Raw genomic sequence first — 115,343 nt, 5'->3', positions numbered from 1 at the left:
ACCAATGGCCACCGTTGAGTACCTAAAGTAAGGCGTTCATTTTCATTATAAATAAAAATTTCATCTTTGCCCCATCGAGTCTCAAAAAATAGCTCAGTAGTCTGATAATCGCTCTGGACGGGAGAGCGCTCTCCTAAGGTAGGTGTGGTGCGATACGCAAAAGCATACATAGGGTCAAAAGACCGATGTCGTAGGCCTACCGTTTGGGTAAATCCCCTAAAAAGCTCGCGTTTAAGATACGCGCTACTTACTTCTTCAAAATACCCTCTTCGATAGGCGCCCCAGCGGGTCATGGCTCCAAACAGAACATTGTTGCCAATGGCTTCCGACGCAAGTCCAATTCGCTCCAAATCATAGCTGTGGCTTACCCCGCCGATAGTCCAAGGTTTACGACTAAAAATATAGTCTACACTCAGGTTGTATTTCCATTTTTGGTCGAGTGTTCCGTAGGCAGCATAGCCACTGAGCACCCATTTTCTACTGAAATCAGGATTGGTTTTGGCGCCGATTCTAATCCGACTGCCTTCGATAGCATTGTTGGAATATAAATAAAGAAACGGGCCAATGTCAATGTTTACTTTAGGAATGCGTTTGTAGCCATTGACCACCATGTTGATGACCTCCATATAAGTACGTACCACGGGGACTTGCTTCACAGAGTCTATGAGCTGATAGGCCGTTTTTTCGCCTGCACTCAGGGGTTCATGGCGTACTTTGTCCCAATAATCCTTGTCATATTCTCGGTAGTTTTCCGATAGCTCAATGGGATAATCATAAAACTTAGGAGGATGCGGCTTGTTGGTTACAATATTGCGATTTGAAGTATAAAACTTAATCAGCATTCCTGCCGTGGAGTCGGTAAGTTCGGCTACGTCAATCAGTACCCTCGACTTGACCGGCATCCAAGTGCTATCTCCTATTTCTTCATATTCTTGTTGAATCTTGATACGCTCCACAAAATTAATGTTAGCATTTTTGCCCACCGAAGCATCTACCTGAACCAGTGCATGAGAAAGGGTATCAATCCAAATCGACCCACTAAAAGCCAAATCTTGAGCTCGTTTGGGTTCATAATCTACCTGATAGCACCAATAGCCTCCCACAAAAACGGTATCGATAAGATAGTACTCATAGGTAGACTTCCATCCATCAGCAATAGGCGAATGAAAATCTTTCTCTACAATACTTAACCAGTTTTGGTAAAAATTATATTGTTGAAAAGACGACCCAATCAACTGAGATATCAAACTTCCATCGGTCACGGCAATACCCGTCACTTTGGTTTTAAGGATTTGTTCCTTCTTTTTGCGGGGATTTTCGCGGTAATAATAGTTGGAAATAGATTCTGACAAATAAATCGGGATGATGGGCCTACCGTCTTCACCTGCTATCTTCTCAAATTTCTCTACTGCACCAGTGATTTGACGCATAGATTTGCGTTTTCGAAGTCGGGCAGAAATATTGTCTACATCTACTTCAATTTTATTATAACTCTCGTATTCGTAGGCTCCCAATCTGGAGGGGTTGTGTTGGGGTTTGGTTTTGACCACACGCCTCAAGATATTATAAGCTGGATTTTCGCCGGCATAGATTTTGACTTCTTGAAGCTTGATTTCGGACGATTCGAGTTGAAAATTAATAACTTGAGAGAGCGAATCTTTTTGAATAGCTTTGGCTCGTATTCGATAAGACATAGAAGAGGCAACGAGCGAATCTCCGATTTGGGTAGTTTTGAGCGTATAAAACCCTTCAAAATTGGTAGTAACACCAGCGGTTTTTCCCTTAATAGCAACCGCTGCAAATGGCACAGGATCGCCAGTTTGAGCATCCGTAACACGCCCTGAAATAGTATAGGATGTTTGGGCAAAACCCTCAAAGGCACCAAACAAAACAACTAAAAACAATAGCCAGGCTTGTCGAAAGAGAGGTAAATGTCTAATCACGGGTGGGGGCTTTGATTCATGGCAAGTAACAAACGACCGATGAAGATAAATAAGTTTGTTTGAAAATAACAATTTTTTCAAGGGGTTTTGTTGATAATACGCACTTTAGAGATAGGAGTGTTGCAATATTCTTAGTTTTCCCAAAAAAAATCCTCTCGTGACAACACAGAGAGGAGGTCGATTTCTTTGAAAAATGGGGACATCTATCAATCACCACCACGCACGAAGCGCTTCAGGAGCGTAGAACAAAAAAGAGCTTAAGTATTCGATTCATTATATTCTACATGCCAAGTGTGGTCAGCTAACATCGTAACTTTGGCAATGTAGCGACTAAACTTGTACGAACGTCCCCATTCGTGAGGAGCTACCATCGACAACACATCTTTGCCATCTTCTTTTTCGTAGACATAATAAGTTTCGTTAAGCACTGGTTCGAAGTTCATTTGAGCCGCATAAATACGCTCCGATACATCCACTCGCTGACGCAAATCTTTGGCTTGCTGTGCCAAAATAGCCATTTGCTGGTAAATTTGGTTGAGTTGCCTTTCGGTTTGTTGACGCATCGCCAACACCGCTTTTCCTTTTACCTTACCCATATCTTCGGGCTTAATGACCGCTCCACCTACAGAGTGGGCATAAGCCATTAGACCTGGATTTTCGGCTACATGATCGGGATTGATAGGATTTTCTATCATGGAATTTGTTGGTTGGTAGTTCGTTTAATTCAACAATACAAAATTAAAGATTGTTTTAACATACATAGACAAAGAGATAACAATCAAGTTATAAATAACAAAAAATAATCCTTTATCAAAACTTAAAACAGATTTTTTATTTTATAAAAACCATATAAATAGATAAATAATTTATACATCTGCATATATAGCCAGACGTCTATCACTTTTAAAACATGATAAATACTCAGCAATACGCTTTAAGCGGTAAACTCCATAGTTTTGCACCCTCAATGAGTGTACGCTAGAAGTGCCTAATGCCTACAGCTTAAAGCCTAATGCCTAATGCTAAGTAGCGAGAATGAGGATTCTTTTGAGAATCTGTCGTTTTTATCCAAAATTTCCCAACAAATCTATGTTTGGCATTATGCTTGTATAATTTTAGTTCAGCAAAAACGTTATTTTTACGACATATTTAAGCCTATTTTTGGGCAAATGCCTGAAAGCGAGTCGATTAATGCAAATCAATAAACACCTAAGCTCTTTATCTCTACTCTCAATCCTTTTTTTGTTAGGGATGTCGAGTTTATTTATTGGCTGTTCGCAATACAGCACGGGACGAGTGAGCGTAGGGTATCATAATCTTACGGCCAAATTCAACGCTTACGTTATCGCAAGAGATAAGATGCGCGAAGCAGAACTTGCGATGAGACGCAATCACAAAGACAATTACAATCTCATCCTTCCTATTTTCCCTCCCCTTGATTCCGTCGAAGCCCAGCCCGTCAATGATTTGTTGGTAGATGTTATCAAGAAAGCATCGCTAATACCTGACCGTCACCAAAATAGCCGTTGGGTAGACAATGCACTCATTCAGATTGGCAAAGCTAGATTGTATAAAGGACAGTTTACAGACGGTATTGAGACGCTTCGATATGTAAATGCCAAAGGAAGAGACGAAGAAGACAAACACGAAGGGTTGATTTGGCTCATGCGGGCTTATACAGAAACCAAAGATTACAACAGCGCTCTTAGTGTATCAGAATACCTACGAACTCAGCCACTCAACGACAAAAACACGAGCCATTTCTATCTAGTAAAAGCTTATTTGCATCAACAAAGAGAAGAGTATCCGCTTGCTTTGGCTATCTTGGAAGAGACGTTTCCGCTGCTTCCTAAAAGTGAAGAGACGGCTCGTATTCATTTTGCTGCTGGACAAATGTACGATTTGCTCAACAAACCTCAAGCCGCAAATGTACACTACAAAGCGGTTGGGAAAAATCGTCCTTCCTACGATTTGAGCTTTTTTGCAAACATGAATGCACTCCAAAATCAAGCGGTACTGGACCCAAATGTATCGACCGAAGGAGGTTTTAGAAGACTACTACACGACCGTAAAACAAGCGACCTAAGAGATAGGTTGTATTATTCGATGGGGGTCATTGAAACCAGAAAAAAAAACTACCCTAGAGCGATTGGCTATTTTCAGGAGTCGATACGGCAGACTACCGTCAATACCACACAGGTGCCTTACACCTACTTAGAAATGGCGAAGTTGTATTATGAGCATTTACAAGATTATGAATTGGCTAAGGCCTATTTTGATAGTTCATTGACGTTGCTACCGCCGAGTTCTCCACAATTCTTGAAAATCAAAGAGCGTAAGGAAGTCTTAGATGAGTTTGTAAAACAAATCACTACGATTCGTACCGAAGATAGCCTCCAACGGCTGTCTCAACTCAATCCTGCAGCACTAGATAAGTTTTTGGATGGAGTGATAGAAGATGAAATTGAAGCCCAAGAGCAAAAAATCAAAGAGGCCGAAAAATTAGTAGCACAAGCCCAAGCACGAGGTGCTAATATGCAACCTTTTGCGGGAGACCCTGCCGAACGGTTTGTGCTGTATGATGTGGTGGTGGCCAATCAAAGTAAAATAGAGTTTCGACAAAAATGGGGAACTCGAAAACTAGAAGATGACTGGCGAAGAAGCTCAAAAGTGTCTAATCTAGTGACTCAAGCCGACAATATAACGCCTGTAGCACCGCAAACTCAAAGCGTGAATACCACTGCGATGGGCGATAATATGGCAAAATTGACGAAAGATTCGCCTGAGTGGAAAGCAAAAAAAGATGCGATGTATCGCAACATTCCCCTTCGCAAACAAGAATTGGATGCTTCAAACCAGCGCATAGAAGATGCTTATTATAAATTAGGGAAAATTTATAAGTTTAATTTGGAAGAACCCCAAAACGCCGTCAAGACATTTGAACAAACATTGACTCGCTTTCCTAATTCTAATTACAAACCTGAGCTTTATTATTTGCTTTATCTTACTAGCAAAACCAACCCCGAAAGTTGGAAAGAAAGACTTTTGAAAGAATTCCCTAATTCTTCTTATACTCGTTTGTTGACAAAAGCCAATGGCGCAACTACTGCCTCAGGCAACATAGAGTTAGAAGCCTTAAAGGATTACGAGAAGATATTGACCTTATATCAAAACGCCAACTATTCGGAGGCTTATGCTCAGCTCGAAATGGCAATCGTAACCTACGCTGGCAGCAAAATTGAAGATAAATACGCCTTGCTACGAATTTACTTGCTTGGAAAACTCCAAGGACGTGAAGCATACCTGAAAGCACTCAATAGTTTTATCAAAGATTATCCCACTAGCCCATTGTTGCCACGTGTGAGAGAAATCCTCGAATCACAGCAATCTACCTCTGTCAAGAAAAATGACTAGGGAAAGTGTGAACTTAGCCATTATTCTAGCGTAAAATTTTTATTATTGCATTTGTATCGATTTTAGGTAGATTTTATGAAAAACTAACTCATAAAGTTTATTGAATCAAGTTAAACATAACTATGACTTTTTTGAGAGGAAAATACCGCAAATTTATTATCCGTTTTTGGATACTTGCGAGCCTTTTTATCGGCGGTATTGTATTTTACATAACGGCAGTTTATTTCAACTTCTTCTGGTTGTTTGGAGGAATGCCCGATTTGAAAGCAATCGAAAACCCACAGAGTCAGGTGGCGTCGGAGATTATTTCAGCTGATGGCCAAACGTTATCAAAATATTTTATAGAAAATCGTACTCCGATTGAGTTTGACCAACTTTCGCCCAATGTCATCAAAGCGCTCATTGCCACGGAGGATGCTCGCTTTGTAAGACACTCTGGTATTGACCCCCGTTCCATGTTTCGAGTACTAAAAGGCGTCGCCTCTAGTGAGCAGGGTACCACCGGTGGGGGAAGTACCATCACGCAACAATTGGCCAAAAACTTGTTTCAGACGCGTAGTGAAAAGTACAAAGGTACCTTGGGAGACTTGCCCATCATCAAGACGGTGATTGCAAAAACCAAAGAATGGATATTGTCGGTACGGTTGGAGCGTAACTATACGAAGCAGGAAATCATGATGATGTACCTCAACACAGTTTCGTTTGGAAACAACGCCGACGGTATTAAGACTGCCTCTAAAACTTATTTCAAAAAAGAACCTTGGAATTTGGATTTGCCTGAGGCAGCTTTGCTTGTGGGAATGCTTCAAAATCCTTCACGCTATAATCCACGCATTTTTAAAGAACGGGCTCTCGAACGCCGTAATGTGGTGCTAGGCCAAATGATGAAGTACGGTTTTTTGACTCAAGAAGAATTTTTGAGAACAAAAGTGAAACCCTTAGCCCTCAATTTCAATATTGAAAACCATAATACAGGGCCTGCTCCCTATTTTAGAGAAACGCTGCGGGATTGGATGAAAGAATGGTTGGCGGCTTACAACAAAGAAAATGGTACCGATTATGACCTTTATACCGATGGGCTGAGGATTTATACCACTATCGATTCGCGCATGCAAAGCTACGCTGAGCAAGCTGCCGAAGAGCATATGAAAGACCAACAAACCAAGTTTTTCAACCATTTCAAAGCTCTTAAAATGGATCCTTGGGTAGTAAAAGGCAAAGGTGGAGGATATGCTCCCGACCCGGGTTTTGAAAAAAGAGCCGTCAGACGCAGTTGGCGATACCGCGAATTGAAAAGGATGTATGGTGATGATGAAACCAAGATTTGGGCCGAACTCCGCAGACCTATTAAAATGAAGGTATTTTCGTGGAGAGGAGACCGTGACACTATCATGAGTCCGTTGGATTCGATTAAATATTACAACAAATTTTTGAGAATAGGGATGGTATCAATGGATCCTCGCAATGGAGATGTAAAAGCGTGGGTGGGAGGAATTAATTTTAAACACTTTAAGTACGACCAAGTAAAACAAGGCAAGCGTCAGCCGGGTTCTACCTTTAAGCCTTTTGTATATTGTTCTGCTATTGACCTCAACTTTGTCACCCCTTGTGATCCTATCGTTGACCGACAAGTTTGTATTGGAGATTGGTGTCCCAAAAACTCAACGGGTAGCTACTCGGGGCAGCCGCTTACGCTGCGCCAAGCGCTGGCTAAGTCTGTAAACTCCATCAGTGTTCATTTAATGAAATTGGTAAGACCCAAAGCCGTAGTAGCCTATGCTCACAAATTAGGAATCACAAGTACTATCCCCGAAGAAGTGACGATTTGCTTAGGTACCCCTAACGTATCGGTTTTTGAGATGGTAAACTCTTATTGTACGTTTGTTAATAGTGGCAAACATGTTGATCCACGTTTTGTGACTCGAATTACGTTGAAAGATGGGCGAGTATTGGCAGATTTCCCACCTAATGAAAAAGAAGTGATTAGCCCGAGTATTGCCTACCAAATGTTGTTTATCATGCGAGGTGCTGTTGAAGACCCTTGGGGGACAGCTCAACGCCTACGTACCCAATATAAATTAGCGGACAACAACGACATTGCGGCCAAAACGGGTACAACTTCTGACTATACCGACGGATGGTTTATGGGAATGACCCCCAACCTTGTAACAGGCGTATGGGTAGGTGGTGAAGATAATCACGTTCACTTTACCAACATGGCCTATGGGCAGGGGGCGCGTATAGCCATGCCTGCTTGGGGACTTTATATGCAAAAAGTATATGCTGACCCAGACTTAGCCGGCAATGAACGCTCTCCTTACCGCCGAGATCGTTTTATTAAACCTGATGGTATGGAAGCCAATATTGGCTGTGGTGGCGTGAAGATTGATACTGTCAATACTTATTTACGACCTAAAGTCACCGACGACGAAAGTATATTATTCTAAAAAAATCATTCACTTTGAGGGCAAGCAATCCACTGCTTGCCCTTCTTTTTTGTTTTTAGGTATGAAATTTTTACTTGCTCCTGATAAATTTCGCGGTTCGCTTACTGCCGAAGAAGTTTGCAGCGCAATGGCAGAAGGAATCCGAGCGGTACTTCCAGCGGCAGATATTATCATGCTCCCAATGGCCGATGGAGGAGAAGGCACCGCCGAAATCTTGACTTTTGATGCCAGAGGTACCATGCTTACGACTACGGTAGCCGACCCTCTTGGGAGAAGTATTGAAGCTGCATACGGTATCTCAGCCGATGGTGCTACCGCCTTCATAGAAATGGCATCGGCTTCGGGATTGCGCCTGCTTGAATCCGACGAACGCAATCCCTGTTTGACCTCCACTTTTGGCACAGGTCAGCTCATCTTAGAGGCTGTACGTCAGGGAGCCAATCATATCGTTTTGGGAATCGGGGGAAGTGCCACTACCGATGCCGGAATTGGGATGGCAGCGGCCTTGGGATGGCAGTTTTGGGATGCAGAAGGACAGCCGCTAGAGCCAAATGGCGAAAATCTTATTAAAATTCACAAAATTGTTAGACCTGCTAGCTCTCCCAAAATCCATGTAGAAGTGGCTTGTGATGTAACGGCCCCTTTGTATGGGTTTGGCGGAGCAGCCCAGCTTTATGCACCCCAAAAAGGAGCTACTCCTGAGATGGTAACGCAACTAGACAAAGGACTTAAGCACCTAGCCGACTTGATAAAAAAAGATTTTGGGCTTGATTTGGCTCATGTACCAGGGGCGGGTGCTGCAGGAGGATTGGGATTTGGGGCTTTGTTTTTCTTGGGAGCCACCCTCAAAGAAGGCGTAAAAATAGTAATGGAACAAACTCACTTTGCCGAAAAGCTAGAAGGAGTAAATTGGATATTTACGGGCGAAGGGAAAATAGATGAACAGACATTACAGGGAAAATTGATTGCTGGAATCGCCAATGCAGCTCACTTAAAAGGCATTCCTGTGGTTGCATTGTGCGGAGCGCTGCTTGTATCGCCCGATGATATTAGGAGGATTGGTCTTACCTATGCTACTTCTATAATCAATCGTCCTATGACATTAGACGAAGCCATTGCTAGTGCTTATACTGGGGTCAAAGATGCCTCTCAACAACTGACTCAGCTTTTTTGCAAAATTTCGAACGTTGACAAGGTTTAGAACTTGCCAACGTTCGATTGTATCAAAATAAAATATTTATTTTTCGAGTAGTGTTCTGATTTTGTTAGATAACTCAGTATTTTGATAAATTCCTCCGAAAAGCTGAGACTGAGGACCATAAGCATAGACTGGCACCATGATAGCCGAGTGCCCTTTAGAACCAAAATTAGCTTTTACTTTTCCTTCTTTTTCATTACCTCCTGTGATACTCATAGCACCCGTTTCGTGGTCGGCTGTGACGATGACGAGGGTTTGTCCATCTTGATCCGCAAAACGGAGCGCTTCCCCAACCGCTTTGTCAAAATCTAGTACTTCATTCACTACATACGATACATTGTTGGCATGACCTGCATAATCAATTTGAGCGCCTTCGGCCATGACAAAAAAGCCCTTTTTTGCCGTTTTCTGAAGATGTTTGATACTTTCTGCTACCGTAAGAGGAAGAAAATTGCCACGACCTTTTTCCATTGAGAGAGCTGCTTGGTCGTCCAAAACCACAAACTTTTCTGCTTTATTATCGTTAGAGATGTCGCTATATTTTCTAAATACATCATATTGACGTACCTTGAGAGAGTCGCCAATATTGCCTTTGTCTTTACGGTCGAAGAAATATTTAGTCCCTCCTCCGACCAAAATATCCATAGGTTCTTTCAGGAAATCACCCGCAATCTCTTCTTGCATACTACGCTTAGGTTGGTGAGCATAAAACACCGCCGGAGTAGCATCCGTAATCGGCCCCGACGAAATGATAGCACATTTTTTGCCGCGTTGTTTGGCAGTCGTTGTCAGAGAAGGGCGCGCTACCAAGGTCGCATCCATTCCAATAGTGCCATTTTTTGTCTTATGGCCTGTGGCTAGAGCAGTACCCGCTGCCGCTGAGTCTGTAATAAAAGACTCGGCAGGTTGGGTTTGCATTAAGCCTAGGTGTTTGAATAAAGCCATATGAAGCTGCCCACGATTGGCGATAAGCCCCGTATGCATTTGGGCAAGGCCCATACCATCACCTATAAGAAAAATGATATTTCGGGGTGTTTTGTTGGTGCCGTCACTTTTATAGGAAGGAATATAAGGAACATAAGCTTCAGTAGGTTGAGTATGCTCTCCGTCGGCGGGTTTAACGCTTTTGAAATAATTAATCAAAGAGGCAGGAGTGTCTGTGCCAATCCAATCGGTATTGACGGCCATTAGTTCTTTCCAAACGGTTTCGGTATCAGTAGTACCCCAAAAACGAACTTTTTTACCTTTTTGGTGAGCGGTGTTTACCAATTCCACCAATTTTTCTCGGTCTTCTTTCGGAAAAAGCCCTTGGCCTTTCCATTGAGAAACTACGCTAAAAGGCGCACTAAAAAGAGCCACTCGACTTAGTGCTTGGGAAGAATAAATTTGGTCAAAACGGCCATCAAACCCTATCCAAGCGGGATATTTTTCAAAATCAGAAGCAGACGGCATACTACCACTTACTACAATTTTCAGGGGTCTCCCCTCTCCTACCAGTTCAGGAAAGCGCTTAAGTTGATTGACTAAGGTGTCAAGGGTAGGATTAAAAGGCGTTTTGAGGTCAATCAGTAACTGTAATGAATACATTTTCCCTGCTTTCAATTGGCTTTGGAGAGGATCCAGGTAGAGCGATTGTAGGGTTTTTCCAGCGGTGACTTCTCGCGGCGTATGAGCTACCATTAGTTCACCGCCTTGTAAAAATACATCTGCTTCTATTGACCCACATTGTAGCCCAAAGGCTCCTAGTAGCGGGTTGGCTTGGGCGTAGTCATTATGGGAGTGAGCTTGCGCAGCAGCGTAGTTGAGTTGGGCCGATGCAGGCAGTACTGCAACCACTCCAAGCAACATTAGAATCAAAGAGCGTTTCATAAGGAAATGGATTCAAACAAAAGGAAAGTGATAATAAGAGGCAAATGTAGGTAAAAAAGCCTCAAAAAGTGACGGAATAAAGAGAGCGTTTGGCTTCTTGAATATCTTGGGTGTCGTCTTTTCTCGGTTTAGTACGGAGGGTAATGTATTGTTGGCGCCATCTCCATTTGAGTTTCCAATGTGGATAAGGAGGTGATATTTTGGTGATTTTCATGCCGTTTTTATTTACAAAACAACGGCTTAAATGTGTCTTAAAAATGACTCAAATATGAAGGTTATGTGAAGATAATGACAAGAAGGACGCATAAGAGGCGTCAACTTTTTATGAATAAATACTAGAGACAGTTTTGAATAAACCACAAAATACCTCTAAAGAATATTTTGTTCGTCATTGTTTCAATGATTGGTAACTACTTAGCGATACGATTTAGGCTATAAGCCCTACACTTTTTGTTAAAAATTGTTTTGCATACGCAACGAATCTCCGCTGCGATTGCTTAAAAACATCGCAAAAAATGCCTACTGCTTAAAGCTTATCGCCTAAGGCTCAGTTATTACAATAATTGCACAAATATCTAACAATGTAAAACTCAGATCCTTAAATTGCTGATTTTTAACACTTAACGCTTTTTTAGTTTTGAGAAGACCCACAATGATGCTGCTAAGCCAGCGAAGAAAAACAAACTCAGACCTTGATTATAATAAACAATAGCTCCTAAGCAAACGACCGAAAGGCAAAGGGCAATCATTGGGAACCAAGGATAAAAGGGTGTTACAAACGGACGCAAAAGAAGAGGCTGAGTATGGCGCAATACAAAAAGACTCACCATACTTGTAATGTACATGAGCATTGCTCCCAATACCGACAAAATGATGATATCGTCGGTACGACCTAGCAATAGTGCGATTAGTCCCAAAGCCCCACCACTTATCAACGCCCAGTGGGGAGTTTGAAAGCGGGAATTAACAGAGGCTAAAAACGAAGGCAAATACCCTTCTCTTGCTAATGCATAAATCTGCCTCGAATACCCAATCGTATTGCAATGAAAAGAAGCAATAAGTCCAAAAAGCCCCAAACTTGTGAAGGCTTTGGCCCAACCACTATCTCGCCCCAAAGTCAAAGATAAAGTCTCAGGAAGAGGATAATCAATATTTACCAAAAGACGCCAATCAGTGGCACCGCCGCTAATAAGCATAGTACCTAAAGCCAAAATCACCAAAGTGGCAATACTTAATAGATAGCCGCGCGGAATGGTTCGGTGAGGATTTTTGACTTCTTCCGCCACCATTGCTACCCCTTCAATAGCCAAGTAAAACCAAATAGCAAAAGGCAAAGCCTCGAAAACACCGCTCCAAGTAACGGGCGGATTGTGGGCAGTAAAATTTCGGGTTTCATAGTAAGGCACCACTAACCCCATGAAAATCAGCAACTCTACTACTGAAAGTAGCGTAACAATCATTGAAAAGTTGGCAGATTCTTTGATGCCCAACAAATTGATACCAATAAAAACCACATAAGCACCTACTGCAATACCCAGCGTAGGAATGGCAGGATATAAAAAGTGCGCATAACTCCCTAACGCAAACGCCACTGCAGGTGGGCCAAGTACAAAATCTACGAGTGTTCCGAAGCCTGCTATAAATCCAAAAACAGGTCCGAGGGCTTGGTAGGCAAAAGTAAAAGGCCCTCCTGCATCAGGCATAGAGGTAGTGAGCTCGGTATAACTAAAAATAAAAGTAACGTACAAAACTGTCACAATGAGAGTGGCCACTAAGAAGCCTAACGTACCAGCAATAGCCCACCCATAATTCCACCCAAAATAAACCCCCGAAATCACCATTCCGACGGCAATGCCCCACAGTTGGGTAGTATTTAAAACTCGTTTGAGAGTTTGTAAAGTAGGGGCTGACAATGAAGAACGGGGCATAAAATAGGAAGCCAAAAAGAAAACAAAATGTTTAAAACTTGATTAACGCCCACCAGCCACATCTATGAACGTACCTGTTGAATATGATGCCGCATCCGATAAAAGCCATAAAATAGCCTTAGCTACCTCTTCAGGTTGCCCGCCTCTTTTCATCGGAACGTTGCCCTTGATTCTGTCTACTCGGCCAGGTTCACCGCCACTTGCATGGATATCGGTATAAATAAATCCTGGTCGTACCGCATTGACTCTTATCCCTTCAGTAGCCACCTCTTTAGCCAAACCTACCGTGAAGGTATCTATAGCTCCTTTAGCAACTGCATAATCAACGTATTCGTTGGGAGAGCCTGTGCGGGCTGCCACCGACGATACATTGACGATAGCTCCCCCTTCACCTCCATAGCGAGTTGACATTTTTCTAATCGCTTCTTGGCTGCACAAAAAACAGCTCAAAATATTAATGTTGATCACTCGTACCAGACGCTCTACTTCCATGTCAACGACATTTTTTTGGGTTTCGAGAATACCCGCATTGTTGACAAGGGCATGAATAGGGCCTAATCGCTTGTCAAATTCATCAAAAAGATGAGCTACTTGCTCGCGTACAGATACATCAGCTTTAATAGCAATGGCTGTCCCGCCCAAATTCTGAATGGTAGTGACTACCTTTTGGGCCGCCTCATGGTTATTTAGATAATTGACACCTACCTGATAGCCTTCTTTAGCAGCTAACAAGGCAGTAGCAGCTCCTATTCCTCTACTCGCGCCTGTAATCAAAATGTTTTTTTTCATAGTGGATTTATAACCCCAATGGTCGGAAAAGTATAAAAAGTCGAAAGCTTTGTTTTAATAAAGATTCCTAAACAAACCTCCCAACTTCATCATGAGTTAATAATAGATGCGTTACTTGCAGTTGTTTTGTCGGGTTACTGTCAGCTCAAAAATAAGACTTACTTACTTCTTTCAAAAATGCTAAAAATGAAACAACTCTCATTTGTATTATTATGCAGCCTGTGCGTATCGTCGCTTTGGGCACAATCTACCGCCAAAGGATATGTATACGAAGATACCAATGGCAACAATAAGAAAGACAAAAAGGAAAAAGGAATTGCCAATGTAGCGGTTTCAAACGGCGTACAAGTAGTATTGACCAATGAAAAAGGCGAATACCAACTACCTGTAGGAGACGACAATATTCTGTTTGTGGTCAAGCCTTCGGGCTATAAAATTGCTCTTGACGCAAACAACCTTCCCAAATATTACTACATTCATAAACCCAATGGCTCGCCAACTCTAAAATACGCAGGCGTGGCTCCCACAGGGCCATTGCCAGCTTCGGTAGATTTCGCCTTGACCCCTTACCAAGAAGATGAAAACTTTACGGCTTTGGTTTTTGGTGATCCTCAGCCTTATACTCCGGAAGATGTGGAGAATTTTACGAAGGGAATCATCGGCGAAGTTGAAGGAATCAAAAACGTATCTTTTGGTTTAACTTTGGGTGATTTAGTAGGCGACAACCTCGATTTACACGCTGCCTACCGCGATGCGGTCAAAAAAGTAGGTATTCCTTGGTACAATCTTATGGGCAATCATGACATGAACTATGATGCCACTACCGACGCCCACGCTGACGAAGCTTTTGAGGCTCATTTTGGTCCCGCCAACTATTCTTTCAATTATGGTAAAGCCCACTTTATTATTCTAGATGATATTTTACATCCTGACCCACGCGACGGCAAGGGGTATTGGGGAGGTTTCCGTAAAGAACAGCTCGATTTTGTGGAAAATGACTTAAAACTCGTTCCTAAAGAGCATCTGATTGTATTGGCCTTTCATATTCCACTTTATACCGACGGGGAGTCTTTCAGACTAGAAGACCGCCAAAGGTTGTTTGATATATTGAAAGATTTTCCCCATACTTTATCATTGTCGGCGCATACGCATTATCAACAACAAAATTTTTATACCAAATCAGACGGATGGTTGCAAGAAAAACCGCATCATGAATACAATGCCGGAACAACCTCGGGCGACTGGTATTCAGGAGAATACAACGAACAAGGTGTCCCCGCCTCAACCATGCGTGATGGCACTCCCAAAGGCTATATTTTTCTTTCACTCCAAGGAAACCAATACACGATTGATTATAAAGTAGCAGGCAAACCTAAAGAATACCAAATCGATATTTTTGCACCCAATGTAGTACCTATTGAGCGAAATACAACGGCCAAGGTATACGCTAACTTCTTTATGGGAAGCAAAAATGACCTAGTAGAGTACCGTATCGATCAGTTGCCTTGGAAGGCTATGAATTATGTAGAGGAGTTTGACCCTCACTTCTTGAGCTTGCTCAATCGCTGGGACACAACCGAAACACTCATGCGAGGACGACGCCCAAGCAATGCCGTCAAATCAAAACATTTGTGGACAACCGGCTTCCCCTCAGGACTTACCGAAGGCACCCATACTATTGAGATACGTGCTAAGGATATGTTTGGTCGAACATTTACCCAAACCAAAACCTACCGTATCGAAAAAACGCCTAGATAACCCAAAAAATACTCATTATGAACGAGTTGCATTGGATGCAACTCGTTTTTTGTGTGGGGTAAATCGGTAAAGTTTGTAACCATGAATTTCTGTTTCAAGCCGATAGTAAGTAGAGTCAAAGTGATGATTAAAAGCGGGATAGTAATATGATTGCCCAACTGGCGCAATCACATACTTCACTCCGCCCCTTTTATCGAGGTCAAAAAAAGCATCAAAGTTGATTCGTTTCGACAAATAAAGCTCTCGTATGACGTCGTCTTGGTAAGCTAGATTATGCTTAAAAAGCATTTGTTGTAAAAGCATTCCACGAAAGTTGTCACCGTACAACACCGCGATGTACTCCCCCTGCTTTAGCCGAGGTTCTAGGTATTTTTTTACATCATTTTGTTGATTGTATTCGCTGTTGTATTGATTAAAATCCGCCAAATGTAGCCTTTCTAGTTGGGTAGTTGTGAAATACAATAATGTGAGTAAGATAATCGATACAAAAAAGTAATGCGTATCTGAATGTAAATAGGATTTGGCGACCTTTTCAGAAAAATAACAAAAAACAGAGAGTAAAGATACGTAGGCAAATTCATGAAAATACCCTACCCCTGCGCCATATTTGAAGGCATTAGCGGTTGAGAAAATAAAAAACAAGAGTGTAGCGATTCCCAAAAAAACTTTGGATTTATCTTGATTAAAAATTCCTTTCAAGGCCAGCACACTGCTCATGCCGATGAGTACCGCAAAATGAGGAATCAACTGTTTGTAAGTAAATCCATAATATCCCCAAGGTTCTAACCGAACGATAAGGCTTCCTATCAGATTGATATAAAATAATTTTGTGTCGTGACCACCTAAAAGGAAAGTAAATAAAATAAGTAAAACCAAACACAAAATAGAAGCTCGTAGCAAGTTTTTCCATTCACGCATCCATACAAAATAACCAACCCATCCTGCTACATACATATACGCAATTTGCTTGGTAAAGAATGCTATCATACTCATAATCACTGCCGCTATGACGTAGATATTCCAGCTTTCCTTCTCTTGAAACGAGCGAAGCATAAAATAAATAAAAAGAGTGAGACACAAAAAAAGCAGGCTATCGATACGGGAATTGGTGAAATACCAATGTTGTAATAATCCAAATAGAAGAGCTAATGCAAAAGGACGATAATATTTGGGAATATGGAGAAGTTTTAAGGAAATAAAAGTAACCCATAAGGCGGCTAGAATAAAAATAAAAGAGACTACTCTACTCACAAATTGTACACGAAAAATATTATTAACGTCCCAACCTGTAAAAGCATAGATTTTGCCGACGATTTGATAATAAAGCGGTGAATAATGAGTAATCCAAAAGGGAGGAAGACTAGGATTTTGGTACAGGGGCAAATCAGCCGCTACTACCTGAATACCATAAGTAGTGGTACGCTCACTTCCCGAAATATCGGGATGATGACTGACCATAAAAATAATCTTTACACTGAGAATAATCGTAATACATAAAGCGGTAAAAAATAGCGAAAGGCTAAGAAAATGAGTACGGGCAAAGGAATAAACCGGCAAAAGGTGAGTTTTCATTTCGCGGATAGTTATAGGCTAGAAAAAAGATAGCCTAATATCCGAAAATAAAAAAAAGGAGCCAAGGCGGTTTAAGCATGATATGCCTAATAGTAGCAAAAAACTTATCAAACGGTTGCCTTTTTTATCCTAGAATCAATATCTATTGATATTGCATAGGTATTTTTCAAAACGATAGGTATGTATTTTTGTGCATACTGCAAATGGATACACAAACTTCTACTTCTCCCCCATCAATTCCTTCAAAATCTTCTGCGCCGCAATCGAAATCACCGTACCCGGCCCAAACACCCCTTTTACCCCTGCTTGGTACAAAAAGTCATAATCTTGGGACGGAATCACCCCTCCCGCAATCACCATAATATCTTCGCGGCCTAGTTTTTTGAGTTCTTCGATGAGCTGAGGTACCAAGGTCTTATGCCCTGCGGCAAGGCTCGATGCCCCTACAATATGTACGTCATTTTCGGCCGCTTGCCGGGCTGTTTCTTCGGGAGTTTGAAACAGCGGCCCCATATCCACATCAAAACCCAAATCTGCAAAACTTGTGGCAATCACCTTAGCGCCACGATCGTGGCCATCTTGCCCCATTTTGGCCACCATAATACGAGGACGACGTCCTTCTAATGCGGCAAAACGATCGGCCATTTGGCGGGCGATTCGGAAGTTTTCGTCGTCCGAAACTTCCGCACTATAAACTCCTGAAATTGAACGTATCACGGCTTTATATCTTCCAAAAACTTTTTCCATTGCATCCGAAATTTCCCCTAATGTAGCTCTTACGCGAGCGGCCTCTACCGCGCATGCAAGCAGATTGGTATTGTAATCCATTCCACCCGACTGAGTACACGCCTCCGTCAGTGCCTCAAGGGCTTGCTTCACTTTTTGGGGATTCCTGTCGGTCTTTATCTGCTGAAGTCTTGCGATTTGTGCTTCCCTCACCGCTTTATTATCCACTTCTAGCAGTTCTAAAGACTTTTCGGAATCGGGGCGAAATTTGTTAACACCTACTATCGTATCTTTACCGCTATCAATCCTTGCTTGCTTACGAGCAGCAGCCTCCTCGATACGCATTTTGGGCAAACCTGCTTCGATTGCTTTGGTCATGCCGCCCATTACTTCCACTTCTTCAATCAAGGTCCATGCTTTTTCCGCCAATTCTTTGGTAAGATATTCTACATAATAGCTCCCTCCCCACGGGTCGACGATCCGACAAACGTCCGTCTCATGTTGAAGATATAATTGGGTGTTTCGAGCAATCCGCGCCGAAAAATCGGTAGGTAGCGCAATCGCTTCATCTAATGAGTTGGTGTGCAAACTTTGGGTGTGCCCCAATACAGCCGCCATTGCTTCTATGGTAGTACGAGCTACGTTGTTGAAAGGGTCTTGCTCCGTCAATGACCAGCCCGAGGTTTGGCAATGCGTACGGAGAGCGAGCGATTTGGCGTTTTGGGGTTTAAACTGATTCACAATTTTGGCCCAAAGCAAACGCCCTGCGCGCATTTTGGCAATTTCCATAAAATGATTCATCCCAATTCCCCAAAAAAAGGAAAGACGAGGCGCAAAACCATCAATGTCCATTCCAGCGGCGATGCCCGTTCGCAGGTATTCCAAGCCATCGGCCAAGGTATAGGCAAGCTCTAAGTGTGCCGGCGCCCCCGCTTCATGCATATGATACCCACTAATGCTGATACTATTGAACTTTGGCATAAAACGACTCGTGTACGCAAAAATATCCCCGATAATACGCATACTAGGCGTAGGAGGATAGATGTAGGTATTGCGTACCATAAATTCTTTCAAAATATCGTTTTGGATGGTCCCTGCCAATTGTTCGGGCTTCACTCCTTGTTCTTCTGCCGCCACGATATAGAATGCCATAATTGGAATCACGGCTCCATTCATGGTCATTGATACCGACATCTGGTCAAGAGGAATTTGGTCAAACAGCACATTCATATCTTCCACGCTGTCGATTGCAACTCCTGCTTTGCCCACATCGCCTACCACCCGTGGATGATCAGAATCATAACCTCGGTGAGTAGCTAAGTCAAATGCCACCGAAAGTCCCTTTTGACCCGCAGCCAAGTTGCGGCGATAAAAGGCATTGGATTCTTCGGCAGTCGAAAAACCCGCATACTGTCGAATCGTCCAAGGCTGCTGCACATACATCGTACTATAAGGGCCTCTTAAAAACGGTGGTATGCCCGCCGCAAAACCAAGATGCTCTGCATTTTGAATATCTATTTTTGTAAAACGAGGCTTCAGTTTGATACCTTCTGCCGTTATGAAAGGTTTAATAGTGGACACTATTGGGCCTTCTTGATGCTCTGTAGCCTGTGGTAGGTTGGTGAAATTGGGTTTCATAATTATATACTTGATTGTTGCCAATCTACTATTTCCGCAAAAACTAACGCTTATTTCTCAGGCCCTAAAAAGGTCGCCAGAGGCTGCCATTCTTCCACGTTATCAGCAATGACTTTGATAATAGCCACAAAAGGTAAAAACAATACCATTCCCGAAACGCCCCAAATCACCCCTCCTAAAAACAACGCTATTACTGATGCTAAGGTATTGACTTTGAGTTGCACGCCTACTACCCACGGAAAAATCACATTGGCTTCCAAATATTGTACCACACCAAACACTGCCACTACACTCAAAGGATACCAAATAGAATCGTGCATCATCCAAGCAATCGAAATCGGCAAAAGGGCACCAATCGCAATGCCGATGTAAGGAATAATAGTCAGAATAGACGCAATAAAACCAAATAAAATCGCTTGTTTAATACCTACTATGGCCAACCCTAGGGTATTCAAAATCCCCACAATCAAATATACCAACAGCAGCCCTTTGATATAATTGTAATAAGTATCAACCGTCTGAGTAGCTACAGTTTTGACTCTTTCTTGGTATTTTGTACCAAAAAATTCATACACACCCCGCATTAGCAAACCTCTATAATGTAAAAATAAAGCGGCAAACAGGGGAATAATCACCAGATTGAACAACAAACTTGCCGTAGCATTTACGGTTCCGACCAATACCGTTCCAAGTTTACTGCTCAGGTTATTGGCCGTTTGACGTAACCAACTGATTTGCATATCAAGGGTGATACCAAACTTCACAGTTAGCCAGTCTTGCAACTGAACCAATACCAAATCGCTCTTAGTAGTCAGGCGAGGCAGTTCTTTTCGTAGCTCTGCCACTTGCCATATCATAATTCCTAACAACCCCAAGCTTATAACCAACACCACCGACAAACAAGCTGCAATCGCCCAACTGCGTGGCCAACGACGATTTTCGAGCCATTTACATAAAGGATACAACACAATCGCCACCAACAATCCAAAGGTCATAGGAATGGTGATTACTTTTGTAAAATACATTAGCAAAGCTACAATTACTACTATTTGTAAATATCGATTAACGCGTTCGGATGTGGGCATAATAATAAATTAGTCAATTTAAAATATATAAATATTTAATTATCAATCACCTGCATTATTTCTTTTCAGTTTAGCTCAAATGATATCACCAAAATAGTCTATTTTATTTTTCAAAAATCTTGGAAATACGTTTACGTTCTAACAACTTAAAATAAGTAGTAGGTTGTACATTTGGGGAATGATTTTCAAATGCCAAAGGCGTTTCGTCAAATCTAAATTTGTTGACTCCTACCATTGTACGCTTACCTTCTTCCAAATCTTTTAATTTCTTTTGAAAAGCAGCATCGATTTGATTTTGAATAAAATTTTGTTCAAATGCAGCCATCAGCCCCCCTTTATTTTCAATTTCTAACAACAACTCCCAAGCGGCCTCCGACACTGACAAAGTAAGATTCTCTAGAAAATAACTTCCTGCGGCGGGGTCAATAACTTTGTCTAAATAGCTCTCTTCACTCAACAATACAGAAATATTACGGGCAATCCTATCCGAAAACTCATCTGGTTTTCTAAACACCTCATCATAAGGCCTTACGGTGAGCGCGTTGCACCCACCAATCACCGCACTCATGGCCTCAGTGGTGGCCCTTAGCATATTGGTGTTAGAGGTAATGGTAGCATCATAAAAATAGGATGTTTGGGCGTGAATATAACACGGCTCAATAGTAAACGTCCCCAATGTACCCCACGCCTCCTGAATGCGCCTCCACAAATACCTCAATGCACGGAGTTTGGCAATTTCCATAAAATAATTAGTTCCTATCGATACTGAAAAAATCAACTTCTCCATCACCAAATCCAAAGGAAGTCCCTCGTCAGTCAATTTATCAACGTATGTAATAGCCGAAGCCAAAGTAAACGCCAACTCCTGTACGATGTGCGCCCCAGCATCATGAAAAGCATGACTACTTACACAGATGGTTCTGAAATGAAGTGCTTCTTGTTGTTTTTTTGTTATCTCAGCCAAATCTCTAAAATGCGAACTGGGCAAATGACCCGTTGTCATCCATAGTGCCAGCCCATCCTCCAACAGTCCTCCCTTCATTTGATAAGGTATCACTGCATCCAAGCCATTGAGAAGGTCTAAAGCTTGGTGATGAGTGATGAAATAAACGGGTCTTTCACTCAGTTTGATTCCATGAAGCAGCCTACTCAGCGGCACGTCTCCTATCGATTTATTCCCAAAATCCAAGGTTATTGCCTGCGCACCTTTCTCAAAATGATTGATGATAGTCGCATTGGTCTCTTTTTCGTTCTCAAACATCACCAAAGGTTGATTGGCCCATTCAGGGGATTTGGTTTGAGCTTGACGTATTTGCCCAAAAATCTCATTTTCAGTATCTTCCTCTGTATAATAAGGCTCCACTACAATGCCATCATCCACCTTCCAGAGAAGTGTAGCATCAAAATCTTTTCCTTTGAGGTCTTTGAGAGCTTGCTGTTTCCAAGTATTTTTATTGCTAGCTGGAAATTCAGAAAATAGTGGCAAATCCATGGATAGGTATCTTATACTTTTTAAAGAAATGACTTTAAATTGGAAAAAAGAAAGGTAAAATTAGAATATATATTTTCTGATTTCAACTCATTATCCCATATTTACAGTGCAATCTATCTCAATTTTGCAACATTCATTTTATTACCCTATTTTGTTATTATGAGTACCATTTAGTCATTGTTTATGACTATCTTTTTCCTATTTTTGCAGCCCTTTATTCTTTGAGCTAGTTTCAAAGGTGTGGTTTTATTTATAAAAATTTATTTCATACTTTTATAAATACCACATTTTCAAGCTATTCAATGTATTTCTCAAGGCATATCGTAGCAATAACAAGTAAAAAAAAGTTACCCCGTGAATAATCAGTTTCAACATGATGTAGCTTCCGTTTGGGAAAATTGCCTTCAAGTCATCAAGGCAAATGTCTCGGAGCAAAGCTTTAAAACATGGTTTGAGCCGATTGTTCCGTTTAGACTGGCCGGCAAAACCTTGACGATTCAGGTTCCTAGCCAATTTTTCTATGAGTGGTTAGAAGAAAATTACATTCACGTGTTACGTCGTGCGTTGGATTATGCCATAGGGCGTGATGGACAGCTCGAATACTCTATCATTATAGATACAGGTGGAGATCGCCAACCTCCTATCAAGGTGCACGTTCCTACCACCAATTCCCCCGAAGCCGCCGAAGCCCGCCAAAAAGCGGCTGCTGATCCCAAAAAGCAAACCCCTCACCCCCCCAAAGGCCCCGATACCTCAGAGTTGGATTTATTTCTCAACTCCAACTATAGTTTTGATAATTACATTGAAGGAGACTGCAATCGATTGGCGCGGTCGGCAGGGATGGCGGTAGCCCAGCGTCCCGGTGTCACATCTTTCAACCCCCTTCTGATTTATGGCGGAGTAGGCCTTGGCAAGACTCACCTCGTACAAGCTATCGGCAATCATATCAAGGGGCATTACCATGATAAATTTGTGGTATATGTTTCCTCTGAAAAATTTACTAATCAATTTATCAATGCCATCAAAAGCAATACACTACAAGATTTCACGGATTTTTATGTAAAAGTAGATGCTTTGATTTTGGATGACGTGCAGTTTTTGTCGGGTAAAGAAAAAACACAAGATACTTTTTTTCACATATTCAATCACCTTCACCAGTCTGGAAAGCAAATCATCATGACCTCCGACCGCCGTCCGAGCGAGTTGCAAGGGCTTCAAGACCGTTTGCTGTCGAGATTTAAGTGGGGACTTACGGCCGACCTCCAACAGCCCGACCTCGAAACTAGGATTGCGATCATTCAGCGCAAACTCCAAGCCGAAGGGATTTATATTGACGCAGGCGTCATCGAATACGTAGCACACAGTGTCAATACCAACGTTAGAGAACTAGAAGGTGTCATTATATCTTTGATGGCACAAGCATCTTTGGTACGCCGTGATATTGATTTGGAATTGGCAAAAAATGTACTCAAAAACATCGTATCAGCCGAAGAAAAAGAAGTAACAATCGATACCATTCAAGAAGTAGTGGCTGATTATTATGATATTACGATTGCAGATTTGAAGAGTAAAAGTCGCAAAAAAGAATTGGTATATCCTCGTCAGGTAGCCATGTTTTTTGCGAAAGAACTAACGGATTTGTCCTTAAAATCAATCGGTTATCATTTTGGAGGACGAGACCATAGCACGGTCATTCACGCCATACAAACGATCAGCGATTTGATGGAGCAACAAGACGCCGTCAAAGAGGCTATTCAAAAGATACGAAGCAACTTTGCTTAATCGCTTCAGTGTTATATTATTAAGTAATTGAGTGGCGTGGCACTCTGCGGTAACTTTAGCTTTGTCCAAAATGGCTATTTCATTCCTTCAAAGACATGAAATCTCTGCGGCCCAATGGAACCATTTCATTGATACCTCCCCTCAGCGTATTGTATATGCCTATACTTGGTACTTAGACGTAGTATCCCCCCAATGGGGTGCCTTGGTCATTTCTCACCATGACAGTTGGCAGGCGGTTATGCCGCTTCCTATTCGTCACAAATGGATGACACGCGTCATCCAACAACCTTTCTTTTGTCAACTATTGGGCATTTTTACACATCCCAACCATTCTACAGAAGAGTTTACCTCGCTATTTCTCCAGCAACTTCCCGCTTATTTTGGGTATATTTCTATTTATACAGGGCGTCTAGGACCCAATTTTATAAGCCCAAGTAGCTACGATATCCGTGCTCATTCCAACTATCTTTTGTCTCTCCATGCCCCTTACGAGCTGATTCGTAAAGGATATTCCCGCGACCGACGTATCAATCTTGCACGTGCCCAAAAAAACGAATGGCAATTGCAAGAAAGCCTAGACATTGTCCCTCTTCTTTCACTTTTTAAAGAAAATCATGCTTCCAACATTGAAGGAGGTGTAGCCGAATCTGCTTATGAATTATTGAAGAACGTATTTTCAGTTTTATTAGAAAAAAATGCGGCGCGGCTGCTATATGCTACCAAAAATAATCAAATAGAAGCAGGCGCCTTGTTTACCATTTCTGAAAATCGCATTATTTATTTGTTTAATGCGGCCTCTCCCCTAGGTCGAAAAGGGAATGCTCGTACCTGGCTTATTGATTATGTTATTCAGCAATACGCCAATCGCCCTATTGTATTTGATTTTGAAAGTCCAGAAATCCCTTCAATCGAGGCCTTTTACAAAAGTTTTGGAACCTACCCAGAAATATACCATTCACTTAGGCTCAATCAACTGCCCTTTCCACTACGCCAAATTCAGCAATATCGCTTAAAAACAAAAAAGTGAAATACAAAAAGTTATGCTTTTCATATTTCACTCTTATATCAATTCTTGGCAAGAATACCAAGTTTAGTTCTGCCTATGACAACGGAGGGATACGCAATACTTGACCGGGATAAATTTTGTCAGGATGGCTCAACATCGGGCGGTTAGCTTCAAAAATAATGTTGTATTTCTGAGGATCGCCATAATACTTTGCCGCAATTTTAGAAAGCCAATCGCCTTCTACAACTGTGTGGTATTGCGCTTCTGGCGCAGGAGTAGCTACCACCAAATTGTTATCAACCGCTTCTACACCTTCTACATTTCCTACTGCCAAAGCAATTTTTTCCGCATCTTCTTGGGTAGCTACTTCACCCTCTAAAATGACTGTTTGCCCTGACACCTTGACAATAAGCTTATTATAAGCCAATCCAAGTGTTTTTACGTGCTGAAGCAACGCACTCGCTTTTAATTCAGCTACCTTTTCGGGTGCTGCTGCTGGTTCCTCTTTTCCAAAGAGTTTTTCACCTACGCCTTTAAAAAATGACATTAATCCCATGATTGAAAAAGATTTTGTTTAATTTTTGAAAAAAAGTTAACTTGACAAGACCCAAATCTAAGTTTTTTTTGAGTGCTTGCAAACCCTTAGACTACTATTTCACCATTAAGTCACAGATACTCTATCATGAAAGTTTCATTTTTTAGTACAAAATCTTACGACCGAGATTTTTTTGAACGATTTAACACCTCTCACGAGATTATTTTTTTTGATACGCATCTTAGTCTCGAAAGTGCTCTTTTGGCCAAAGGAAGTGACGCAGTATGCGTATTTGTCAATGACCAGCTCACCTCCGAAATCATCTACAAACTTCACGAACTAGGCATTAAAATCATTGCTCTTCGCTGCGCAGGTTTCAACAATGTAGTACTTGATACCGCCCAAAAACTAGGTATCGCTGTGGTAAGAGTACCGGCTTATTCCCCTCAGGCCGTAGCTGAGCATGCGGTAGCACTCATAATGACCCTCAACCGTAAAACTCACAAAGCCTATAACCGAGTAAGAGAAGGGAACTTCTCCCTCGAACGCCTCACGGGATTTGATATCTATGGAAAAACAATCGGGGTGATAGGTACTGGAAAAATCGGTAATGCTTTTGCCCGAATCATGTTAGGTTTTGGCTGTAAAGTTTTGGCCCATGATTTGTACCCTTCTGCTGACTTAGAAGCATTGGGGGTGTCTTATGTATCCCAAAACGAACTTCTCAGTTCTTGCCATATCATATCACTTCACTGCCCACTTACTCCTGAAACTCAACACCTTATCAGCACCGATACCTTGAGACTTATGAAGCACAATGCCATGCTCATCAACACGAGTCGAGGAGGGCTCGTCAATACCAAAGCCGTAATCAATGCCCTAAAAACAGGACAACTAGGCTATTTGGGAATTGATGTCTACGAGCAAGAAGCCGATCTTTTCTTTAAGGATTTGTCTGAGTATGTCATCCAAGATGATATGCTCTTACGGCTAATGTCTTTTCCCAATGTATTGATTACGGCTCATCAAGGCTTTTTTACGGAAGAAGCACTAAGTGAAATCGCCAAAGTCACATTACAAAACCTCAGTGATTTTGAATCCGGAAATCTCAATCCGGCTACCACTTTGGTGGGTGGCTGATTGTAGACAACAAATAAATTTTAGGAGAGCACAAAGCTAGTATCAAGAAGCAGTGGAGTAAAAGTAGTAAAGTTGCATCTTTACGGGATAAAGTATTAATTACGCTAAACTTTCTAACCTTATTCCTAAAAAATGCATTCTTCTCCTTTTATGGGCGAGCTTCTTGGCACCCTTGTGTTGATTTTATTGGGCAATGGTGTCGTCGCCAATGTAGTACTCAAAGATACGAAAGGCCACAACGGTGGCTGGATTGTCATTACGGCAGGTTGGGCTTTTGCCGTTACTATTGCCATCTTTGTCTCCAAAGCATTTGGTGGCTATGATGCTCATCTCAATCCTGCTGTTACGATTGGGCTAGCCATTGCCAAAAACGAATACAGCAAAGTCATCAATTATGTAAGTGCCCAAATGATTGGCGCTTTTTTAGGGGCTACTTTGGTATGGTTGTATCATTTGCCTCATTATGCCAAAACCGAAGACAAAGGAGCCAAATTAGCAACCTTTGCGACCGATCCAGCCATTGCCTCAGGAGGTTCCAATTTCTTTAGTGAAGTGATAGGCACTATCGTACTTTTGGTGGGTATCAAAGGCATCGGGGCCGTCACTACAGGATTGGGGCCTTTTGCGGTGGGTATCTTGGTATGGGCGATTGGCTTATCATTGGGTGGTACTACAGGCTATGCTATCAATCCTGCTCGTGATTTAGGGCCTCGTATTGCCCATGCTATTTTGCCAATAGCTAGTAAAGGAAGCTCACATTGGGAATACGCTTGGGTACCTGTTGCAGGGCCTATTACAGGGGCTATTTTGGCAGGATTTCTTCTTTTATAATCCTCTTAAGCTAGTACTAAAACAACGCTTTTGGTCGTATCTTTGGGGCTTTTAACCAAAAATACGATTCATGAAATCTTTTATATTGCTTATTATCAGTAGCTTATTATTTATTATACAAGCTTGTAGTTTTTCGTCAGAGGCACAGCTCGAAAAAGGAAAATTGTTGATGAAAGAAGGAAAATTTAAGGAAGCCCTTGATTTTCTGAACAAAGCCGTAGAAAGTGACCCCAAAAATGTAGAAGCTCTCAATGCGCGAGGCGTGGTTTATTTTGAGCTTAAAGAATACACCAATGCACTTTTGGATTACGAACAAGCCCTTAAAATCAATCCTAATTACTATCGACCTTATTACAATCGAGCATTGCTCAAAATGGCTCAAAACGACGGCAACGGCGCTTTGAAAGACTATGCCGAAGCGATTCGTCTCGATCCCAACAATGCCGAAATATACGTAAATCGAGGACAACTTTTAGCGGCATTGGCTCAGCCCGACGCTGCTTTGCGTGATTTTGAACAAGCCGTAAACTTAGACTCGACCAATGCCTTGGGGTGGTACAATCGCGGTAATGTATTGTTTCAAAGAGAAGAATACAAAACCGCGATTGTGAGTTTTGAAAAAGCAGTAAAAGCCGATGCAAAATTTGGTAAAGCATTTCATGCCTTAGGCGTGGCACAAATCATGGAAAATCAAAAAGAAGTAGGTTGCTTGAGTCTCAAGCAAGCCGAGCGCCTCGGCTATCCAGCGGCCAAAGCTTCTTTAGAGCAATATTGTAAATAAGGCCTTGATTTCCCTCTCATCAAGAAGCCCTGCCGACTAGTCGGCAGGGCTTCTTCTTATATGATTTCTAAAGCTTAGGCAGTAGTAGTTTTGCGGCTACGCATCCAGAAATAAAGGATACCAAAAGCCACAATCAAAACACCAGGGAATAGCGCCATAGTACTCAAAGTAGCCTGTCCAGCGGCAAGCTCCATAGCATCGCCCGTAAGGCCTTTGGCTGTTTGCTCTGCACGGGCATCATCAATCCACTTACCAATGATAGGCTGGAAAATAGAAGTTGAAAACATCCCTACACCTCCAAGAATTGACATCCCTAAAGCGCCGCTAAGAGGCACTTTCTCGGCGATAAAACCAATCATGTTTGGCCAGAACAAAGCTACACCCATCGCAAAAAATATAGCTGCTACATAAGCCATAGTGCCAGTTTGGGTACTAAATAGATAGATACCAATAGTGGCTAATACTGCCGAGCCCAACAAAACCCCTGTTTGGTCAAACTTGGCCACAATGGGTCCTGCAAAATACCGAATTACGGCCATAAGTCCAGTTACCAAAGCGAGAATCAACATAGGGCTTGCACCTGACTTACTCATGATAAGACCTGTCCATTGTTGAGGGCCAAACTCCGAAATCGCCGTAAGGGCCATGCACAAAAACATAAAGATGTACAAAGGCGTAAGCATGGCTTTGAAGTTTTCGCTCAACGAAGCTGCCCCTTCCACTTTGGGTCTAGGGAAAGCTTGTCCCCAAAACAAATAAGCGTAAATCAACGTAGGAACAAGAATAACCCAGATTTGAGGCTGCCAGCCCGTATTGAGCTGTTTGGTCATAAATTCAGATATTAAACTACCTACTACAATCCCACCAGGAAACCACATGTGGAAGCGGTTCAGCATTTTACTCATATCGGCTCCCGAATAGGTATCAGCAATCATCGGGTTACAGGCCGCTTCAGTACAGCCATTTCCTAATCCAATCAAAAAGGTTGAAATCAATAATCCGGTGTACCCACCTGAGTAGATTGTAAGAAGAATTCCTAACGCGTGTGCTACAAATGCAATCTGCATGATGGTTTTAGGCCCTACAGTGTGATACACAAGACCACCCACAATCATGGCCAAAGGAAAACCTAAAAACCACATTGAGTTGATAAAACCAAGCTGCTCAGCGTTTAAATTAAATTCTGTTCCGAGTTGAGCCAAGATACCTGCCCTAATACTAAAAGAAAAAGCAGTAGTAATCAAAGCGAAACAACTACCATAAAACAATCTGTCTTTATTAATCATGATTTTTTAAAGGTTTGGTTTAAGATTAAAGAGTATAATGCTTGTTACAGTCTGCAAAGTAACACCTATGTTTTTTTTACCCACAATTTCGTGAGAAAAAAGCCTTTTTTTACTTTTACCTCCGAAGCGTCTTTTGAAGAAAATAAAAAAATAACCAAGATAGGATATGAAAGCAAGTAAACAAAAGTGGCTAAGTTAATATCTCAAAAGTTCAAGTCCTTTCAATTAGCTTACTTTTACTATAAGTTTATTACTTAAACATACCGCTAACGTATTAAAAACCAACATCTAAAAATCCATTAAATATGTCACGTAAAATCAGAATGGGGATGGTCGGAGGAGGTCGTGGAGCCTTTATTGGGGGCGTTCATCGTATTGCTGCGGCTATCGACGGCGAAATCGATTTAGTATGTGGTGCTTTTAGCTCCACGCCCGAAAAGTCAAAAGCATCGGGCGAAGATCTCATGCTCGACCCCGCACGTTGCTACGGCGATTTCAAAGAAATGATTCAAAAAGAAAAACGCCGCAAAGATCGCATGGATGTAGTCTCGATTGTCACACCCAACCACATGCACTTTGCGCCAGCTAAAATGGCCCTCGAAAATGGCTTTCACGTGATTTGTGATAAGCCCGTCACGTTTTCGTTGTCAGAGGCAAAAAAATTGAAAGAAATTATTGCTAAAACGGGCCTTACCTTTGCCCTTACTCATAATTATACGGGCTATGCCATGGTCAAAGAAGCGCGTGCCCTTATCCAAAGTGGAGCGATTGGCACGATTCGTAAGGTGATTGTAGAGTATCCGCAGGGTTGGCTATCGTTTCCGATTGAGCGCGAAGGTGCCAAACAAGCCGAATGGCGCACCGACCCCAAACGTTCGGGTATCGCAGGTGCAGTGGGCGACATAGGCACGCACGCCGAAAACTTGGCCGAATACATCACAGGTTTGAAAATCACCGAACTTTGTGCTGACGTAAGTAGGGTCGTAGAAGGCCGGGTTCTGGACGACGATGCCAACGTACTTCTTCATTTTGACAACGGTGCCAAAGGCATTCTTCATTGCAGCCAAATTGCCAACGGGGACTGGAATGGCCTCAATATCAGAATATATGGAGAACTAGGAAGCCTACATTGGCAGCAAGAGACTCCCCAATACCTCCACCACAAAAGCACCGAAGGATATCAAATTTACCAACCTTCTGTAGGTAAACTTTCAGATTCGACCAATGCGCATACGCGTATTCCATTTGGTCACCCTGAGGGATATTTGGAGGCTTTTGCTAATATCTATCGCAATTTTGCGCGTACTGTTCGCAAGCGAATGAATGGTGAAGAACCCAATGAATTTGATTTGGATTTCCCTACTATTGACGACGGTATTCGAGGAATGCAGTTTGTCGAAACAGTCATTGCTTCTGGCAAAGCCAATCAAAAATGGGTGAAGTTTAAGAGCTAAGAAAATCAGAGGTAGGGTAGAAAACTTCTACTCTATCTCCCCTAACTGAGGGAAAGGAGAAGTGTATCAATAACCCATTTTTTTCTTCTAAAAATGAAAATCACTAAAGTTTATCAGGAAGAACACAACCTTTGGGAAAGACTCAAAGAGGGTGATACTGATGCCTTTGGTAAAATTTCAACTCAATATTATCGCTTACTTTTTGATTATGGACGCAAATTCACTAGAGACCGTGAGCTTATCAAGGATGTTATTCAGGATGTATTTTTGCTGATTTGGCAAAAAAGAACTCATATTGATACTGACGAAAATGTGAAAGTATATCTTCTTAAGATTGTCCGAAATCGGCTTTTTAAAGAACTCCAAAAACAGCAACTCAGAGCCTCGGAAGACTATTTTGATTATCTCGAAATCACGGATTCGGAAGAGACATTGATTATTTCTCAAGAATCAACTCAAAACATCATTAGTAAACTTAACCTTCACGTCAAAAACCTACCCAAAAGACAACAAGAAGTACTTTTCTTGAAATTTTATGATAATCTAAGCAATGAAGAGATTGCCGAGATTATGAATATCAACCGCCAATCCGTCGCCAATCTCCTTTGTAATGGCCTAAGGCTTCTTAAAACACGTCTATTTTTCTCAATTACAGGTTTGTTGTTGATGCTTCTCCTTTTCTAACAAACCGTTGTGCTTTTTCTCCCCTAATGTTCTTCTAAAAGCGCTGTTCGTCTTCTTCAAGCACCATTTTATATTCGATAGGTTCTAAAGTGTCAAAGGTTAATAATTTCATAACCCACTTGAAGAATTAGGGTGCTAAAATTTTTTCGTGCTTTGATGAGTATTACTACATCACTTCTGGATATACCTTATATGTCCACAGATAAATACTATTTTTTCTATGATTGATTATAGCAAATTTAAAGTTGAAGATTTTGTGAGGGATGCTTCTTTCCAGCGGTGGGTAGAGGGCACTTCGCCCCAACACACGGCTTTTTGGGAGTTTTGGGAGGAAGCTCATCCTGAAAAGTCTGAAACGCTTGCTCAAGCAAGAGTTTTGCTATTAGGTCTCAAAAATCAACCCACTGCTATTAGTGATGATGAGATTTCGCTGGAGGTAGAACATATGGTGGACTTGATCAAAAAAAAGCCTTTTTGGGGGCGTTCGGTTTTGTATCAATGGCAACGCATCGCGGCAGTACTTGTCGTGATAGGAGGAATTGGAGGTTTTTGGGTTAAATATCGCCCTTCAGAGATTTCGACCACGAAAACTCAAATAAAGACTTCAAAAGCCCTGCCTAAAAATCAAGAAGTGGAAGTCTCCAACAATACGCCCGCTGACTATACTGCTACCCTGCCCGATGGAAGTACAGTTAAACTCAAAAAAGGCAGTAAAATAAGCTTTCCTGAGCGGTTTTTAGGCGACAAAAGGGAAGTTTCTCTTACGGGAGAAGGCTTTTTTGAGGTTGTCAAAAAAGACAATCAGCCTTTTTATGTATATACCAATACGGTCGTAACACGGGTGCTAGGGACAAGTTTCAATATCAAAGCATATTCAAAAGATGAACAAGTAGTGGTGGCAGTCAAAACGGGAAAGGTTATGGTTTTTCCGATTTCTGAGCTGAAAAAATCCCAAAAAAATGCGAAATACCAAGTGCAGAGTTTATACCTAACTCCCAATCAAAAGGCAACTTTTGAACGTCAAAATGAAAGATTCAACAAGGCATTAGTGGAGCAGCCTATCATCATTACTCAACCGACCGAGACTCCAAGTTTTGACTTTGAAAATACACCTATCAAGGAGGTTTTTGCAAACCTAAAAAAAGCTTACAACGTAGAGATCATTTATGATAGTGATGTTATGAAAAATTGTTCGGTTACGGCTCCTTTAGGCAACGAGCCTCTTTTTGTGAAGTTGGATATTATTTGCAAAACCATTGGCGCTCGCTACGAAATTGTGGAAACGAAGGTTTTTATCAATAGCCGTGGCTGCCACTAATCTTAATACTTATTTATCTATCTCTTTTAACACCTAACTAACAACCTTTAACTGTTTTCTATGTCCCCATAACTACCTCATCTCTAAAAAGAAGTCGGTAATGTTGCGAGCATTACCGACCTTTTAGCTCCCTTGCTTTATTTGTTTGCGGCAAATACCCGAAAAATCGGGTGCTGGTGGGAGTTTTTGTCCAAAAAATTGAACTTAAACCAATCCAAATTTATGGAAAGTTTCACAAAAAAGCGCAAACTGTTGCTTCTAGTTATGCGAATCACTTGTTTACAATTCCTCGTAAGTGTCATGCTCAGTAGCTTGGCCATAGCCCATGAGAGTTTAGCCCAAGAAGCTCTTCTACGTAATATCAGTCTACAAATTGATAATAAACCACTCAAAGTGGCTTTGGGTATGGTCGAAAAATCGGCTAAAGTCAAATTTACCTACCTACCACAGCTCGTGGCCAAAAACGAAAAAGTAACGGTTTCGGCTATCAATCAGCCCTTAGCTATGGTACTCGATAAACTACTCAAACCGCTCAATTTAAGTTATGAGGCTTCGGGAGAGTATATCATCATCACCAAGGCAGAGGTACAGTCTCTTGAAAAACGAAGTCTGGTTCCGACCAAAGTCTTTGACCAAAACATAAGAGGGCGAGTTGTGGACGAAAAAGGAGAAGGCCTTCCTGGTGTAAGCGTAGTAGTAAAAGGCACGCAACGTGGCGTGACTACCAATCCCAACGGAGAGTTTACATTGTCGGTGCCCGACGAAAAAGCAGTGCTTATCTTTAGCTACGTAGGCTATAGTGCCCAAGAGATTGTGGTGGGAAGTCAGACCATTTTTAATGTATCTCTCAAATCTGACCTCAAAACCCTCAACGAAGTAGTTGTGGTAGGGTACGGTGTTCAGAAAAAAGCCAATCTGACAGGAGCGGTAGATATGATCACAAGCGATGTATTTGACAATCGCCCTCTGACCAACGTCAACCAAGGGCTTCAGGGGGTATTGCCTAACCTTAATATCAAAATGGGGGACGGTAAGCCCAATCAAGCACCTAGCTTCAACATTCGGGGGACTACGTCCATTGGGCAAGGTGGAAACGCGCTTGTTCTTATCGACAACGTGGAAGGAGATCCTAGTTTGCTCAATCCCAACGATATTGCGAGCGTGACGCTTCTAAAAGACGCGGCATCGGCTTCTATCTACGGAGCAAGGGGGGTATTTGGGGTGGTATTGATTACGACCAAAAACCCGACCGCTGGCAAAACGAGCGTTACTTACTCTACCAACTACTCCCTCAAAAACCCCATTGCACGCCCCGATTTAGTCACTGACGGCTACACATGGGCGTCGATGTTTGCCGAATCTTTTGTCAATTTTGGAGGCACTTTTCCTCAAAACGCCAACAAAACACTCAAATTTTCGCAAGCCTATCTCAACGAACTCAAAAGACGGTCAGAAATTGGCGGCTTGCCCGAAGTCGAAATCGACCCCGTCACTGGCGAGTATGTTTATTATGGTAGCACAGACTATTATGGTATTTTGTACAAAGACCGCAACAGCTCCAACGAACACAATCTGAGCATTTCGGGTAGTACTGATAAAGCAAGCTACCTAATCACGGGGCGGTATTTTGGACAAGAAGGGCTATTTCGCTACAACTCTGACGACTATCAGATGTTTAACTTTACGGGCAAAGGTTCTATTCAGCTTTATCCTTGGTTGAAAATCAACAATATGTCGCAGTATTCTGACATGAAATATCACAATCCCCTCAATGTAGGAGAAGGTGGGGGTATATGGCGCAATATCGCCGACGAAGGGCACCCCCTATCACCTCTACTCAATCCAGATGGTACGATCACTTTCTCGGCCGCCTACAGCATCGGTGATTTTTATTATGGTAAAAACGGTATTGATAACCACAAAAAAGTCTTCAGAAATACAACTGGATTTGCGGCACAGTTTTTTAATGACAAACTACGAGTGAAAGGAGACTTTACCATTCAAAATACTGACAACAACGACCGAACCAAATCCGTACCAGTTCCCTATAGCGTAAAGCCTGGCACTATCGCATATGTAGGAACTACTACAAACTCCCTCACTGATGTATATCGTGAAACTACCTATATGACTACCAACTTCTACACAGAGTATGAAAATACTTTCAAAGAAAACCATTATTTAAAGGCATTGGTAGGATATAACTATGAGCAATCTAACTATAAGAGGCTATCAGCGCAGCGAAATGGGCTTATTTTTGAAGATGCCAACGATATTAACCTTGCACTCGGCCAAGCCATTACTACATCGGGGGGCTGGGAGCGTTGGAAAATCCAAGGAGGTTTTGCGCGGCTCAACTATTCTTTTAAAGACCGCTATTTGCTAGAGCTCAACGGTCGTTACGACGGCTCGTCTAAATTCCCTGCCAATCAGCGCTTTGCTTTCTTTCCTTCCTACTCAGTGGGGTGGCGTCTATCCAAAGAATCGTTTTGGAGAGTGCCTGAGCAAGTCATTTCAGATCTGAAGTTGAGAGCGTCTTATGGTTCTTTAGGAAACGGAAATATTGGCTCTTATGCCTATTTAGAGCAGTTTTCGATTTCGCAATCGTCCATGGTACTCAATGGCCAACGTCCCCAACAAACCCGAAACCCAACGGTATTGCCTGAAGGACTTACTTGGGAAACTGCCACCACCAAAAACATCGGTATTGACTTATCAATGCTCTCCAATCGTTTGACTTTTGTGGCTGATGCCTATATCCGTACTACAACCGATATGTTTACGGTCGGGCTTACCTTACCAGCGGTTTTTGGAGCTACTGCTCCTAAGGGAAATTATGCCGACCTAGAAACCAAAGGCTGGGAAACCATGCTTTCGTATAGAGATAAGTTCAACGTTTCTTCTAAACCCTTCAATTTTGACATCCGACTTACTTTGGCCGACTATAATGCCGTCATTACGAAATACAACAATCCTCAAAAACTGTTGAGTGACTATTATGAAGGTCAGCGATTGGGTGAGATTTGGGGCTACACTACCGAAGGCTTTTTCAAATCTGCCGATGATGTCAAAAATAGCGCCAGCCAAAACTTATTCCGTACGGCATCCAATGGACTATGGTTTCCGGGAGATATTAAATTTAGAGATGTCAATGGAGATGGCCAAATTACCCCAGGTACCGACCGCCTTGAAAACCCAGGTGACCGTTCTATTATCGGAAACTCTACTCCACGCTATACCTACGGAATCATGCTTGGGGCGGATTGGAACAATTTCTTCTTTTCGGCCTTCCTTCAAGGGGTAGGCAAACAAAATTGGTATCCGAGTAGAGAAGCAAGCTTATTTTGGGGACAATACAACCGCCCTTATGGAGATGTGCCCAAAAGCCAATTGGGAAATATTTGGACCGAAGACAATCCCGATGCTTATTTCCCAAGATATGTGTCACGGATAGCAAGTAATGCCAATGGTACTTTGAGTGCTCCTCAGACTCGTTATCTTCAAAATGTGGCTTATATGAGGCTAAAAAACATCCAACTTGGGTACAATATTCCACGTAAGGTAGCTTCTAAAATTGGAGCTTCGGCTGCGCGGGTTTTCATCTCTGCCGAAAACATCTGGACACTATCGCCACTTCACAAACGTACCCGTGATTTTGACGTAGAAAGCGCCGTGGCCTCTGACCAAGTATTCAATCCTGGTGGCAACTCTGGCGATGCTTACAACTACCCCATGATGAAAAGTGTGACGGGGGGCTTGTCTGTTACATTCTAACTACTAAACAATGAAGCAAATGAAACTAAAATATATCCTTGTTTTACTAGCTGCGGTCTTCTTGGTAAGCTGCAATTTAGAAGAGCTACCCGAAGCTACCACCTCTAAAGGGCCTATTTTTGGCAGTGAAAGCGGACTTGTATTGTACACCAACTCGTTTTATACGATGTTTAATGGCAAAAATCTCCACCGTGCCGATGCCATGTCTGACTATCTTGCACGCCGCGAATCGCCCCCTTTTATTACAGAAGGCAACTATAGCCCCCAAGTAAGTACAGGCTGGAGTTGGTCGGATTTGCGGAATATCAACTATTTTATCCAAAACTGCAACGACCCTAAAGTCCCCCTCGCGGTTCGTAAAAATTACCTCGGTATTGCTCGTTTTTTTAGAGCATGGTTTTATTTTGATAAAGTAAAACGCTTCGGTGATGTGCCTTGGTACGGCAAAGCACTCGATGTATCAGATGCAGAATTGCTTTACAAAGGACGCGACCCACGTACCTTGGTGATGGATTCGGTAGTAGCAGACTTGGATTATGCCTGCCAAAATATCACCGCGGCCAACGAGCCTACTCGAAGCTTGGTTACAAAATACGTAGCCTATGCCTTCAAATCACGGGTATGCTTATATGAAGGAACTTTCCGAAAATACCATACCAATTTAGGACTGCAAGCCACTTCTTCTAATTTCTTAAATCAAGCTGCTGAAGCTGCCAAAAAAGTAATAGACGAAAGCGGATATAAACTTTTTGACGGTTCGGGTACCGACAAGTCTTACCGACAAGTATTTATTAATCCCGCCCCCGTCACCACCGAAGTGATGCTTTCGGCGGTGTGCGATTTGGCTCTAAATAACCTAAACGACGCCAATTGGTACTGGACCAGTGGTACTTATGGCGACAAAGCGAGTTTTATTCGGACTTTTATCAATACCTATTTGAACATCGACGGTACGCCCTTTACCGACAATCCTGCCTATAAGACCATGCTTTTCAAAGATGAGGTAAAAGGTCGTGATCGACGCCTACAGCAGACCATTCGAGTAGGTGATTATAAGCGCACGAGCGGTGGGCAGTTGGTTCCTTCGCCACCTTTGTTTTCATACACTTATACAGGCTATATGCCCATCAAGTGGACTTTGGATGATATGTATTATGACACCCGCGATTTGAATATCAATTCTATTTCTATTTTTCGCTATGGTGAAGTACTTCTCAACTATGCCGAAGCCAAGGCCGAACTTGGTACACTTACCGATGCTGATTGGGCGCTTTCTATCGGTGCTTTGCGGAAAAGAGCGGGTATCACAGGCGGCTTGACCACCAAACCTACCAAGGTCGATACGTATTTACAGTCAAAGTACTTCCCTGCCATCTCTGACCCTGTGCTACTCGAAGTACGCCGCGAAAGGGGTATTGAGTTGTGTTTGGAAGGTTTTCGTTTCGATGATATCGTAAGATGGAAAAGAGGAGAGCTCATGCAAATGGAATGGAACGGTATGTATGTTCCGGCCCTCAATACACCAATGGACTTAAATGAAGACGGAATTTTGGATGTGGCTTTTTATAAAACAACCGCTCCTACCAAAGTATCAGGAGTGACTTATGTAGAAGTGTCACCCATGATAGCTGGTAAGCCCAACTCTCAGCTTATCTCAGGTGAAACTTCGGGCGAACTAACATGGCTAAACAACATTCCTCGTAAATGGACCGACAAAAACTACTATTACCCCATTCCAACAGGCGATATTATTACCAATCCTAAACTTACCCAAAACCCTGGTTGGTAGAAAAAACAAACAGTAACCCCTATGAATTTCAAGTCATTAGCTCGACCTTTGGTTGAGCTAATGATGTTTATAGCGCAGGAAGCAGAAACAAATTTAAAAAACACTTATTTTCATGCTCAAATCAAGGGAAACTACGAGTTGTGGTTCTATTGCAGGCGACTATCTTTATCTAAGTAATTCTTTAAAATTAGTTTCTATCATTTTTTATTCTGGAAATAGATTTAATCAATTGCGAATCTGTATTTTACGATTAACAATTAACGGATAAGTACTTATGAAAAATACATTCTTATATGTATACCTATTGATTTCTATTTTTTCTTGTAAAAAAAGGGATATGATTGATTCCGATGCCTATGATGCTTTCGCTTATGCCTATTGGAAAAAAGTAGCAGAAGTTGATGAAAAAGGAAATGAAATAAGGGTCAGTGATGCCAATCAATTATTCATACGTACTTGGTCGGGGTGGACAATGACACAGCCTCCCCGAGGCTTAGATAGTTTGTATTTCCAAAAAGACAATAAGATTATTTTCAAAGATCGCGTTGCCAAAACGGATAAAGTTGGAGGTTCAAATCATCTTTATTTGCTCACCGACCGAGGACTACAGATAGAAATGAAATTTGAATTTCCTGATACAACCAATGACTCTGCTTATGTATACGTAAGCAAAATTCAAAATGACAAGGTAGTAAAAGGGTATTTGGATAAATACATATTTGTTAAGCCCGCTGTACTATGATGATCTTTGCCTTTATCTTCGTATGTGATAAAATACGGTGGCCTCACCCTTAAGTTAAGCAAAACCTCAACAAATTGATATAAACTTTCCTATTTCTCATCTTCCCCTTATCAATTACCTGACAAAACAAATACTCCCTTATTCTATTAGCAAGAAAATCTGCAACCCGTAACAAGTATTAAAGCCCACCTTCGACACGGGCAACCGTTCAACAGTAGCGGTTTTTGAAGGCTTTTTTGACTTCTTATCGGCCTTGGTATGGTTTGGACTGGAAAAGCCGCGTATTTCAACGGTGGTACTTAATTCAACCGCTAATCGAAAGAAGGCTCTTGAGTTCCTTTGTCAGTTTGAAAAAGTAAACTGCTTCCTCGACCGTGATAGAGCAGGAATTGAGTGTTTTAGACTTTTACAGGAACGTGACGGGCTTAACGCCAAAGACTGTTCAGGTATTTATGAAAGGCAAAATGATTTTAGTGGATTCTTAATGAAACAAAATTAAGTCATCAAAAAACACCATTGTCTGAATACAACATAAATTTTACTAATTTTAAACTATCCAATCAATGGGGCTATTATATTAGCTAAGTTGGCTACTAGAATTACTTTGTAAAAAATCGCTCTCCCCCGCAATTATGTACCTAATAAACTCCCAATCATTTCCAAAATCTTTTTCAATTTCACGTAAATTCTTTTTCATTCTTTGTATATTTGAATCTGAAATCCGAACACCATCGAATATATCATTACAACACACAAACTCCCAGTTTGTTTTAGCAAAGTAAAGTGCTATATCCCTTTCTTTTCTAAACATTTCCCATACTTCTTCTGCGCTATCATAATAAACCAGTAATTGACTCTCTGTTTCTAAAAGATTTTTACCATGCCTTGCTAAATCTAAATTCATCAAATAATTATCATATACTATTTGATAATTAGATATAAATTTCTCCTTTATACTAGCAGATTCCTCTCTAAATTGATTCGCCCGATCATACCTCCCACCCTTTGCATAACCTACGGCAATGGCACATACAATTCCATTTAATTGGGCATGAAAATTGTGATTTTCGGGATATAATTCACAAAGTCCCCTTGCTTTATCAAGAGCATAATTGCATAATTCGAAATGAGATGCTATAAAATTTAAACTCTTTGATAGCTGTCGAATTATATCGCATAAAACTAATGAGTAAATATAATTTATATACTCATTTTGAGAAAATGCAGCTATTATTACCTCTAAACCATTAAAGTATTTATTTATTTGATCATTTTTAAAATTCACTAAACCGTCCAATATCCCATTTCTTAACGCATTAACGTATTGAGCCATTATTAGTTGACTGTGAGGATACTTCAGAGTATAACTATGTGTAATTTCTAAATAACGAATTAGTTTATTTGTTTCTTTTTGTTGTCCAAAATAGCTAGTAAAGTTCATCGTAATAGTGCTCAACCAAATACATACGCCTTCCATATCTAAATCGCCTACGCTAGTTTGAATTTCTAAAAAAAATTTCTCTTTCTCAGAAATAGATATTTTAGGCAAAAACAAAGGGTTGCATATAAAATTTCTATATATACTCCACGCAATCCAAGATTGTAAATTTAAACTATTAATTGGTTTTGTATTCAAAAGTATTTTATATACTAATAAATTAGTCTCAGTACAATCATCAAAATCTTGTAGTAACATCGAAAGCATAAACACAAAATTATCTGGTTTATGGCTCCATAATTCACTTAGCAAAGCTAAAATGTTATCCTTACCGTTACTTGACCCTTCAATCATTTTTGAAAAATGCCTTATGACAAAATACTCTCCAAGTATGTCGGGTTCTAACCCTAAATAATGTATTTTGTCACCAATAAGTAAAGATGAAGATATTCTATTATAAATATCATTATCTATTTGGATTGAAGGATTAAACCACACATAGTTATTCGAATCCAAATGAGCTATGAATTCATTTGACACTCCTCTAAGCAAAGTTGCTATTACAAGTAAAGTTTTATGCTTCTCGTAAATCGGTTTCTCAACCTTATTTAAATTCCATACCTTATTTTCTTCGCGTACAATTAATTTTCCAAGCAATTCACTTTTATTCCAACCTCTTATATCATCCCCTTCTACTAAAGCAACACCTGCTAAAAAAGCGAACAACGGTCTCTTTAAATTATCAATATTATATAAATACATCAACAATTCTTTTTTTTCATAGGCAATATTTTTCTCTTTTTTTAGATGCACCTCTTGTATTATTCCCCAAAGTATGTCATCACTAGCATCAGATAAAACAATTGGGCTTAAATCATTAGTATATGAGGAATTTTCAACTTCAATTTCAATAGAGAATTTCTCTATTATCTCTTTAGTTAGTTCACGGTCTATTAATAAAACCCTAACACTATACTTAAACAGGCTTTGGCGACTTTCTAATATTTTTAATAATTCAACAATTAAATCACTTTTTTCATTTGCATAATCAATAACAATAAAAGTATTTCTAACTGGCATCCATTTATGCCAAAGTTGAGTATTTTCGAGCAAACTTTTTTCTATAAATCCTGCATAAAAATCCCACAATTTAAGTTGAATACATAATTCATACGCTATTCTACTTTTGCCTGAGCCACCCTTTCCAGTTAAATACCACCAATAAAAATTTTTATCAGCTTTATTAGTTAAAGCAAATTTTCTGAGAGAATCTATTTCCAGCTCCCTTCCTAAAAAGGTAGTGTATTGAGCTTTATAACGAAAATCATAGGCATCTCTCTTATATGTATCTATCGAAGGCACTAATAAATCCGGTTGATTCTGTTTATTTATTTCACTTAGAATCTCCGTCCTTATATCACTTATTTGTCTACTGACAGAAGGAATAAGTTGTAATAACAATTCATTTAAGTTCAAGATATCTTTAGTATATCCAGTTAGTACGTCTGTATTTGATTTAAGTGTGGATAATATTTCGTGAGCTTGAAAAAGCAATTCTTGGTTCTTTCTATTCAGCTCTATACTTAATTCAAGTAAGGATAGTGTATATTCAACAAAAGCTTTTTTATGATCTTCATTTGTAAGTTGGTCGTGCAACTTATCAACAAAAACTACAATAAATCTTTCGACAAAAACTTTTTCAAAATTTTCTGGCAAAGAACTTTCTTTAATATACTTATCTTTCCAATCTTCGAATGGAGTAGCTAGTAGATATTCAAATGAATTGGCGAAATTTTTGACAAGTTCATAATTAGTTTGTTGGGTTATATCAAAATTTATAAAATCAATATTGATATAGTGGGCAATTAAACTAGAAATTGCACTTTGAGACTCATCGTTAGATTCATTATAATGTTCAAGAAGATTTCTTTCCAAGGCTGGAAATGTATTTTTAAGTGCCTTCTTTATAATTTTATCTAATTCTTGGTTTTTACCTTGAAACACTTTTGTCAACTTAGCAACCAATTCCCCAAATTTGTTTCCCGTAAGTGCGCCTACAGTTGTACCCAGTACCTCTTTACTAAGAAATACAGGCAGTGCAAAAGGCAATATCGCAGGGTTTACCAATGCATATGCTACCCCTACCCATATTGTAATTTGGGCTAAATTCGCACCAAATTCAACTACCTTTTCCTTCGTAACAGTTTTCATATTGTTATAAGTTATTGGAACCTGATCAATTTCCAAACTCGTTGTTGATGACCTGCATTCTCTAAGGAGAAATAACAATTAAGCTGTCAAAGTATTTTGAGTGCAGACTTGGGCATTTATTAAAGAAACAAAGAGTAAGGCAAGCAGATATACAAAGTGTTTCATATGATAGATAGGTCATTAACTGAAACTATTCTAACAAGGAAATCAAAGGTTTAGAACAAAAAAAGGCTGTAAATCGTTGATTTACAGCCAGTTGCAGAGAGAGAGGGATTCGAACCCCCGGACCTGTTACAGTCAACGGTTTTCAAGACCGCCGCATTCGACCACTCTGCCATCTCTCTAATTTTTGCCCCAGAGCTCGTTGCTTTGGGACTGCAAAGGTAGATGTTTTAAATCGTTTGTCAAGCGTTTTCAGTAAAATTTTTCAAAAAAAATTGAGATAAAATTCCTAAAAAATACCGCTCTGAGAGCAATATTTTGATAATCAAAGACTTGCCCTTATGAAAGTGCTTGTGCTAAATCTGCTATCAAATCATCAACATGCTCTAGTCCTACCGAAATACGCAACAAATTCTTAGGACTGACCGAATGCGCTCCTTCTGCCGTAGCACGATGCTCTATCAAACTTTCTACCCCTCCTAAGCTAGTAGCTCGTACAAATACCTTCACCCTGCTTTTAACTCTCAATGCTTCTTCCGCCCCTCCTTTGACTTGTATCGATAGCATACCACCGCCTGATAGCATTTGTTTTTGGGCAACTTCATAACCCAAATGACTCTCTAATGTGGGGTAATGTACTGCTTCCAAACCAGAATGAGTACTTAAAAAATGCGCCAACTGAGTGGCATTGGCCGATTGCTGACGCACGCGTAGAGGTAAGGTTTTAATACCGCGCAAAATCAACCAACAATCAAAAGGCGACGGCACAGCCCCTCCTAGTGTCTGAATTTGCCGGGCTTTTTCGGCCAATGGGCTATTTTCTTTAAAAATCAAAGCTCCACTGAGCAAATCACTGTGTCCTCCAAAATACTTGGTAGCAGAGTGCATTGATACATCACAACCCCACTCAAGCGGACGCTGTAAAATGGGAGTGGCCCAAGTATTGTCACATAGGGAGTAAGCACCCTTTTGACGTGCTAAGTCGGCGATAGCCTTAATATCCGCAATTTTAAGTTGTGGATTTGAAGGGGTTTCTATCCATACAAGTTTGGTATTTGACTTAAAGCTGCGGGCTACTGCTTCTACATTTCCCATATCGACTTTGGAATATTCTAACCCCCATATACGCATCACATCTTCTAGCAATGCGGGAGTACCATAGTAGGCGTCGTCGGGGATAATCACGTGGTCACCAGGTTTTAAACATTGAAAAATAGTGCTCGCAGCCGCCTGTCCCGATGCAAATGCCATCCCAATAGCCCCTCCCTCCAAAGCTGCGTAGGCTTTTTCCAAGGCATTGCGATTAGGGTTGCTGGCTCTAGTATAAATATGTCCGTGCGGCATACTGCCGTCTGCTTCTCTCTCAAAAGTAGTAGAGAGATAAATTGGCGGTACTACTGCACTGGCATTGGCGTCGTGAAATTGGGTACTTTGAATGGCAAGTGTTTCTATATTCATGCTTAAAATGAGTGTTTGAATCGATGGTCAACTAACTACACAATTTTACAGCAAATCTTTTTGAATCAAAAATTAGTTGTGTAGGTTTGTAATATAGTATGCAAGCAGAACATTAGCTTGTAAGATTATGGATTCAAAATCAGATTTTTAGTACTTACCTTTTCTTTCTGCATGTCATGAATTTGGAAACTTTTCAGCTTAACATAGAATCTCATCTTGCGCATGTTACTTTCAACCGCCCCGAACGCGCCAATGCCCTTAATCAAAAAGCATGGGACGAAATGAAAAGTATATTTGAAGATTTAGATGAAAATGAAGACGTAAGAGTAATCATCCTTAGCGGAGCAGGCAAACACTTTTGCGCTGGTATTGATTTAGAATTATTGATGAATGTCGCTCAGTTTTCGCAAAAATGCGAAGGCCGAAAACGCGAGCAACTTCGCAAAAAAATCCTTGACTTACAAGCTCCTATCAACGCTATCGAGCAATGTAGCAAGCCCGTTATTGCGGCGATTCATGGAGGATGTATTGGCGCAGGGGTGGATATTGCAAGTGCTTGCGATATGCGCTATGCCGTCTCCGATGCTTTTTTTACGGTCAAAGAAATAGACATGGGCATGGTCGCCGACTTAGGTACGCTCCAACGTTTACCCAAAATCATTGCCCCTGGCATAGCCCGCGAAATGGCTTTTACGGGGCGAAACGTGAGCGGACAAGAAGCCGAACGCATTGGGCTGGTCAATCGAAGTTTTGAAAACTCTGATGTAATGAATTCCGAAATTCTCAAAATAGCCCAACTCATTGCCAGCAAATCTCCTTTGGCTATCAGAGGCATCAAAACTGTCATGAACTATTCGAGAGATCATTCTGTGAGCGATGGACTTGAATACATTGCTAACTGGAATGCAGCCATGCTGCTGTCTGATGATTTAACCGAAGCATTTCAGGCCAAAATACAAAAGCGCGAAGCTACTTTTAAGTAGGATTAAGGCACAACCTTATTTAACCCATTGATTTACAACAAACAAGCATCTCATTAACGCATTTCCAAATTAGTACATTCACTTATATTTTTAGCGCTTAAACTCTTTCCATGAACTATTCTCAACCTATGCTACGCGAAGGCTCTTTGGCGGGCAAAACCATCATCGTCACGGGCGGCGGCACTGGCCTTGGCAAATCGATGGCTAAATATTTTCTTGAATTGGGTGCCAATGTGGTCATCTGTAGCCGTCGTTTAGCGGTGTTAGAAGCCACTGCCCAAGAACTCACCGAAGCCACTGGTGGGCAAGTCTTGGCCGCAGAATGTGACGTCCGAAAAACCGACCAGATTGAAGCTGTCATTGAAGCGGGTATCAGTCGATTTGGTGCAGTTCATGGTTTGGTCAACAACTCCGCTGGCAATTTTATCAGTCCTACCGAACGGCTTTCTTACAAAGCTATCGATACCGTGGTGGATATTGTTTTAAGAGGAACGTACTACTTTACCCTTGCGATTGGGAAATATTGGATTGAAAACCAAATCAAAGGCACTATCCTCAACATATCCACTACTTATGCTTGGACAGGTTCTGGCTGGGTAGTACCTTCAGCTATGGCCAAAGCGGGTGCCTTGGCAATGACCAAGTCCTTGGCTTATGAATGGGGGCAATACGGCATCAGGCTCAACGCAATCGCACCGGGGCCTTTTCCTACCAAGGGAGCTTGGGACCGTCTTTTTCCGAAAGATTTGGCCGAAAAATTTGCTTTCGAAAACCGTATTCCTCTTCACCGCACGGGCGAGCATCAAGAATTAGCCAATCTCGCGGCCTATCTCATGTCCGATTTTTCGGCTTATATGACGGGCGAAGTCATTACGCTCGATGGAGGGGAAGTATTAAACGGGGGGCAGTTTAATTTCTTACGAGAAGTCACTCCCCAAATGTGGGATATTTTGGAAGCCCAAATCAAAAACGCCAACCGCGCTAGTAAGCAAGAAGGCAAGTCTGAGGGGTAAGTTTTTTGTAAGCTGATTCGATAATCTTGAATCAGCTTACCCTACTTTCGCCCGTTTAGTTCGCTTTTCTGTCCGCTTCATTTCTTTTCTTACTCGCTCTTTTCTCGTTCTTGCCTCATTTTGTAGCAAACAATGTCACAAAACAGTTATGCTACAAATCTTAAAACACTTCCTTTTTGCTTTATTAGTAGTACATTCTGCCCTAGGCCAAAACAAGTACACTATCAGTGGTACTATCAAAGACGCCAAAACAGGCGAAACTATGATTGGGGTCACCGTTCGTGTCAAAGAACTCCCCAACACCGGCACCATTTGCAATGAATACGGTTTTTATTCCCTCACTTTACCTCAAGGTAATTATACCCTAGCGGCTAGCTTGATTGGCTATGATACCAAAGAAACACAGGTTGTTCTTACGTCTAACCAAAAGCTAGATTTTCAGATTTTGGAAACCACGGCGCTGTTAGCTGAAGTAGTTGTTAAAGCCACTTCCGACAACGACAAGATAACAAACCCTACCATGGGGGTTGAGAAGCTAAGTATCAAAGAAATCAATAATATCCCGGCTTTAATGGGCGAACGAGACCCTCTCAAAATAATGCAGCTTTTGCCCGGAATCAAGTCGGCAGGAGAAGGCAATAGTGGTTTTAATGTACGGGGTGGCAATGCTGACCAAAATCTCATTCTTCTTGACGAAGCTCCTGTTTACAATGCGTCTCACCTGTTGGGGTTTTTCTCTACTTTCAATGCCGACGCTATCAAAGATTTATCCATTTACAAGGGCGGTATGCCCGCGCAATATGGGGGTAGATTATCTTCGGTACTAGATGTCAAAATGAACGACGGCAACAATCAAGACTATCACGTAGGAGGAGGCATCGGTCTGATTTCGAGTCGATTGTCGATAGAAGGACCTTTACAAAAAGACAAGAGTTCATTTCTTATTACCGGGCGCCGTACCTATGCCGATGCTTTTCTTAAGCTTTCTTCCGACCCTGATATCAACCAAAACACACTTTACTTTTATGACCTCAATGCCAAAATGAACTATACTTTTTCGGACAAAAACCGACTTTACTTATCGGGTTATTTTGGTCGAGACAAGTTTGGCTTGGGGGATTTGTTTGGTATCAACTGGGGCAATGCCACTGGCACGCTTCGTTGGAATCACCTTTTCAACGAAAAACTATTTAGCAATACTTCACTCATTTATAGCAATTACGATTATAGCGTCAGTATCGCCAATGGTAGCAATGAATTTAACCTATCTTCTTCTATCAAAGATTTCAACCTCAAACAAGAATTTAGCTATTTTCCTAATCCCAAAAATGCAATGCGGTTTGGGGTAAATTTCATACACCATACCCTTAGCCCCCGCAACCGTATCGCCAATGCCCCAAATTCAAGTGTCAACAACACTAGCGAACCCAATCGAACCGCCCTTGAAAATGCCGCTTTTTTTAGCAACAAATGGCAGCCTTCCTCTCAGTTTAGTATGGAATATGGACTACGCATGACCTCTTTCTTGACCTTAGATAGTACCCAGAGCCAGACACATTATTTCAATGTAGAGCCTAGGCTTTCGGTAGCATACATCGCAAGTCCCTCGCTTTCGGTCAAAGGTTCTTATACCAGAAATGTACAAAACCTCCATTTGCTCACCAATTCCAATGCCTCTTCACCTACCGACCGCTGGCTCATGAGCACAGCTCACATCAAACCCGAAATAGCCGACCAAGTGTCTTTTGGAATTTTTAAAAACCTCCACAATAATGCTTACGAACTAAGTACAGAGGTGTATTACAAAACCATGAAAAACCAAATAGATTATAAAGACGGAGCCGACTTAACCTACAACGACCAAATTGAATCACAACTCCTTTTTGGGCAAGGAAGGGCTTATGGGATAGAGTTTTTGGTACGTAAAAACAACGGCAAACTTACAGGTTGGGTGGGCTATACCCTTTCTCGTACCGAAAAACAAATCGACGGTATCAATCAAGGTCAATGGTACGCAGCCAAGCAAGACCGTACCCACGACTTATCGGTGGTGGGTGTCTACAAGCTTTCTAGTAAATGGACTTTTTCAGGAACGTGGGTTTACAATACCGGCAATGCCGTCACTTTTCCGACGGGCAAATACCGGATTGATGATGCGGTAGTTTTTCAATATTCGGAGCGGAATGGGTATCGGATGCCTGATTATCACCGACTTGACTTGGGGGCTACGCTCAAATTCAACAAACGGAAGCATTTCGATTCGGATCTTTCGTTTGGGATTTACAATGCCTATGGTAGAGCTAATCCTTGGGCCATCAATTTTGAAGAGAATGGCGATACGACCGAAGTTCAACGCGTGTCGCTTTTTAAGTATGTTCCTTACATTACTTACAATTTCAAATTTTAAATGTTTACGCAGCTGCTTTTCCAGTTGTCAATCGCTGTAATTATTACCAAAAAATGAGTCAATGGAGACACATAACTTCCGCACTCCACTAAAATTTCCCATTACATCCATGAAATCTCCCAATACACTTATTCTCAACTCTTTATTGCTAGTGTTTAGTTTAGTCAGTCTTACTTCTTGCGTTGATACGATTCAATTGGACTTAAGAGAAGTAGAACCGCAATTGGTCATTGAGGGGAAAATTACCAATACCCCTTCCGAAAATGAAGTAATCATCACTACAAGCGTCGATTTTCAATTGAAAAACGAATTCCCCCCCATCACAACGGCCGACGTAAGCCTTACCGACCAAACAACTGGCGAGTCAGAAAAGCTCATTCAAACTTCAGCAGGTGTATATGCTATCACTGCCCTCAAAGGTATAGAAGGACACACCTATGCTTTAAAAGTAGCCTACAATGGTCAAATATATTCGGCGACCTCCACCATGCCCCAACAAGTGAATTTTGAAGAATTGACCTACGAAGAAGGGCCTCGCAGACCACAAAATAACTCTCAAACCCGCATGGTAGCTATTTTTAAAGACCCTGCATCGACCGAAAACTTCTATCGGTGGATTACTTATGGCAACGGCATACAGTCTAGGACGGTGTTTGTACGTTCTGATGCTTTTACAAATGGTAATTCAATCCGCCAATCCATCAATAGCGACATAGATATTGCCGCAAATGATGCCATTACTGTCGAAATGCAATGTATATCCAAAGAGGCTTATGAGTATTTCAATACGCTTATGAGACTCCAAGGTGATGGGGTTAATCAAGGCACTACTCCTACCAATCCGCCAAGCAATATTGTTGGAGGTGCTTTAGGTTATTTCAGTGCACACACCTCTCAAAAGCAAACAGTAGTGATAAAGCCATAAAGACTACTTATGAAGATTTTTTCAAAAATTGGGTTGGCAATGTAGAGAATGGTAATTTTGGAAACATTGAGATTTTAAGATTTGCATATGAAAAAATACCAAATAAAAACCGGAGCCGTCATCTCTTTTTTTATCTCAATTCTGGCGCTACTGCCAAGGATTATTCGCTTTGACATGGATAATGTGAGCAATATCACCGAAAACCTCTTCTTTACATTTACATTTTCATTTCTCTGTTGGACCCTTTTACAAATACTTTTTCAAAGCCCTCGTTTTACAAATATTTATTTCAGGTTTTGGGTGGGGATATGTGGTTGCATGGTTCTCTCGCTGTTTCATTATTCTTTTTTTATTCAGCTTCTCCCCCAACCTACTATTTCATTTTTTTTTAATGGTTTATCTTGGAAACAGCGCCTAGGAATTGTGCTTTTTAGAGGCATGATGGTAGGCGGGGTTTTGTCGTTTATTATTTACTACTTCAACTTACTGCTTCGTACCCAAAAAATTCAGTTAGAGATAGAGCACTTAAAGCAAGATAATTTATCGGCACGTCTTGGTTCGCTCAAACAACAAATCAGTCCTCATTTCTTATTTAATTCATTGAATACCCTCAAAACATTGACTGAGGAAGAAAATGTAAAAAATTATGTGATTCAACTTTCAAACGTATATCGCTATTTGCTTCATCATTCAGAACGTCATTTAGCTCTTGTCGAAGAAGAACTTAACTTTGTAAAATCTTACTTTTACATTTTACAAGAGCGTTTTGAAGATGCACTTTTGATTGACATTAAGGTATCTCCTGAGACTTTGAAATGTAGTATTCCTCCATTATCATTACAAATACTTGTCGAAAATAGTATAAAGCACAATGTCATTTCTCTCAACAAACCACTCACAATCAGTATTTTTGATGAAAATGACTACTTAGTTGTTCAAAACAATCTACAGCCAAAAAAATCAGTAGAGGAAAGTACGGGAATAGGACTTAAAAACATCATTAGTCGATATGCCTTACTGGCCGACAAACCAGTCGAAATCTCTCAAACTTCTCCTACTTTTACGGTCAAACTTCCTTTGCTCTTATGTCACAAATACTCATCATAGAAGACGAGATCAAAGCCGCAAAAGAACTTAAGCGGATGCTCGAAGATATATACCCTGAAGCTACGATTATGGGTATATTACCCTCTGTTGAAGAATCTATTGAGTGGTTAAACCAACATCCCAGCCCTGATCTTATCTTTTCGGATATTCAGCTAGCTGACGGCCTCAGTTTTGACATTTTCAAGGAAGTCAAGATACAAGCCCCTGTTATTTTTTGTACTGCTTTTGATGAGTACGCCATTCGAGCATTTGAGACCAATGGCATCGATTATCTTCTCAAACCTATTGATAAAGATCGATTACAACAAGGGCTATCTAAACTAACTACCCTAAAAAACGCCTTTAAAGCCCCCAATACCCAACTGGATAACCTTCTGGCGGTTCTTAAGCCTTCGCATAAATCGACGTTATTGGTTTATTTCAAAGACAAAATCCTCCCCGTCAAAGCCCATGAAATTGCCTTTTTTTATTACGAAAATGGAACATTGGCGGCCTATACTCACAAAAACCTCCGCTATCAGCTACATTATTCGCTTGACGACCTTGAAAATCAGCTCGATTCGCAAATGTTTTACCGCGCCAATCGGCAGTTTATCGTCCACAAAGATGCTATCATTTCAGTAGAGCAGTATTTTGCGCGGAAGTTAGTTCTAAAACTTAGTTTAACTACTCCCGAAACAATCTTGGTGAGCAAAGCCAAAGCCTCTCATTTTCTTCGTTGGATGGAACAATAGGAATAAAAGTAAATCAAAACACCATATCCATAACCCCCTAAAAACCTGCATTTTAAGCACATTCTATCCATAATATTTTGTCACAAAAAAGGCGACAAAAGCACTTTCTTGCTTAAACTAGCAAGAATCGTACTTTTGTCGCCTCAGGGAAGCTAGCCTAAAAGTTTATACCCGACGCAATTTTGCTTCAATCGTCTGCTGCGTGTGTGGTACAGCACGTAGACGCTCTTTTGGAATCAACTTGCCAGTATCTATACAAATACCATAAGTACCGTTTTTGATACGCACAAGGGCATTTTCAAGCTGTGTAATAAATTTCTGCAAGCGAGCAGCCGATTGGCTCATTTGCTCCCGCTCACTTGTATCTACATCTTCCATCAGCTTGGTAGCAGCGCCAGTATTGTCAGTTCCGCTATCATTTTTCCGACTCAATGTATCCTTGATGTAAGCCAATTCGTTGCGGGCTGCTTCTAGTTTTTGGTTGATGATACCTTCAAACTCCTTCAACTCTTCTTCGGAGTAACGTTTTTTTTCTTCCTGTACTGTCATACTCAGTTTACTTTTTGGGGTAAAAACTTAAATGGCGGCCTTCGATATTCAGCCGCAAAATTACGCTTTATTCTATTTATACCAATGATTTTAGTGACCGTTTACTAAAAAGTTATTATTTTTTGATTTGCATAAATGTCGTAAATACCAAGTTTTATTTGGAAAATAAACACTAAACTTCTATACGATTCTACACTTTATGATTTAGTTAATACAACCTTCTTATAAAATTAAATTGTACTTAAACAAGAAAAAACTATCTTTTTGTTTTTTTCGTTATAAAGATATTAAGTTTGCGTTCAGGAAATAGACTACTAAAATAAGTAAGTAAATAGTTCGTTTCTTTTTTCAACAAACAGCAATTCCAAAACAATCAGAATCGTTAAAATTATGACTTATATTGAACCAGCTCCTATCAAAGATAAGGAGAATCCACTGGAGTCTATGATGTCGCGCTTTGACAAAGCAGCCGAGCTTCTCGGTATCAGCGACGAAATGTACCATATCCTCAAAGTTCCTCGCAAGCAAGTAGTTGTAGGACTTCCTGTGACAATGGACAACGGGCAAATCAAGGTTTTTGAAGGCTACCGCGTCATTCACTCTACTATCTTAGGCCCCGCCAAAGGTGGAATTCGATTTGATATGGGCGTCAACATCGATGAAGTACGCGCTTTAGCTGCTTGGATGACTTGGAAATGCGCCGTAGTAGATATTCCTTACGGAGGAGCTAAGGGGGGAATTGCGTGCAACCCTCGCCAAATGTCAGCCGGTGAAATTGAACGTTTGATGCGTGCTTATACTACTGCTATGCTCGATGAATTCGGACCTGACAAAGACATTCCGGCTCCTGACATGGGCACGGGACCTCGCGAAATGGCGTGGCTCATGGATGAATATTCCAAAGCCATGGGGATGACTGTACCAGCCGTAGTGACTGGCAAGCCATTGGTATTGGGAGGCTCGTTAGGCCGTACTGAGGCTACAGGCCGAGGAGTGACAGTATCGGCATTGGCAGCAATGGAAAAAATGCGCTTGAATCCTTACCGAACCACGGCTGCCGTGCAAGGATTTGGGAATGTAGGGATGTATGCAGCGGCACTTTTGCACGAGCGTGGTGTCACAGTTCAGGCGATTAGTGATATTTCAGGAGGATATTACAATGAACGTGGTATTGATATAGAAGATGCAATCGCCTATCGCGCTGCCAACGGCGGCATACTAGAAGGCTACCAACAAGCGGAGCCTATCACCAATGAAGAATTGCTCGCACTGCCTGTAGATGTACTCGTACCTGCGGCCAAAGAAGACGTAATTACCCAAGAAAATGCGGCTCATATCCAAGCCAAAATGATAGTAGAAGGTGCCAATGGTCCTACTTCGGCAAATGCCGATACCATCATCAATGACAAAGGCATCATGGTAGTGCCTGATATTTTGGCCAATGCTGGAGGAGTGACCGTTTCGTATTTTGAATGGGTACAAAACCGGATTGGTTATAAATGGAATTTAGAGAGAATCAACCGTCGCTCTGACCGGATTTTGAAAGACGCTTTTGAAAACGTGTATGCTACCTCCCAAAAATACAAGGTCAATATGCGTCTAGCTGCTTACATTGTGGCTATCGACAAAGTAGCGAGTACTTATAAATTCCGTGGGGGGTATTAATAAAAGTAAGCACTAAGCAGTAGAGAGTAGTAATAAGATTACTATTTTTGCGGGGCAAAGGACTCATCTCCTTTCCCCGCATTTATTTTTTATACGTATAAGAATGATGACTATTCATAAAGAAGGCTTTGTTAGTATTGGATTAGCGGCACTGTTTGTATTAGGAACCAATGCCCTCCTACGTAATTTTTTAGGTGATATAGAATGGCTTACTACCACTTGGCTGATAGTCTCTATTATATTCTTTTTTATCATTGTGCAGTTTTTTCGTAAACCTACTCGCCTCTCTCCTATCAACCCCAAGCACGTCATTGCGCCTTGTGATGGCAAAGTAGTTGTAATAGAAGAAGTCGTTGAAACAGAATATTTTAAAGGGCCACGACGTCAAGTATCTATTTTTATGTCGCCTATCAACGTGCATATCAATTGGAACCCTATCAGCGGAGTCATTAAGTATTTCAAATATCATCCAGGAAAATATCTGGTAGCGTGGCACCCCAAATCAAGTACAGAAAATGAACGCACTACTACCGTTATTCAATCACCAAATGGCGTAGAAGTTTTGTTTAGACAGATTGCTGGTGCTTTGGCCAAGCGTATCGTTTGGTATGTAAAAGAAGGACAGCAAGTAAGTCAAGGCTCCGAGATGGGTTTTATCAAATTTGGCTCTAGGGTAGATATTTATTTACCCCTTGATGCTACTATCAATGTCAATTTGGAAGACAAAACCACCGGCGGTATTACGGTCATAGCCACTCTTAATTAATCTTTCAGGTAAAGTTCTTAATCAAGACAAAAGGAATTTTACTTTCAAAAATTTGCTTTATTTTTTACGCACATGCTATCTACAACCGAATCGACCTCTCTCTATAATAACCTCGAACTCATGAGCGTGAGAGAGCTGTTAACTAATATCAACAATGAAGACAAAACTGTGCCCTATGCCGTAGAAAAAGCTATTCCACAAATAGAGGCACTTGTAGAGAAAATTGTGGTTAGAATGAAGCAAGGGGGTCGACTTTTCTACATAGGCGCAGGTACCAGCGGTCGGCTGGGTGTAGTAGACGCCTCAGAATGTCCCCCTACCTATGGTGTACCTTTTGATTTGGTGATTGGTATCATGGCAGGTGGTGACCAAGCCATCCGAAAAGCTGTCGAAAATGCCGAAGATGATCCTAACCAAGCATGGATTGACCTTCTCGAATACGAAATCGATGAGCTAGATTCTTTAATTGGGATTGCCGCCTCGGGTCGTACTCCTTATGTCATTGGTGGCCTTGAAAAAGCGCGCCAAGCGGGTGTCTTAACAGGCTGTATTGTGTGTAACACTGGCTCTGCAGTAGCCGCAGCAGCAGAGTTTCCGGTAGAAGTAGTGGTAGGACCGGAGTTTGTGACTGGTAGCACTCGCATGAAAGCAGGTACCGCCCAAAAACTCGCTCTCAATATGATTTCTACATCCGTAATGATACAGCTCGGACGGGTAAAAGGCAATAAGATGGTCGATATGCAAATGACCAATTATAAGCTTGTACAGCGTGCTATAAGAATGGTAAGAGAAGAACTTCCCTATTTAAGCATTGAAGAAGCTCAGGGCCTTTTAGATACCCACGGTAGCGTGCGGAATGCCGTTGAAGCAGGCCGAAAACCTTAATATGAAAGCGATTTGGCAAGCTATCAGGACACATTTCCAAGCCGATTTTCGCTGGGATGTTTATATGGGCATTGCCTTATTTCTTTTTCTTATTATTTTCTTCAATTATAGCGTCAATCTCGAAAAAGGCATTATTGATAGTTACCGTGGCAGGCCATTACGTATGTTTTGGTATTTTCTGTTATATGCATTTTCTTACTATGGTAGCTTATTGATTTGGGTCGCCTTTCGCAAAGAATGGTGGCGTTTACAAAATCCACGTTTTTGGGTCTACAGTCTTTTCATCTTAGCAATCCTTGGGATAGATGGTGGTTTTTATGCTTATCACCATTGGAGTCAATCGATATTTAAGGGAGCTATTTACAACTATGCTTTTCATTGTTTTACCAATATCTCCTCTCTCCTCACAGTATTTGTTCCTTTATTTATATTTTACAGCACATTTGATTCCCAATGGCATTTTTTCTACGGTTTTCTTCCTAAATGGCATGCTTTAAAGCCTTATTTATTATTGGTGGTATTGATGATACCTCTCATAATCTGGGCTTCTTTTCAAGCAGATTTTTTAAGCTCCTACCCTTCCTACGAAGACTCCAACGCCGATGAGTTTTTTGGAGTTTCACCCCTACTCACCACTTTGATTTATGAATTGTTTTATGGGTTTGATTTCGTATCTACTGAGCTTATGTTCAGAGGTTTTATGGTGATTGGGATGTCCCACTTATTGGGAAGAGGTAGTATCATATCCATGGTTGTTTGCTATGCAGCTTTGCACTTTGGCAAACCTCTCGGAGAAACTATCGGGTCTGTTTTTGGTGGATATATATTGGGAGTACTTGCCTTTCAAACGCGCAGTATATGGGGAGGTATCATCGTCCACATAGGCGTAGCTTGGCTTATGGACCTTGCCGCTTGGCTCCAAAAGATTTAAGAATGATATGATTGCTGTCTCTAAGACGCTTTGCGTCTTAGAGACAGCAAAATTGGAACTTAATGATAAATAATAGGCTCACAAGACTAACTAAGACCCCTATTTATTATTTTGATTTAAACGAGAATAGTCATAAAAAGACATCCCACCATAACGCTTTGTAAGTAAATCATTGATAAGTTGAAGTCGATAACGTTCTAATTGGCTGCTGTCAGCAAATAATTTTTGTAAGGTCTCCCATTGAGATTTATTTTCTTGAGAAGTTTCCTGAGTGGCTTTAATGATCAACTCATTTGTCTGTGGTGCACACGGAGCTTGAGGATCTATTTGACCTATTATTGATAATGCTTCCTCAAATTGTCGATTAGCTAATTTTGCTTTAGCATCTTGTAGCATTTTCTGGCAGGTTTGAGCCTGATATGACTTAAATATTTCTATCGTCATAGGCTTAATCTTCTGAAAGCAACTCGTTTCGTCAGGAATACTAAATAACAAATTTAGAGCTTCAATAAATTGATTTGTTTTAGAAAAATTTTCGGCCTGTTCAATAATCCGTTCACAATTGCTATTATAATAATTAATAGCTTTTTGCTTACCTTTTTCAATAAAAACAGCATAGTTCTCATTATCTTTATTAATTCTATCTAGCATATTATTAAGCGCTAAAACACGAGTTCTTCCACTACCTCTAAGCTTTTTTGTAATTGTAGCAAAGAGAGTATTGTTGTCAGGTTGTTTAATAAAAAGACTTATTTCAGCTTCAATCAATGTCATGTTTTGCACCCCCGCATTCACATTACGCTCATCTAAGAGCCGAATAGTGGGGTAAAGAACTAAATGATTTTGAGATTGAAAAGATGCTAGCCCATTAGAAGTTAGGATTTCAATAATCGAACTTTTTAATTTTTCTAGATGACTATCGTCCAATCCTTCCACATACGAAGGCATCACAACAGCTAAAGTCATTTTGCCAAATATATTTTTTTCATTGACAGAAGAATTTTGAGCTTGTGAAGCTAGGAATAGGTTAGATAAAATTAATAGGGATGCTAGAAAATATTTCATTGTATGATTACTTTTAGAGGCACTTTTTGTTGCATTTTTTCGGCAATTTCTTCTCCCCCTGACCATACATCACATACAGAAAAATTATCGTCTTCCACTTTCTTAACCCACAACGAACCTATTTCTTTCTGTCTAATAAGCTCTTTCCCGTCCACATTAATTTTCATCAACTCCACTACTTTTAGCTTTTTACCTGAAGTGACACCCAATGATTTGCCCGCAGTGATCAAAACTGTTTGTGCCCCTTTTCTTTTGTGTAAATCTTGGATTTCGGCAATGGAGGCCATGTATGGGAATATTTTTCGTAACCATTGACTTACTCCACATCCTATATTACTTATACCTTGTTTGATAGCTGCTGCTGTCGATAATCCCGAGCCAGGCATATCGCATGTAGTAGGTGCGGAGAAATAAGATCCCGAAGCCCCACTTGAATTACCTTTTCCAAAAGTTTCGGCATAGACAACCTCTCCAGTTTCAACATCAATCATTTTGAGTGAAAAAATCACTCTCGCTACTGTAACATATTGTTGGTATTCGGCTGAAAAAGATTTATTTGTACCAATAGATACCATATGCCCTGCAACAATGTATTGAGCGCCTAAAGTTTTGCCTTGAGCCACTACTTTACTATCTATAAAGTCTTCAGTTTTTTGCAGTTCTCTTTCATTAGCTACAACATCTAATTTTGTTCTATCTACAATTGTAAAGCGTTTAGATTTAACAAATTCATTAGAAACAATTTCGGTAAGTTCCGTAACGTATTTTTCCTCAATGTACTCTGCATGTCCAAAAGAGGGAATACCTATCACAATCTTTTCATTTTGGGCATAAATACTTAACGACATTACCCATAAAATAAAGAAGGCACTTAATTTTTTCATAATTTATCGTAAACAAATGTTTTTACTTGAGAGTCATTAAAATAGTATTTCCTTTAATGAGGCGTTCTGCTTTTAATTTTCTATCTTTTTTATTGGCCAATGATAGCTGATTACAGAACCTCATAATATCAAGAGCATACCGAGTAGTGGTTAGTGGTCTACCCTGAATATCGTGACGCGATACTCTTATTACATCAAATATAGTTTTTAAACTTGTAACACCTTGAATATGATAACTCTTAGTATTGGTAGCAACCCACTCCTCTAATACATCTGATAAAGGTAAGGCTTCTACCCCGATTTCTGTAGTCATATCAAAATCTGCGCTTTCTGCCAAACTAAACTCTAGGCTTAGATAGCGACCATTTTCAACAATATCGTTGAATTTTTGCTGCATTACATTCAAAAAATCTTCAGAAATAGGATCTATTGCTCTATTAATTAGCCGGCCCATATCTTGCGTATAAAATTTGCCACTATTTCCGACTTTGCTTGACAGAGTCATGGAAGTAGATGATTCGTAAGCATTTAACGTAACAGAAAGCTCGTTTCCGTTGGCCGTTTCACTAAACACATACTCCACCTCAACACAAATGTCTGCCCCTGACCCACTTATAATTTGAGTTTTGATATCTGATTGATTTTCAGAGGTAAGCACCTCATTAAGGGCTAAATTTCGAGCTTTTGATAAAAAATCTACGGTAGAATATCCTCTTTTGTCAAATAGTTCTTTGACTTTAGTCATCACAATACGGCTATTGGCATCATTTTCTACCACTTCACGCAAATTTTGTCCTTCCTTAAACATCGGGAAAACCATGATAGTAGGCTGAGTTACTAGCTTCTTTTTAAGAGAATCTTCCCTTAAGGTATTATCGAAATTTTGAACTTCATTACTTTTTTTTTGAGTGTATTGCCCCAGTGAATTAAGGTTATGAAGGATTCCCCATATTAGAATAACAATATATCTCATACGATTAATAACCGAATTTGCGGATTATGTTTTGATTTTCTAAATAGCGTCGTAGAGCATCATAGTTGATAGTCATTCTAAATCGAAGAGATAGTTTATTTTCTGAATTTAGCCGACGCGGTTTTGATACTTGTGTTATTTGGCTTACAAAAGGTTCATATTTTTTATTTGTGAAAAAATCATTTGTAAAGTTACCAATACTATTCTGATTAGAAACCAATGGTAGCCGATATGCTGAAACAGACGCAGAGGAGAGTCCTTGAAATAGCAGTATATCAAAGGCATTTTGTTTGGCATTTTGTTCAATTGATGGCATTCCGATCCCGCTTCCTAAAGCTTCTATTACAATTACCCCAGGTGCATTTTCTGATAATAACACCACACCAGTACTTAAAGGAGTTCGTTTACAGCCGCTCAATATAGTGGCTAAAATCATCAACCAAGTTAGGGAGTTATGAATTGTCTTTTTAAAATTAAGCCGACCGAAGTTCATTATTTTTTTATTTTTAAGAGGTTGGCTTGACCTTGAAGTGCAGGAGCGTAATTCTTTTTCATAGCAAGTGCTTGTTCAAACATTTCTTTAGCCTTATCATATTCTCCCATTTCCATGTATGCTTCTCCTAGTACCGTCCAAGGTTTATATCTTTCGGGAAATCTATAGTCTAGGCATTTTTTCACATCCGCATATACGGCTTCATAATTTTTTTCCTTTAAGTTCAACCAAGCACGGATGTAATAGGCGTTACCGTAGGTAGGTCCTAACTTAATGGCCTCAGCAATTTGTTTTTTTGCTTCGTCCATTTTATTTAAATTACCTAGTGAAAAAGCTTTGTTGGCGTAGGGTCTTGCTTGTTTAGGCTCAATTTGTGCCGATTTGTCAAAATAAGGAATTGCCTCTTCAAATTTGCCTTGGGCATTTTTGACGTAGCCTTTGGCCGCATGAGCATAGCCTGATTTTAAATTGAGTGGAATAGCTGCCTCAAAATCACGAAGTGCGTCCTCATATTTATCCATATAATAATAGGTGAAGCCTCGTAACATCATTGCGTCAAAATTTTTAGAATCCAGTTCTAAGGCGCGATTAGAGGCTTCTATAGACTGTGGATAGCGTCCTAAATACTGCAAAAGATTGGCTTTATTCTGAAACGCTTTGACGTGCTTAGGCTTCAACGCAATCAGTCTATCATACTCCTTAATAGCCTCTTCATGCCTTCCTACATTTCCTAAAATTAAGGCATAATCAAACAAATAATCTTCATCTTTGGGTTTAAGAGTTGACGCTTTTTGGAAATCTTTTACCACTCCCTCCCAATGTCCTTTCTCATAAGGTGCAAGGCTTCGGCGTTTTACTCCACGCGTATAATACAGCTTTGCATTGGTAGAATCTTTGGCAATCTCTTCATCCAACGCTTTTATCTGAACCTTCAAATCAGCATTACGTTTCTTTATATTTTCTACAAGATCGTCTATTTGATCCATTATATTTTGTATTTCATAAGCAGTCTGTGCTTTCTTATCTTCAGCTGCTTTTTGAGAAGGTGCTCCACCCAATTGGGCATTATTTTCGCCATACCTCAAATCGTCTTCATCCAACGCCGCCGACGGAACCGCCGCCGCTTGAGTACCTCCCCACTCTGCCGAAGCAGGGGGTGTAGCATTGGCAATATCTCTAACCATATGACGATTGGGAGCATTGTTTGCTGCCAAAGAAGCTTTTACCCTTTCAATTGAGCTCAGCAAACTAGTTCCATCACTTTTATCATAATCATTTTTAACAAGTAAATCCGCATTTTTAGCAGCATTTTCAAAGTCTTCTAGCCAGTAATAAATAACCCCTAAATTAAAATAGGCAGCATAACGAATTTTTCGATCCGATTTTTCATCTGCGCTGTATTTACTAGGAAGAGACTCAAAATAAGTGATAGCAGAATTCAAGCTACTTTTATCAAGAGGAGTGGAGGGGGTCATTCCTCCAAAAGCCGTTTTTATAGTTTCATAGTGCTGTTGAAAAGCTTCAAACTCTGGATGTTTCTTAGAATCAAGAATCCACAATTTTGCTTTTTCTTTCGATACATTATGATAGCCATAATCAGAATTTAATATATATCCTGCCTGTACGATATTATCATTAAGTAATTTCTTCCAAAGAGGTACTATCAAAGTCATAGCATTTTTAGACCAATACTCTTTCATTTGAGCAGACGTACTAAATTCTTGCGTTTTTCCTTCATTACTTACCCTAGAAATATTGGTGAACTTCCCAATAATAGCTTGTTTGTAGTCCATAATTACGATATTTGCCTGAAAAGCATAATTAAATGAAATATAGTAACTAGTTTTTTGGACTTCTTTTCCTGACTGATCCTTCACTTTGTAAGTTGAAGTTAGCTCTTTCACATTTCCATAAGTAGGGGTTTCTAGGCCAATTCGCACCATAAAGTGGCCGCCTCTATTAACGTCTTTATAACCAGACATCTTGCAGCAACTTGATTTAAGTTGAGGGGCAGAGATTCCTAATTGAGTAGCTACATTTGCAGGAATGTCGTATTCTACCGAATAGGTAGTGTACTCTGGAGGAAAAGGCCGTTTGGGATACGACACATAAGACACTTCGATAGGCAAAGCATCTAAATCAACTTTTTGAGTATAGGAATTAAAACAAATAAAAAATAAAAAAATGACGTAAAGTTTAGACATATATTTAATTTTAAAATACACTTGACATTCTTAGACACCTACAGTAGTAGGATTTTACTCTTATTCAAACCATTGGAAAACTCAGGCTCCTTTCAACCTTAGTAAGATTAGTCACGACGTAAAATTATAACCGATTTTTCAAAATCCAGTATTTTTTTTCTAATAAATATACAAACCTTTGACTTGTAAATGTGAGCTAGCAAAAACTCCAAGATTGCTTTATCCTTATTTCCTCCAAATATCAAAAAATCCCATTTTATACTTTTGCCAGTAATTTTTGTAAAATCAATAAAACCTTAACTATTTATTTGGTCTTTTATAATTACCCCATACTATACTTATTTATCTATATCATTGAAAATAAACACCTTTAAACTCTCATTTGGATCAAAAATAGTATTATTAAAAAAACATAACCTACTAGTCTAAGGATAACTCAAAATAATTGATAAAAATACGAAAATAAAAGGCGTTGGTTAATCTGCTATTACAATACAGGCCTCACCACAAACCCTTGTTTTTTCAATAAACTCAATACCCCCTTTTCTCCACCCAAATGCCCTGCTCCGACCGCAAAAAAGGTAGGTTTTGTTTCCATTGCTTTTTCCATGATAGGTATCCATGCCGCATTACGATTGGCCAGTAAAATATCTTCATAGCCATTAAAATCCCATTCACTATTGTCCATTACTTTCAGTAGCCCTTCTACATCCTGAGCTTTATAAAGTGCTACCATCTGCCCAAATTCTTTTGCAGACTCTTCTTTTTTTCGGACCATATCGGCTAGTAATGCAGCCTGCTTTTCGTAAGGTATTTGGTCAAAAATACTCATTTGAAATTCAACGGTTTCGAGGCCTAGCATTTCTTTTTTTGCATTGGAAGCCATCTGCGTAAACACTAATTCATAGGACTGTGGTTGACAAGACAATAGGGTCATGTACAACATCGACATCACCGTAAATGGCTTCATGCCATTCATCTGGTCAAGTCCCATTCCCATTTTTTGTTTAAAAAAATCATTCAATAACGTATAATCATCCGCCGAAAGATAATCTTTGAGCTTTTTGCCATCCGTAAACATCGCCGTCTTCATCATTTTCGACATCATGCTAGGGTCATCCATGTCAAGTTCAAGATATACTTGATCGGTTTTTGCAAAAGCAGCCTTAGTCGAATCAGTCAAGAAATAATCATTCGGACAAATCAAATGAATGGTACCATAAAGATAGGAAGGCTTCGAAAGGCCATTACCCGATATTTCCCATAACAATGATTTGTTTTGCGCTTGAATGAAGTGAGTCAATAAACAAAAAATAAGAACTTGAAATGTTTTCATTGCTTAAAAAAGTAAACTATCCGTTTGAAGGCAATTTAATTGATTTTTATCTTTGTATATTCATTTTTCTTTATTCTTAAACATAATATTATCATGGGAAAAGGAGACAGAAAGACCAAAAGAGGCAAGATTTGGCGAGGTTCAAACGGTGTAAAACGCCCTTCTAAGAAGAAAATAATACCCCCAAAACCTTCCTCGCCAACTACTTAAGGTAGGCTAGAACGCAATTGAGTTACTAAGCCTCAGGGAAAATCATGCCTTCGCTTAGTAACTCAGTATCTTTCAAAATTTCTATTCTCAGCTTTTTCTCTTTGAAGCTCCTGCTATGTCGTCAAGTGCATTGACCAATCGATCAAGATCTTTGGGGGTATGATATACATGGGGGGTTACGCGTACTCCTTTGATGTTTTCCCACTCAATACCCGTTGTATGAATTTTGTGCTTGTTGTAAAGATGCCCGTCCAATTCTGACGTTTTCATACCGTCTACTGATACAAGAGCAATCGCACAGGCATATTTAGGATCGGGAGAAGTATGGATTTTAACACCCGGAATCTGACGAGCTTTGTCAGTCCAGTAGCGCTGTAGGTAATGTGCACGTGCCTGCTTGCGAGCCGCCCCAATCGACAGTTGAAAATCTACGGCAGTACCAATAGCCATTTCGGAAGCGAAAGAGCGCGTACCTAAGCTCTCAAATTTGCGAATATCGGGTCCGTCAGGTTCATTGTTTGACAAGAGTGCCCATACTTTTGAGATTTTGTCTTTTTTGACATACATCATGCCACTACCAAAAGGCGCACAAAGCCATTTGTGTAAGCTTGTAGCATAATAATCACAGCCTAAATCGGGAATTTTAAAATCCAACAACGCAAACGTATGGGCGCCATCGGCAATTACCTCGATACCGCGTTTATGAGCTTCATCGGCTATTTTGCGTACAGGTTGAATCTGTCCCACCCAATTGATCATGTGAGTGATATGAACTACTTTGGTGCGTGAAGTAAAGGCACTCACAAACTTGTCTACAAAATAATTGTCATTTTCTTGAGGCAAGTCAAGATTTATCCAAACTAGTTTGATACCGTCGCGTTTTTCGCGTTGTTTCCAAGCATTAATCATATTAGGATAGTCTTGCTTGGTCAAAACTACCTCATCTCCCGGTTTTAAATCCAATCCAAAAATAACAGTATTGAGTCCTTCAGTTGCATTCCGATTGATAGCGATTTCTTCGGCTGAACAGCCGGCCAAATCTGCCAATTTGCTACGCAACGACTCCCTACCTTGATCCAATATACGCCACATGTAGTAGCTAGGGGCTTCGTTGCAATATTGGTAAAAACGAATATGTGCATCTTGTACTGAGCGTGGCTGTGGACATACTCCTCCATTGTTGAGGTTGAGCAAATTGGGAGAGACAGTGTACTCAGTTTTGACCCAAGCCCAAAAATCTTCATTTTGAGCAGCCTCTAAAGGCGAAAAATGAGCCATTTGCTGATTAAACATTTCGAAGGTTTTGGCTTCGGCAGGGGCTAAGAATGGCGGCAGGGTGATGGCGCTAGCAGCAGCACCAAGTGACCCTAAAAATTGACGACGGTTAAACATTGTTTAGGTAAATATTTGAAATATGAAGCGGCTTTACAATACTACAAAGAGCCCTCCAAAAAACCAACTACTATTTTCCGTTTAATAAAATCCTGCCTTAGTTTTTACCCTTTCCTGTACTTTTTTTAGAACTGTTGTTTACTTTTGCTACGAAATAAATCTCTAACATTATTGTCCACTTACAAACACCACAACAATGAAACGCTCTCAGTTGTCCTCCTTCCTCCTCCTCTTATTTGCTTCTCTTATCATCGTATCGTGTAGCAAAAAAGAAGACCCTGAGCCATCACTTGCCGACCAAGTAGCTGGTAATTATACAGCTACAAGTTTAGGATTTTCTGGAATTTCGGTTCCCCTCCCTTTCACAGACCCGACTGATGGAGTAACTATATCTGGCAAAATCGAAATCAAAAAAGTAACCGATGATACTGTAGATGGTAAATTGATTCTTATTTATAAAGAACCCACAGGGCAGCCTGAAGAAGATCCAGCTGATTTGAAAGGTATATCTCTTAAAAAAGCAACGAATGGTGAGATTGAAGCTTATGCAGGTACAACTAAAGTAGGTACCTACGCCAACAACGAACTAAAATTATCTATCAATGATGCTGATTTAGGAGTAGTTACAATTACTGGAAAAAAATAAATTTCTTGGTATTTTTTTCTAAATTAGGCCAGTGAATTTCCAATTCACTGGCCTAATTATTTTATTATTAGTTATTTACCATGTCTTTATTTTTATAATGATGAAAAGTATAGTTTTTTCCCTTTTATTCACCTTTTCAATTGCTTCTTGTAGTAAAAAAGAAGAACTCCCCCCTTCACTTGCGAATCAAGTAGTAGGAAGCTATACTTTTGTGAGGGAAGAATACAACGGATTCAATATCGTATACCCCTATACCCATCCTACTACAGGGCAAATCACTTCTGGCACAATAGAAGTAACAAAACTGAGCGACGAAAACGTATCTGCTAAGATGGTTTATAATTTTACGGATAAAACCGGAAAACTCACTTCAGATTCGCAAAATTTGGGGGAAGCAACCCTTAGACAACTACCATCCGGCGAAATCGAAGCTTACCAAGGCAAACTTCGAGTCGCTGTCTGTTATAACAATGAAATGAGGCTATCGGGCAGTGACCCAGATTTAGGAAAATATACCCTAGTCACCAAGAAATAAGCTCTCTAGGCACTCGTCATCTCCTCGCTTTCACCTACTTGCTGACGCCACATAGCATAGTATAGTCCTTTCTGAGTCAGCAGATCTTCGTGCTTTCCAGATTCGATGATTTTTCCTTTTTCTAATACGATGATTCTGTCGGCGTGCATAATCGTACTCAAGCGGTGGGCAATCAAGACCGTAATATGCTGCTGATTGCGCGATAAATCGCGAATCGTTTGCGTGATTTCTTCTTCGGTAAGAGAGTCTAGTGCAGAAGTTGCTTCATCAAAAATCAACAAATTGGGATGACGCAAAAGCGCCCGCGCTATGGAGAGTCGCTGTTTTTCACCTCCAGACACTTTCATGCCTCCTTCTCCAATGACTGTATCGAGGCCATTATCGGCGCGATTGAGCAATGAATACGCTGCCGCTTTCTGTAATACCGCCAAACTCTCTTCGTCGGTCGCGGTGGGTTTTACAAAGAGTAGATTTTCGCGAATAGTTCCTGAAAATAATTGTGCGTCTTGAGCCACAAAACCAATTTGTTCGCGTAGCTCGTCTTTATCAATCTCTCGACTATCGATTCCATTATAAGTAAGATGCCCTTCTTCGGGGTCGTATAAGCCCACAAGGAGTTTAATCAGCGTTGTTTTTCCACTACCTGAAGGCCCCGCAAACGCAACAGTTTCTCCTTTTTTCACTTCAAAATTTACGTCCTTAAGTGCATGACGACCCGCAGTGAGATGTTTGAAAGATACATCATGAAAACCGATTTTTTCGATTCGCGTCAATTCAACGGGTTTGGTAGGCTTGGCCTCAATAGGTTTACTCAAAATATCCCTAAAATTGTTGAGCGATACTTCGGCCTCTCGATAGAGTTGTATTACATTTCCAAGTTCTTGAAGAGGTCCGAAGATAAAAAACGAATACAGCAACAATGAAAAATATTGCCCAATGGTAAGTACTTCTTTGAAAATAAGCCAAAGCATCAAGGCTACAATACAGCTTCGGAGAAAATTGATAGTGGTACCCTGTACAAACCCTAAAGTCCTGACAAACTTAACCTTACGAAGCTCAAGGCCGAGTATTTTTTCTGTATTCCCATTCAAACGTTTGATTTCTTGGTCAGTAAGCCCCAGACTCTTTACCAATTCAATATTGCGGAGAGATTCGGTAGTACTTCCTGCGAGAGCGGTAGTTTCGGAGACAATTTTAGTTTGTATTTTTTTGATGCGTTTGCTTAGTACCGAGCTCAACCACGCAATCACGGGAATGGTAAGAAAATATACCGGAGCTATAGGCCAATAAATACTCCATGCGTAGATAATCACGAATGTAATCCCAATTACGGACTGAAATACCACATTGACCACCGACGTAATCATACGCTCAGTGTCGGTTTTTACTTTTTGCAACACCCCCAAGGTTTGTCCGCTACGTTGGTCTTCAAATACCTGATAGGGTAAAGCAAGCGAGTGCTTAATTCCGTCGGTATAAATCTGTGTACCAACCTTTTGCGTAATGACACTTATGAAATAATCTTGGAAGTTTTTGGCAATACGCGACACCATAGCAGCTCCAATAGCCAGGCCAACGTATTTTAAGACCCCCCAAATGTAATCGCTTTCAGAAAAGTCTTTGATATGCGACGCATAACGGTCAATCACTAAACGATAAATGTAGGGGTCAAGCAAAGAAAAAATTTGATTGACAGCAGCCAGCGTAAGGGCCACCGTAATGAGTTTCCAATAAGGACGAAGGTAGCGGTAAAGTATATCCATGAGTGAAAAACACCGCTTTTCCCCTTTCTGTTCCGCATACTCTATCTAAAAATAGTGTTTTAATTTTTTTTGAAACGATATAAATAAGGTGCCTTATTGGCCGCTCCGGTATAGCGTTTTTCGATACGTTCTAAAATATCCAAACTCAGCATTTTGCGTTGAAAATTGTTTCGGCGCAACGATTCTCCCAAAACTCCTTCGTAAAGTTTTTGTAGTTCATTCATCGTAAATACATCAGGTAAAAGGCTCGTTCCTACGACCTTAGAATCGAGATTAAAGCGAAGAGTCTCTAAGGCTTTTTCGATCATTTCTTGGTGGTCAAAAGCCAGAACAGGCAACTTATCAACCTCAAACCATTCGCAAGCCAGCGTTACTTCATTGACTTTGGCGTGCACTTTCGAAAAGTCCACCAAGGCATAATAACCTATAGAAACAAACCTTTTCAACAACCAATCCGCTTCAATACCTACCGAATGATTGGCGGTCAAAAAATCCTCTATGGATTGTTTGGTAGGTCGCTTAGCTTTCCCAAAAACCCGAAATTGCTCTAAATAAATATCAGATACACCAGTTCTATTGTATAGAATATTTCTTGCCGCATCATCAATATCTTCCTCCTGCTCGACAAACCCTACTGGTAGCAGCCAATTTTGCACTCCTTTGGTTTTCAAAAGCAGAATATGAAGCTGATTTTCATGAAAACCAAATACGACACAAGCAATAGAAAGTTGGGGTATAAAAAAATCTTTTTTGGACAAAAATGTTGATATTTCTTCTGAATCAGACATCATAAATTGACTATAATAGATAGATACAATATTGTTATAATTTGTTTTCTCGAATACTTAAACTCCCTACTACCCATACAGGAGACTTTATTAACTTCTATCGAAATTGTAATAATTTAACTTTGCCTTAGGTAGCGATATACGTTAGATAAACGTAACCAAGTAGGATCTGCTTGTGGAATACCAATAAAAAATGAAAAAAAAATTATTGTATCTTTAAAATATGAAACCAACAACCTTTTCATCTCGACGAAAATTCATCAAAGCATCGACAAGTATGGCCGCAAGCTGGGCTTTGCTGCCAGATATTGACATTGCTTTTTCTAAACCTCCTTTCAATCAATCACCCAACATGACAGTCACTAAAAGTCTTATTGGCATCTATGGCCAATGGGCCGCTTCCTTAGTCCCCAACCTCCCCGCGTTATCGTTTCGGCAAAGTAAATGGAATGATACAAAAAAATGGCAAAAAGAAGCACTAGCCAAAACCAATGAGCTACTATCAAAGCCTAATTTAGGAAAAACCCCCACCGTGACGGTTGAAAAGAAATATACTTACGACGGTCTGGATATTGAAGAACTTTCATGGCAGCTTCCTTATGGACGTGCGACCAAAGCGTATTTGCTCAAACCACAAGGAACACAAAAGCCACTGCCTGCGATTTTGGCCCTTCACGACCACGGAGGCAATAAATATTTTGGAAAACGTAAAATCGTAAAACTTTCAGACGAACAGCATCCGCTGCTTAAAGACCACCAAGAGCATTATTACGGTGGCAAAGCTTGGGCCAACGAAATCGCCAAAAGAGGTTATGTAGTACTGGTGCATGATACTTTTGCTTTTGAGAGTCGGAGGGTTTTGTACGAAGAAGTGGGCGGTTTCTTCTGGGGACCTCTCAAAACCGACGGAAAATCGGATGCCGAGCCCGAAAAGCCTGAAAACATCCAAGCTTATAATACCTGGGCAAGCGAACACGAGCATGTAATGTCAAAGTCGTTGTTTTGTGGTGGCACCACTTGGCCAGGTGTAGTACTGGCCGAAGATCAAGTTGCCCTCGACATCCTGAGTAATCGTCCTGAAGTAGATAAAAACCGTATCGGCTGTGCAGGGCTATCAGGAGGAGGGCTTCGCACGACCTATTTAGGCGGACTTGATCCCCGTATCAAATGCGCCGTGTGTGTGGGTTTTATGTCTACTTGGGATGACTTCACCCTCCACAAATCCTACACTCATACATGGATGCTGTATGTTCCATTGCTTCCTAATTACTTGGATTTTCCTGAAATATTGGGTATCAGAGCTCCACTCCCTACTATGGTACAAAACAACAATGACGATGATTTGTTTACCTTACCCGAAATGAAAAAAGCAGATGTCATTTTGCAAGAAATATTCAAAAAAGCAGGCGCAGCCGACCACTATCAAGGCAAGTTTTATGAGGGCGAACACAAGTTTGACCAATCCATGCAAAAAGATGCCTTTGAGTGGTTTGATAAATGGTTGAAAAGTTAAACTTAGTACTTTTTCTTCTGCTGTTACTTTAAACTCACTACACTCCGATTCGCCTTAATTCAGCACTCTGAGGTAGTGAGTATCCTTGTTTTTCGTTATTCCTTCCACCAAGATTCTATCTGCCTTTAACAGCTCTTTTTCAGTCGATATTTATCTGCTTTTAAGCATAAAAACACAGAAAATAAATAGTATGTACGGTTTTCATTCGTACCTTGCACCCCCATATTCAACTCACAATTATCGTTATGCCTCCAAAAATTCGTAAAGAGGACGCACTCTATTACCACTCAAAGGGCCGTCCTGGCAAGATTCAGGTTGTTCCAACAAAAGAGACCAACAACCAACTCGACCTTTCTCTGGCTTACTCTCCAGGAGTAGCCGAGCCGTGTATGGAAATCCACCACAATGTCGACGACGTCTATAAATATACGGCCAAAGGCAACCTAGTGGCGGTCATTAGCAATGGTACAGCCGTACTAGGCCTGGGCGACATTGGGCCAGAAGCGGGTAAACCTGTTATGGAAGGAAAAGGGATTTTGTTCAAAATTTATGCCGATATAGACGTATTTGACCTTGAACTCAATACCAAAAACGTAGACGAATTTGTCAGAACCGTCAAAATTTTAGAACCTACTTTTGGGGGAGTAAACTTAGAAGACATCAAAGCACCCGAATGCTTTGAAATCGAACGTCGCCTCAAAGAAGAGCTTAATATTCCTGTCATGCACGATGACCAGCATGGCACGGCCATCATCAGCGCAGCAGCGCTCTTGAATGGGCTTGATTTGGTCAACAAAAAAATTGAAGACATTCGAGTAGTGGTATCAGGCGCGGGCGCATCGGCTATTTCGTGTACCAAGCTTTACATCTCACTAGGTGTAAAACGTTCAAACGTAGATATGTTTGACAGTAAAGGACATATCAACACAGCTCGTACCGACCTTGATGCCATGAAAGCAGAATTTGCGTCTGAGCGTCGTTTTGATTCTCTAGCCGATGCAATGGTAGGTGCTGATTTGTTTTTAGGATTATCAAAAGCCAACGTTGTTTCACAAGACATGGTACGCTCTATGGCCAAAGACCCGATGGTATTTGCTATGGCCAACCCCAACCCCGAAATCCCCTACCCTGATGCTGTAGCTGCCCGCGAGGATGTAATCATGGCTACGGGGCGTTCAGATTATCCAAATCAAGTTAATAATGTACTGGGTTTCCCTTATATCTTTAGAGGGGCTTTGGATGTACGCGCTCGCGAAATCAACGAAGAAATGAAGCTAGCTGCCGTACGCGCCTTGGCAGATTTGGCAAAAAAACCCGTTCCTGATATTGTTAATTTAGCCTATAACACCGACAACCTCACTTTTGGCCGCGAATATATCATCCCCAAACCCGTTGACCCGCGTTTGCTTACGACCCTTGCTCCTGCCGTAGCCAAAGCAGCTATGGACAGCGGCATGGCCCAATATCCTATCACAGACTGGGATGCTTATATTCAGCAGCTTGAAAAACGCTTAGGACAAGACAATCAAATCTCTCGCGTCATTATCAACAAAGCGCGCCGTGCGCCCAAGAGAGTGGTTTTTGCCGATGCCGAAAACGTACAAGTACTCAAAGCAGCTCAGCAAGTACGCGATGAAGGGATTGCCACTCCTATTTTATTGGGAAAAGAAGACAAGATTCGGGGTATTATCCAAGCCAATAAATTGGATATGGCCGATGTCCCCGTCATCGATCCTTACAATCCTGACCAATCGGCCAATATCGACCGTTATGCCGAGGTATACTTCAAAAAACGCCAACGCAAAGGTGTAAACATCATTGAAGCTCGCAAGATGATGTACTACCGTAGTTCTTTTGGTGCCATGATGGTAGAAATGGGAGAAGCCGACGCCCTGATTTCAGGGTTGACGCGCAACTATCCTGATACCATCCGTCCTGCCCTCCAAATCATTGGAAAAGAAGCGGGTGTGAAAAAAGTAGCGGGGATGTACATTTTGCTTACGCGCCGTGGACCTTTATTTTTGGCCGATACCACTGTCAACTTTAATCCTTCCGTTGATGATATTGTAGAAATTACAGAACTGACAGCACAGGCCGTAGAACGCTTTAATATCAAACCTCGCATTGCGTTAGTTACTTATTCCAACTTTGGAAGTGCCAAAGGAGAAGATGCGGAGAAAATGAGCGCTGCTGCGGCTATTCTCCAACAAAAACATCCCGAAATGATTGTAGACGGTGAAATGCAGGCTCACTTACCCTTTGATACTGAGCTTCTCCGTACCAACCACCCCTTTAGCAAGCTTACCGAAGATGGCGCTAATACGCTTATCTTCCCCAACTTATCGGCCAGCAATATCGCTTACAACTTATTAAAAGAAGTAGGTGAATATGAGGCTATTGGCCCTATTTTGTTAGGAATGCGTAAACCTGTGTATGTATTACAGCTAGGTAGTTCGGTCCGCGAAATCGTCAATATGGTAGCTATCGCAGTGGTAGAGGCCCAAATGAAGGAGTAACTCCCAAATTTCAAATCATTAAGTAGCATCAACAAAATGGGCAAGCTGAAGAAATTAGCTTGCCCATTTTTCTAACATTAATATTTTTATTTATTGGCTACTTTTCCCCAAGTATCTTTCAGGCCGACAGTACGATTAAATATCAATTTTTCGTCGGTACTATCGATATCTAAGCAAAAATACCCTTTTCGCATAAACTGAAACTTAGCGCCGATAGCGGCATCTTTTAAGGCAGGTTCCGCATAGCCTGTCACGATTTGTAAAGAATCTGGATTGATATAATCTTTAAAATCTCCTTCGGCATTAGAGAGGTCTTCTACTTTAAAAAGTCGGTCGTATTGACGAATCTCTACCGAAAGTGCTTGATTAACAGCCACCCAATGGAGCGTCCCTTTGACATTGATACCAGAAGTATCATTACCACTCTTACTGTTTTCGATGTAGCTACAGTGAAGCTCTGTCACTTCTCCATTTTCGTCTTTGATGACCTCATCACAACGAATGATGTACGCGCTTTTGAGACGCACCATTTGTCCGGGAGCTAAGCGGAAATACTTTTTGGGAGGATTTTCCATAAAATCTTCCCGCTCAATGTATATCTCACGACTAAACGGCACTTCTCTCATGCCTCCGTTGGGATCTTCGGGATTGTTTTCGCTGTAGCACATTTCTACTTCTCCTTCCGGAAAATTAGTAATCACTACTTTGATAGGGTCTAAAACAACCATACGACGTTCGGCCACTTTATTGAGATGGTCACGCACACAAAACTCCAAAAGACTTATGTCAATCAACTGAATATTTTTGGTCACCCCAGCTCTGTCACAAAACTCCCGAATCGACTCAGGCGTATAACCCCGTCGCCGCATCCCCGAAAGTGTAGGCATTCGAGGATCGTCCCAGCCTGTCACGTGCTTTTCGTTGACTAATTGTAACAACTTACGCTTGCTCATCACGGTATAAGTGAGATTCAAACGCGAAAACTCGTATTGTTTAGAAGGAAAAATCTCTAGATTGTTGATACACCAATCGTACAGCTCGCGGTGAGGTACAAACTCCAACGTACAAATCGAATGCGTAATTTTTTCAATCGAATCTGACTGTCCATGCGCAAAATCATACATCGGGTAGATGCACCACTTATCACCCGTACGGTGATGATGGGCAAATTTGATACGATATAGCACAGGGTCTCTCATAATCATATTGGGAGAAGCCATATCGATTTTTGCACGCAGTGTGCGAGTTCCTTCCGCAAATTCTCCATTTTTCATCTTGACAAACAAGTCAAGATTTTCTTCGACTGTCCTATTGCGATAAGGGCTATTGGTACCAGGCTCAGTAGGAGTGCCTTTCATAGCGGCCATTTGCTCGGAAGTAGAATCATCGACGTATGCCAATCCCTTCTGAATGAGAACAATCGCAAATTGATATAACTCATCAAAGTAATCAGAAGCATAAAATTCGTTAACCCACTGAAAGCCTAACCATTGCACATCATTTTTGATTGATTCGACATACTCAGTATCTTCAGTGACGGGATTGGTATCATCAAAACGAAGATTGGTAGCTCCTCCATATTTTTGAGCTGCTCCAAAGTTCAAACAAATAGACTTGGCATGCCCAATGTGCAAATACCCGTTGGGCTCAGGTGGAAATCGCGTCAATACTCGGCCGCCGTGTTTCCCCAAACGGAGGTCTTCTTCGATGATTTGCTCGATGAAGTTCAATGATTTTTCTTCGGTGGATTCTTTGCTAATGTCACTCATTCTTTTTGTATTTAACAATAAATAGGCTAGGTATGCTGCTTGTCGGTTTCTAATTAGAACTTTTCTAATAACTGACAATTATTTTTTAAGCCTTAGAAAACGCAAAAGTAGTACAATTCGATTTGATTGGTATTGCAATACAACGCGAAAAATAAGATAAAATCACCAATGTATCGTACTTTATTTTATGGTCTTTTTTTCTTTTTGGTAGATTTTATCCATTTATGTACTTCTTTTATCTGTTTCAAATCAGCCATTAAACCCGTTTTTTAGCTTCATTGGGGATTGAATGGGGCTAGAATTAATTATAGTATTTTTTCTACAGCTCAAAAAAAATAAAACTATTTGGAGACTAAAGCCGTTTAATAAATGAATTGAAAACGAGACTTACCCAAGGGCTTTGGTACCACGCCCAACGGTCGAGAGGGTGTTGCAGACAGACTTTCTGACGACTCCTCGGCACGTTCGTCACAATCACATTTGAAATTGAATACATTATTGGCATGAACAACCCTAGAGTGGCAGTTTTTCGCAAGGCCCACTTCAATGCAGCACATCGTTTGCACAATCCGTCGTGGTCGCAGGAGCAAAATGAACGTGTATTTGGAAAATGTAATTTACCTAATTATCACGGTCATAATTATGAGCTTATTGTGCAAGTCACAGGGGAAGTAGACCCCCAAACGGGCTATGTAGTGGATCTAAAGTGGCTGAACGATTTGATTGAAGAAAATGTTTTACAAAAGTTCGACCACAAAAATCTTAACCTTGATACTGAGGAATTTAAACATCTCAACCCTAGTGCTGAGAACATTGCAATTGTGATTCATAACATCTTACGTGGGCATCTGGAGACCACATTTGACTTGAAAATACGACTATATGAAACCGAACGAAACTTCGTGGAGTATCCCGCATGACAACCAAGACCTTTTGGATTTAACCATTGATGAATGGGGAGACGACCACGGATTGAGTGCTTACAACACTCCCCTGCGCTCCGATGCTTTTGAGTTGAGTGACGTAGAAAAAGTGGCCAAAATTGAACACCATTTTCGAGAAATTATGGAAACTTTGGGCCTGGACCTTACCGACGACAGCCTCAAAGGAACTCCACTCCGGGTGGCCAAAATGTATGTTAAAGAAATTTTTGGAGGTCTCAACCCCGCCAACAAACCTAAGGCTACACTTTTTGAAAATAAGTACAAGTACAATGAAATGTTGGTAGAAAAAGACATTAGTTTTTACTCCAACTGTGAGCATCACTTTGTACCTATTTTTGGAAAAGCGCACGTCGCTTACATTTCGAGCGGGAAGGTAATTGGCCTTTCCAAACTCAACCGAATCGTACAATATTTTGCCAAACGGCCACAAGTCCAAGAACGCCTTACCGTACAAATAGCCAAAGAGCTGGAAAGCATCTTAGATACGCCCAATGTAGCCGTAGTAATGGATGCCAAACATCTATGCGTAGCTTCGCGGGGTGTACAAGACGATACTAGTACAACTGTGACGGCTTATTATGGTGGGAAATTTCAAGAAGCTGACACAAAAAACGAGTTTTTGAAATACTTGGAACTTAGCAAATAAACGTCCAACTAAGAGAGACAATTGATTGATTTTCAATATATTCAGTCAACCTCCAATAAAGTCAAAGCAGCGCGGGCCTTGTTGTCCACGCTGTTTTTGTATTCATGCTTTGGGTAGTTGAGAGCCAGCTTGAAGTATTCAATTGCCTTGCTTTTTAGGTTTTTGTTTTGGTAAATATAGCCTAACTGTAAGGCCGAAGTTGCCCCAAAATACAAACTTTGAGATTTGCTCAATACGATAGCTCGTTCGTAATGAGGTATCGCTGCTTCGGCTTGATTCTGACGTTGCAGAATCCGCCCCCAACGATACTGAAATTCAGCTTTGTCGCTTGTCCGTACAAATACCTCTTCTTGGTAAGGCTTCAAGACTTGTGCTGCTTCCGCCAAATACCCTCCATCAAAAGCAAAACGAGCTTTCATCAAAGTCTTTTGCTGCTCCGAAATCTCGCCTTTCTTGAAATTTTGAGCAAATTTTTCGGCAAATTTATCAGCTTCCACATACGCACTCCCTACCTTTGGGATACGATCCAAATACGGTATGGCAGCCTGCGCTTGTCCTGCAAGCCAATAGCTCAAAAACAATTTTAGTTGGGTATCTTTCAAGAAATTTTGGCCTCGATAATTTTTCAGAAAACCCTCAAAAAGAGACCTACACTCCTCATAATCACCTTTTTGTAACAAAATCTCACCTTTCAAATAATCTAAGAAAGGAAAAGGTAAATACTCTTTTCCCGTAGGGCGAGCCGAAAGGAATTGTAGTGCTTGGGTTCCTCGTCCGTCTTTCATTGAAATGGTAGTACCGAAAAAATGAAGTAAGAGATTTTGGGCGTCACTTTCAACCAAGGCTATTAGCTCCTTGTTTTGTACTTCAGTGTATTTCAAGACATAAGCATGCAGCAAAGCAGACACCAGTTGCGCTTCAATCCTGAGTAATGAATCTTGCTCAATCACTTTTTGTAATTCGCTCAATCCCAACGGAATATTACCACGCAATCCGAGCAGTTTGGTTACCCATTGATAGTTTTGCGGCGCTGACCCAATCAATACATGAAGCATTCCGAGAGATTTGTAGGTGCTAATAAAGTGGGGATACTTTTTTGCGTTTTCTTCCAACAACCGATACGCCTTAATGATGTCCCAGCAAGCACTTACTTCTTTTCCAAATTTTAGTTTTACAAAAGCCCAGTGAAGACGTATCTCGGCTTGCCACAAACGCTGATAAGGGGAAGTCGAAGGCAATTCACTCAAAATCTCCAAACGCTGGTCTTGACGAGGGGCAAGCTGATCAAAAAGCTTTTTCTCATCACTCACCAGCAAGGTCACCATGTCTGCATAGTCTTCCACATATACTTTAAAAGCATTGGTTTGGGCTTCTTTTCCTAACAATGTACGAGCCACACCGACCTTCATCCTAAATACCTCCCGATAAGCTTGCTGTTGTAGAGGAGTAATGGTATAGGGCGCGTTTTGAGCTATCAAAGACCCAGAAAACAGTATCCATACCAAACATCTCACTATACTATTCAAGCTTGCTTTTCGAATCATTTTAGGTAATGTTTTGGATGACGGCTTTCTTTTGTTGGAACAAAAATGCATCTCCCACTTGCTTTCCCATCAAAGAAGCACCTAATGGCGATTGTGGAGATACTACGATTATTTTTTGTCCCGACACCATCACTACTCCTACGCTTACAGCAATCAAAAAATCACCCAAAGACGAATGTACCAATGCTCCTAGACCTACCCTTTCAAAATTAAAAGAAGGATCAATTCGCTCTAAGACCGCCCGTTCTTGACGCAATTGCTCATAAAGCTGCGCATGGCGGTCACGTTCGATTTGGGCCATGGCGCGAGCAGTTTCGTATTTGTCACCCGCACTGCTTTTGGTTTCTTCATTGGCCGAATCTTGCGCCGATTGCATGGCATCATAGGCCGCTTGCATGCGCGTATCTAGTTGATTTTTGAGGATTTGTAGTAATTCTAATTTCATTTATGGAAGAAAAAAGAGCATTAGAATTTTCTAACGCTCTTTTCTTAAGTTTAAAGGCGGTGATTAATAATTTGGTCGTAGGTGCCGGCAAAAGCCGATTGTTTTACACCTTCTGACGACAGAAAATCGTGCGGAAATCCTAGCTCAATTTTACTGATTTCGTTCAAACGCTCCATCATTTCGTCAGGAATGACCGAGTTTAGACTTTCTAAAGAATCTTTGATTTGCTCCACACGACGCGAACCAATAATGGGCATTACATTAGACACCCGCTGACGCACCCAGTTGATAGCCACTTGGGTAGGTGTACATCCCAACTCTTGAGCGATACTTACTACTTCTTGGGCGATTTCCATACTGCGGTCATTGCGACGGAGGCTATTTTCAGGCACTCTTCCCCCTTCACCACGGAGGTATTTGCCAGTGAGGGCGCCGCCCCCAATCACCCCCCAAGGCGTAACGGCCATATCAAGGGCTTTGGCCATGGGCAGCAAATCCCTTTCAGCTCCCCTTTGAAGCAACGAATATTCGATTTGTAAAGCGGCAAATTGATTCCAGCCCCTAAGTTCGGCCAGCATATTGGCCCTAGAAATCACCCAAGCGGGCGTATCCGAAATCCCAATATAATGCACTTTACCACTGCGAATCAAATCATCCAATCCCCGCATCACCTCATCGACGGGCGTGGTAAAATCCCACATATGTACCCAAAACAAGTCTATATAATCGGTATTGAGTCGCTTCAAGCTTTCGTTTATCGAGCGAATCATGTTTTTGCGATGATTTCCCGCAAAGTTGGGATCCCCATCACGGTCCATCAAGGTATATTTGGTCGAAACCACAAAATGATCCCGATCAGAGGCGATAAAATCTCCCAAGTATTTTTCGGAGGTACCTTCTGTGTACCTATTGGCAGTATCCAAAAAATTACCGCCAGCTTTGGTATAAGCATCAAAAATTTTTTTACTTTCATGCTTATCGGCCCCCCACCCCCATTCGTTACCAAAAGTCATCGTACCTAAGCAAATTTCCGAAACGCGCAGGCCAGATTTTCCCAATAATTTGAATTTCATAGTTAAAATGTTTGTTTGATGAAAGTAGGACGGGAATAGTATTTTCGCCCAAAATTAAGGATAAAATTGGTTCATTATGTGTTTTCGCAATTCCTTAACCGCCACCGTTGCGGAAATAGAGCAACGTTTAGAAGCTGAAATGGAAGTTGATGCCGCTGACTTCCAGCCTATTTATCACGCCAATGGATTCGACTACCCCAAATGGCCCGTCGTAACTGCGCAAGCTCCCCGTCGTATTCAATTTTTTAATTGGGGTTTAGTTCCTCACTGGGTCAAAACCGTAGCCGAAGCCGAAGAAATGCGCCCTTTGACACTCAATGCCAAAGTCGAAACGCTCGGTCAAAAACCCTCCTTCAAATACGCCCTCCAAAATGCCCAAAGGTGTCTGATACCTTCTACGGGTTTCTTTGAGTGGCAAACCGTCAACAAACAGAAATACCCTTATTATATTAGGCTACGCAATCAACCCATTTTTGCCATGGCAGGAGTATGGGAAAGCTGGGTCAACCCCGCCCACACAGACGATGTCTGGAATACATTCAGTATTATTACGACAGAGGCCAACCCTCTTATGGCAAAGATTCACAATACCAAACAGCGCATGCCTTTGCTTCTTCTTCCTGGTACAGAAACAATTTGGTTACAAAACAATTTACCTACTGCGGCGTTAAAAGAAATAGCCAAACCACTTGATGATAGTCTTATGGAAGCATTTACAATCAGTCGTCGCCTTAGCAATCAACGTAGCAATCCAAATGTTCCAGAAGTTTTGTTGCCAATGGCCTATCCTGAACTCTCCCAACAACAGCTCTCTTTATTTTAACTTTTGTAAATGATTATAAAACTTTTGGCTAGTAACTAGACTCTAACCAAATCTCACACTTAACCATTCTCATGTTAAAGAAACTCTTCATTTGGGCTTGTATCTGCGGATTGTGCGGAGGACTTTCTTCTTGTTTTCGTTCATGGCGAAAAAGTGATCGAGAGATCAGAGAACATTATGCCAACCGAAACATTAAACCTACTTATTATACCATCCAAAACGACAGTCTACGGTTGTTTGTCGCCACCACTGGAGCCGATACGCTACCCCCACTTTTGTTGATTCATGGCGCCCCCGGTGCTTGGTATGGCTATATGAACATGGTAGACGATAGCTTGTTACAACAAAAATACCACATTATCGCCATCGACCGCTTAGGCTACAATCACTCTAGTTATCGCAAAAAACGATTTGTGACTTCTATCGACACACAAGCTCGTGCTGCTGCTCTTGCCTTGAGTCTTAATCATTCGCGCCAAAAAGGAGTGATTTTGGGACGCTCATATGGTGCTCCTATCGCCGCCAAAATCGCCATCTTAAATCCTCAAAGGTTCAATAAACTAGTGATGCTGGCTCCCGCTATTGATCCCTCCACAGAAAAGTTCTGGTGGTTTTCGAAGCCTGCCAAGTGGTGGATAGTGCGAATGTGGCTACCACATCGCCTCAATGTGGCCACCTTCGAAAAGTTTGCCCATGTCAAAGAGTTGGAAAAACTCAGTAATGAATGGTCGCAATTGGAAGTACCTACCACGGTGGTTCAAGGCGGCAAAGACTGGATTGTGGACCCTTCCAATCTGGATTTTGCCCGAAAACAGCTTACCAACAAGACCGCTGAGTTTATCTATTTGCCAGAAGCAGGCCATCTTATTTCTTATTCGCATCCCGATTTGGTACGTAAATTGGTCACCACCTTGTTTGATTCTGGCTCAGGCAATCCTATGGCCACTGCCAGTAGTGGTGGTCAAGAGGGTCACTAAAACAAGCCTACCTCTAGCAGAAGGGCTATTTTATTTGTTTTGTGGCAGGATGTTTTTTGTCGTACTTTCACGATTTAAACATTCATCCAAATGAAACCATTTTTTATATCATTTTTAGTAGCCCTGCTAAGTTTGTGGGTATCAAGCGCATTTAAGACCAGACCTTCATTATCCTCAGCCCATATCATCACTGGAGCTGACCAGCCTTCTGAATATATACCCTATCTGAAAGGGAAAAAAGTAGGAATGGTCATCAATCAAACCTCTATCATTGGGAATAAAATAAGCGTAGACAGTCTTCTTCAAATGGGTGTAACCATTGCTAAGATTTTTGGTCCCGAGCATGGTTTTAGGGGAAATGCCAGCAATGGCGCCAAAGTAGATGATAGCGTAGATGCTAAAACGGGCATTCCCGTCATTTCTCTTTATGGTAAAAACCGCAAACCTAGCGCCGACCACCTCAAAGACCTGGATGTAATGATTTTTGATGTGCAAGACGTAGGTGCCAGGTTTTATACATACATCAATACACTGGCTCACGTAATGGAATCTTGCGCTCTCAACAACAAAGAGCTGATTATATTTGACCGCCCCAACCCGCACGGTTTTTGTGTAGATGGCCCCATCTTAGAGCCTCATCTCAAATCAGGCATTGGGATGTTTGCAATTCCTATTACACATGGGCTTACGATTGGCGAATTTGCCCAAATGCTCAACGGCGAAGGTTGGCTTCCCAATCAAGTGAAGTGTAAGCTCAAAATTATAAAAGTAGCCAACTATACCCATGACATGGGGTATACGCTGCCCGTAGCTCCTTCCCCCAACCTCAATACACAGCAGTCTATCATGCTTTATCCAAGTATTTGTTGGTTTGAAGGCACTATCATAAGCCAAGGACGTGGTACTTATATGCCTTTTGCGGTACTTGGTGCTCCCGCTCTTAAAGGCAAATACAGCTTTTCGTTTAAACCTGTCAGTATCCCAGGTATGAGTGAGACGCCGCTCCACCAAGATACCGAATGCTACGGCCTTGATCTTCGCCAATACGACACCTCCATTTTTCTCAAAACAAAAAAACTCAATCTAAAGTGGCTAATGGAACTCTACGCTGCTTATCCTGTGAAAGAAAAGTTTTTTAATAATGTTCAAACCCATCAAATGGGTGTGTTCAATAAGCTTTCGGGAAATGAAGCTTTACAACAACAAATTATTGCAGGCAAGAGTGAGGAAGAAATCAGAAAAAGTTGGGAGCCTGGTCTTTCTAATTTTAAGAAAATGCGCCAGAAATATTTACTATATCCTTAAAACTAAAAGTGGCTAAAGAGACTTTACTAGACTTTACTCTGCCTTAAGTGCTATCAAAGCAAACAAAACCCGCTAGTGCAAGTTTAGGCTACTAGCGGGTTTATAAATTTATTAGAGTAAGATAAATTTGAGTGATTGGAGATAAAAGAACAAATACAAAATAAAATCCCTCGCAACTACTCAAACCCCTTAGGTAGTATGAGGGAGATTTTCATCATAGGTCAAGTTGTGATTGAATCATCATTGCAAATTTATGCAAAGTTTTAAAAACAAAACAACTTTTTGTTGCATTTTTTTGCAAAGTTTTTTTTGATTAATTTTCCACTCAATTTATGAAGCAGCTAGATCGATTTTTTAATTCTATACTTAACTTAACCTATGATAAAAGAAGAACGCCAAAAGCTCATTATTGAGAAGCTCAATCGTGACCAAAAAATCAATTTACTTGAGCTAAGTCAACTCTTAAATGTATCATATGACAGTATCCGAAGAGACGTTATTGAACTAGAAGACAAGGGTTTACTAAAAAAAGTACATGGAGGAGCTGTCGCTAATTCTTACTTATCGTTCAAGACCACGCAAGGCTACGGCATGGACAATCAAGAAGTATTACATCTTACACGTAAAGCCCAGAAACTCTTCGAAAATCATCAAACTATTTTGATGGACGGAGGAACTACTAACTTCCACATTGCGGAGCAGTTTCCCAAAAACCTAGAACTTACCGTGATTACTAACAGCCTACCTCTTGCTACTGTCCTCAATGACCATCCCAAAGTAGAAACCATACTGCTTGGCGGCACCTACCATAAGCGGTATCAGATTACGATTGGCCATGAGGTAATGCGCCAACTCGACCATTTTAGAGTAGACCTTTACTTAATGGGATTCAATGGTTTACACCCCCAAACTGGCGTTACGTTGCGGCATTATGAAGAATCGGTATTAAAGCAAAAAATGGCACAATCTGCCAATAAAGTCGCAGTGTGTGCCATTGCTGAAAAACTTCATAATATAGAAACTTACAAAGTTTGTGACATTCAGGAGATAGATATTTTGGTAACAAGTTTCAAACCCACCGATGTCTCTTTACAAGATTTTCGCAAACATGGTATTGAGCTTCTGTAAAGTTTGCAAAAATTTGCAAACTTTAGATTTCAGAAAATATCAATTTATAACTTAAAGGGCTTAGTTAGTCGTTATCTTGCTCTTCTTCCAATTTAGATACTAGTATCTTATCAATACGACTTTTGTCCATATCGATGATTTCGAAGCGATACTCCTGCCATTTAAAATGTTCGCCGGTATTGGGAATATCTTTCAGAATATGAAGGGCAAAACCTCCCAGCGTGTTGAAGCCGGTTAAATCAACTTTGTTTTCGACGGTGATATCAAAATGTTCTAAGAAGTCCTCCCAAGGAAGCTGCGCATCTACCAAAAAACTTCCGTCTTCACGTTCTACAATGTCATAATTGAATTCATTGGTTTCCGACAAGTCCCCTACCAAAGCATCCAAAATATCGTTGAGAGTGGCAATCCCTTGTAGAGACCCATATTCGTCTACGATAACTCCGAAGTGAACGCGTTTTTCTTTAAACTTCTGTAATACTTCGTAAGCCTTGTTGTTTTCGGCAATATAAAGAGCCTCACGCTTATAACTTTCTAGATTGGCAATTTCGTCGTCGAGCGAATTTTCTAATAAATCTTTGACATACACTAACCCTACCACGTTGTCGATACTATCATGACATAAAGGATAAACCGAATGCCTAAATTCCAAAATCCGTCGTTTATTTTCCTCAATTGTATCAGCCGTATCGAGCCATACTACTTCTTGCCGGTTGGTCATGAGAGAAGTGATTTTGCGGTCTCCTAGATGAAATACATTTTCCACAATTTCCTGCTCTATCTCATCAATGACGCCGCCCGTAGTCCCTTCCTGAATGATTGTTTTTATTTCTTCTTCGGTGATAGCTTGGTTTTGTTGTTTGATGCGTAGCACCTTCATAATCAAATCGCTTGACTTTGCCAACAACCAGATGAAAGGAGCAGTAAGATTAGAAAGCCAATTCATGGGTGTCGCCATAAACTTGGCAATCCCCTCTGGATTCGACATGCCTATACGCTTGGGTACCAGTTCACCCAAAACCAACGATAAATACGTCACAAAAAGCACCACTCCACCTACCGCTATGGTATGAGCGTAAGGTTTGAGGGGTTCGTATTGCTCAATAAACGCCTGAAAGTCGTTGGTAATACGCTCTCCACTAAATACCCCGTTTAGGATACCAATGAGAGTAATACCAATTTGAACAGTAGATAAAAAACGGTTGGGGGAATTGGCCAAAGCGAGTGCATGTTCGGCTTGTCGGTCTCCGTTACGAGCCGCAGTTTCCAATTTCGACTTTCGCGATGAGACCAGCGCGATTTCCGACATCGAAAAAACTCCATTAATAAGAACGAGTAGAACAATAACAAGTAGCTCCACGTAGAGGGGGGATGTTGATACAAATGCAAAAATATCAAAACTATTTGCTATCCAAAACAAAGGCATTTACTAATTTTGTCATGTTTTACTGTTTTACTACGCGAATGATCATTTTTATCAAAGACCGCCCGATTCGGATAATAAACGAAAAAGCTGCACAGAAGCTTCCACACCGCATTACATTTGACAAAATCATCGATGCTCATCTAGAAATGCTGAAGGTGGGTAGCTTGAAAGGTCATTTGCTCATTCTGAACGCAACGCCTATCACCGCCGAAAAACTCTTTCACTTCCTCAACAACTTTGATTTGCCTGATCTACAATCGATTTACTTAGTTCCAAAAGACAAAGAAGCAGTCGAAAAAAGGCTCAAAAAAATTTATTCTGTGGTAAAAGCCGCTGGTGGAATTGTGACCAAAGACAATCAGTTTTTACTCATGTTTCGGAGGGGTGTTTGGGACTTACCCAAAGGCAAACTTGACCCCAACGAAAAGTCAAAAAAAGCAGCTGTTCGCGAGGTAGAAGAAGAGACCGGAGTCAAGGCCGAAATCGTCGAGAAAGTTTGCACTACTTGGCATACTTATACCCAAAACAATCAAAAGATTCTTAAGCGTACCAAATGGTATTGGATGCGTAGTCTTGATGACTCCAAAATGAAGCCTCAGCAAGACGAAGGTATTGAGCAACTTGTATGGATGACCGACGCTGAAGCCCGCCCTCATTTGGTCAAATCGTTCAGTTCGATTCGCTATGTAATTGATTGCTTTTTGGGGCAAGAAGTAGATATTGAGTAGAATAATAGCTAAAAAAGCTAGCCTTTATGAATTCAATAAAAGCTAGCTTTTGTTTTTCAAGGTAGTGTTATTCAAAAATCGTTTTCATCCTTTTAATTATTTCTTCCAATCGCTCACGCGGACAGGCGAAATTGAGTCGGATAAAACCTGCACCGTCAAATTGCGCTCCGTCAGAGATTCCTACTCCTGCGGCCTCCAATTGCTGTGCTATGTTGGCAATCCCAGTGGCGCGGGTATCTATCCATGCCAAGTAGGTGGCCTCAAGCGGTACCATATGCAAGCCCTTGATACTCGATACCTCTCGGTACAAAAGGTCGTGATTTTGACGCAAATACCCCAACAACTCCTCATGCCACTGGCCTCCGTCTCGATAAGCGGCCAAGGCTGCTTCATAGGCATAAGCCGAAAGCATGGGCATCAAACCCGCTTTGGTTTTGAGAAAATTGGCCCTGATGGTGTCGTTGGGAATCACGGCAAACGAGCAGCCTAAGCCTGCAATGTTGAAAGTTTTACTTGGAGCCAACAGAGTAATGGTATTTTGCTCGGCTTCTGGACTTAGGGTAGCCATCGTAAAATGACTTTTATCTTCATCCAAAATAAGGTCACAATGGATTTCGTCAGAACATACCACAATACCATGCCGATGACAAATCTCAAACAAACGGCTTTGTTCTTCTTTTGTAAAAACAGTACCAGCGGGATTGTGAGGATTGCACAATAAAAACAGTTTAGTTTCGGGCGTAATGACCGCCTCTAATGCCTCAAAATCATAAGTCCAACGATTGTGTTCTAACACCAAAGGCACTTTAATCAGTGCGCGATTGGCGGCTTTGGTTTCGAGCATAAAAGGATGATAAACAGGCGTTCCCATCAAAACCCCCTCGCCTTCTTTGGTAAGGGTCCTAATCGATAGTCCGATACCTGATACTAGCCCGGGCAGCCATACAATCCACTCTTTTTTAATTTTCCAATGATGACGCTTTTGCAAACGCTCCACTACTATCTCTTCTAGCTCATCGGGGCAATGTGAATAGCCAAATACGCCGTGTCGTGTTATTTTATCTAAAGCTTCTAATATAGGCGGAGCAGCTTTGAAGTCCATGTCTGCCACCCAGGCCGGGATAACATTTGGGTCGGTGTATTTGTCCCATTTATAACTATTTGTATTGGTACGGTCAATCAGTTCGTCAAAAATACTCATTTTTAAAAAGTTATTGATTATCTGTTGTTGCATCAAAATACCCAACAGATAATCTAATTTTGATTAGTGCGTTGGTTTATCTTTTGCAGGAGCCGATGCGTGATAATCTCTCCGAATCATTTCGGCATATTTATCCATTAACTCCATTACTCGTTTTTGACTATCAGACTGTACGATAAGCCCTACATGGTATTCTTCTTTCATGCGCCAGACGATTTCGGGATCATCAAAAGGCGACATATCGGGCCACTGTTGCCGTGCTAGTGAAATGATAATACCCGAATATTTTTTTTGTACTGTCGGTAAAGTATATCCCTGTCCTTTGGCTTTGGCAGTTTCGATGAGCGCCCACTCACGCCAAAGGTTAATCCCCGACGAAAAGTCAACCATCTCCGCCAAATGCGCCCCTCCTACCCTAGAAGCCGTTTCGAGAAAATAAAATTCACCATCTTCATAGCATTTGATGACTTCTGTGTGCGACGCACTAAAATTCATATGAAACGCCTTCAATACCTGCTCGTTTATCTTTTTGAGGGCTTTGGCGTCTTTTGAATTAAACTCCACCGTCACTGACCTAAAAATCCCGCCACCGTGGGCTACTTCAAAAGGGGTATTGAGGTATTGGCTACTTCGCTCAAAAATCACCTTACCATCGAGCGTAAGCGCATCTACGTGATATACATCGCCAGGCTTAAATTGCTCAATCAAAAACATATGCCGCTCTTCGCCCAAACTATGTACCGTTTGCCAAGCTTCGTCGAAACTATGTACTTTTTTAATTCCCGCCGCCGATGCTTCCGCACGCGGCTTAATGACCCAAGGCGGAGTCGTAGATTTTAGATATTCGGTAATTTCAACATCATTAAACAAAGCCGAAAATGCCGGTACTTTGATGCCTTCATCTTGGGCTTGTACGCGCATTGCGAGTTTGTCACGAAAATAGCGAGCGGTAGTTTGTCCCATGCCCGGAATCCGAAAATGCTCCCGAACAATAGCTGCTTTTTCAACATCAAAATCATCAAGAGCTACCACTCGGTCAATCTTGCGGCTCCGCATGACATACGCCAATCCTTTGATCATATTTTCAAAATTGGCGAGTGTATTGGAATCATCTTCTAAATAAAAAAACTCGTCGATGCTTTCATAGGGCCAAGCTTTTCCTTCAGTACGTTTGGCAGTCAACAACAAAACCGTATTGCCCGCTTCTTTACAAGCCTTCAAAAAATCCCCTCCTTTGAAATAACACGTGATACAGAGAAAAGTCAAACTCATCTTGGATTGGTAGTTTAGCGTTGATAAAAGTTGGTCTGTATGTTTATAGATGTCTTAGTTCGCTATTTTTGGAGCCAGAAACGTCCATTTTCCAATCAAACTCACGATAATTGAAAAGAAAACGTTTTTTTTGCAGGCACATTCCAAACATACAAACTATCAATCTTTCAAACAAACGTAAATTGTGAATTTCCCCATTTTCGTAGCCCGCCGAATTCGTCAACCTCAACAAGCCACTTTTTCGGCCACCGTCTCGCGCGTGGGCATCATCACTATCGCTTTGGGAGTGGCAGTAGGTATTGTAGCTTTGGCGGTATTGTTTGGGTTTAAAAACACAATTTATCAAAAGGTATTTGTGTTTGGTTCTCACCTTCAAGTATCCAAATTGAGCCTTAATCAGTCTTTTGAAGAGCCTCCCATACCTCTACATACCTCCGCATACGATCAATGGCAGCAAATCCCCGGCATCAGACATCGTCAAGCGATTGCGCACAAGGCGGGTATCCTCAAAACTCCCGAAGAACTCCAAGGAGCAATCGTCAAAGGAGTAGGCAAAGATTATGATTGGCCACTTTTTAAAGAAAGTTTGGTAGAAGGCCGCCCGATACAGTTTTCGGATACAACCGATGCCAAAGAGATTATTTTGAGTAGAATCATTGCCCGAAAACTAAACTTAAAGGTAGGTGATGACGTAGTGATGTATTTTGTACAAAATCCTCCACGAGTTCGAAAACTACAAGTGGTTGGCATCTATGAAACTAACCTTGAAGAATTTGACAATCAGCTCATTATTGGAGATATCGCCCTCATTCAACGCCTCAATGGCTGGGGAGCAGATTCGGTGGGAGGATATGAGTTTTTTGTTAAAGATTTTGAAAAACTTGATCTTACAGCCAAAGAATTGTTTGCCCGCCTCCCAGCTGATATGCGCGTAGAGCGAGTGACGGAGCGCTTCCGGCCTCTGTTTGAATGGCTTCAGCTGCTCGACCAAAACACCCTCGTCTTATTTGTGTTGGTACTCTTTGTGACTTGCTTCAATATCGCCTCGGTCTTGCTCGTGATGATGATGGAGCGTACTCCAATGGTGGGATTACTCAAGACCCTCGGTAGTCCCAACATCCAAATCAGGCGCATCTTTTTTTATGTTGGACTCCAGTTGGCTATCAAAGGGTTGGTCATTGGCAATATCGTAGGACTTGGATTTTGTTGGTTACAGTATCAATTTAAAATCATCCCTCTTGATGCCGCCAATTACTTCATGAATACCGTCCCTATCAAATTCGATTGGAGTTCTATTTTACTACTCAATTTGGGTATTTTGGCACTTATCGCGCTTATTTTACTCATCCCTACCCTCATCATCAGTCGCATACGTCCTGTGCAAGCTTTGGTATTTAAGAAATAATATCCCGTTAAATAAAATACGTCCCATTTCGGTAAGGGTAAAACTACCCTTAGGTGTCAATGTGGTAAAACAGCCATTCAAATATGACACCTCGTTATTGTATTTTATGGGCGCAAGCCATTGTATTTCTTGTTTTTACAAGTTGCCAAAATCGCCTATCTCGTGTAGGCGCACCCGCCGAGCTATCGGTCGAAATCACCCCCGAACGCGTCCAACGAGGAGCTTATCTCGCCAATCATGTAGCAGTGTGCATGGATTGTCATTCGCGACGCAATGATAACCAATTTGCGGGTCCTATCGTTGGGGGTTCCGAAGGAGCTGGCGGAACCCGATTTGACCACAAAATGGGCATTCCGGGCGTTTTTTATGGCAAAAACCTCACCCCTGCCGCGCTTTACAACTGGACCGATGGCGAACTCTATCGGGCAATTACGTCGGGAGTCTCTAAAGAAGGCAAGGCATTGTTGCCCCTCATGCCTTATCTTAATTATGGTAAAATGGCTTCTGAAGATATCAAATCAATCATCGCTTACTTGCGCAGCCTTCCCTCTATTCCCAACGACGTCCCCGATTCTAAACCTGACTTTTGGTTAAAACCACTCCTCAAAAAAATGCCCCAAAAAGCACTTTCTCAACCTAAGCCTGCTCTTCAGGATTCGATTGGGTACGGAAAATACTTAGCAACCTTTGCAGGATGTGCCGATTGTCATACGCCACGCCGAATGGGAATGCCACTCAAAAATAAAGGTTTTGCGGGAGGAACACCCTTCAAACTCCCAAGCGGGACGGTCACCTCTGCCAACATTACCCCCGATACACATACTGGCATCGGACGCTGGACCAAAGCAGATTTTATTGCTCGATTTAGGGCTTTTGACCCCCTCAGTTTTAAGCCTTTTGATACCCAAGAAGGTTTCAATACACCTATGCCTTGGCTTTTGTACAGTGGCATGACCGACGAAGATTTAGGGGCTATATATAGCTATCTCCAGTCGCTTCGTCCTATCAAAAATGAAGTTGTGCTTTTTAAACACCACCCAAACTCCCTTACTGACTTAGCTAGCCCTATAGCAGGCAGCTACGAAGTAAAAGAACTCCAAGTATTTGATAAAAAAATAAATACTACTCAAGGTTTTAGTGGCACCATCATTTTGAGTAAAATCAACAGAACTAGCATAAAAATCGACATCGATATTCATCACCAAGACGCAGAAGCCACGCCTGTGAGTAGTATTTGCGACCTTGTATCAGCAAAGCATAAAATGAGCCTTATTGAAGTCACCACCAAAGACGAAATCGGCTATGTCTCCAAAGGAAAAATTTATTTGTTGTCCCAAGATTCAAAGGGTGCTAAGACCAAAATTGTGGCTTATATGAAAGGAAAGTAAAGAGCATACTTTTAGCAAATGCGGTGGCATTGCAAACGAAATTTTGGATTTAGGTGTTCAGAACAAAAAGCGAGTCTTGCGAAAGGGCTAGCCAAATTTTATCACAAAGCCCCATTTTTCGCAGACTTGACGTAACTTTGTATCCATATCTCAAGAAAATCCTCTAATGACACAAAAAGAAATTAAATTCACCATCGAGCAAGACGAAGAAAAAATCCCTGAAAAAATCTACTGGGAAGCTACCGACAATCCCAACGAAGGTCTGGAAGAAACCAAAGCGATTGCGGTAGGCGTATGGGATCATTTTCATAAAGGAACGCTCTTTATCCCACTGTGGGCCAAAGACATGGAAGTACACGAAATGAAACGCTTTTGTATCGAATTGCTCGGCTGCGTAGCAGACACCCTTCGCAATGCTACTGGCGATGAAATCATGGCTGCCGATATCGACGAAGTGGGAATGAGTCTTAGCAAACGTCTCCAAAAAGAAATGCAAGCTGCCGCCAAAGGGCAATGATTCTTTCATTTAATTAACAATTAACTGTGCTTTAGCACTACTTAACAGTGGCTTGCCACTTAATACAATGAATAAAATAAAAGTTGGTATTGTAGGGGCTGCGGGATATACGGGCGGAGAATTGTTGCGGATTTTGGTAAATCACCCCTTTGTGGAGATTGATTGGGCTCACTCAAAAAGTCAAGCTGGAAAACCTGTGTATGCTACCCATACAGACTTGCTAGGGGATACCTCGTTGGTATTTTCGGGCGATGACCTTGGAGAGCTTTTACAACAAGCGACACTTTCGGCCATTTTTTTATGCTCTGGGCATAATGAATCAAGAAAATTTCTAGAAACATACAACGTACCTAGTTCCCTCAAAATCATTGACTTAAGCACTGATTTTCGGGATGAAAGCAATGGATTTGTGTATGGATTGCCTGAACTTCAACGCGATAAAATCAAAACAGCTACCAAAATCGCCAATCCAGGATGTTTTGCAACAAGTATTGAGCTTGCGCTTTTGCCTCTGGCTGCATCCGGGCTTTTGACCGACGAGGTGCACGTAAGTGCCATTACGGGCTCAACGGGAGCAGGTCAGGCTTTGAGTGCTACCACTCATTTTACATGGCGCAACAACAACGTCTCAATCTATAAAGCTTTTACGCATCAACACCTCAAAGAAATCAAAATGAGCTTGACTGCTCTTCAAAGTGGTTTCGATAAGGAAGTAAATTTCATCCCCTATCGAGGAGATTTTACAAGAGGTATCATGGCCAATGTGTATACCAAATACAGCGGCACACTCGAAGAAGCATTAGAGCTCTATCAGGCTTATTATGTGTCTCATCCTTTTACTCACGTTAGTACTCAGGATATTGATTTAAAACAAGTAGTCAACACCAACAAATGCTTGATTCAACTCCAAAAGCACGGCGGTAATCTACTGATTACTAGCGAGATTGACAATCTTATAAAAGGAGCGTCGGGGCAAGCAGTTCAGAATCTCAACCTGCTTTTCGATTTTCCCGAAGATGCTGGTTTGAGACTCAAAGCAGCCGCCTTCTAACACCACATAGCGGCTCATTGTTTTTCAAAATTCTCTTATTTTATACCCATAATCAGCATGAGTAAATTCGCTTTATCATTAGGAAGTGTGGTGCTTATGCTGATTTTTATTGCTTGTGGTATCATTGATGGTTTTAATAAGTCGTCAAGCACTTGGGAAAACGAGCGATGTGACACCACCCTCCACCTAGAGCAATGGAACATCATCGATTTGGTCTCCCCTTTCTCACAGGCCGATACGCTCAAAGATGCACTTATCCTTCCTCCTCAAGTCTGGTTAGTAATTGTAAAAAACGGTAAAATACAGCAATTAAATGCTGTTTTTGCGCCCACTTTTCAAGCTCCTCCTGCCGAACTTATTTCATGGACTGATAGCATCAGGTCGGATACGCTTTCGTGGCTCGACCGAGCTTACTTATGGACACTAGCCGATCGTCCTGATTATCCTTATCATCGTTATGAACAATTGTTGGAATCGACAAGAAAGAGGTTTATCGAAAAGCGAGATTCGATGATGAGTGATTATCTTGGACAATATCCAAAGTATAAACTTCGAATAAATTCTGATTTACGAGGCAATCGCTCCCAAAAAAGGCACCTGACCATGGGCAAGAGTGTATCGCCCCTTTCGCAGCATCAGTTTGGTTTTGCCTCAGATGTGCCCATTATTTACCGAGGGCGTCAGCTCCAAAACATCCGTTATTATAAAACTTTCATGGACGAAATAGGTGGAAAATACGGCCTTACTTGGGGTGGTACTTTTCGGGGGTTTATTGACCCTAATCATGTCCAGTATTTTAAAAATTCTTCGGAAATGCTAAAACAATTTCCAGAACTACGATATGAATATGAGGCTTTTGGGAAGTATTTTAAGAATCGGGTCAAAACCATGACCGAGGCCGGAAAAGCCGATAAAATAGAAGATACACAAGCTCTTTTAGCGACGCTACACGATTTGCACAAGGGCAAAGCTTGCGTATGCGATAGCTTGGCAGAGCGCCCCACTCCTACCAACATCACTAAAATTAGTACGGATTTTTACGCATCAAAACTACAGCCTCAACGAGACATTCTTTTAGTAGGAGACCTTGATAGTCAAACTATTACTCTTTTTCATCCTACAGGCATCATCAAGACATTTAGATTGGGGGTATGGCAATAACAAAAAACACAGCCGAAGCTAATGCCTCGGCTGTGTCAACTCAATCATTGATTATTCAAACCCACCAATATATAATCTAAAATGAGTTCAGCATCACGTTAAGTAAGGATAAAATCGAATCGTTGTTGATGAAAAAAACGTCCACAAATCCTGCGACACTAATTACTCAGATTATTCTACTTAAAAAGCACAAAGTGCTTGTACACAATTAATTTGCTTGCAAACGAGCTAGTTTAGAGAATGATTGGCTTTTGTGAATTCCAGTCAGGGTAAGTGATACTGTAGACCCTGCTTTAGGTGCTGACATCCCTAAATCCGCCCAAGTTTTGGTAAGCGTAGCCTTCCCACTAGCATCTGTAGTAATATCAGCAATTTTTACGCCAGCACGTGTCGTTACTGAAAGTGCCAAACCAGATACTGGAATTGAATCAATTCCTTTTTTATAATCTAAGATATTGGTCTTATCCAACTCATAAATCCGTACACTTAAGGTAGCGTTTGCCAAAGTAGCTTTGGAAGTGACAGTAGGCTCGGTCGTAAAACCACCTCCATCTCCAATGGCATTGTCAAATACCAAAAGTACAGGTGCTACTACCCGATCTACAAAAGGGTCATCTACTTTACAAGAAGCCACCACAAAAGCAGCCACAACGAAAAGGAATATTTTTGCAGTCTTCATAGTTCTCATCGGTTTTTTAAAGTTTGTTGAATAAGTGGTCAATGCGACAACATGTGTAAATGGCTTCAAGAATAAAAGACAAGGATGCTTTATTGTTGAAGAATATTAAGCTTTAGAAAACTTTACAGATGCTTTACCGATTAAGTTTGGGACAATACCAATACCGATAAAAATCAAACCTGTAATAATTAAAGTAGGCAAGTGAGCAAAGAAAGTACCCGCCGACAAAATTCCAAGAATCAATAAGGTTGAGAATGGCAACGAAAACGCCAATACCAATACCGCAAGTTCGGCATCGAAGGTGCGACGTTCTTTGGGTAGTCCGCTGTTTTCTTCCCGTAAGTTGAAAGCCGAAATATGCGCAAAAGGCCAAAAACTAGCCGAACTCAACGGAATAGCTACTGCCAGAAGTACCATAGTGGGGTCGTTGATACCTAATACCGAAATAACAGCCGCACTAAAAAGCATGGTTACTCCAGCTCTAAATATCAATAAAGAGCTAATAAGGCGTTTTTTACGCTGCTTTAACTGAACCGCTAAACCAATGAAAATCAACACTAAAGGAGTCATCATCGCACTAGTTTTGTCAAACATATCCGCAATGATAGCGGGCAAAGATTTGAAACTTACGCCCAAACTCAACAAAATAAGTGCAGATGCGATGATGATGTTGATAGGTTCTTTGACAAGGTTCAAAAGCAAACTTTTGATTTTGGTACTGAGATTTGCTTCTTCGCTTTTAGCATTTTTAAGAAACATATTCAGAGCCACTACGTATAAAAATATCAAGACAAAAAACTTGTTTCCGACATCACCCATTGCCGCCATTGCAACGCTTTCTTGTCCCAAAAACTCTGCGATAAAAGGAAAACAAGAAAGACCTGGTGCTAATGATGGCAACAGCATCACCAAGGTACGGCCCGTGGGACTGTCTTTTTCTACGCCAAAAAAAGATAAGGCAAGCGGCGTGATAAAGTACATGAAGAAATTAAACACCAGCGTCAAAGCAGGAACTATAATCAGCTTTGAATCGACTGTTACTTTCATTAAAGCAATAAAAATAGTAGAAGGTAGTGCTACTGAAAGCACCATTTCTTTAATCCCGTCGGTTTGTTGTTTGTTTTTGAATTTGGAACGTAACACTAAGCCCAATACAATCAATAACAATAAGGTAAATGCTTTTTGTAGAGCGTCACTCATAACTTTAATGGATAGTGGTTAAAATAGCAATGAACATTCAGGTAAGTATTGGGGGAGAAATTGTCGCCCCCAATACTGCTTACTCATTGCCAAAAATTAACTTATTGATTCTAGGGCGCTTACAAATTGCTTTATTTCGTCCATAGTCCCCATACTAACACGGCACCAAGGCTTACCTTGGATTTCGTAGCCTCTTACCATGATTCCTTTTGCCATCATTTTTTGGAGCATTTCTTTTCCAGGCATATTGATTGGGAAAATCACGAAATTGGTATAAGAGGTTACGTATTTATAACCTAAACGATCTAAGTTTTTGCAGAGATAGGTTTTTACTTCATGATTCAGCTTACGAGTCATATCCTGAAACTCGTTGTCGTCCATACTTGCTACTGCCGCTGCGATAGAAGTTTGGGTGATACCCATCCCACCACGTGTGATTTTTTGGATGCTATCGAGGGTCGAAGGCAAAGCAGCGATGTATCCTACGCGCAATCCTGCCATCCCCATAATTTTAGAGAAAGTACGGGCAATAATGACATTTTTCTTCTGCGCCAACAACGACACCATACTTTGCGTATCAGCTCCTACAGCCAGTTCCAGATAAGCTTCATCTACGAAAATGGGCACTTTTTCGGATACACGCGAGCAGAAATCCAACAATTCTTTACCCGATGTAATGCTTCCCATCGGATTGTTGGGGTTACAGATATATACCAACTTAGTGTCTTTATCGATAGCCGCCTCCATTGCTTTCAAATCGTGCGACCAATCGCCTTTGCAAGGTACAGCCTTCCAAGTAGCGCCAGTAGCCTCTGCTACTTTCACAAGCGACATGTAGGTAGGGTCAGCCGATACTACATTTCCACCTTTTTGGAACAATACGATAGCTACTTTCTCCAACAAATCCGAAGAGCCTGGCCCCATCATGATATGGTCAGGAGTCACTCCTTCTTTCTTAGCAATTTTGCCAACCAAGTTTTCTAACTCTTTCCATGAGTAGCGGCTTCCCGTAGCTACCGACTCGGCTACTGCCTTACGAGCAGACATAGGAGGGCCGTATGGGTTTTCGTTAGCATTGATACGCACCATGGTAGGAGGAGTCTTGGGAGGATTTTCCAAGAAAGTCTCACGAAGAAGAGGGCTGTGAAAAATATTTCCGTTGGCATCAACACGTGATGGTACGTTAGCGAAGGCACCTACAGCAGGCATAGCTGCCATGCCTCCTAGGGTCATCAATCCTGATTTTAATAGACTGCGGCGGTCAATTTTCTGGATCATTGGTATAAGTGTTTTTTTTATGGAAAATGGAAAATGATATATAAAGTACAATTTAAGACTTATTTTTCGGCCCACCAAAGCTTTGTTTTCATATTGTCGGCACCTCCATTGAGCGCAATCCCTTTATCCAAACTAGCCTTGTTGAGTGAGTACTCACTTCCTGGATAAGGCAGGCGAGTTGGGAGCACACCGTCGTTTTCAAATACCGATCTTGGGTCTTTGGCAGGCATTTCGGGCAAGCCAGTGCGACGATATTCGGTCCATGCTTCAATACCTACACCATAGAGAGCTAGCCATTTTTGTTCGAGGACTTTGGCACGAGTCACCGCACCTACTGTGGCAAAATAAGTAGCAGGTACTGTAAGGCCGTATTGGTCAAAAGAAGCAGTAATACCTGCCTCAAAATAACCTTTAGCAGTGCCCACTGTGATGTCACCATCAAGGACAGCTTCTGCCAAAATAAGATTTACTTCCGAAGCAGTCATCAACACACTAGGAGCATCAATTTTGGTGAATGCACTTCCTACAGTGGAGCTAGTCGCCAAATAAGTAGTGGCAATGGCATCGGGAAGACCGTTGGCATGACCTACATATTTACCACCTACAGGATTGGCGTACACCGTAATACGAGTATCCCCCAAAGCGTTCATTTTATCAGCCAAAGTACTGCTGATGTTCCAGTCGGTACGGCTCTCTTGGATAAGCACTTGGTGCCATTCGTTGTTGCTTGGCAATACAGAAGTACTTCTCAAAACGGCATTGTCGGCATTGGCAGTAATAATAGGATACTTAGTAGGATCGCTCAAGATTTCATTCATAATAGCCCGCGACTCAGTCGGCTTTTTGGCAGCTTGGCGATTGGCCAAACGTAATCTTAAGGAGTTAGCAAATTTTTTCCAGCGCAAGATATTACCATTGTGGACAATATCTCCCGAAATGGCTGGGCCTGATACACTTAGCTTTTCATTGGCAATCTTAAGGTCATTTAGTAAAGCTTCGTATATTTTTTCTTGCGAATCATAGGCTGGCGTATAAATAGCATCACCTGCGGTACCTTTAAGGGCGTCGTTGTAAGGAATAGCCCCCCAAAGATCAGTTATCACTGAAAACATCCACGAGCGCATTACCAAAGCTACCCCTTCGTAGTTGGCATTAGGGGCTGTACCTTCTGGCGCACTTTCAGTAATAATCCGCTGGAAATTTACTAAACCATCGTTGAAGAAAGCTTGCCAGTTGTTGTTTTGCATCGCTGGCGAAATCCCGTAATTATCGCCCTCGTTAGAGTAAATATTGCGCGAAAGATACTGCATCCATAGCATAGCTCCGTCGAGGTTGAGACGCTCAAAACGGGTTCTTCCTCCCCAATAGCGGTCAATCGAGCGCTCCAGTGCATAAGGCAGCAAATACTGAGCACTGATTTTGGTAGGGTTGTTGGGGTCTACGTTCATTTCGTCAAACTTCTCAGTACAAGACGTAGCCGTAAGAATCAAAGCCAAAGAAAGTAATATGTATTTTTTCATAATGTAAGTCTGTTTAATAAAACTTCGATGGGCTTCTTGATAGGGATAACCCCTATCAAGAGGTCATTTAGAATCCGAAAGTCAAGTTAAATCCTAAGCTTCTTGAATTAGGCAACTCGCCATAAGCAAACCCTTGACGGTTTCCGCCGAAACGGTCTACTTCTGGATCGATATGAGTAGTATTGCTAAACAAAATAGCAAGGTTGCGACCCACTACTGAGAACTTCACCGAACGAATCATATAACGCTTAAGCAATGCTTCAGGAACGCTATAACCAAGAGTCATCTCGCGTAATTTTACATAGCTACCATCATAGATTACTGCTTCATGATAACGGCGGGGGTTGTTGTAGCCATAAAGCTGATTGGCAGCTACAATGATATCGTTTGGAGCATATACTGCCGAACCGTCGGCATTAGTACTTACTACTTTTACGCCTTTACCGATGATACCTTCTTCGCGACCTACGGCCGTTTCTTCATATTGACCAGTCCAACGGGCTGTCCCGGTACCTTCATCAAAGAAATCACCTCCCATACGTACATCAATCAAAGCTGAAAGAGAAAGTCCTTTGTAAGTAAATGTATTGCTGAGACCTCCCGTCCAGTCAGGCTGAATATTTCCTAAAATTCGGGGAGTCGTAGACACCACAGGTAGCCCGTTGCTATAGATAATCTGCCCGTCGGGACTACGCTCAAATCCAATTCCATACAAGGCTCCATAAGCTTCTCCTACCCGAGCTTCGGAGTTAAGGCCACGTTGCTGGTGCAAAATCAAAGTGGTCAGTCCTTCTGCAAGTGCGATTACTTTGTTGCGGTTACGAGCAAAATTGGCCGTAACATCCCACGTAAATCCTTGAGGAGATTTGAATGGGGTACCGCTCAATACTACCTCTAGCCCTTTGTTCTGAATTTCACCAGCATTGAGGATACGGTTGTTGTACCCACTTGCTTTTGAAATTTCTACGCCTAATATCTGATTGCGTGATGTTTGGTTGTAGTAAGTTACATCTAAACCTACTTTGCCGCGCAAGAAACGCAAGTCTAAACCAAATTCAAGACCTGTGGTAATTTCAGGTTTCAAGCCTGAGTTAGGAATCGTGGTGTTTTCATAATATTGTGGAATAGAACCATTCCATGCACCTCCCGAACGATACACTTGGTTTAATTGATAGGGACGGGCGTCGTTTCCTACTTGTGCCCAGCTAGCCCGAACTTTGCCAAAACTCAAAACTGAACTTTGAACATTAAACAAGTCGGTCAATACCGCACTTACTGAAGCCGAAGGATAGAAGTAAGAACGAGCATCGGCAGGCAGGGTACTTGACCAGTCGTTGCGACCTGTGAGATCTAAAAACAAAGCATTGCGCCAGCCTAATTGGAACGTTCCAAAGAGTGACTGCATTTCGGTTTGTTCGATACGGCTTTCTACCGTATTGAGGCTAGGAACTGAGTTTGAGAGGTTATAAACCCCATCTACCACCAATTCTCCAACCCGTGTGAAATTACGCTTATAGTAGTTTTGGCGCAAAATACCTCCTCCTTGAGCAGCGATTGAAAAATCGCTTGTAAGAGATTTGTTAAAACTTAAGATAACATCCGAGTTAGTTTCTTGCGCACGCAATACTTCTTCTGAATACTGTCCTGGGGTACGGTTTCCATTACGAACGCGTTCAAAATTGATAACATTGATACGAGTATCTGACCAAAAATCAGTTCCCGAACGTGCCAACAAACTTAAATAAGGGGTAATTTTATAGTTAAGTGCGATATTTCCCACAAGGCGATCTTTGACGTTGCTTAGCGGCAATTTGTCATTGATATAAAATGGGTTTGTGAAGAAAGTGTGTTGCCAGTTTGGGGGATCACTATCTGGCAAACGCCCCGCAAGTGCACGTTGGATGTGCGTACTTGTGTAATCATCATAGTTTTTGTGTTGTTCCCATGATATATGGCGATGCGCCCAGATAAACTGCTGCCCTTCTTGATAGCCGCGATTTTTAGAACCTGATTTAATATATTCGGTTGATAGCGTCACACTCAATTTGGGAGTAAAGTTATATCCAGTGTTGAGTTTGAAGTTGTTACGATAAAAATCATTGCTGCGCATGATACCGTCTTGTCCCATGCGACCAATCGAAAGACGGAAATTCCCTTTTTCATTAGCTCCTGATATTGCGATGTTGTTGGTACGAGTTTGGCCAGTTTCCCAATATTGCTCCCAGTTGTTTGGATTAGGTGTAAGAGGTGCAACCTCTGTACCCGACCACCAGTGACGAATCAGACGCCCATCCATGGGTGCACCCCAGCTTTCGTCAGTACCTTCAGTACCAAAAAGAGGAGCATTAGCACCATAAGCCGCCCGATACTGCGCAATAGCATCGCCCGTAATTGCCCCTGACCAGCCGTCAGCGTACCAAGTACGGTATCCATTACCACCGCCATAAATATCTTGAAAATCAGGCTTTACGAGTGGTCTTTCAAAAGTTATGTTTGAGTTTACTTCTACGCCGATACCTTTAGTGCCGGCCCCATTTTTGGTGGTAATTAAGATTACCCCGTTTGCAGCACGTGAGCCATACAAGGCAGCGGCATTAGGACCTTTTAATACACTAATGTCTTTGATATTGTCAGGACTTACTTCCGAAAGCCCGCCTCCAAATTGTTTCTCTCCACTAGTCATGGAGTTAGAAGTACTTTGGTCGATAGGCACCCCGTCAATTACCACAAGTGGCTGGTTGTTGCCTGATACCGAAGAAGCACCACGAATCTGAACCGTAGAACCACTACCGGGTCCACCATTGCTCTGGACTCTTACCCCCGCAACCCGTCCTGCGAGGTTGTTGACGACGTTGTTGGAGCGAGCTTCCACTATTTGCGAACCTTTTACTTCTTGAACTGTATATCCCAACGCTTTTTTCTCTTTTTCAATACCAAAAGCGGTTACTACTACCTCTTGGAGGGCTTTGACATCCGGCAAAAGCTCAATGTTTATTGTCGAACGCGACCCCACAGTTATTTCCTGTGTGCCATATCCAATAAAACTAAAAACCAAAACAGCATTATCGTCAGGAATCGAAACTTTATACCCCCCGGTGCCATCAGTGGCTACCCCAGTTCTCGAACCTTTAAGTAGTACGTTTACACCCGGAAGCACTCCCTCGTCTTTAGAAGTAACCGTTCCAGTGACTATCCGCTGGGCGTATCCTGCCCAGCTTATCGCACACAAAGCAGAAAATAGTAGAAGTCTTTTCATCTGGTAATAGTTTGGTTGTTTGTTTAAGTTAAGTGTAATTCACGCTATGCACCGACCGCTCCGAAACTGCTAATACAGGCCGCATAAGTACCAGCAACCGTTACGGCCGGGCAAGCGTGGCCAAGCAAGAGGACTTTTCCTCCTTTGTCGTTTAGAAAACCAACCACTCAGCGTTGAGCAGTTGTTTATTCTATCCAAATTTTTTACCCTGATTTTGGTAGATTTAGTTTAGGTTAAGCTACATCGTCCATCTTCTCGAAAGATGGTATTCTGGAAATGAGAAAAGTCTTGTTACTCCTCTTTTATGTCTTTTCTCAAGTTGATAAGCCTCTACAAGTGCGGCTAAAGAAGTTTATCAACGTGAAGTAAATTGTACTTTTTTTGTAAATACTGCTCGAAAGTATGTCGTTAAAAACAAATAATCAAGTTTATCCAATATATTTTTTCAAAATATTCGAAATATATAGAAAATATACAATTTTTTCCAATTTAAAGCAAAATTATATTCTTTTTTATTAAATTTATACCAAATTTTAAAATATCAACTTGCATATCATTTTAGTTATCAAATTCGCCACTAAAATCTATATTTTTGAAAAAATCTATATTTTTGGTTTTAAAATCACCATAAAATAGCTACATAATTGACTTTTTTTCATTTTTTAATATATTTATATAGACAAAATATTGCACAAAAAATTATCTTTTTCTAATTTTGTTAAATGTAAATGAGTAATGAGTCGTTGCCAAGCGAGTATCCTTTTTCCTTCCAGAAAAGAAATCATTCATCCTTTACATCTTCACTTATGTCATCTATCATCAACCGCCGTGATTGGCTCAAATCTGGCCTACTAGCATCCGCAGGTCTTACTTTTGGTCAATCAACCCCTTCCTATGCTAGCCAAACTTCTCAGCTGGGCATTATTAATGTATATGCCGAACGAGAAATGGAACTCGCCAAAGAAGCTATGCTAGCAGCAGCACCTCAAATCAAAGCTAGGCTATCGTCCAACGAAAATCCTTGGGGGCCTTCTGCTTCTGCTATCAAAGCAATCACCGAAACTGCCCCTAAAGCATTTTTGTACGCTGGCGGTATCACAATGGAGCTCCGCAAAACCATTGCAGATATGCACGGAGTAGCTCCCGACCAAGTACTGCTAGGGGCAGGGTCTTCTGAGTTACTGATGGCTAGCTTAATGATGGCTGCTACCAAAGGAAAAGTCATGATGGCTGAGACATGCTATATTTCGGGAAGAGATGCCCGCGACGAAAGCGCCAAAATGCCCACAGAAAAAGTAGCCCTTACCAAGGATTATCAGTACGACTTAGATGCAATGGCTACGCGCGTCGGTTCTGATACTGCCATGATTTATGTTTGCAACCCAAACAACCCGACTGGTGTCATGCTTCCTTCCGCAAAACTTAAATCGTTTTGTGATGCCGTATCTCCCAAATCAACCGTTCTGGTAGATGAAGCATACATCGATTATGCGCCAAACCCTGCTACCGACAGTATGGTGGATTGTATCAAAAAAGGGCAAAATGTCTTAATCCTAAGAACATTATCCAAACTACATGGATTCGCAGGACTACGAATCGGGTATGCCCTAGGTCAACCTGAGATTTTGAAAGAACTTAGAAAATATTGTTCTGGAGGTTTTACGGTATCAGCTACTTCGGCGGCGGCGGCGGTGGCGAGTTTCAAAGACAAAGCCTTCCAAGAGATGGTTATCAAGAATACCGCTGAATCTAAAAAATTCCTTTATGACACACTGAAGTCAATGGATTATACTTATTTGCCTTCCGACGCCAATTTTGTATTGTTTCCTATTAAAATAAAGGGGCAAATGCTCGTTCAAAAAATGATGGCCGAAGGAGTTAGCGTAAGAAGTTGGGCTTTTGACCAGCAGAATTGGTGCCGCGTAAGTATTGGTACTATGGACGAAATGAAAGCATTCAAAGAAGCCTTTACCAAATCTGTCAGCTAAGTACCTTGAAAGATGAAGTTTATTTTTATCCTATGTTGTACCCTATGCCTGAGTGCATATGGGCAAGAATCAAAACGCGCACTCACTCTTGCGGAGTATGATCAAATCAAAAGCATTTCTTTCAAAAACGTTGACAAAAAAACATCTATTAGGGAAAAAGGGTTCTTATTTTCACGGCCTTCTACCAACGGCGTATTTTCAGTTCCTCTGAATGACGGTAGCGAACGAAAAATCTTTTTGTATAAAATATCGGAAGGGACAACTCCCCAAGGTCTTGGATTATTGGCGGTTTTTAGTGCTCCTAATAAGCAGATTCAGCAGTGTATCCCCAATACCCTCGCTCCCAAAGAGGTATGGGCTAAGTATGTAGAAGACCTCAAAAACAACAACAAGACGACCGACGGCTTTGCGGTTTGTATGGCCTATGTTTTGAGTCAGCTAGGTCCCGATTTCGCTCCCGAGAGTACAAAAGAAGAAGAAGATCCAAACGATTTTTGCTTTCCTGCCGAATTGTTTGTCAATCTCGCCGATGGCACCGAAAAATCGATTGCAAGTATCAAAGTAGGAGATATAGTTTCGGGACTTAAGGAAGGAAAAGTAACTCAGGTAAAAAAGCACCAAGGTACTTTCACACTGACTCGCTTGCTCATCAAACCCAACGGCCAAGCATGGGTGAGTCACAAGGTACAAAATGGGTTGATTGCGCTTGAAGTTACTCCTAATCATCCCATTCTGACCCTTCTGGGAAAAGCTTCTGTAGATCGATTAAAAAGGAAAGATTGGGTTTTTGTGCATGATGTAGTATCAGGAAGGTATGTGACTGCCGAAATCGTTGATATCCAACAAAATGCTAGAACGGTGCCAGAAGTCTATAGCCTAACTACCGAACATGGTACTTATGACGTAGAAGGTATTGTGGTTTTAGATAAACACTAAACTACACTTAAACTTACATTCTCTTAACCACGCAGATAGCAAAGATAGTGTGAATCACTTTTTCTTGATAGCTAATAATTGCAACCTCTAGAAATGAAAAAGCCCTGATTTGCATCAGGGCTTTTATGATGGAAACCTAAATCTAACTAATTTATTGATTAGAAGAATTTAGCACGATTGTCAACTATTTTGGCACTTTCGCGGATAGCTTCATTGAGTAAGAAACTAGCTTGGAAGCTTTTCGACTGCAAGTTAGCCTTGTACATCGAATAATCCGCAATCGGCGGTGCAGGTGTGCTGCTAATTTGCTCCATAATAAACACGCCATTCTCACCGGTAAATACTTTTGATTTTTTACCTGGTTTCAAGCCAAAACCTCTACCCAATGCAATCGGGTCAAGTCCAGCACTTGTGAGGAAGCCTGTCGCCAATGAAATATCGTTGGCTGTTTCGACCAAAGCGCCTGCGCCATATTTTTGGGCAATACCTTCTAAAGTAGGTGCTTGAATAGAGGCCAACTTTTTAGAGATTTGCTCAGCCTTCACTTCATTACGAACCTTCAAAGTCAACTCCTCACGGAAATCTTCTACTTTAGGAGTATTCTTATCTGACTTACCAGTCAAAATCGCTACCACATACTGTTCGTCAGTCTCAAAAACAGGAGATACTTGATCTATTTTAGTATCATCATTGAAAGCCCAACGAACGATTTCCCGGGCATTTTGCATTGTGTTGATGTTAGAAGCACCTTCTGGAATCCGATTAGCGGTTTGTACAAGCAAAGATTTGTCTTTCTTTGAGGCTTCATCAAAGTCTGCTTTTGATTTTGAATCTAGCGCAAATTGATCAGCTTTTGCATAAATCGCATCGCGAGTAGCTTGGCTTGGGGTCATCGTTTTGCCAATTGCTGCGATTTTATACAACACGTTGGTTTTGGCCTCGGTTACTTTGATGATATGGAATCCATAGTCAGATTCAATCAAACGGCCAATCAATCCTGTGCCACTCATTCCAAAAACGGCATCATTGAAAGGTTTCACCATAGCACCTTGACGGAAATACCCCAAATCGCCACCACGCTGAGCTGAAGCTTGGTCTTGGCTATTGGTAGCGGCTAGTTGTTCAAAGCTAGCCCCACCTTGTAGTTGTTTCAACAAATCTTGCGCTTTGGCACGAGCCACGGCTTTGGCCGAATCTCCCGTACCAACAGGGCGAATCAAGATATGACTTGCTTTGGCAGTATAGGCAGTATCTAATTTTGTACCACCATATTTATAAATGAAGTATGTATTTCCTTCACGATAAGGTCCATTGACACTACCCGGAATAAATCCTTTCACCGCAGCTTTCAATTGGTCTGGCATTTCGGAAAGCGACCAGTAAAGCTTTGTAGGTACATCCGAGTTGATTCTAGCGTAAGTCGAATCATTGGGAGCAGTAGCTAAGCCGCGTGCCAATTCTTTAATTTTGTTGTATAAGTCTACGCTATCTTCTTTGGTAGGTACCACAGGAAACGAAATATATTGAATAGTACGCGAGTTAAAGCCTTTGTATTCGTCTTTATGTTTGGCCAAATAATCCTCCAATTGAGAATCTGTCACTTTGATAGTGGTATCAAGTACAGAATAAAAAGGCACAAACAAATAGCGTAATGAAGCTTTAGTAGCTTGGGCTTGGTATTCTTTCTCCGCTTCGGCGCGGGTTACATAAGTACCAAGACGTACTAGGTTTTCATATTTTTGGCGAAGACGATCTTCCGCTAAGCTCTTTTCAAAGTTTGCCCAAGCTTGCTGTTGTTCGGGAGGCAAATTTTTGAGGTTTTTGAGATAGCTAATGACCGAAGTTTTGTCAAAAACGCCCGTTTGAGGATTGGTGAATGACTGCTGAACCGCCGGGCTTACGTTGTTACCCTGTACCATGTCAATCAGCTCTTCGTTGCTCACTTTCAAACCTAGCGCTTCGTATTCTTTTTTGTAGGCATAATCTACAATGTACTGATTCCAGACTTGCTCACGCAGCGACTGCTGTTCGGCTTCAGAAGCAGCACGACCAGTTTGGGCCTCAAAAGCCTGACGTGCTTGGTCAATTTTTTGTTGGAAATCTTTGTAGTCAATGGTTTCGCCGGCGATTTCACCTACTTTTTGGCTATTTCCACCTAGCAATGAATTGGGCCCTATAATATCTCCCCCTACGATAAAGAGAATTAAACTGACAGCAATGATGAGAACTGCAATACCTGACCGCTCCCTAATTTTGTTGATTAACGCCATAGTTGCTTGCGCGTTATGTTAGTTAAAGTTAATTGTTTATTAGTTGATTAAAATAAGTAATCCTGTGGATTCCAGAAATTGACCCGCAAAATAACATCTTTTACGTCTACAATCCAACACTGATTGATTCTTTGTCAATTTTCATGCCAACGATTTATTGATTTTTAACGTATCACCCACAATTTTTGGGTTACTGCCGGAAAACGGCTACCGCTGATTTTCAAAATATAGAAACCTGAAGGCAAGTCTGTTACTTTGATGGGTTGAGATTTGGTGAAGGAAGGCAAGTACTGGTGAAAAATAACTTTGCCTGTAGCATCAACTACGTAAATATTAGCATTTTCGATAGCGTTGAGGCATTCTACTGCAAAAGTCCCATCCGTACTTGGGTTGGGATAAATAGCTATTTGACTACCCGAGGATTCTAAAACATATTGATAATCGTCGGAAACAGGGGAGGTACAAATATGAGTATCATCAATATAATAAAAAGCTGTTACGGAATATTTGCCCGCATCGACTGCCTTTAATAAATTGTCGGTAGTAATGGTATTTTTGTCTCCATAGGTCCACTTAAACTGAATATTGGGGAGGTATTCGCCCGTTGCTTCAAGCGTAAAAGTACTATACTTTGTAATTTGGGGGCGGGCAGGAATAGGATTTACCTCTACTTTTACTTCGGACGACGGTAGAGAGGTGCATCCCAAGGCATCTCTGGTACGGGCTTGATAGCTCCCCGAAGTAGTGACTTTTAATTGCTGGCTGCTGGCTTTGTCGTTCCAGATTGTGGTAAGAGGGGTGTTGACTGATAAAGTAACCGTTTCACCTTCACAAAAACGCAATGGACCGCTTGCCATAATGGAAGGTGTAGCGGGCAGCGGATGTACCGTAACACGCAGGGGTGCAGAGTAGGCCGAATAGCAATTATACTGATTCATCGCTCTCACTGCATATTGTCCAGAGGTACTAACGGTAATCGAGCCTGTTTTTTGACCACTACTCCACTCAATACTTCGGTTAGTGGCCTGGCTAGTGGCACCTTGAACTTCCAGCTCTACGCTTGCATCAGCACAAAAATCAAGAGGGCCTTTGGCTACGACCGTAGGAACCTCCGGTACTGGATTAACTACCGCCGAAACTCCCGCTGAGAAATCGGACCAACAACCGTTTTGATCTTTGATTTGAACTCTATAGGCTTGATTGTCGCCAATAAAGATATTTTGCGAAGTAGCTCCATTGCTCCACCGAAAACCTGAAGCATCCTGAACGGCCAATTCGGCTTTTTCTCCCGCACAAATCACCAAATTACTTTTAGCAATGACAGTTGGCTGACTGGGTTTTGGTAAGGCTTCAAAGGTTGTGTTGGAAATATTGATGGTAGGAGAAAACAAAAAATTTCCAGCAGCATCACGCGCCTTCAGCCGATAAGACCCAGGACCAGTGTTAAAAATGTGCTCATTCCAACCAGTATTCCAACTATAAGAAGAGAAGTTTCCTTGTACTGTCAATTTTACCTGACCATTGTCAGCGCATCCAATTTTGACCATAGGAATAGGTACAGGGGCTTGGGGCTGCGAACGGTTAAAGAAGTCTTGCGTCAGGCTAGCGTTCCATAGTTCAGCCAAGGTTGACAAAGCTTGCCCTTGGATATGCACTCCGTCAGGGCGAGGTACTTGTAGGTTGTCGGTAGCAGGTCCTTCAAACACATTATGGGTCGTCTGAATAACTCTATTTTGGGCATTAATCACCGCCGATTCAGTACGTGCATTATACGAAACTTTGGCAATCATCCAACTTATATCGTGTCCCGAATCATTGCGACTTTGACTCACCACTTGCTGTAGATTAGAGACGATTTCTCCTTCTGACAAAAAAAACTGCGTATCAGCTTCACCTTGATGCCAAAGAACAGCTCTAATCCCCGTCAAAGAAGCGTATTGCTTAATCGTAACCCTGAGTTGCGAATAGGGAAGTTGATTGGTATAAGTACCTCCAATATAGGGATTGGTGGCCCAACCCGTGGTACTTTCGCGCCATGCACGACTAGTGGTACCTTCCAAAGCCGCATTGAAAAACAAAATCGGAACGTTGAGCCGATTGGTAAGCATGTCTCCTAGTTTACCCCAAGACCAAGCCGAATACCCATAAGGAGCGATGTAGCTATCAGAATTGAGATGCGCAAAACTGGGCTCTGGTAATTCATTTATTTCAAAAGAAGCATTCAAAAAATTGAAGCAATTGACGCGGTCGTCGTTGGCACTAGGGGCACCGTAATTTTGTAATCCACGCGCATTAGACTGCCCAGCCACCACAAACACCTCCCCTATTCCAATCCTCTCTGTTTCGGTTTGTTCAGCTACTTGACCATTCCTGATTATCCTAACCTTCAACTTATACCATCCCCCTTGGCCAGTGACTGTTCCTGAAAATATACCTCCAATGGGATTTGCCTCTAAAAGCTGCCAGCCTGTTTCGGTACCTTGTCCAGCTACCATCGGTACCAAAGAGGCTTCTATCCTTTCGGGGATTCCTTGCTGATAGGTACCAGATACTACGAAGGTTGCTGTATTAGCATTAGACCTTTGAAAAACGATACGCGATAATGGAAAAGTAATATTGACTTGAGCAAATGAGGTAGCTTGTGCAAACAATAACGCAGCAAATAGGAAGAAAGGAACAAATAACCGCTTATTTTTCAGGGGTTTTTGGAAATTAATCATTAAAATTTTCTAATTCTCAATGAGGTAAAAGCTTCAAAATTACTTAATTAAATCCTATTGATAAGGATAAAATGCAAAAATTATCTTTATACGCCTTTATTACGCCTTCCCAAAGCCTATCGTTGCAATGAATGGGTGTGTGCTAAAGAAAATAAGTCGAACGTTGGTGCACCTAAGTCAAGCACAAAATTACGAGTGCTTTCTTTGTCACCAACGTTCGACTTATTTAACGGGTCAAATCGCCCTTAGAAGTTATTTAACGGGATACGTAACGTTTGCCATTAGAGTACTTAAAATCGACACTACCGTCAAAATCTGTTTTTTCAAACGCTACTCCATTGTGAAAGTCAGCGTATTTGAAATCGGCATTGCGCTGAAAACGAGTATTGTTAAAGCTTACTTTTTGGCTAAAGTTTGCGTATTTAAAATCGGCATGCTCTCTAAACCGAACCTCATCGAAGGATGTTTTCTCTGAGAAGTCGGCATACTTGAAATTGGCATAATCTCCAAATCCAATATGAGCGAAGTTAGCGCCTCTACGAAAGTTAGCGTATTTGAAATTGGCATGTTGGGCAAATTTGCTACCACCAAAGTTGGCAATTTTAGAAAATGTAGAGTATTTGAACTCGCTACCATTTTCAAAGGTACAGTTTTCGAACACTACATTTTCCCGAAAATCCGCTGAGTAGGTAGTGCCTGTGTTAATTTCAATGTTAAATACTTTTGAACGTCGGTTGTTTTCTTGGAGATTTTTGTAAGCAATCACATCCCCTTTAAATATACAATTTCTAAAAACTACAGGTACTTCTACAAAGGCTTTAATTTCGTTCCAGCCTCCCTTTTCTTTTTTTACTTTACGATTCGACAACTCCGTAAAGTCCAAATCTCCTGTCACTATTACCCCATCATATTGTACAGATTTGTTTTGGTCAATAGCTCCAAAAATCTCGGACGCAGCCACTTCTTTTTGGGCATAAACTGAAGTTCCTACTACTACTAACATTAGGCCAAGTAAACGTTTCATCGCTGTATGAGTTTTGTTGAATAGATAATTTGCTAAATACAACCATAAGATGCCACTATGAGTCGGAAGGTTGCATGTATCTCTATTTTTTTTAAAATTTTATTGTTTCACCAAAACAAATAAAATCTGACCTTTGGGGCATCAATTTCTGCATTTATGATTACAGCACGTCGCATTTTATACCTTGTATTTATATTATTATTGGTTGAAAGTTGCGCTCCCAAAAGCTTCGTTTCTTCTACCAATAGCATCCACTTGGCATTAGGAAACCCCACCCAAGCCACCACATCCTCTCCTGACAACTACCTCATTATCAAGCCCCAATACACCCTCTCCTACAATCGTACAAAAGGCCATGCCAATTGGGTAGCGTGGGAGTTATCAAGAAATTGGCTTGGAAGTAGTGACCGTCAAAATGATTTTAGGCCCGACGATAATCTGCCCCAAAGCTGGACTAAAGTGGTTTCCAGCGACTACTCTTCTACAGGTTTTGACCGTGGGCATTTGTGTCCTTCAGCCGACCGAACCAATTCGCCCACCAACAATTCGAGTACTTTCTTGATGACCAATATCATCCCTCAAGCTCCTGAACTCAATCGAGAATCGTGGGCCTATTTGGAGGAATTTTGTAGAGATTTGGCATTACAAAAATACAAACTCTACATTACAGCAGGTACTTATGGAACAGGCGGTGAAGGAAGCAAAGGAAGCGCACGAAAAATTAATGACAAAGTAAATGTACCGGCTCGCATCTATAAAATTATCGTTGTTTTACCAGAAAATAGTACTATCAATGACTTATCTGCCGACACGCCTGTGATTGCGGTTGACTTTCCTAATAAAAGTAATACTTTACACAATGCAGGTTGGTTTCGTTTTGTAACAACGGTTGCCGAAATCGAAGAAAAAACGGGTACTCATTTTTTTTCAAGTACTACCTCCTCTATACGTAACTCTCTTATTAACAAACGGTTTGATTATCGTAACTTTAGTATCGACATTGATACCAAATGCAGTGTGTACAAAGGAAACATCCTTTTTGTGGGGCGAAGTGGGGGCTGTTATTACTTCAATGCCAAGGGCAACAAAACCTACGTAGACCGCGACTTATGCGACTGTAAATAAAAGGGGCGGCTATTCGCCCCAAGCCGTAATCATAAGTGTACGTGAGCCACCATAGTTGCGGTGCTCACACAAGTAAATACCCTGCCAAGTCCCCAGTGCCAAATGACCATTAGTGACCGGAATCATCACCGACGCGCCCAATAGCGATGCCTTCAAATGCGCAGGCATATCATCTGAGCCTTCGTAATCATGTTGATAATCGGGGTCGTTTTCGGGAGCTATTTTACTAAAATACATCTCAAAGTCTTTGCGAACGGTGGGGTCGGCGTTTTCGTTGATAGTTAAAGAAGCAGAAGTATGCTGAATAAAAACTTGACACATACCTACCCTTAGCTCTTTGAGTTGGGGTAACGCTCTCAGCACTTCGTCCGTAATAAGATGAAACCCTCGTGAGCGTTCTCTAAGTTGTAATCGTTGTTGAAAAATTTTCATCGTGTCCGAATAGTGGCTACGCAAATATGCCATGTGGAGCATACTACAAGTCTACGCTTTTACACTTGGGCTTCCAATTACACTAGTACCTTTGTAATAGTCCGTCCCTTTGGTGATGAAGGCTGCTTTTTAGATTTAATTTGAGTTTTATTGCTATTTTTTTCCTTCAACTGTTTAATGAAAGTGCTAATAGCTAATTGTTCTTCTTTTGTCAACGGGTCGTTTTGACTACCGACAAAGTCCACGTCTAGTTCTGTTGCTTTCCTTTTCATTTTGGGAAGTATTTATGAAGTAGTTTTAATGCTGCAATAGTATCAATAATCATAATTCTCCCACCAACATGTATTGCACCTAAACTATCAATAGACTTGTTTGTGTATTGATTTTCAGGACTTTGTCTAAAAAAGCTTGATTTGTTTACTCTTGAACCGCCTGAGAATTGGCTAAAAATAAGGGCGGTTCATTTTCGTGACTATATTCAATTCTAAAACGATATATTTTTTTTAAACACCTGATTGTCAAACAAGAACAAGTCTAATGTAATGCTGTATAAGCTGTGTTTTAGAAAAATGCTATGTTTCCTTCATGTCCTCGTTGAAATGAAAGTTTACAAGCAAATGCTACTAAATTTCCAGGAACTCCAGCATAAACTTTTGCTTTTCCTTTATTGAAGGGAGCACTTTCAACAAGATGCATATAAACATGATCTGACTTCACTTCAAGGCTTATCAAGCCTTGGATTATCTGTTGATTATTAACAATTGTCAGTTTATATACTTCTCTTTCTGGCTGTTTATACTCAAATTTCCAGTCAAACTGCCATTGGTTCTTTTTCGTTACCTTTTTAAGGTCAACAAGAGATACAATAGAGATTTCTGTAGTAAAACTATCTCCTGTTATGACATTTTCAATTGAGTTGGTTAGTTTGTCAACCTCAAAATCAAGTCCTCTCTCTTTTGTTTTTTTCACATTACGAATTTATAAAAAATAAGTTTGTTGAACAAGTAGACTTATCATTGCTAGCAATGCTCTCCCCTATTCATCTTAAAACCTTCGAGTCATCTTAATTCCTAAACGCTGTAGGAGTCAGGTTAGTTTGTTTTTTGAAAAAGTGGTTAAAGTGCGCGGGTTCTTCAAAACCCAAACAATCACTTATCTGAGAAATATTCCAATCAGTATGCTTGAGAAGGGCCTTGGCTTCGCTCGCTAAGCGCTCTGCGATATGTCCAGTGGTAGTTTTGCCAGTACTTAGCTTAATGGCGCGGTTGAGGTGATTAACGTGGACATTGAGCTGACTAGCAAAGTCTTTGGCCGACCGCAACGAAAATTTTTGTGAGGGAGATTCTATCGGAAATTGTCGTTCAAGCAATTCCGTAAACACATTGGTAAGTCGCGTATTGGCATCAATGTTTTGGTATAATCTTTCGGAAGGCTGCATTTTCAACGCATAATGAACCATCTCCATGATATAATTTCGAATCAAATCGTACTTGAAACGATAATCGGATTGAAGCTCCTCTAGCATTTTCTCAAAAACCTGAGCCACATTTCTATCTTGCGCTTCATTAAGTGGGTACGCAGGCTTTCCTCCAACGGCGTACATGGGCAGTTCGCGGAGGTTATTGCGCATGTATTCACTAAAAAACTCCTCTCTGAAAATACAAAAAAAACCACTGCGAGTATCATCAAGAGGCTGCATCGTGTAGGGGACTTGCGGATTAAAAAACAACAGCGTCGTTCCCTCCACTTCCAAACTTTTGTCGGCATAGTGATACACAAAATGCCCCCGAATCAATGATATTTTATAATAATCACGTCGAGCATATTGTATAGGGGCTTTTCCAACTTTATGATAATCTTCGAGTCGAAAAGCATTAAAATGCCCTAAATCCCGCGACAAATTAGGCGGAATTTCGTTTAGCTTGTGCCGGTAAAAATCCTCTAACGTTTCAGTTTTTGACATGAAGAGTACATTTTTTATAACAAAAATAAATCAAGGCTTCCACAGAAATCTAGCCGTACCTTTACCAAGTAATAGTTTTGGTAAAGATACGGCGATGTGTTACAAAATAGGTTAACTAAACAGTAACCTATTTCCAACGACAATTTCCTTTATACCTTACGGTCAGCACTTTGACGCTCAATCATCCAACCAGGGTATTCGGGAGCTAGTTTGCTAATTTCATCCAACTGAGCAAGCTCGTCTGCGGTAAGCTGTACTTCTGTAGCTTTTAGATTATCGTCTAATTGAGTAGTATTTTTGGCTCCAATGATGACACTCGTCACCACTGACTGGTGTAAAAGCCAAGCCAATGCAATCTGCGCAACCGAAACACCCTTGCCTTTTGCGATGGTTTGCATCACGTCTATGATATCATAAGCTTTTTCTTTATTGACTGGCGGAAAGTCAAAATTTGCCCGGCGCGCATTTTCAGGAGTTTCGTGGCGTCCATATTTACCACTTAGCAATCCTCCTGCCAAGGGACTCCAAACCATCAAACCTACTTTTTGATCTTGTAAAAGTGGCACAATTTCTCGTTCTAAATCCCGACCTGCTATCGTATAATAAGCTTGGAGGGAGATAAATTTAGCGAATTGTTTTTGCTCAGAAATCCCTAGCGCTTTCATGATATGCCAAGCCGCCAAATTGCTACATCCAATATAACGCACTTTTCCGCTGCTTACCACACTGTCGAGAGCGGCGAGGGTTTCTTCGAGCGGAGTAAGAGGGTCAAAACCGTGGATTTGATATAAATCAATGTAATCCAACTGAAGGCGTTGAAGACTTTCGTCGACTTGCTGTAGGATATGTTTGCGACTCAAACCCGATTCGTTGACTCCCGCACCCATTTTCCCACGAACTTTGGTAGCAATAACGAGTTCGTCACGGTGTAGCCCTAAATTGCGAATAGCTGCCCCAGTCATTTTTTCGCTGAGTCCTTCGCTATAGACATTGGCAGTATCGATAAAATTAATCCCCGCATCTACCGATTTTTTCACTAAAGCATCCACTTCATCTTGGGGGAGCGTTCCGATGGCAGTCCACATTCCTTTTCCGCCAAAAGTCATTGTTCCGAGGCACAACTCTGAGACTTTAAGTCCCGTATTTCCTAACAAATTGTATTTCATGGTAATTGTATGATTTTGTGTGCAATAAATTCAATAAGTCTTACGATATACCCAATCTGATTTTAATTCATTATAAAAAACAAACATAAGCATTTAGAAGACCTTCCTAAAAAGCACCTCCTGCATGCTCGGCGGTGCTTTTTGATGTCACAAAAGTACACTGTGAAGGTACCTCTTTGTTTGCCTGAATCAAACGGATACTTGTAAAATTCAAACAATTGATAGATATACCGAATTTAGGAGAAAAACGGCATGACTCATCCCTAAGACTGGCATTTGTAAAAAGGAAAGCTACTATAATTACTATGATAAACATAAAAAACTGTATATCCCTGAAATAGCTTGACACAAATTGTGTAAAGTTATGAAAGTGAGCAGCTTTATTAATTTAAAGAAAAAGTACAAAACAGGTGCCTTTCGATGGCATGTCATTGAACTGTATCGATTGGA

General features: G+C 41.2%; 89 protein-coding genes, 1 tRNA gene and 1 pseudogene (1 of these 91 running past the window's edge). 46 read left to right on the top strand and 45 right to left on the bottom strand.

From position 1 onward, the window contains the following. Both P1X15_RS16040 and P1X15_RS16035 read right to left on the bottom strand, forming a co-directional pair. A protein-coding gene (locus tag P1X15_RS16040; protein WP_277339143.1) for a DUF5686 and carboxypeptidase-like regulatory domain-containing protein crosses the window boundary here: on the bottom strand, positions 1–2,024 show its 5' portion. The gene continues 586 nt to the left of window position 1, outside the view; 2,024 of the gene's 2,610 nt are visible here — the first part of the coding sequence; it begins with the start codon at positions 2,022–2,024; its stop codon lies off the left edge, out of view. Between the two features lie 176 nt (positions 2,025–2,200). Continuing rightward, positions 2,201–2,638 carry a DUF2452 domain-containing protein gene (locus P1X15_RS16035; protein ID WP_277339142.1) on the bottom strand — a complete coding sequence of 146 codons (438 nt, stop codon included), beginning with the start codon at positions 2,636–2,638 and terminating at the stop codon, positions 2,201–2,203. 496 nt (positions 2,639–3,134) lie between these two features. Here P1X15_RS16035 and P1X15_RS16030 point away from each other — a divergent pair, with 496 nt between their 5' ends. From P1X15_RS16030 to P1X15_RS16020, 3 genes are all read left to right on the top strand, one after another. Then, on the top strand, positions 3,135–5,357 hold the full coding sequence (locus tag P1X15_RS16030) for a tetratricopeptide repeat protein (RefSeq protein WP_277339141.1): 2,223 nt from the start codon (positions 3,135–3,137) through the stop codon (positions 5,355–5,357). 122 nt (positions 5,358–5,479) lie between these two features. Then, entirely contained in the window at positions 5,480–7,804 is a 2,325-nt protein-coding gene (locus P1X15_RS16025) for a penicillin-binding protein 1A (RefSeq protein WP_277339140.1), read from the top strand. A 61-nt stretch (positions 7,805–7,865) separates the two neighbouring features. Next, complete coding sequence (locus P1X15_RS16020; protein ID WP_277339139.1) at positions 7,866–9,005, top strand: glycerate kinase; 1,140 nt, start codon at positions 7,866–7,868, stop codon at positions 9,003–9,005. 36 nt (positions 9,006–9,041) lie between these two features. Here the strand turns inward: P1X15_RS16020 and P1X15_RS16015 are convergent, their stop codons facing one another. The 4 genes from P1X15_RS16015 to P1X15_RS16000 form a co-directional block, all read right to left on the bottom strand. Beyond that, positions 9,042–10,871 (bottom strand): alkaline phosphatase, encoded by a 1,830-nt coding sequence (locus P1X15_RS16015; protein WP_277339138.1) that lies wholly within the window; start codon positions 10,869–10,871, stop codon positions 9,042–9,044. Between the two features lie 61 nt (positions 10,872–10,932). Continuing rightward, a complete protein-coding gene (locus P1X15_RS16010; protein ID WP_277339137.1) occupies positions 10,933–11,085 on the bottom strand; it encodes a hypothetical protein in 153 nt (50 codons plus the stop codon). A gap of 406 nt (positions 11,086–11,491) precedes the next feature. Further along, positions 11,492–12,799, bottom strand: coding sequence for an ethanolamine permease (eat, locus tag P1X15_RS16005; protein ID WP_277339136.1), 1,308 nt, complete (start codon positions 12,797–12,799; stop codon positions 11,492–11,494). A 42-nt stretch (positions 12,800–12,841) separates the two neighbouring features. Beyond that, positions 12,842–13,588 (bottom strand): SDR family oxidoreductase, encoded by a 747-nt coding sequence (locus P1X15_RS16000; RefSeq protein WP_277339135.1) that lies wholly within the window; start codon positions 13,586–13,588, stop codon positions 12,842–12,844. 186 nt (positions 13,589–13,774) lie between these two features. On the opposite strand from P1X15_RS16000, the gene P1X15_RS15995 reads away from it, so the two are divergent. Beyond that, positions 13,775–15,346, top strand: coding sequence for a calcineurin-like phosphoesterase family protein (locus P1X15_RS15995; RefSeq protein ID WP_277339134.1), 1,572 nt, complete (start codon positions 13,775–13,777; stop codon positions 15,344–15,346). 15 nt (positions 15,347–15,361) lie between these two features. Here the strand turns inward: P1X15_RS15995 and P1X15_RS15990 are convergent, their stop codons facing one another. The 4 genes from P1X15_RS15990 to P1X15_RS15975 all read right to left on the bottom strand — a co-directional run bounded on the left by P1X15_RS15990 (position 15,362) and on the right by P1X15_RS15975 (position 21,859). After that, positions 15,362–16,918 carry a hypothetical protein gene (locus P1X15_RS15990; RefSeq protein ID WP_277339133.1) on the bottom strand — a complete coding sequence of 519 codons (1,557 nt, stop codon included), beginning with the start codon at positions 16,916–16,918 and terminating at the stop codon, positions 15,362–15,364. A gap of 219 nt (positions 16,919–17,137) precedes the next feature. Next, the gene (scpA, locus tag P1X15_RS15985; RefSeq protein ID WP_277339132.1) at positions 17,138–19,282 is read right to left on the bottom strand and encodes a methylmalonyl-CoA mutase; all 2,145 of its coding nucleotides are present in this window, start codon (positions 19,280–19,282) and stop codon (positions 17,138–17,140) included. 50 nt (positions 19,283–19,332) lie between these two features. Then, complete coding sequence (locus P1X15_RS15980; RefSeq protein WP_277339131.1) at positions 19,333–20,367, bottom strand: AI-2E family transporter; 1,035 nt, start codon at positions 20,365–20,367, stop codon at positions 19,333–19,335. A 103-nt stretch (positions 20,368–20,470) separates the two neighbouring features. Further along, the gene (locus P1X15_RS15975) at positions 20,471–21,859 is read right to left on the bottom strand and encodes a methylmalonyl-CoA mutase family protein (protein WP_277339130.1); all 1,389 of its coding nucleotides are present in this window, start codon (positions 21,857–21,859) and stop codon (positions 20,471–20,473) included. 354 nt (positions 21,860–22,213) lie between these two features. On the opposite strand from P1X15_RS15975, the gene dnaA reads away from it, so the two are divergent. Beyond that, on the top strand, positions 22,214–23,641 hold the full coding sequence (gene dnaA / locus P1X15_RS15970) for a chromosomal replication initiator protein DnaA (RefSeq protein ID WP_277339129.1): 1,428 nt from the start codon (positions 22,214–22,216) through the stop codon (positions 23,639–23,641). 70 nt (positions 23,642–23,711) lie between these two features. Further along, entirely contained in the window at positions 23,712–24,668 is a 957-nt protein-coding gene (locus P1X15_RS15965) for a GNAT family N-acetyltransferase (RefSeq protein ID WP_277339128.1), read from the top strand. Between the two features lie 73 nt (positions 24,669–24,741). Here P1X15_RS15965 and lysM read toward each other — a convergent pair whose 3' ends face one another. Further along, entirely contained in the window at positions 24,742–25,203 is a 462-nt protein-coding gene (gene lysM / locus P1X15_RS15960; RefSeq protein WP_277339127.1) for a peptidoglycan-binding protein LysM, read from the bottom strand. 126 nt (positions 25,204–25,329) lie between these two features. Between lysM and P1X15_RS15955 the strand changes: the two genes are divergently transcribed. The 3 genes from P1X15_RS15955 (at position 25,330) to P1X15_RS15945 (ending at position 27,934) form a co-directional block, all read left to right on the top strand. After that, positions 25,330–26,322: a 2-hydroxyacid dehydrogenase gene (locus P1X15_RS15955; RefSeq protein ID WP_277339126.1), complete on the top strand. Its 993-nt coding sequence runs from the start codon at positions 25,330–25,332 to the stop codon at positions 26,320–26,322. A 132-nt stretch (positions 26,323–26,454) separates the two neighbouring features. Beyond that, a complete protein-coding gene (locus P1X15_RS15950; protein ID WP_277339125.1) occupies positions 26,455–27,153 on the top strand; it encodes an MIP/aquaporin family protein in 699 nt (232 codons plus the stop codon). Positions 27,154–27,223: 70 nt separating this feature from the next. Beyond that, on the top strand, positions 27,224–27,934 hold the full coding sequence (locus P1X15_RS15945; protein WP_277339124.1) for a tetratricopeptide repeat protein: 711 nt from the start codon (positions 27,224–27,226) through the stop codon (positions 27,932–27,934). Positions 27,935–28,008: 74 nt separating this feature from the next. On the opposite strand, the gene P1X15_RS15940 is transcribed toward P1X15_RS15945, so the two are convergent. After that, positions 28,009–29,220 carry a sugar MFS transporter gene (locus P1X15_RS15940; RefSeq protein ID WP_277339123.1) on the bottom strand — a complete coding sequence of 404 codons (1,212 nt, stop codon included), beginning with the start codon at positions 29,218–29,220 and terminating at the stop codon, positions 28,009–28,011. Between the two features lie 305 nt (positions 29,221–29,525). Between P1X15_RS15940 and P1X15_RS15935 the strand changes: the two genes are divergently transcribed. From P1X15_RS15935 to P1X15_RS32585, 7 genes and pseudogenes are all read left to right on the top strand, one after another. Further along, entirely contained in the window at positions 29,526–30,674 is a 1,149-nt protein-coding gene (locus tag P1X15_RS15935) for a Gfo/Idh/MocA family protein (protein WP_028665762.1), read from the top strand. 93 nt (positions 30,675–30,767) lie between these two features. Next, a complete protein-coding gene (locus P1X15_RS15930) occupies positions 30,768–31,358 on the top strand; it encodes an RNA polymerase sigma factor (protein ID WP_277339122.1) in 591 nt (196 codons plus the stop codon). A 220-nt stretch (positions 31,359–31,578) separates the two neighbouring features. After that, positions 31,579–32,676 (top strand): FecR family protein, encoded by a 1,098-nt coding sequence (locus P1X15_RS15925; protein ID WP_277339121.1) that lies wholly within the window; start codon positions 31,579–31,581, stop codon positions 32,674–32,676. A gap of 222 nt (positions 32,677–32,898) precedes the next feature. Beyond that, a complete protein-coding gene (locus tag P1X15_RS15920; RefSeq protein ID WP_277339120.1) occupies positions 32,899–36,450 on the top strand; it encodes a TonB-dependent receptor in 3,552 nt (1,183 codons plus the stop codon). A 19-nt stretch (positions 36,451–36,469) separates the two neighbouring features. Continuing rightward, the gene (locus P1X15_RS15915; protein ID WP_277339119.1) at positions 36,470–38,239 is read left to right on the top strand and encodes a RagB/SusD family nutrient uptake outer membrane protein; all 1,770 of its coding nucleotides are present in this window, start codon (positions 36,470–36,472) and stop codon (positions 38,237–38,239) included. A gap of 337 nt (positions 38,240–38,576) precedes the next feature. Further along, entirely contained in the window at positions 38,577–38,981 is a 405-nt protein-coding gene (locus P1X15_RS15910) for a hypothetical protein (protein WP_277339118.1), read from the top strand. A gap of 232 nt (positions 38,982–39,213) precedes the next feature. After that, positions 39,214–39,480: pseudogene (locus P1X15_RS32585) on the top strand (toprim domain-containing protein); the annotation flags it as partial. Between the two features lie 78 nt (positions 39,481–39,558). Here the strand turns inward: P1X15_RS32585 and P1X15_RS15905 are convergent. The 3 genes from P1X15_RS15905 to P1X15_RS15895 form a co-directional block, all read right to left on the bottom strand. Next, a complete protein-coding gene (locus tag P1X15_RS15905; RefSeq protein ID WP_277339117.1) occupies positions 39,559–42,630 on the bottom strand; it encodes a hypothetical protein in 3,072 nt (1,023 codons plus the stop codon). A 259-nt stretch (positions 42,631–42,889) separates the two neighbouring features. Then, positions 42,890–42,974, bottom strand: a tRNA-Ser gene (locus P1X15_RS15900). A 157-nt stretch (positions 42,975–43,131) separates the two neighbouring features. Continuing rightward, positions 43,132–44,250 (bottom strand): PLP-dependent aspartate aminotransferase family protein, encoded by a 1,119-nt coding sequence (locus P1X15_RS15895; RefSeq protein WP_277339116.1) that lies wholly within the window; start codon positions 44,248–44,250, stop codon positions 43,132–43,134. Positions 44,251–44,426: 176 nt separating this feature from the next. On the opposite strand from P1X15_RS15895, the gene P1X15_RS15890 reads away from it, so the two are divergent. From P1X15_RS15890 to P1X15_RS15865, 6 genes are all read left to right on the top strand, one after another. Next, entirely contained in the window at positions 44,427–45,233 is an 807-nt protein-coding gene (locus tag P1X15_RS15890; RefSeq protein ID WP_277339115.1) for a crotonase/enoyl-CoA hydratase family protein, read from the top strand. Positions 45,234–45,343: 110 nt separating this feature from the next. Continuing rightward, entirely contained in the window at positions 45,344–46,246 is a 903-nt protein-coding gene (locus P1X15_RS15885; protein ID WP_277339114.1) for an SDR family oxidoreductase, read from the top strand. A gap of 148 nt (positions 46,247–46,394) precedes the next feature. Next, positions 46,395–48,653, top strand: coding sequence for a TonB-dependent receptor (locus P1X15_RS15880; protein ID WP_277339113.1), 2,259 nt, complete (start codon positions 46,395–46,397; stop codon positions 48,651–48,653). Between the two features lie 109 nt (positions 48,654–48,762). Continuing rightward, positions 48,763–49,578: a DUF4249 domain-containing protein gene (locus P1X15_RS15875; protein ID WP_277339112.1), complete on the top strand. Its 816-nt coding sequence runs from the start codon at positions 48,763–48,765 to the stop codon at positions 49,576–49,578. Between the two features lie 87 nt (positions 49,579–49,665). After that, complete coding sequence (locus P1X15_RS15870) at positions 49,666–50,685, top strand: sensor histidine kinase (RefSeq protein WP_277339111.1); 1,020 nt, start codon at positions 49,666–49,668, stop codon at positions 50,683–50,685. Further along, positions 50,664–51,419, top strand: a complete 756-nt coding sequence (locus tag P1X15_RS15865; protein ID WP_277339110.1) for a LytTR family DNA-binding domain-containing protein — start codon at positions 50,664–50,666, stop codon at positions 51,417–51,419. The genes P1X15_RS15870 and P1X15_RS15865 overlap by 22 nt, the downstream gene beginning before the upstream one ends. A 165-nt stretch (positions 51,420–51,584) precedes the next feature. Here P1X15_RS15865 and P1X15_RS15860 read toward each other — a convergent pair whose 3' ends face one another. Next, entirely contained in the window at positions 51,585–51,968 is a 384-nt protein-coding gene (locus P1X15_RS15860; protein WP_277339109.1) for a TraR/DksA C4-type zinc finger protein, read from the bottom strand. Positions 51,969–52,358: 390 nt separating this feature from the next. Here P1X15_RS15860 and P1X15_RS15855 point away from each other — a divergent pair, with 390 nt between their 5' ends. From P1X15_RS15855 to P1X15_RS15840, 4 genes are all read left to right on the top strand, one after another. Continuing rightward, a complete protein-coding gene (locus P1X15_RS15855; RefSeq protein WP_277339108.1) occupies positions 52,359–53,633 on the top strand; it encodes a Glu/Leu/Phe/Val dehydrogenase in 1,275 nt (424 codons plus the stop codon). 106 nt (positions 53,634–53,739) lie between these two features. Then, entirely contained in the window at positions 53,740–54,399 is a 660-nt protein-coding gene (locus P1X15_RS15850; RefSeq protein WP_277339274.1) for a phosphatidylserine decarboxylase family protein, read from the top strand. Between the two features lie 72 nt (positions 54,400–54,471). Beyond that, positions 54,472–55,284 carry an N-acetylmuramic acid 6-phosphate etherase gene (gene murQ, locus P1X15_RS15845; RefSeq protein WP_277339107.1) on the top strand — a complete coding sequence of 271 codons (813 nt, stop codon included), beginning with the start codon at positions 54,472–54,474 and terminating at the stop codon, positions 55,282–55,284. Then, entirely contained in the window at positions 55,256–56,215 is a 960-nt protein-coding gene (locus P1X15_RS15840) for a CPBP family intramembrane glutamic endopeptidase (RefSeq protein WP_277339106.1), read from the top strand. The genes murQ and P1X15_RS15840 overlap by 29 nt, the downstream gene beginning before the upstream one ends. Positions 56,216–56,314: 99 nt before the next feature. Here the strand turns inward: P1X15_RS15840 and P1X15_RS15835 are convergent, their stop codons facing one another. The 6 genes from P1X15_RS15835 to P1X15_RS15810 form a co-directional block, all read right to left on the bottom strand. Continuing rightward, the gene (locus P1X15_RS15835) at positions 56,315–57,280 is read right to left on the bottom strand and encodes a hypothetical protein (RefSeq protein WP_277339105.1); all 966 of its coding nucleotides are present in this window, start codon (positions 57,278–57,280) and stop codon (positions 56,315–56,317) included. Next, a complete protein-coding gene (locus P1X15_RS15830; protein WP_277339104.1) occupies positions 57,277–58,164 on the bottom strand; it encodes a CsgG/HfaB family protein in 888 nt (295 codons plus the stop codon). The genes P1X15_RS15835 and P1X15_RS15830 overlap by 4 nt, the downstream gene beginning before the upstream one ends. A gap of 22 nt (positions 58,165–58,186) precedes the next feature. Next, positions 58,187–59,137 (bottom strand): DUF6175 family protein, encoded by a 951-nt coding sequence (locus tag P1X15_RS15825; protein WP_277339103.1) that lies wholly within the window; start codon positions 59,135–59,137, stop codon positions 58,187–58,189. Between the two features lie 4 nt (positions 59,138–59,141). Next, positions 59,142–59,630, bottom strand: a complete 489-nt coding sequence (locus tag P1X15_RS15820) for a hypothetical protein (protein ID WP_277339102.1) — start codon at positions 59,628–59,630, stop codon at positions 59,142–59,144. Next, the gene (locus P1X15_RS15815; protein WP_277339101.1) at positions 59,630–61,834 is read right to left on the bottom strand and encodes a tetratricopeptide repeat protein; all 2,205 of its coding nucleotides are present in this window, start codon (positions 61,832–61,834) and stop codon (positions 59,630–59,632) included. Before P1X15_RS15815 ends, P1X15_RS15820 begins: the two co-directional genes overlap by 1 nt. Before the next feature lie 487 nt (positions 61,835–62,321). Beyond that, positions 62,322–63,170, bottom strand: coding sequence for a TraB/GumN family protein (locus P1X15_RS15810; RefSeq protein WP_277339099.1), 849 nt, complete (start codon positions 63,168–63,170; stop codon positions 62,322–62,324). 93 nt (positions 63,171–63,263) lie between these two features. On the opposite strand from P1X15_RS15810, the gene P1X15_RS15805 reads away from it, so the two are divergent. Further along, positions 63,264–63,380, top strand: coding sequence for a 30S ribosomal protein THX (locus P1X15_RS15805; RefSeq protein WP_277339097.1), 117 nt, complete (start codon positions 63,264–63,266; stop codon positions 63,378–63,380). Between the two features lie 87 nt (positions 63,381–63,467). Here P1X15_RS15805 and P1X15_RS15800 read toward each other — a convergent pair whose 3' ends face one another. Next, a complete protein-coding gene (locus tag P1X15_RS15800; protein WP_277339096.1) occupies positions 63,468–64,772 on the bottom strand; it encodes an aminotransferase class V-fold PLP-dependent enzyme in 1,305 nt (434 codons plus the stop codon). 196 nt (positions 64,773–64,968) lie between these two features. Here P1X15_RS15800 and P1X15_RS15795 point away from each other — a divergent pair, with 196 nt between their 5' ends. After that, positions 64,969–65,418 carry a hypothetical protein gene (locus P1X15_RS15795; RefSeq protein WP_277339094.1) on the top strand — a complete coding sequence of 150 codons (450 nt, stop codon included), beginning with the start codon at positions 64,969–64,971 and terminating at the stop codon, positions 65,416–65,418. A 97-nt stretch (positions 65,419–65,515) separates the two neighbouring features. Next, positions 65,516–65,953: a hypothetical protein gene (locus P1X15_RS15790; protein WP_277339093.1), complete on the top strand. Its 438-nt coding sequence runs from the start codon at positions 65,516–65,518 to the stop codon at positions 65,951–65,953. A gap of 5 nt (positions 65,954–65,958) precedes the next feature. Here P1X15_RS15790 and P1X15_RS15785 read toward each other — a convergent pair whose 3' ends face one another. Continuing rightward, on the bottom strand, positions 65,959–67,716 hold the full coding sequence (locus P1X15_RS15785; protein ID WP_277339092.1) for an ABC transporter ATP-binding protein: 1,758 nt from the start codon (positions 67,714–67,716) through the stop codon (positions 65,959–65,961). Positions 67,717–67,775: 59 nt separating this feature from the next. After that, complete coding sequence (locus P1X15_RS15780; protein ID WP_310586023.1) at positions 67,776–68,507, bottom strand: NrtR DNA-binding winged helix domain-containing protein; 732 nt, start codon at positions 68,505–68,507, stop codon at positions 67,776–67,778. 220 nt (positions 68,508–68,727) lie between these two features. Here P1X15_RS15780 and P1X15_RS15775 point away from each other — a divergent pair, with 220 nt between their 5' ends. Together P1X15_RS15775 and P1X15_RS15770 are read left to right on the top strand one after the other, a co-directional pair. After that, the gene (locus tag P1X15_RS15775; protein ID WP_277339091.1) at positions 68,728–70,017 is read left to right on the top strand and encodes a dienelactone hydrolase family protein; all 1,290 of its coding nucleotides are present in this window, start codon (positions 68,728–68,730) and stop codon (positions 70,015–70,017) included. A gap of 245 nt (positions 70,018–70,262) precedes the next feature. Beyond that, positions 70,263–72,533, top strand: a complete 2,271-nt coding sequence (locus P1X15_RS15770) for an NADP-dependent malic enzyme (RefSeq protein WP_277339090.1) — start codon at positions 70,263–70,265, stop codon at positions 72,531–72,533. Between the two features lie 86 nt (positions 72,534–72,619). Here the strand turns inward: P1X15_RS15770 and P1X15_RS15765 are convergent, their stop codons facing one another. Further along, a complete protein-coding gene (locus tag P1X15_RS15765) occupies positions 72,620–74,302 on the bottom strand; it encodes a glutamine--tRNA ligase/YqeY domain fusion protein (RefSeq protein ID WP_277339089.1) in 1,683 nt (560 codons plus the stop codon). A 503-nt stretch (positions 74,303–74,805) separates the two neighbouring features. Between P1X15_RS15765 and P1X15_RS15760 the strand changes: the two genes are divergently transcribed. Together P1X15_RS15760 and folE are read left to right on the top strand one after the other, a co-directional pair. Continuing rightward, positions 74,806–75,222, top strand: coding sequence for a 6-carboxytetrahydropterin synthase (locus P1X15_RS15760; RefSeq protein WP_277339088.1), 417 nt, complete (start codon positions 74,806–74,808; stop codon positions 75,220–75,222). Further along, a complete protein-coding gene (gene folE / locus P1X15_RS15755; protein WP_277339087.1) occupies positions 75,185–75,892 on the top strand; it encodes a GTP cyclohydrolase I FolE in 708 nt (235 codons plus the stop codon). Before P1X15_RS15760 ends, folE begins: the two co-directional genes overlap by 38 nt. A 41-nt stretch (positions 75,893–75,933) precedes the next feature. On the opposite strand, the gene P1X15_RS15750 is transcribed toward folE, so the two are convergent. The 3 genes from P1X15_RS15750 to P1X15_RS15740 are packed head-to-tail and all read right to left on the bottom strand — an operon-like array spanning position 75,934 to position 78,954. Continuing rightward, positions 75,934–77,436 (bottom strand): lipopolysaccharide assembly protein LapB, encoded by a 1,503-nt coding sequence (locus P1X15_RS15750; RefSeq protein WP_277339086.1) that lies wholly within the window; start codon positions 77,434–77,436, stop codon positions 75,934–75,936. Between the two features lies 1 nt (position 77,437). Continuing rightward, positions 77,438–77,881 carry a transcription elongation factor gene (locus P1X15_RS15745; protein WP_277339085.1) on the bottom strand — a complete coding sequence of 148 codons (444 nt, stop codon included), beginning with the start codon at positions 77,879–77,881 and terminating at the stop codon, positions 77,438–77,440. 50 nt (positions 77,882–77,931) lie between these two features. Beyond that, complete coding sequence (locus P1X15_RS15740; protein ID WP_277339084.1) at positions 77,932–78,954, bottom strand: aldo/keto reductase; 1,023 nt, start codon at positions 78,952–78,954, stop codon at positions 77,932–77,934. Positions 78,955–79,030: 76 nt separating this feature from the next. On the opposite strand from P1X15_RS15740, the gene P1X15_RS15735 reads away from it, so the two are divergent. The 4 genes from P1X15_RS15735 (at position 79,031) to P1X15_RS15720 (ending at position 83,187) form a co-directional block, all read left to right on the top strand. Next, positions 79,031–79,777, top strand: a complete 747-nt coding sequence (locus P1X15_RS15735; RefSeq protein WP_277339083.1) for an SOS response-associated peptidase — start codon at positions 79,031–79,033, stop codon at positions 79,775–79,777. 71 nt (positions 79,778–79,848) lie between these two features. Further along, positions 79,849–80,754, top strand: a complete 906-nt coding sequence (locus tag P1X15_RS15730; RefSeq protein ID WP_277339082.1) for an alpha/beta fold hydrolase — start codon at positions 79,849–79,851, stop codon at positions 80,752–80,754. Between the two features lie 90 nt (positions 80,755–80,844). Then, a complete protein-coding gene (locus P1X15_RS15725; RefSeq protein ID WP_277339081.1) occupies positions 80,845–82,059 on the top strand; it encodes a DUF1343 domain-containing protein in 1,215 nt (404 codons plus the stop codon). Between the two features lie 378 nt (positions 82,060–82,437). After that, the gene (locus P1X15_RS15720) at positions 82,438–83,187 is read left to right on the top strand and encodes a DeoR/GlpR family DNA-binding transcription regulator (RefSeq protein ID WP_277339080.1); all 750 of its coding nucleotides are present in this window, start codon (positions 82,438–82,440) and stop codon (positions 83,185–83,187) included. Between the two features lie 64 nt (positions 83,188–83,251). On the opposite strand, the gene P1X15_RS15715 is transcribed toward P1X15_RS15720, so the two are convergent. Continuing rightward, positions 83,252–84,547, bottom strand: a complete 1,296-nt coding sequence (locus tag P1X15_RS15715; protein WP_277339079.1) for a hemolysin family protein — start codon at positions 84,545–84,547, stop codon at positions 83,252–83,254. An 80-nt stretch (positions 84,548–84,627) separates the two neighbouring features. Between P1X15_RS15715 and P1X15_RS15710 the strand changes: the two genes are divergently transcribed. Next, positions 84,628–85,341, top strand: a complete 714-nt coding sequence (locus P1X15_RS15710) for an NUDIX domain-containing protein (protein WP_310586022.1) — start codon at positions 84,628–84,630, stop codon at positions 85,339–85,341. A 67-nt stretch (positions 85,342–85,408) separates the two neighbouring features. On the opposite strand, the gene P1X15_RS15705 is transcribed toward P1X15_RS15710, so the two are convergent. Together P1X15_RS15705 and P1X15_RS15700 are read right to left on the bottom strand one after the other, a co-directional pair. Continuing rightward, complete coding sequence (locus P1X15_RS15705; protein ID WP_277339078.1) at positions 85,409–86,542, bottom strand: MalY/PatB family protein; 1,134 nt, start codon at positions 86,540–86,542, stop codon at positions 85,409–85,411. 63 nt (positions 86,543–86,605) lie between these two features. After that, complete coding sequence (locus P1X15_RS15700) at positions 86,606–87,814, bottom strand: acetyl-CoA carboxylase biotin carboxylase subunit family protein (protein WP_277339077.1); 1,209 nt, start codon at positions 87,812–87,814, stop codon at positions 86,606–86,608. A 184-nt stretch (positions 87,815–87,998) separates the two neighbouring features. Here P1X15_RS15700 and P1X15_RS15695 point away from each other — a divergent pair, with 184 nt between their 5' ends. The 5 genes from P1X15_RS15695 to P1X15_RS15675 all read left to right on the top strand — a co-directional run bounded on the left by P1X15_RS15695 (position 87,999) and on the right by P1X15_RS15675 (position 93,336). Beyond that, on the top strand, positions 87,999–89,219 hold the full coding sequence (locus tag P1X15_RS15695) for an FtsX-like permease family protein (RefSeq protein ID WP_277339076.1): 1,221 nt from the start codon (positions 87,999–88,001) through the stop codon (positions 89,217–89,219). A gap of 83 nt (positions 89,220–89,302) precedes the next feature. Next, complete coding sequence (locus tag P1X15_RS15690) at positions 89,303–90,607, top strand: c-type cytochrome (RefSeq protein WP_277339075.1); 1,305 nt, start codon at positions 89,303–89,305, stop codon at positions 90,605–90,607. 166 nt (positions 90,608–90,773) lie between these two features. After that, positions 90,774–91,124, top strand: coding sequence for a gliding motility protein GldC (gldC, locus tag P1X15_RS15685; RefSeq protein WP_028668185.1), 351 nt, complete (start codon positions 90,774–90,776; stop codon positions 91,122–91,124). Between the two features lie 67 nt (positions 91,125–91,191). After that, entirely contained in the window at positions 91,192–92,175 is a 984-nt protein-coding gene (argC, locus tag P1X15_RS15680; protein ID WP_277339074.1) for an N-acetyl-gamma-glutamyl-phosphate reductase, read from the top strand. Positions 92,176–92,232: 57 nt separating this feature from the next. Next, complete coding sequence (locus tag P1X15_RS15675; protein ID WP_277339073.1) at positions 92,233–93,336, top strand: M15 family metallopeptidase; 1,104 nt, start codon at positions 92,233–92,235, stop codon at positions 93,334–93,336. Between the two features lie 208 nt (positions 93,337–93,544). Here P1X15_RS15675 and P1X15_RS15670 read toward each other — a convergent pair whose 3' ends face one another. The 5 genes from P1X15_RS15670 to P1X15_RS15650 form a co-directional block, all read right to left on the bottom strand. Further along, positions 93,545–94,015, bottom strand: coding sequence for a hypothetical protein (locus P1X15_RS15670; protein WP_277339072.1), 471 nt, complete (start codon positions 94,013–94,015; stop codon positions 93,545–93,547). A 105-nt stretch (positions 94,016–94,120) separates the two neighbouring features. Beyond that, positions 94,121–95,215 (bottom strand): hypothetical protein, encoded by a 1,095-nt coding sequence (locus tag P1X15_RS15665; protein WP_277339071.1) that lies wholly within the window; start codon positions 95,213–95,215, stop codon positions 94,121–94,123. 96 nt (positions 95,216–95,311) lie between these two features. After that, entirely contained in the window at positions 95,312–96,493 is a 1,182-nt protein-coding gene (locus tag P1X15_RS15660; protein WP_277339070.1) for a histidinol-phosphate transaminase, read from the bottom strand. A gap of 59 nt (positions 96,494–96,552) precedes the next feature. Further along, the gene (locus P1X15_RS15655; RefSeq protein ID WP_277339069.1) at positions 96,553–98,013 is read right to left on the bottom strand and encodes a SusD/RagB family nutrient-binding outer membrane lipoprotein; all 1,461 of its coding nucleotides are present in this window, start codon (positions 98,011–98,013) and stop codon (positions 96,553–96,555) included. Positions 98,014–98,080: 67 nt separating this feature from the next. Further along, positions 98,081–101,269 (bottom strand): SusC/RagA family TonB-linked outer membrane protein, encoded by a 3,189-nt coding sequence (locus P1X15_RS15650; protein WP_277339068.1) that lies wholly within the window; start codon positions 101,267–101,269, stop codon positions 98,081–98,083. A gap of 806 nt (positions 101,270–102,075) precedes the next feature. On the opposite strand from P1X15_RS15650, the gene P1X15_RS15645 reads away from it, so the two are divergent. Both P1X15_RS15645 and P1X15_RS15640 read left to right on the top strand, forming a co-directional pair. Next, entirely contained in the window at positions 102,076–103,257 is a 1,182-nt protein-coding gene (locus P1X15_RS15645) for a histidinol-phosphate transaminase (RefSeq protein WP_277339067.1), read from the top strand. Between the two features lie 12 nt (positions 103,258–103,269). After that, positions 103,270–104,193 (top strand): Hint domain-containing protein, encoded by a 924-nt coding sequence (locus P1X15_RS15640; RefSeq protein ID WP_277339066.1) that lies wholly within the window; start codon positions 103,270–103,272, stop codon positions 104,191–104,193. 158 nt (positions 104,194–104,351) lie between these two features. On the opposite strand, the gene P1X15_RS15635 is transcribed toward P1X15_RS15640, so the two are convergent. The 3 genes from P1X15_RS15635 to P1X15_RS15625 all read right to left on the bottom strand — a co-directional run bounded on the left by P1X15_RS15635 (position 104,352) and on the right by P1X15_RS15625 (position 110,207). Then, positions 104,352–106,463, bottom strand: coding sequence for a SurA N-terminal domain-containing protein (locus tag P1X15_RS15635; protein WP_277339065.1), 2,112 nt, complete (start codon positions 106,461–106,463; stop codon positions 104,352–104,354). Positions 106,464–106,627: 164 nt separating this feature from the next. Then, on the bottom strand, positions 106,628–109,183 hold the full coding sequence (locus P1X15_RS15630; RefSeq protein WP_277339064.1) for a sialate O-acetylesterase: 2,556 nt from the start codon (positions 109,181–109,183) through the stop codon (positions 106,628–106,630). A gap of 256 nt (positions 109,184–109,439) precedes the next feature. Beyond that, positions 109,440–110,207, bottom strand: a complete 768-nt coding sequence (locus P1X15_RS15625; RefSeq protein ID WP_277339063.1) for a pentapeptide repeat-containing protein — start codon at positions 110,205–110,207, stop codon at positions 109,440–109,442. A gap of 156 nt (positions 110,208–110,363) precedes the next feature. On the opposite strand from P1X15_RS15625, the gene P1X15_RS15620 reads away from it, so the two are divergent. Then, positions 110,364–111,332: a DNA/RNA non-specific endonuclease gene (locus tag P1X15_RS15620; protein ID WP_277339062.1), complete on the top strand. Its 969-nt coding sequence runs from the start codon at positions 110,364–110,366 to the stop codon at positions 111,330–111,332. Positions 111,333–111,341: 9 nt separating this feature from the next. Here P1X15_RS15620 and P1X15_RS15615 read toward each other — a convergent pair whose 3' ends face one another. The 5 genes from P1X15_RS15615 to P1X15_RS15595 form a co-directional block, all read right to left on the bottom strand. Continuing rightward, a complete protein-coding gene (locus P1X15_RS15615; protein WP_277339061.1) occupies positions 111,342–111,764 on the bottom strand; it encodes a secondary thiamine-phosphate synthase enzyme YjbQ in 423 nt (140 codons plus the stop codon). 77 nt (positions 111,765–111,841) lie between these two features. Beyond that, positions 111,842–112,036, bottom strand: coding sequence for a hypothetical protein (locus P1X15_RS15610; protein WP_277339060.1), 195 nt, complete (start codon positions 112,034–112,036; stop codon positions 111,842–111,844). 289 nt (positions 112,037–112,325) lie between these two features. Next, complete coding sequence (locus P1X15_RS15605) at positions 112,326–112,733, bottom strand: hypothetical protein (RefSeq protein WP_277339059.1); 408 nt, start codon at positions 112,731–112,733, stop codon at positions 112,326–112,328. Positions 112,734–112,827: 94 nt separating this feature from the next. Continuing rightward, a complete protein-coding gene (locus tag P1X15_RS15600) occupies positions 112,828–113,727 on the bottom strand; it encodes an AraC family transcriptional regulator (RefSeq protein ID WP_277339058.1) in 900 nt (299 codons plus the stop codon). 149 nt (positions 113,728–113,876) lie between these two features. After that, positions 113,877–114,893, bottom strand: coding sequence for an aldo/keto reductase (locus P1X15_RS15595; RefSeq protein ID WP_277339057.1), 1,017 nt, complete (start codon positions 114,891–114,893; stop codon positions 113,877–113,879). Positions 114,894–115,343 lie beyond the last annotated feature (450 nt).

The organism is Runella sp. MFBS21, from assembly GCF_029433105.1.
Classification (GTDB): domain Bacteria; phylum Bacteroidota; class Bacteroidia; order Cytophagales; family Spirosomataceae; genus Runella.
The sequence above is the reverse complement of the archived record's forward strand: the minus strand, read 5'-3'. Positions and strand labels throughout refer to the sequence as shown.

What these genes read in the sequence shown, in the direction of transcription:
- P1X15_RS16000 (WP_277339135.1), bottom strand. Translation starts at nt 13,588, where the DNA reads ATGAAAAAAAACATTTTGATTACAGGCGCGAGTAGAGGAATAGGAGCT.
- P1X15_RS16030 (WP_277339141.1), top strand. Translation starts at nt 3,135, where the DNA reads ATGCAAATCAATAAACACCTAAGCTCTTTATCTCTACTCTCAATCCTT.
- P1X15_RS15745 (WP_277339085.1), bottom strand. Translation starts at nt 77,881, where the DNA reads ATGAAATTAGAATTACTACAAATCCTCAAAAATCAACTAGATACGCGC.
- scpA (WP_277339132.1), bottom strand. Translation starts at nt 19,282, where the DNA reads ATGAAACCCAATTTCACCAACCTACCACAGGCTACAGAGCATCAAGAA.
- P1X15_RS15920 (WP_277339120.1), top strand. Translation starts at nt 32,899, where the DNA reads ATGGAAAGTTTCACAAAAAAGCGCAAACTGTTGCTTCTAGTTATGCGA.
- P1X15_RS15615 (WP_277339061.1), bottom strand. Translation starts at nt 111,764, where the DNA reads ATGAAAATTTTTCAACAACGATTACAACTTAGAGAACGCTCACGAGGG.
- P1X15_RS15725 (WP_277339081.1), top strand. Translation starts at nt 80,845, where the DNA reads ATGAAACCATTTTTTATATCATTTTTAGTAGCCCTGCTAAGTTTGTGG.
- P1X15_RS15950 (WP_277339125.1), top strand. Translation starts at nt 26,455, where the DNA reads ATGCATTCTTCTCCTTTTATGGGCGAGCTTCTTGGCACCCTTGTGTTG.
- P1X15_RS15815 (WP_277339101.1), bottom strand. Translation starts at nt 61,834, where the DNA reads ATGTCTAAACTTTACGTCATTTTTTTATTTTTTATTTGTTTTAATTCC.
- P1X15_RS15635 (WP_277339065.1), bottom strand. Translation starts at nt 106,463, where the DNA reads ATGGCGTTAATCAACAAAATTAGGGAGCGGTCAGGTATTGCAGTTCTC.
- P1X15_RS16015 (WP_277339138.1), bottom strand. Translation starts at nt 10,871, where the DNA reads ATGAAACGCTCTTTGATTCTAATGTTGCTTGGAGTGGTTGCAGTACTG.
- P1X15_RS15965 (WP_277339128.1), top strand. Translation starts at nt 23,712, where the DNA reads ATGGCTATTTCATTCCTTCAAAGACATGAAATCTCTGCGGCCCAATGG.
- P1X15_RS15825 (WP_277339103.1), bottom strand. Translation starts at nt 59,137, where the DNA reads ATGAGATATATTGTTATTCTAATATGGGGAATCCTTCATAACCTTAAT.
- P1X15_RS15795 (WP_277339094.1), top strand. Translation starts at nt 64,969, where the DNA reads ATGAAACGCTCTCAGTTGTCCTCCTTCCTCCTCCTCTTATTTGCTTCT.
- P1X15_RS15975 (WP_277339130.1), bottom strand. Translation starts at nt 21,859, where the DNA reads ATGGATTTGCCACTATTTTCTGAATTTCCAGCTAGCAATAAAAATACT.
- P1X15_RS15630 (WP_277339064.1), bottom strand. Translation starts at nt 109,183, where the DNA reads ATGATTAATTTCCAAAAACCCCTGAAAAATAAGCGGTTATTTGTTCCT.
- P1X15_RS15925 (WP_277339121.1), top strand. Translation starts at nt 31,579, where the DNA reads ATGATTGATTATAGCAAATTTAAAGTTGAAGATTTTGTGAGGGATGCT.
- P1X15_RS15780 (WP_310586023.1), bottom strand. Translation starts at nt 68,507, where the DNA reads ATGATGTCTGATTCAGAAGAAATATCAACATTTTTGTCCAAAAAAGAT.
- P1X15_RS16010 (WP_277339137.1), bottom strand. Translation starts at nt 11,085, where the DNA reads ATGAAAATCACCAAAATATCACCTCCTTATCCACATTGGAAACTCAAA.
- P1X15_RS15945 (WP_277339124.1), top strand. Translation starts at nt 27,224, where the DNA reads ATGAAATCTTTTATATTGCTTATTATCAGTAGCTTATTATTTATTATA.
- P1X15_RS15660 (WP_277339070.1), bottom strand. Translation starts at nt 96,493, where the DNA reads ATGATCCAGAAAATTGACCGCCGCAGTCTATTAAAATCAGGATTGATG.
- P1X15_RS15830 (WP_277339104.1), bottom strand. Translation starts at nt 58,164, where the DNA reads ATGAAAAAATTAAGTGCCTTCTTTATTTTATGGGTAATGTCGTTAAGT.
- P1X15_RS16020 (WP_277339139.1), top strand. Translation starts at nt 7,866, where the DNA reads ATGAAATTTTTACTTGCTCCTGATAAATTTCGCGGTTCGCTTACTGCC.
- gldC (WP_028668185.1), top strand. Translation starts at nt 90,774, where the DNA reads ATGACACAAAAAGAAATTAAATTCACCATCGAGCAAGACGAAGAAAAA.
- P1X15_RS15720 (WP_277339080.1), top strand. Translation starts at nt 82,438, where the DNA reads ATGATAAAAGAAGAACGCCAAAAGCTCATTATTGAGAAGCTCAATCGT.
- P1X15_RS15740 (WP_277339084.1), bottom strand. Translation starts at nt 78,954, where the DNA reads ATGAAATTCAAATTATTGGGAAAATCTGGCCTGCGCGTTTCGGAAATT.
- P1X15_RS15840 (WP_277339106.1), top strand. Translation starts at nt 55,256, where the DNA reads ATGCCGTTGAAGCAGGCCGAAAACCTTAATATGAAAGCGATTTGGCAA.
- P1X15_RS15955 (WP_277339126.1), top strand. Translation starts at nt 25,330, where the DNA reads ATGAAAGTTTCATTTTTTAGTACAAAATCTTACGACCGAGATTTTTTT.
- P1X15_RS15915 (WP_277339119.1), top strand. Translation starts at nt 36,470, where the DNA reads ATGAAACTAAAATATATCCTTGTTTTACTAGCTGCGGTCTTCTTGGTA.
- P1X15_RS15820 (WP_277339102.1), bottom strand. Translation starts at nt 59,630, where the DNA reads ATGAACTTCGGTCGGCTTAATTTTAAAAAGACAATTCATAACTCCCTA.
- P1X15_RS15770 (WP_277339090.1), top strand. Translation starts at nt 70,263, where the DNA reads ATGCCTCCAAAAATTCGTAAAGAGGACGCACTCTATTACCACTCAAAG.
- P1X15_RS15930 (WP_277339122.1), top strand. Translation starts at nt 30,768, where the DNA reads ATGAAAATCACTAAAGTTTATCAGGAAGAACACAACCTTTGGGAAAGA.
- P1X15_RS15940 (WP_277339123.1), bottom strand. Translation starts at nt 29,220, where the DNA reads ATGATTAATAAAGACAGATTGTTTTATGGTAGTTGTTTCGCTTTGATT.
- P1X15_RS15865 (WP_277339110.1), top strand. Translation starts at nt 50,664, where the DNA reads ATGTCACAAATACTCATCATAGAAGACGAGATCAAAGCCGCAAAAGAA.
- P1X15_RS15990 (WP_277339133.1), bottom strand. Translation starts at nt 16,918, where the DNA reads ATGAAAACTCACCTTTTGCCGGTTTATTCCTTTGCCCGTACTCATTTT.
- P1X15_RS15760 (WP_277339088.1), top strand. Translation starts at nt 74,806, where the DNA reads ATGAACAACCCTAGAGTGGCAGTTTTTCGCAAGGCCCACTTCAATGCA.
- P1X15_RS15735 (WP_277339083.1), top strand. Translation starts at nt 79,031, where the DNA reads ATGTGTTTTCGCAATTCCTTAACCGCCACCGTTGCGGAAATAGAGCAA.
- murQ (WP_277339107.1), top strand. Translation starts at nt 54,472, where the DNA reads ATGCTATCTACAACCGAATCGACCTCTCTCTATAATAACCTCGAACTC.
- P1X15_RS15705 (WP_277339078.1), bottom strand. Translation starts at nt 86,542, where the DNA reads ATGAGTATTTTTGACGAACTGATTGACCGTACCAATACAAATAGTTAT.
- P1X15_RS15675 (WP_277339073.1), top strand. Translation starts at nt 92,233, where the DNA reads ATGAGTAAATTCGCTTTATCATTAGGAAGTGTGGTGCTTATGCTGATT.
- P1X15_RS15625 (WP_277339063.1), bottom strand. Translation starts at nt 110,207, where the DNA reads ATGAAACGTTTACTTGGCCTAATGTTAGTAGTAGTAGGAACTTCAGTT.
- P1X15_RS15665 (WP_277339071.1), bottom strand. Translation starts at nt 95,215, where the DNA reads ATGAGTGACGCTCTACAAAAAGCATTTACCTTATTGTTATTGATTGTA.
- P1X15_RS15995 (WP_277339134.1), top strand. Translation starts at nt 13,775, where the DNA reads ATGAAACAACTCTCATTTGTATTATTATGCAGCCTGTGCGTATCGTCG.
- lysM (WP_277339127.1), bottom strand. Translation starts at nt 25,203, where the DNA reads ATGGGATTAATGTCATTTTTTAAAGGCGTAGGTGAAAAACTCTTTGGA.
- P1X15_RS16025 (WP_277339140.1), top strand. Translation starts at nt 5,480, where the DNA reads ATGACTTTTTTGAGAGGAAAATACCGCAAATTTATTATCCGTTTTTGG.
- P1X15_RS15885 (WP_277339114.1), top strand. Translation starts at nt 45,344, where the DNA reads ATGAACTATTCTCAACCTATGCTACGCGAAGGCTCTTTGGCGGGCAAA.
- P1X15_RS15790 (WP_277339093.1), top strand. Translation starts at nt 65,516, where the DNA reads ATGATGAAAAGTATAGTTTTTTCCCTTTTATTCACCTTTTCAATTGCT.
- folE (WP_277339087.1), top strand. Translation starts at nt 75,185, where the DNA reads ATGAAACCGAACGAAACTTCGTGGAGTATCCCGCATGACAACCAAGAC.
- P1X15_RS15850 (WP_277339274.1), top strand. Translation starts at nt 53,740, where the DNA reads ATGACTATTCATAAAGAAGGCTTTGTTAGTATTGGATTAGCGGCACTG.
- P1X15_RS15620 (WP_277339062.1), top strand. Translation starts at nt 110,364, where the DNA reads ATGATTACAGCACGTCGCATTTTATACCTTGTATTTATATTATTATTG.
- P1X15_RS16035 (WP_277339142.1), bottom strand. Translation starts at nt 2,638, where the DNA reads ATGATAGAAAATCCTATCAATCCCGATCATGTAGCCGAAAATCCAGGT.
- P1X15_RS15645 (WP_277339067.1), top strand. Translation starts at nt 102,076, where the DNA reads ATGTCATCTATCATCAACCGCCGTGATTGGCTCAAATCTGGCCTACTA.
- P1X15_RS15835 (WP_277339105.1), bottom strand. Translation starts at nt 57,280, where the DNA reads ATGAAATATTTTCTAGCATCCCTATTAATTTTATCTAACCTATTCCTA.
- P1X15_RS15765 (WP_277339089.1), bottom strand. Translation starts at nt 74,302, where the DNA reads ATGAGTGACATTAGCAAAGAATCCACCGAAGAAAAATCATTGAACTTC.
- eat (WP_277339136.1), bottom strand. Translation starts at nt 12,799, where the DNA reads ATGCCCCGTTCTTCATTGTCAGCCCCTACTTTACAAACTCTCAAACGA.
- P1X15_RS15785 (WP_277339092.1), bottom strand. Translation starts at nt 67,716, where the DNA reads ATGGATATACTTTACCGCTACCTTCGTCCTTATTGGAAACTCATTACG.
- P1X15_RS15690 (WP_277339075.1), top strand. Translation starts at nt 89,303, where the DNA reads ATGACACCTCGTTATTGTATTTTATGGGCGCAAGCCATTGTATTTCTT.
- P1X15_RS15805 (WP_277339097.1), top strand. Translation starts at nt 63,264, where the DNA reads ATGGGAAAAGGAGACAGAAAGACCAAAAGAGGCAAGATTTGGCGAGGT.
- P1X15_RS15810 (WP_277339099.1), bottom strand. Translation starts at nt 63,170, where the DNA reads ATGAAAACATTTCAAGTTCTTATTTTTTGTTTATTGACTCACTTCATT.
- P1X15_RS15800 (WP_277339096.1), bottom strand. Translation starts at nt 64,772, where the DNA reads ATGTTTAACCGTCGTCAATTTTTAGGGTCACTTGGTGCTGCTGCTAGC.
- P1X15_RS15750 (WP_277339086.1), bottom strand. Translation starts at nt 77,436, where the DNA reads ATGATTCGAAAAGCAAGCTTGAATAGTATAGTGAGATGTTTGGTATGG.
- P1X15_RS15875 (WP_277339112.1), top strand. Translation starts at nt 48,763, where the DNA reads ATGAAATCTCCCAATACACTTATTCTCAACTCTTTATTGCTAGTGTTT.
- P1X15_RS15905 (WP_277339117.1), bottom strand. Translation starts at nt 42,630, where the DNA reads ATGAAAACTGTTACGAAGGAAAAGGTAGTTGAATTTGGTGCGAATTTA.
- P1X15_RS15895 (WP_277339116.1), bottom strand. Translation starts at nt 44,250, where the DNA reads ATGAATATAGAAACACTTGCCATTCAAAGTACCCAATTTCACGACGCC.
- argC (WP_277339074.1), top strand. Translation starts at nt 91,192, where the DNA reads ATGAATAAAATAAAAGTTGGTATTGTAGGGGCTGCGGGATATACGGGC.
- P1X15_RS15670 (WP_277339072.1), bottom strand. Translation starts at nt 94,015, where the DNA reads ATGAAGACTGCAAAAATATTCCTTTTCGTTGTGGCTGCTTTTGTGGTG.
- P1X15_RS15935 (WP_028665762.1), top strand. Translation starts at nt 29,526, where the DNA reads ATGTCACGTAAAATCAGAATGGGGATGGTCGGAGGAGGTCGTGGAGCC.
- P1X15_RS15890 (WP_277339115.1), top strand. Translation starts at nt 44,427, where the DNA reads ATGAATTTGGAAACTTTTCAGCTTAACATAGAATCTCATCTTGCGCAT.
- P1X15_RS15910 (WP_277339118.1), top strand. Translation starts at nt 38,577, where the DNA reads ATGATTGATTCCGATGCCTATGATGCTTTCGCTTATGCCTATTGGAAA.
- P1X15_RS15870 (WP_277339111.1), top strand. Translation starts at nt 49,666, where the DNA reads ATGAAAAAATACCAAATAAAAACCGGAGCCGTCATCTCTTTTTTTATC.
- P1X15_RS15600 (WP_277339058.1), bottom strand. Translation starts at nt 113,727, where the DNA reads ATGTCAAAAACTGAAACGTTAGAGGATTTTTACCGGCACAAGCTAAAC.
- P1X15_RS15880 (WP_277339113.1), top strand. Translation starts at nt 46,395, where the DNA reads ATGCTACAAATCTTAAAACACTTCCTTTTTGCTTTATTAGTAGTACAT.
- P1X15_RS15650 (WP_277339068.1), bottom strand. Translation starts at nt 101,269, where the DNA reads ATGAAAAGACTTCTACTATTTTCTGCTTTGTGTGCGATAAGCTGGGCA.
- P1X15_RS15775 (WP_277339091.1), top strand. Translation starts at nt 68,728, where the DNA reads ATGAAACCAACAACCTTTTCATCTCGACGAAAATTCATCAAAGCATCG.
- P1X15_RS15730 (WP_277339082.1), top strand. Translation starts at nt 79,849, where the DNA reads ATGTTAAAGAAACTCTTCATTTGGGCTTGTATCTGCGGATTGTGCGGA.
- P1X15_RS15700 (WP_277339077.1), bottom strand. Translation starts at nt 87,814, where the DNA reads ATGAGTTTGACTTTTCTCTGTATCACGTGTTATTTCAAAGGAGGGGAT.
- P1X15_RS15640 (WP_277339066.1), top strand. Translation starts at nt 103,270, where the DNA reads ATGAAGTTTATTTTTATCCTATGTTGTACCCTATGCCTGAGTGCATAT.
- P1X15_RS15980 (WP_277339131.1), bottom strand. Translation starts at nt 20,367, where the DNA reads ATGCCCACATCCGAACGCGTTAATCGATATTTACAAATAGTAGTAATT.
- P1X15_RS15595 (WP_277339057.1), bottom strand. Translation starts at nt 114,893, where the DNA reads ATGAAATACAATTTGTTAGGAAATACGGGACTTAAAGTCTCAGAGTTG.
- P1X15_RS15860 (WP_277339109.1), bottom strand. Translation starts at nt 51,968, where the DNA reads ATGACAGTACAGGAAGAAAAAAAACGTTACTCCGAAGAAGAGTTGAAG.
- P1X15_RS15855 (WP_277339108.1), top strand. Translation starts at nt 52,359, where the DNA reads ATGACTTATATTGAACCAGCTCCTATCAAAGATAAGGAGAATCCACTG.
- P1X15_RS15710 (WP_310586022.1), top strand. Translation starts at nt 84,628, where the DNA reads ATGTTTTACTGTTTTACTACGCGAATGATCATTTTTATCAAAGACCGC.
- P1X15_RS15655 (WP_277339069.1), bottom strand. Translation starts at nt 98,013, where the DNA reads ATGAAAAAATACATATTACTTTCTTTGGCTTTGATTCTTACGGCTACG.
- P1X15_RS15610 (WP_277339060.1), bottom strand. Translation starts at nt 112,036, where the DNA reads ATGAAAAGGAAAGCAACAGAACTAGACGTGGACTTTGTCGGTAGTCAA.